This window comes from Pandoraea bronchicola, from assembly GCF_902459805.1.
GTDB lineage: Bacteria > Pseudomonadota > Gammaproteobacteria > Burkholderiales > Burkholderiaceae > Pandoraea > Pandoraea bronchicola.
Genome location: NZ_CABPST010000002.1, coordinates 344,844 through 460,186, shown reverse-complemented (window position 1 = coordinate 460,186; position 115,343 = coordinate 344,844). Strand labels below are relative to the sequence as shown.

The following is a 115,343-nucleotide window of genomic DNA, read 5'->3' as shown; positions in this document are numbered from 1 at the left end:
CGTCGTCGTCGCGGGGGGCGGCTTGGTGGGCGCATCGGCCGCGCGGGCGCTGGCCGAGCGCGGCTTGCGAGTCGCGCTGTTCGAGCGGCGTCATTGCGGCGCGCAGGCCAGCGGTGTGAACTACGGCGGCGTTCGTTGTCAGGGCCGCCCGGAAGAACAACTGCCGCTCGCCATGCGTGCGCGCAAGATTTGGGATCGCTTGCCCGAGCTGATCGGCATCGATGGCGAATTCGTGCGCTCGGGGCATCTGCGTCTTGCCCGTCGCGAGAGCGATCTGGCGCCGCTCGACGCATGGTCGGAGATGGCAAGCCGCTATGGCCTGGCCACCACCGTACTGCGTGGCAGCGAGTTTCGCGCGCGTTTTCCGTGGCTGGGCGACGGTGCCGTCGGCGGCTCGCTATGCCTGAGCGATGGGCATGCGAATCCGCGTCTGGTGTCGCCCGCCTTCGCGCGAGCGGCCCGTACGCTGGGCGCCGACGTGCGTGAGCGCACCCCGATCACCTCGGTGGTTCACGACGGCGTGCGCTTCCAACTGACGGCGCAACCTGCGCAGGGCGAGGCGTTGCATGTGAGCGCCGATTGGCTGCTCAACACCTCCGGCGCGTGGGCGAATCACATCGCGGGCACGTTCGGCGAGCGCGTGCCGATGCATGCGATCTACCCGAACATGTGGGTCACCGAGCCGCTGCCGGCGTTCATCGGCCATAACCTGGGCGTGTATGGCGGTGGCGTATATGCGCGGCAGGTCGAACGCGGCAACTGCGTGATCGGCGGCGGACGCGGCACCGGTGACGGCGAGTACGCCCAGCCGTCGGCCGACACCACGCGCGCCGTGATGCGCGAGGCGTGTGCGTTGCTGCCGGCACTGCGCAACGCGCTACTGATTCGCACATGGAGCGGCGTGGAGGGCGAGACGCCCGACAACAACCCGATCATCGGCATGAGCCGCACGACACCGCGTCTGGTACACGCCTTCGGCTTCTCGGGTGGCGGCTTCCTGCTGGCTCCCGGCGTTGGCGACGTGCTGGCGGATCTGGTCGCCGACGGTGAGACGGTGACACCGATCGAGGCGTTTGCCGTCGACCGGTTCGCACCGGTCACAACCGAGGTCTGACAGGCCAACGAATCCCGTATTTTCGAAGTCGGTCCCGAAACGACATTCCTTACCCCTGAAAACGCAAGGAGAACCACGATGAAGCTATCCCGAACGGTCGTCATGTGCGCTGCGGCGCTGGCATTGGGCGCGAGCAGCGCGGCCTGGTCGCAGTCCAAAACGCTCTACATCGGCATGAATGGCGGCCCGATGGAAAAGGCTTACACGAGCCAGGTCTTCCCGGAGTTCGAGAAGGCCAACAACGTGAAGGTCGTGGTCGTGCCGGGCACGTCGTCCGACGTGCTGGCCAAGCTGCTTGCCAACCGTAACAGCCCGCAGATGCATGTGGTGTTTCTGGACGACGGCGTGATGGCGCGTGCCATCAGCATGGGCGTGTGCCAGAAGCTGGACGATTCGCCCGTGCTCAAGGAACTCATGCCGTCTGCACGCGTGAAGGACGACATGGGTGCCGGTGTGCAACTGGGGATGACCGGTATCGGCTACAACACCAAGCTCTTCAAGGAGAAAGGCTGGGCCGCCCCGACATCGTGGAGCGACTTCGCCGATCCGAAGTACAAGGGCAAGGTCGTGTTCCAGTCGGCCTCGAGCAGCACGTTCGGTCTGCATGGCTTTCTCGCGCTGAACCGCATCTGGGGCGGCAGCGAGACAAATGTCGAGCCCGGTTTCACCAAGTGGGCCTCCACCGTGGGGCCGAACGTTGTCGAGTACATCCCGAATTCCGCCAAGCTCTCGGAGATGATCCAGACCGGCGAAGCCGCCATCTTCCCGCTGACCCCGACGGCCGTGAGCGATTTGCAGGACAAGGGCATCCAGGTGGGTTACGTCGCCCCGAAGGAAGGCGCGGTGCAGTTGCTCGTCGACCTGTGTGTCGTGAAGAACAGCCCGGACAACGCCATGGCGCAGAAGCTCGCGCAGTACCTGCTGTCGGCCAAGGGCCAGTCACTCGCGGCCGCTGCCGGGGCCTATATCCCGACCAACCCGCAAGCGAGCGTGCCGCCCGCGATGCAGAAGCGTCTGGGCAAGATGGACGATCTGGTCAAGAACCTCAGGACCGTGGATTGGGACGCTATCAATCAGCGCCGCGCCCAGTGGGATCAACGCTGGAATCGTCAGATCGAGCAGTAATCTCGACGCCGTTGCCTCACGCGTGCATGTCATGCGCGGCGTGAGCTTGAACGCACAACGCCGGGCGCCTCAGGGTGGCCCGGCGTTGCTTTTTCAAGCGGATCGTATGCGCGAGAGGTTACATCGCGTCGGACTGGGCAGCGAGTGCGGCGAAGACGCCCACGAGTTCGGCATGATCGGCGGGCATCACGAAGGCGTGCAGCGAGTGGGCGGGCTCGTCGAGCATCAGATAGCCCAGGCTCCACGTGGAGAAAGCCCCGGGGGTGTTTGGCGTGCCATCGAGCAATACCTGAATGCCGGCGTGGTTACGCGATGCCTCGATGCGCTGGCGGGCGTCGGCGAGCGGCTCGCTGGGGCCTTCGATGTACTGATAGAACATCGCGCCATCGAATAGCAGCACACCGGTGATGCCGTGAGCGGCATTGAATCCGCGCGAGTTGACGATGATCTTCGAGAGTTCCCGCAGATCGAGATCGGGCACAGCTCGGCTCAGGTAGGCGTAACACTCGATCATCCGTTTCGTCTCCCCTCATGTAGGCCACGCTCAGGCGTGCGATATTGGCGTCGCCGCCGCGTCAACGCGCATTAGAATACCCTAACTGCGAAGTCCGAGACTCACATGCCATGCCGATCAACTATCTACGAGGATTCACCAAGCCCGCGCGCACGGACGCTGCGAACCGGCGTCTGGGGTGCTCGCTCGCGTTCGTGGCGGGGGCTGCCAATGCGGGCGGTTTTCTCGCTGTCGGGCAGTACACGTCACATATGTCGGGTATTGTGGCGTCGCTCTCCGACAACCTCGCGCTTGGGCAACTCGTGCTGGTGCTTGCCGGCTTCAGCGCCTTGCTGGCGTTCCTGCTGGGTGCTGCGACGTCAGCCGTTCTGATTCATTGGGGACGGCGTCACCGTACGCATAGCGAATATGCCGCACCGCTGATGTTCGAAGCGCTGCTCCTTCTCGCTTTCGGTGAGATGGGCGCGAATCTCGAAGGTCATCGCGTGCTGTATGTGCCGGCTACCGTCGGCTTGCTGTGCTATGTCATGGGTTTGCAGAACGCCATCATTACCAAGATTTCTCGGGCCGAGATTCGAACGACGCACGTGACGGGGCTGGTAACCGACATCGGCATCGAACTGGGCAAGATGGGCTACTGGAACCGGCCCGGTGTGGCGGGCGAGCTGCCACGTGTAACGGGGGACCGGCAAAAGCTGCGTCTGCTCTGCTCGTTGCTGGGCATGTTTTTTCTGGGCGGCTTGACCGGTGCGCTCGGTTTCAAGCACCTGGGTTTCTCGGCGACGATTCCACTCGCGGTGGTGCTCATCATGCTGGCCATCGTGCCGTTGCTTGACGATATCGCACGACATCCTCACTGATCTCGGCACTGACAGCCTTTTCGGCTACGGACTATGACCAAACGCCAGGGAGTACCGCGTCTGCGGACGTGGGCGGGAAGGCGGCTACACGCCTTATTCGATAAGTTCGACGACTATCCGTCGGCGATCGGTATTGTGGGGACAGCCATCGCGCTGGCGATTCTGGTTGGGGTGGCGATGCTCCTGCGCGTGGACAGGCAGGCTCGCTACGACCACGCGCTCGGGCGTGCCGAAAGTGTGGCCTCGGTCGTGGCGGCGAACCTCGGCGGCAATATCGCGCTCTACGACGCACTTCTCAAAGAGATGGTTCGTGAGGCCGAGCGCGCCAATACGTTGCTCTTGCCCGAGCGGGTACGTGACCGTTTGCGTTTCGGGCAAGCGTTGAGCCGTGATTTTCTCGATGACGCCTACCTCGTAGACAAGGCGGGACAGATTGTTGCGCCGCTCGATCCAGCCGGCTACAAACCGGTAAACGTGGCTGATCGCGACTATTTCCGCTCGCACGAGACCAATCCTTCGCTGGGGCTTTACGTCTCGCAGCCTTACGCTTCGCGAACGCACGGTGGTGTGCTGTCGGTGGCGCTCACTCGACGCATCGCCGCCGACGATCATTCGTTCGCCGGCGTGGCGGTCATCGCGTTGCGGCTCGACCGTCTGGGCGCCCAGGTGAGCGACGTCGATTTCGAAGACCTGAAGACCATCAGCGTCGTGGAAGAGAAGGGGACGGTGCTGGCGTGCCACCCGTGCGCCGGGGTTCGGCCCGGAACGCTCGTCAAGCTGCCGGGCAATGCGACGCGAGACAGTAATCTGACGACAGCGTTATCGTATCCGGCGGGGGCTCGCGCGATGGACTATCGGTCGGTACGCGTGCCGGGCGTGTCGATGTACGTGGTGGTGACGCCCTCGACGCAAACGCTCACCCGTGACTGGGAGCGTGACGTGGTGTTGCACGGCACGATTGCAGCGACTTGCGCAGCAACGCTGATCGCGGGCTCATGGCTGCTGGTGGCGGCGATCCGCACGCGTGCCAGCAAGGCAGCGCGGCTGGTCAACCTGTCCGTGACCGACGGCCTGACGGGGTTGAGCAACCGGCGCGCACTCGACGCCAAGCTCGCGAGCGAATGGCGGCGGGCGAAGCGCTCCGGCAGCCCGCTCTCGATCCTGTTCGTGGACATCGATCATTTCAAGCACTTCAATGACGAGTACGGCCATTCGATTGGCGACGACGTATTGCGGGCCGTTGCGAAGAATATTGGCGCGCATACACGACGCGATGCCGATATGGCTGCGCGATACGGCGGTGAAGAGTTTGCGGTGGTCTTGCCTGATACCGACGCTGCGGGCGCGGCCGCCATGGCCGAGCAGGTTCGCCGTGACGTCGAGCGTCTGCGCATCGCTCACGAGGGCAGCGCCATGGGCCTGGTGACGGTGAGCGTTGGCGCGGCAACGGGGGTTGCTGGCGAATGCGACGGCGCGCAGGCCATTTTGAAGGCGGCCGACGAGCAGCTTTACGTCGCGAAGCAACGCGGCCGCAATCGGACCAGCACCATCGTGCTGCGCAAGCCGGACGCTTCCAATCAGGAGGCGCACGAGACACGCGATGCAGGTGACGTGTCGTAGAGACTTGCCGCAGCAAGCGCTGCCCCGGCGACTACGGTGCCAGCATGGCGGCGAGCCGCAGCAATTCGCCCTGGCGATGGCAGCCCGTCTTGCGCAGAATGGCCGATAGCTGGGTGCGCAGCGTGCTCGTGCCGAGGCCGAGTACTTCACTGCATTCGCCGATGGTCAGCCCCGCAACGAGATGGTGGAAGAGGCGGGCTTCGGCCTGCGTCAGCGAAAAATGCTGGCGCAGGGCGGTTTCGCTCGGGACATTGAAAATGCTGCGCCGTTCGATGCGTACGCCGACCGCCGCGCGCAATCCGTGGTTCATCTGGTTGCCCAGCGCACGCAACGTCACCCGGTAGGCGTGTCCCCACGAATCGGGCAGGACCAGCGACACCGGTTCTCGATTGACGCTCACCTGTCGGAGGGCGTTCGTCAACCGGGTCTGCCATTCGGGCTGGCGATGTACCAGCCGGCGCTGCTTGAGCAGGAGCTGGCTGTCATTGCTGCCCAGCAGCAAGCCGAGCCCTTCCGCAAATTCGAGCACCCATCCGTCGGGCGACGCAATGAGAAAGCCCTCTCGGGACGGGTCGAGCATCTGGCTGAGGGCCTCGAGGCTGGCCCGGGCAGCGGTACGCCGGGCTGCGAAGGCGGCGGCGAGCAGGCGTTCGTATTCGGCGATTCTTGCTGCGTGGGCGAAGGTCGGCTCAACGACATGCATGCGCTGGATGCTCAGGGCGGTGAGGGCGTCGTCGTCATTGCTGATCACGACTCCGACCAACTGCTGGAGCTGATGTGGCCGCATGAACTCGTTCCAGAACAAACGGTCGTTTTGCGATTCGTGTTTGAGCGCGACGGACGAGTTGTACCAGGTGCCTGCCGGGGCGTTCCAGAAGCGGCGGGTCGAATCGTCGTACTGGTAGTAGCACTGCGCATACGCTTCGATCAACCGGGCCTCGTGCCCCGCTTGCTCGACGAAGCGAACCGACCGGCTTTGCTTGTCGTGGCATAGGAACGTGGCGGCGTCTGCGCCGAGAAATTCGCGCGCCGTCTGCACGACATCGAGCCAGTCTGCATCGCCGGCGCCGACCGCCCGAACCGCATCCGATGCCCGTCGAAAACTGACGTCGTCCGACATGGGATTCCCCCTTCCCGTAATCACTCGACTTCTGTTGAGCCTGAGGCTCGATTTTCGCGAAGTGTAGCAGAACGAGCTGTCGGAACTGATAGGGGCGTCAACTGTGATTTATGCAGGCGACAAGGTCTCCCTGCGCTGCGACAATGCAGCCATGTCGGGAAAGCAGCAAGCGATCGGGAAGCATCGCCGCAAGCGCATCCCCGATCACATCAAATTCGTCTAACGGGGGTCACCATGCGTCATTGCCAATTCATCGCAGCCTGCCTATGCCTGACGGGCGCCATGACGTTCGGTCACGCGAATGCACAGTCGTACCTGGGGGCGGGCGATCTCGGCAGTATTCGTCAGTCGAACCAGTCTCCGGCGCTCAGTCCGGCGGTGTCGGCGCTCGGGGGGCGGGGGGAAAGCGTGACCGATGCCCGGAGCGCCAGCGCCACTATCAATCGCACGGCCAGCGAGCGCAACGGGCCCGCTTCGGGCCCGAGTCAGCAGGAACTGGCGGCGACAGGCCGCGCGCTCGACACGAGAAATCTGGAGCATCCGCGTCAGACCCGGACGTTCGACAGTCTGCCCCGGCCGTCGCGGCCCGAGTAATCCGTGTGGCAGGGGGGGCTTACTCCGCCATTGCGGGAATGGCGCCTTCCTGGAACAGAATGCGCGGCGCGTCCATCGTGCCATCCTCTTCGTCGACCAGCACTTCATAAGCGGCGATACCGGCGAACCCGGACGCCATCGATTGTGCAATGCGTACCGCACCGAACTCTGTGCTCGCCTGACGCAACTCGCCGGGTTGCAACACGCCGTCCTTATTCTTGCGGTAGGGCACGACGATGAATTTGGTGGATTTGGCGTCGCTCATGGTGTCACTCACGATGAAATGGGATGTCGGGAAATGTAGCATGACTACTGTATAAAAATACAGGTATTTTTGCAACAGGCGCCGCGCCGTGAATTCGCATCGATACGGCGTTTTTGCGCGGGCGAAGCATTTCGCCTTCGTCGGCCGAGATGACGGCAGGGCGCCGTCTGGCGGGGCTGCCGGGCCCAAACAACATCGCGTTATGCCTTCATAACTACTAAATGGTCGTGTATTCGCGCGCCTCTTGATAGCCTGCCGGTCGACTCGCGACTTGCGACCAAAACGAATAGCATTGAGAGCGTGGAATGAATGCAGGCAATCTGATTTCGGCAAACCGGCTGCACGACGGCTTGGTCGTGTGGCTGGACAAGCAACACAACTGGGTGGACGACCTGACGCAGGCGCACGTATTCGACGCGCAGGAGCTCGACCAGGCCCAGGCGGCCGCGGCGCTGGCTCAGTCGGCCAATCTGATCGTCGATCCGGTGCCGCGTCCCGCGCAAGTGAGCGATGCCGGCCCCGTTCCGGTGGATTTTCGTGAGCAACTGCGCTCGCGCGGGCCGTCGGTTCGCGAAGACCTTGGCAAGCAGGCAGCGGAAGACACGGTGCAAGCGGCACTGGCGCACGCACCCGCATTGACCGTGGCGCCTGAGCATGCGGGTATCTACCGTTACGACCCGTCCGAGCGTGAGTTCCTCAAGGATCGCGCCAAGGAATTCGGCCAGCAGGTGGCCCGGCGTCTGAGCGGCGAACTCAGCGAAGACGCGTTCAAGGTCTACCGCCTGATGAACGGTCTGTACCTGCAACTGCACGGCTATATGCTGCGCGTCGCCATTCCGTACGGAACGTTGAGCGCTATCCAGTTGCGTCAGCTTGCTTACGTCGCGAACCGTTTCGACAAAGGTTACGGCCACTTCACGACACGACAGAACCTTCAGTTCAATTGGCCGACGCTGACGGATTCGCCCGAGATCCTGTCGAAGCTCGCCGATGTCGACCTGCATGCCATTCAGACGAGCGGCAACTGCATCCGCAACGTGACGACCGATCAATTCGCCGGTGCGGCGAAAGACGAAGTCGTCGATCCGCGCGTGTATGCCGAGATCCTGCGTCAGTGGTCGACGGATCATCCCGAATTCACCTATCTGCCGCGCAAGTTCAAGATCGCGATCACCGGCGGTCAGACCGACCGTGCTGCCGTGCGTTTTCACGACATCGGCATTCTCGCGCGGACGAACGACCGTGGCGAAGTGGGTTTCCAGATTTACGCAGGCGGTGGCCTGGGACGTACGCCGATCGTGGGCACGCTCGTGCGCGAGTGGTTGCCCGAGGCTGATCTGCTGCGCTTCGTCGAGGCCATCCTGCGCGTGTACAACGCGTTGGGCCGTCGCGACAATATCTACAAGGCTCGCATCAAGATCCTCATCAAGGAGATGCAGCCGGCGAAGTTCATCGAGATGATCGAGGAAGAATTCGCGCGCATCGCGCTCACGCACCGTCCCCTTGGCGACGACGTCGTCGCCGCGATTCGCGATCGATTCATCGTGCCCGAGTTCGAAACGCTGCCGGAGACGTCGAGCGAGTTCGACCAGGCCTACGAGCGCGACATCGAATTCCGTCGCTGGGTCGACACCTGCACGCACGAGCACAAGGTGCCGGGCTATATCAGTGCGGTTGTCTCGCTCAAGCCCGCGAACGGCATCCCGGGCGACGCCAGTTCAAAGGAAATGCTGCTGCTCGCAGAACTGGCTGAACGCTATTCGTTCAACGAGCTGCGGGTCACGCACGAGCAGAATCTGGTGCTGCCGCACGTCAAGCGCGACGAACTGCATGCGCTGTGGACTCGCCTGAAAGCGGGGGGGCTGGCAACGGCCAACATTGGTCTGATTTCGGACGCCATTGCTTGCCCGGGGTTGGACTATTGCGCGCTTGCCAACGCGCGCTCGGTGCCGGTGGCGCAACGTATCGCGTTGCGCTTCACGGAAGAGCAGCAACGCGATATCGGGCCGGTGACGCTTAACGTGTCCGGCTGCATCAATGCTTGCGCGCATCACCACGTCGCCCATATCGGCATTCTCGGCGTCGACAAAGCGGGCAAGGAAAACTATCAGATCACGCTGGGCGGATCGGCCGACGAGAACGCTGCCGTCGGCAAGATTCTCGGCCCGGGCGTCACGTATGAGGCCGTGCCGCAGGTCATCGAGAACATTCTCGGACGCTATCTCTCGTTGCGCCACGAAGGTGAGCGCTTCATCGATACGCTCGGCCGCGTTGGGGCAGAAGAATTCAAGGGAGCTTTGCATGTTGATTGATCGAAACGGACTGCCTGCCGCAGACATCTGGACTTATCGCGGCGCGCACGAGCCGGTCACAACGCAAGCGCACAGCAAGGATGTGTTGCCGCTCGACGCATGGCTTGCCGCGAACGAACAGGGCGCGGCCCCGGCCGGTATTCGCGTGCAGGGCCATGACGATCCGGCGCGCATCGCGGCGCTCTTGCCGCAACTTGAGCTCATCGTGATCGAGTTTCCGAAGTCGCGCGACGGACGAGGTTTCACGCTGGCGAAATTCCTGCGTGAGAAGTGGCATTTCGAGGGGGGGATTCGCGCAGCGGGGCCGTTGCTGCCGGATCAACTGGCGATGTTGTGGGCGTGTGGTTTCGACAGCCTGCTCTCGCCTTCGGACGTGCCCACGGCACGCTGGCACGAGGCGGCGGTGGCTGCGGCCGGGCGCGCTGCGCGTCCGCGCACGTTGCTCGAGCGGCTGACGGCCTGAGCATCCTCCTCCGATAGCGCTGTGGCCGAAGCCCGCCGGCCACAGCGCGCTTACGCTGGGCGCTTCGCGTGCAGAGTCAGAACCGCTGACGTAACCTCGGCGTGCCCCTTTGGCTCGCGTTGAGGATCTCTGCAAAGGCGCACGGGCAAGTCGTGACGAAGCCCGTTTCAACTTTCAATCGCGTCCGTTTGGCCGGTGGGGAATATTCTCCCCGCATGCGTCTTGACGCGGCGCCAACCTCTCCCTGGTCTTTTGCCATGCTGGTCCATCTCTGGTTGCGCTTGATCAACCACGGCCCAGGCGTGTGCTTGGCGCTCATGCTTTCACCCCCATATCGCGGATCACAGCGGCGCGCTTCAGGTCGAGTGCGGTGATGTCGGACACGGAGAAGTCAGGAGTCACCGCAGCTTCAGCGATGCGCAGGCACTCATGTTCGGCTTGCTCGTGCCACTCACGGCGCAGGGTGCGGGTCAGCACCGCTCCGAGTGCATTGGGATATCCAGAGCGAAACGCCGCGCAGATCACGGTCACGTCTTCCGGCTGAGCGAGGCCGCGGAGAACGTCCGCACTATCTTCGGGAAGCACCGCGCGCTCGATCAGCGACGATCCCGAATATTCCATCTGAGCAAGCCAATGAAGAAGCTTCTCGCGATTCTCTTCGCCGCGTTGTCGGGCGCCGGGAGTGCTCAGGGAATTAGCTGCGACTGCCAGCAGATCGTGGGCAACTGCTCGGCATCCATCAATGTCATCCCAACCGATTCGACGAAAGGTAGCTACGGAGCTGACCTCAAGTTCACGTCTAGTGCTCCCCTCTGGCTGCGATGAAGGCCGGTGGCGGCTGCCGTACGTGACTGGCTGTACACGATGACGCCGGTGCCGCGCACCAAAGCCGATAGGATTCTGCGCGAGGCGTTTGGCGTCACTTGCGTGCCGGCTTGGTGCCGTTGGCTTATGTATTGGGGAGTCCGCATGTTTGGCGGGGGCGCATTGGGGCCGAAGCGGATCACGGTGCTTGGCAGTAGGAATGCCGCGATGGCCCAGGATCTATTGGCGCGTCATTGTTGCAGTGACTGTGCCAGTTCCGCTAGCTTCATAGCGAAGTTCGTTCTGCCCCGTGAGCGTGGCCGATGCGGTGATGCCCCGGCTCAGCCTGATCGAAATTACGTCTCCGTGGATTTCGCCTGTGCCAGGAATCACTTCGCCGCCTATTTCCAGTTGAACATTTGCCGAGTTTGGGCCGGTCACGTCTATGTGGAGTACACGTTTTTTCGATAAAAAGAAGCTGTTGGTACCTGTGCCAGCCCAAGTGCCTTGAAAGCGGGTTGCCGGCGATTGCGGCGATTGAGACGGTTGCGGTGTTTGGGGCGCCTTTTCCGATGAGGCACACACGGAGCAGCGAATGTAGGAAACGTCATTTTCTTGGATGCGATTTGTTCCAAATATGCTCTCAGGCTCGGCGTTTCGATTGACGAGTACGGTTTGATATGGAGTGCTGTTGACGTAGTATTCGACCTTCGAGCACCGGCGTTCCGAACTGTGAACAATCAGCTCGGCGCCAAAGCTCGGCTTCGAGCCGTAGCTGCGTATGAATTCAACGGCACCCTGGCAAGAACCGATCACCTTTTGGCAGTCGCATTGCTGTCCTTGCGATATGTCGGCCCATGCCATCAAAGTGACGCATGCGGTTGCAAGCCACGTTGCTCTTTTCATCGCATCCTCCTTCCTTCATATGGTGGAGTCGCAGTCTCGTCGGGACATGCTATAGCGAGTATAGGGTTCTACAGATAAACCGTGCCATCCCACAAATGGGGGATATGCCACTTGTGCTGCGAGGGAGCAATACTTCTGGATATTGGCCGGCAGCGTTGGGTGAAATCCAATGACCAGGGGGTCGTGTTCGCCAAGTCGTCCACATCGCAGGACTTGCCTGCGAGCGCAGCTACGACGCATTAAACCAGATAGCTAATGATAGTTGGCAAGATCAATTATAAAGATAATTATATTTTGCTCTTTTGAGGCTAATTTACCCTTCTAGATGCTCGTCGGCATTAAGCGCCGCATTATCCGAATGAAGGATGTCCGACTGAACTTCGTTTCGATATACTCCTTCGCAATCAGAAATCAAAGAACCAAATGGCTAACGCCAAAACTAGGGAGATGGTGCGACGTGGAGCATTCAAGAACTGAGCGGCACGCGCTGTACGTTTTTCGGCACTTGGGCGTTCAGCTATTAGCGAGCGTAACGGTCGCGAGTTTTATCTTGAGTGCTTGCGCAACGGCGCCCTCCGCTCAAGTTGTTCAGGTTGACCGTGTTACGACTGAGGGCTGCAAGTTTATTGAGCTCACCCAGGGACCTTCGGATCCTGCGAAGCAGGCTGAGCTAAACGCGATGATAGCCAAGGACTACGCATGGTCATGGAACGGCTCGTGTTCGAATGGATACATTAGTGGCCTCGGAACCCTGACACTCAGGTGGGGGGGCGTGGTGATGAGCGAAACTTGGCAAAATGTCGAACCAGGCAAACGACCGGGCGTCATGTTCGTGTACTCGCAAGATGCATATCGACCAAGCGCTTACTCTTACTATCGCTCCCCAACTTCGCTTTTACCGGAAAGGATTTCACCGGCAGAGTGCATGGCGATTCCTGAGTGCAATGCTCTGCATGCGGATCGCATGGCGCTCGTCGGAGCCGCCAAGACTTCTGAGGAAGATGCTGCTGTAATCGCCGGACTTAAATACTACGACGAGCGTAAGGCGCGTAGTGCCCAGGCGTTGGAAGAGCGGAAGAAGACAGAGGATTTTCTAAAACAGGCTGACTTGCGTAAACAACAGAACGAACGAGATGCAGAGCGTCGAGCGGCCGCGGAAAAAGCCGCGCGCACGGCTTCGTCGTCCGAGGGGGTGTTGGGAGCACTAGGAGGGGCGATCGCACAGATTGCAGGCGCTGCCGGCGGCAAGAACGCTGCGCAGCTTCAGGCTCTCGGTGGCGCGATGCAGGGGGCAGAAGGCGGCCTGTCGAACGTCGCTGCGCACGGGATCAATAGTGCAGGCGCGCTGCAAGTGGCCTCGGCCGCATCGAGCGCGTCCGAATTCCCGGGAGTCGACTTGGGCAAGAACGTCAAATTTGGAAAGTCGGCGGGCAACTGTGTAAAGGTCATACGAATGCCTAAAGAATCGACATACGACGTCGAAACCCCCGGCTTGCAAAACACATGTGGCGTCGAAATCTCCGTGGTGTATTGCTACGAGGGGGGTTCTTTTGCCGGCATGAGTAGGGGTAGCACGTGCGCCCAGCAAAATTTGGGCCGCACAAAACTTACCCCGAACGAAAAGAGGAAGATCATGGAAGTGGACAGTGTGAAAGCGCTCTATGTCCAAGCGTGCGAGAAGCCGTTCGTTTCCGTGGTGCCAACCTGGAACGGCAACACGCCGAAGGGCGCGTGCATCACCAGTTCGAAATATGGCTGGGGAGTCGGGTACATGGGTGGGGATATGCGCGACTAGTGCTTTTAGCGTTGTCAGCGCTAATACGTCCAGCGTAGTTGCTCATAAAATCCCGGCTTGGCCGGCTGACCGCGCGCGGAGCGGCGCCTTGGGGGGCAATCCTGATGATTTTATAAATAAGTTTTATGCGGCCTGCAAAGTCGCTTTGAGGCATCCCCCGAACGGAGGATGCCGAGCCAATATGCGATGCGGATTGTTATACCCGATGCGCAAAAAATCAAATATCCGGGGGTGCGTAACACTATTGGTGAAGCTGCGTCACGCTGCAAGCAGCAAGGCGGCTCTCCAAGCCAACGGTCGTATGACGACGTATCGGTGTCGCTGATGTATGGCGGCGCCAAAGACTGCGTAGCAATCCTACTCATCTGCAAAAATATTAGAAAATTTCTAATAATCCCACCGACGTGCACAAAATTTCAGCGCAACGAAAAAACCCGCACAGCCAATGACTGTGCGGGTTTTTCTATTCTGGTCGGGGCGAGAGGATTTGAACCTCCGACCACCTGCACCCCATGCAGGTACGCTACCAGGCTGCGCTACGCCCCGTGAGAAATGCGTCGTTTAGATGCATTGCTCGAAAGCAGGCGATTATAGCAGAGCTTTTTGCGAGAAAGGAAGGGGCTATGCGCATCGGCCGCATATTTTTTTGCATTCTGCGCAGGCGGCACGGCGTATGGGGCCTGCATCACCCCCATGATGGTTATTCCTGATGTCGCATTCGGGGGGGCTCACGATAATGGAATTCTGCCTAAATCCTGCCCACTGGGGCTCGGAGACAAGCGATGCCGCAAATCCTGGGGTTCGAAGACGCGCGTGATTTGCTTCTCGCGCAGCGCGCCCACTACGATGTGGCGTACCGTGATTTTCGCTGGCCGGTTCTCTCTCACTTCAACTGGGCGCTGGATTTTTTCGACCCCCAAGCCCAAGGCAACGATCGCACCGCCCTCTGGGTTGTCGAAGAGGACGGCCGAGAGACGCGCCTGTCCTTTGCCGAAATGTCCGTACGCTCCAATCGCGTCGCCAACTACTTGCGCGCGCAAGACGTGACGCGTGGCGACCGCGTGCTGCTCATGCTGCCCAATCAGGTCGAACTCTGGGATCTCATGCTCGCTTGCATGAAGCTCGGCGCCGTCATGATTCCTGCGACGACCCTGCTAGCCGCAGGCGACCTCACCGACCGGCTCGAGCGCGGCCGCGTGCGCCACGTCGTCACCACCGCGCGCGACGCCCTCAAGTTCGCCAATCTGCCCGGTGACTACGGACGCCTCTGCGTCGGCGACAACCCACCTGAAGGATGGACGTCACTCGCGCCCGCCTACGAAGCCTCAGACCATTTCACGCCCGACGGCACCACGCTCGCGACCGATCCGTTATTGCTGTACTTCACCTCCGGCACCACGTCGCGTCCGAAACTCGTACTGCATACGCATCAGAGCTACCCCGTCGGCCATCTCGCCACGATGTATTGGCTCGGCCTGCAACCGGGCGACATTCACTGGAACATCAGCTCGCCAGGATGGGCGAAGCACGCGTGGAGCTGCTTCTTCGCGCCGTGGAACGCCGGCGCGACCATCTTCATCTACAACTTCTCGCGCTTCGACGCACGTGCTGCGCTGGAAACGGCTGCGCGCTGCGCGGTCACCACGCTGTGCGCGCCACCCACGGTCTGGCGCATGATGATTCAAGAGGATCTGACGCGCCACGCTGTGACGTTCCGGGAACTGATCGGTGCAGGCGAGCCGCTCAACCCCGAGGTGATCGATCAGGTCAAACGCGCCTGGAACATCACGATTCGCGACGGCTACGGCCAGACCGAAACCTGCTGCCAGATCGGCAACTCGCCAGGGCAACCGGTGAAGGCTGGGGCAATGGGACGTCCAATGCCGGGCTATCGCGTCGTGCTGCTCGATCACAATGGCGAAGAGGCCGACGAAGGAGAAATTGCACTGGTCTTGTCGTCGCGTCCGACCGGTTTGATGCAGGGGTATGAAGACGACAGCGAGAAGACCGCCGAGGTCATGCGCGACGGCTACTACCACACGGGTGACGTTGCCATGCGCGACGAGCGCGGCTACTTCACCTATGTCGGCCGGGCCGATGATGTCTTCAAGGCCTCCGACTATCGCATCAGTCCGTTCGAGCTCGAAAGCGAACTGATCAAGCACCCAGCCGTAGCCGAGGCCGGGGTGGTGCCTAGCCCGGATCCCGTGCGGCTGGCGGTGCCCAAGGCGTTCATCACCCTGCGTGCGGGCTTTCACGCCGACGATGTCCTCGCGCTCGACATCCTGCGCTTCTGCCGCGATCACCTGGCGCCCTACAAACGCATCCGCCGCATTGAATTCTGCGACCTGCCGAAGACGATCTCCGGCAAGATTCGTCGCGTTGAGTTACGCCGCACGGAAGAGGGGCGGGATCTGCAAAGCCGCCGTGAGATGGAGTTCTGGGACGTCGATTTCGCCGACCTCAAATGATGCCGGTGCGCCGGCGAGCCGCGGCGGCCAGCACCGTGTCCCGCCGCCGCACCGTCGCACCGCCGCACTGTCGCACCGTCACACTCAGCGCATGTGTTGGATCACCAGCTCTGCCCCGAGCATCGCGAGCCCCACGAAGAAGCAGCGGCGAAACACCGGGGAACTCACACGGCCTCGCACCCACTGTCCGAAGAACATTCCGCCCAGCGCCGGTGCGAGCGCCAGCAGGGAAACGCCGATCGCGTGGCCGTGGAAGATCCCGTCGCGCGCGAGACCGGCGGCCAGCGCAATCGTGGATACCGTGAATGACAGACCGAGCGCCTGCACCAGATCGTCCTTCTCGAGGTCGAGCGCTTGCAGGAACGGTACCGCGGGAATGACGAACACGCCGGTCGCCGCCGTGACCAGCCCGGTAACGACGCCTATCACGCCGCCGAGCGCGCTCACGCTTGCGCGGGACCAGTTTTTCGGCACATGCAGGCGCACCGCCGCAAGTCCCAGCGCGGCGTAGGCGAGCAACGCCACACCCAGCGCCATCCCGGCGAAATCGCCGCCGTTGGCGAGCCATCCGCCACCCGCCCATGTGCCGATGCCAATGCCGAGCAACATCGGCCACAGACGCTTCGCCAGGGCGGCAAAGCGCGGGCCCGCCAGTAATTGCCAAACGTTCGTCACGAGCGATGGCACGATCAGCAGTGCCGCGGCTTCGGCTGTCGGCATGGCCAAGCCAAGCAGCCCGACGGCCACGGTCGGCAGGCCCAGCCCGATCACGCCTTTGACGAAGCCGGCGAGCACAAAGGTCGCGAGCCCCAGCATCAGCAGGGGAATGAGGTCGGTCAAGTGTTGGGTATTCATCATGACGTGAGTATCGACGTCCCGCCCCGGTCCGCCAATGCGGCTTTCGCGCAGGCGGACTCAGGCAGACGCTGAGGCTGCGCCAGTCGTGGTGGTCCGACGCAATGTCCCGTCCGGCGCCAGCCCTTCGGCGGGTAAGGTCAATGCGCAGGATGATCGCCATTCATCCTGCATTCAGGCCCTTTCATCGCTTAACTCGCGCCAGTCACCCGGCACGGTGGGGCCGGCATGCCGGATTGAGGTGGCGTCCGACGCGCTTTGGCGTTTTCAGTTATGCTCAGGCCAAATTCGCGCCGTGCCGCGCATCGAGCGTGTCCCCCGGAGTTCCGGCTCCGGCGGTCGTGCTGCTGCCGTCGGCACCCCGTAGACCCCCGTACGCCGCCGAACTCGCACCGGTCATGGCCCTGCGCCGTGAAGGGTATCGGCGACGAAAGCCATGCCAAAGCATTGCGCCAGTCCAGAGGGATGGAAGTTGGAAAACCAGAATCGTCAACACGAACAAACCGCTCACACGGGAAAGCATGCCGCTCACGCGCTGCTTGACCGGCGCCTGGCACTCATCATGCAACCCGCTCACCGTGCACTGCTCGGTGAGGGCCTGTCCGGCATCGAAAGAGAAACGCTGCGCGTCGAAGGCAATGGTGCGCTTGCCCTGACGCCGCATCCGCGCGCGCTGGGTTCCGCATTGACCAACGAAGAAATCACGACCGATTACTCCGAGGCGCTGCTCGAGTTCATCACCCCGCCCCAGCACGACGCCGCCGAAGTCATTGCCCGTCTCGACGAAATCCACCAGTTCGCCTATCGCAAGCTCGGCACGGAGTTGCTATGGAGCGATTCGATGCCGCCGGCACTGCCACCGGAAGAGGTGATTCCCATCGCCGACTACGGCACGTCGCACATCGGCATGCTCAAGCACGTTTATCGCCGTGGCCTGGCCCTGCGCTATGGCAAACCGATGCAGTGCATTGCCGGCATTCACTACAACTTCTCGCTGGCCGAGCCGGTGTGGGAGCTGTTGCGTGAAAGCGAAGGTGCCAAGGAGTCTGCTCGCGACTATCAATCGGCCCGCTATGTCGCGCTCATCCGTAATTTCCGGCGCTATAGCTGGCTGCTGATGTACCTGTTCGGTGCCTCGCCGGTGCTGCACGCGGAATTCCTGCGCGGGCGCGAGCATGGACTCGATTCGTTCGACGAAGGCACGCTTGGCCTGCCATATGCGACCAGCCTGCGCATGAGCGATCTGGGCTATCAGAACAGTGCGCAGTCCGAAGTCTCGCCGTGCTATGACTGTCTGCCCAGCTATATCGACGCGCTCACGCAAGCCGTAAGCCAGCCGCATCCGGCCTACGAGGCGCTCGGCACCAAGCGCGATGGCGAGTGGATTCAGCTCTCGACCAACCTTCTGCAAATCGAGAACGAGTTTTACGCCACCATTCGTCCCAAGCGGGTGACGTATAGCGGCGAGCGTCCGGTGCAGGCGCTCGCGCGCCGCGGGGTCCAGTACGTTGAAGTTCGCTGCATCGATATCGATCCCTTCCAGCCGACGGGCATCGATGTCGACACGGCACGCTTCATCGACGCTTTCCTGCTGTTCTGTGCGCTCGAAGAGAGTCCGTCGTGCTCGAGCGCCGAGAACTTGGAGAATCGCGACAACTTCGCTCACGTCGTCAAGGAAGGCCGTAAGCCGGGTCTCGTGCTGCATCGTGGCGGCGAAGCGATCACGCTCTTCGACTGGGCCGAGACGTTGCTCGATCGCATCGACCGTACGGCGGCCGCCTTCGACGCGCAGCGCGGCGGGGCGCACTACGCCCATACGATGTCGCTCCAACGCGCCAAGGTGCACGACGTGTCGCTCACGCCGTCCGCTCGCGTGATGGCCTCGCTCGAGCCGCTGCGCGGCGCAAAGGGCGGCGCATTTCAGGCGTTTGCGCTCGAGCAGAGCAAGCGTCATGCGCAGACGTTGCGCGACAGGCCGCTCGATGCCGGCGTTGTCGAGCACTTCGAGACGCTGGCCCGCAAGTCGCTCGATACACAAGCCGAACTTGAGCGCACGCAAGTCGGTGATTTCGACGCGTTCGTCGCCGCGTATCGTGCCGGTACGCTCGGCACGGTCTCCGTCTGACGCGCGGTCAGCCGCCCCATAAAAAAAGCGCCTCTCGAGGCGCTTTTTTCTTGTGCGTGCGGCGGGCGGTGTGAGATTCGATGGTCACCCGGCTGTCATCCCAATACGCCCAATTGCCATATGAAGAAGACGGCGAGTCCTGCGCCGATGGTGAGCAACTGATGACGCGTGGCCGCACACACCGCAATCGCGACGAGTGCCGCCACGAGTTGGGGATTGCGCCACGTCAGTTCGAGACCGTCGCCATGGGGCGCGAGCGTCATCGGCACGATGATCGCCGTGAGCACCGTCACGGGCACGAACGACAGCGCTTCGCGCAACCATTCGGGAAAGCGCACACGGTCGCCCAGCAAGAAAATGCCTGCCTTGACGGCAAACGTCACCGTCGCCATGCCGAGAATCGCCAGCACGTAGTTCATCGCGTACTCCCTGCGGAGGTTTTCTGCGAGCGCAGGCCGGCGCGGTCATCCGGTGAGCTGGTGCCAAGGCCATCGTCTCGTCTGCGCGCGGGCGACGCGCGTCCGCCTCCACGGCGCTTCGCATGCAGCGCCAGCATGCCGGCAGCGATGCCAAGCGTCACCGCGACGAGCAAGCCGAGTTTGTATGGCAAGCCGTGACACAAATAGGCGCTTGCGCCCGCGACGACCGTCGCGATGGCCCACGGCATGCGGGCCATCTGCGGCACGATGATGGCGATGAACGTGGCGACCATCGCGAAGTCGAGACCGAGTGTCTGCAAGCGCGGGAAGGCGGCGCCGAACATGAGGCCGGCAAGCGTCCAGACCTGCCAGTTGATGTACATCGACAGCGCCGAGCCGAGGAAGTACCAGTGGCCCATGGGGTCGTCGGGGTGCCGGTGGAAATGGCTGCTGGTCACTGCGAACGTCTCGTCCGTCAGCAGGAAGCCCAGCAAGGCCCGCCAGCGAAAATTCAGATGCCGCACATGGGGCAGCAGATTCGCCGCATACAGCATGTGACGAAGATTGACGATCAACGTCGTTGCCCACAGAACGACATAGCCTACGCCGGTCGCGAAAAGACCGGCGGCAATGAACTGACTCGATCCGGCGAAAACGGTGAGCGACATGAGCTGACCGTGCCACGTCGACAGCGGCGTAGTCGCGACCAGCGCGCCGAAGATCAGACCAAACGGGGCTGCGCCGACAATCATCGGCAGGGTGTCGCGGGCACCTGCGACAAAGCTGGTCGCACGAGACGGAACCGGCATGGTTGGGGATTTCCTGAGGGCGAAAGTCGGGAGACGAATATGTCGAGGATAGCGCCTGCGCCGGGCCGCGCGCTTGTACGTTCTTGCGCTCGCCGCGGGGTGGTCGTGCAGTGCGGCGGCGGGCAGCAAAAAAGCGGCCACCCGTCGGGTAGCCGCGCGTGCGTTGTGCCGGGATTCGGCGAACGCCTGTCAGCTTGCGCCTGCAGACGTCACACCGGGGGTCACGGGTGTTTGAACATATCGAGAATGCGTGCCTTTTCGCTGCTGTCGACACCCGGCGATGGGGGCTGTCCAGCCGTGGGTGGCGGGGCGGCGGGCGACGGCGAATTGCTGCCGAAGAACGGTAGCGAGAAGCCGCCGCTGCTGTCGTCGATGCCGATGCTCGCCACAAAGCCATTGCCAGGCAACTTGTCAGTCTCGTAAAGCTCGCCGTTCACGACGCTGACCCCTTCAGGCATCGCCATCTGCTGTTGCGGCACGCCATTGAGCGCCACGCCCATGTACTTGGTCCATACGGGCAACGCCAGTTGCGCACCGAACTCACGGCTGCCCAGTGTCTTGGGCTGGTCGAAACCAAGCCATGCGACCGCAACGAGCGAATGCTGATAGCCCGCGAACCAGCCGTCGAGCGCGTCGTTGGTCGTGCCGGTCTTGCCCGCCAGATCGGTGCGTTTAAGAACGTTCGTGCCCGAGCCCGTTCCGCGTTGCGCGACCGTTTGCAGCAGGCTGTTCATGATGAATGCGTTCGGCGCGGAAATGGCGCGCGCGGCGTTCACCCCGGCGATCACCGGCGTGGCCTTGTTGAGCACATTGCCGCGTGCGTCGCGGATCTCGCTGATCAGGTACGGCGCGACACGATAGCCGCCGTTCGCGAACACGGCGTAGGCGCCGGCCAATTGCAGCGGCGTGGTCTGTCCGGCGCCAAGGGCCATCGGCAGGTACGGTGGCACTTTGTCGGCGTCGAAGCCGAAGCGCGTGGCATATTCCTGCGTGTACTGCGTGCCGGCAAATTGCAACAGCCGAATCGCCACGAGGTTCTTCGAGCGTTGCAGACCTTCGCGCACGGTCATCGGTCCGCTGAAGGCGTCGTCGTCATGCGGGTCCCATGCCTGACCGCCGGTCTGAGCGGGCGGCAGGTTGAGCGGGGCGTCCAGCACCATCGTCGCCGGGCTCACGCCTTTCTCGATAGCCGCCGAGTACACCACCGGCTTGAAGGTCGAACCCGGTTGACGCCACGCCTGTGTCGCACGGTTGAACTTGCTCTGGTTGAAGTCGAAGCCGCCGACCAGCGCACGGATGGCGCCGTCGTCCGGGGAGAGCGAGACGAGCGAGCCTTGCACTTCCGGCAACTGCGCAATGCGCCACTTGCCGCGCGCGTCCTTCATCACACGGATGATCGCGCCCGGACGGATGCGCACCTTTTCGCTGGCCTTGGCCGAGAGGGCAGACGCCGCAAAGCCGATGCCATCGCCGTTGACTGTGACGGCGTCGCCCGACAGCGGGATCGCCGTGACCTGCGACGCGCTGGCGGACACGACCACTGCCGCGATCAGATCGCCATTGTCAGGATGCTCGAGCAGCGTGTCCTCGATCAGTTGCTGACGATCGGGCATCGCCGCGGGCAACTCCACGAAACCCTCCGGACCGCGATAGGCATGACGGCGTTCGTAATCGAGCACGCCCATGCGCACGGCGTCGTACGCGGCCTGCTGTTTCTTCGAGTCGAGCGTCGTGATGACGGTCAGGCCGCGCGTGTAGGTGTCGTCCTTGTACTGGTCGTACACGGCCTGACGCACCATCTCGGCGACGTACTCCGCATGCACGTTGTACTCGTTGCCGGACGTGCGCGTGCGGATCGGCTCGTGCAGGGCGTCTTCGTATTGATTGCGCGAAATGTAGCCCAGATCGAGCATGCGCTTGAGGATGTATTCCTGCCGGATCTTCGCGCGCTTCGGGTTGACGATCGGGTTATAGGCGGAAGGCGCCTTGGGCAGTCCGGCGAGCATCGCCGCTTCGCCGAGCGTGATGTCCTTCAGATCTTTGCCGAAGTAAATGCGTGCCGCGCTGGCGAAGCCATACGCGCGTTGACCCAGATAGATCTGGTTCATGTACAGCTCGAGAATCTTGTCCTTGGACAGGGCCGACTCGATTTTGTAGGCGAGCAGCATTTCGTAGATCTTGCGCGTGGCCGTCTTCTCTCGCGAGAGGAAGAAGTTGCGCGCGACCTGCATCGTGATCGTACTGGCGCCCTGAGCTGCACCGCCGTGCAATACGTCAGACACACCGGCGCGCAGAATGCCGATGAAATCGACGCCGCCATGGTCGTAGAAGCGATAGTCCTCGATCGCGAGCACGGCCTTCTTCATGACGTCCGGAATCTGGTCGATGGTGACCAGGCTGCGACGCTCTTCACCGAATTCGCCAATCAGCACGTTATCCGACGTGTAGATGCGCAGCGGCACCTTCGGCCGGTAGTCGGTGATGACATCCAGTGGCGGCAGGTTCGGGCGCATGACGATCAGCGCGTAGCCGACGATCAGGGCACCGACGATGGCCAGCCCCGCCAAGGTGGCAAGGATGACGGCAAAAGTGCCAAAACCACGTTGTCTACCGGGAGCGGATGACAAGGCAACGTGGGCGGACGGTGCCTGGGGCGTCATGACAGGGGACTTGCGGTGCGCCGGATTAGACGGTGCACGAGGCGGCAAACAATGCTTCAAGGACATACCCAACGAAAATTGCAGGATGGGAACAGGCCGGCCGGCCTAGCGCTGCGTGGATCCCCGCCGCGCGGCGAAATCGGAGCAGTATGCCACGCCCGGCGCACCACCCTCCAAAAAAATGGGGGGTAACAGCTTGGCAAACCGCGAGAGGTTGGCGCGGCGAGGGTACCGGAATGTTTCCCGGCGTACCCGTGGCGACGAAGTCAAAAAAACGGGACATGCGCAGACAGTACCGGTCACTCGCTCAGCGACGTGCTTCCGTCGCCATGCGCAGGGCCAGCGCCCCAAGCACGCCGCCCATCAGCCAGCGCTGGATGCGCAGCCATGCCGGGCGTTGCCCAAGGAACCGGGCGATGCTGCCGGCGCACAGGGCGACGGAAGCATTCACCGCCACGCTGGCAACGATCTGCGTGGCGCCCAGCACCAATGACTGCGTCAGCACACTGCCGTGCTCAGGGTGGACGAACTGCGGCAGCAACGCGAGATACAGCATCGCGATCTTTGGATTGAGTACCGAGGTGAACAGCCCCATCAGGAACAGGCGGCGATTGCTGTCGCGCGCAAGCGCTCGCACCTCGAATGGCGATCGGCCACCCGGTTTGAGCGCCTGCCAGGCCAGCCAGAACAGATAGACGGCACCGCCGAAGCGCAGCACGTCGTAAGCGAACGGCACTGCGAAGAGCAGGGCGGTGATACCGAAGGCGGCACACATCATGTAGAACACGAAACCCAGCGCCACGCCGCCCAACGAGACGAGACCGGCGGCCGGCCCCTGACACAGCGAGCGCGACACCAGATACATCATGTTCGGTCCCGGCGTGAGGGCCATGCCGATGGCGACCAGCGCGAAGGCCAGCCAGGTCGAGGTTGCAGGCATTTGGATGGCATCTCAAAAAGGCAAGCTGCACGATATCACGCTCACGGCGTACATGCCGGTTGCGTGAAATCAGGCGCCGCAGGGGGCGAATTCAGCCCAGCCGCTTGAGAAAGACGGTCATTTCTTTCTCGGCTTGCCGGTCGCCGTGCGCCTGCGCGGCGGCAATGCCGCGCGTCCACGCGTCGCGGGCGCCGTCGACGTCGCCGGCCCCTTGCCGTGCCTTGCCCAGCAACTTCCAGGCCGCGGTGTATGCCGGGTCGAATGCCACGCAATGGCGCAAATGTTCTGCCGCCACGGCGAAGTTCTGGGCGTCCAGATAGGCCTTGCCGAGTCCGAAACGCAACAGCGCGTTGTCTTTGCCGGCAGCCAGCAGCTTCTCAAGTCCTTCGATCATGTTCCGAATATATCGTATGAATATATAAGAAATGGCATAAGATCATGCCCTCTTTCCCCAATCGCCAGCAGGGACCTGTCGTGGCTGCTCAACCTCTGCGGTTTTGTTCTGCAAGACAGGAGGCGTGTGGCATGCCCGTGCGCGGGCGACTTGATTTGCATCAACAGGACGTCGACCAATGGCTTGGCGCGTGGGCACGTAAACCCGCACGATGCTCAAGTCTGGCGTGTGACAAGCCGATGTGACAAGTATTACCGGTCCAAAAGAGGCCGGGCCGGGGCGAGGAACCCACCACATATGACGGAGACAACAGCATGTTGCGTAGCTTTTCGATCAAGGCACGTCTGGGTATCACGATGGCGCTGTTGGCCGCGCTATTGATTCTATTGGGCGCGCTGGGCATTGCCGGTATGACGCGTACCGGAGACGCCCTTCGCGAGACGTACGCTACCCACCTTGCCGCCACCGTGGCGCTAGGCAAGGACAATGCCACGCTGGCGCGGACTCGCGCCATTCTCGATCGCATCGTGCTGCATCCCGAATCGCCCGATGCGGACAAGGTCGCTGCGCGCGCGCGCAGCATGATCAAGGACGCGAATGCCGCTTGGGCGGCCTATCAGGCGTTGCCACACAGCGCTGAAGAAAAGCGGCTGGCCGATGACGTCGCGGCCCGCCGTGCAACGTTCTTCGAGCAGGGGATGGACCCGATGCTCGCTGCCATCGACGCACGTGACCGTACGGCGATGGACGATCTGACGATGAACGTGCTGCCCAAGTACTACGCCGCGCTGACCACGGCCAGCGATGCGTTGGCCGCCTATAAGTTGAAGCTCGGGCAAGACACGTACGAAGCGTCCATGGAGGAGCTGGCGGCGTTTCGCTGGTTGAGCATCGGGGCGACGGTGCTCGGCGTGCTCATGGCCATCGTCTGTTACTTCTCGCTGCGCGGCGCGATCATGCGGCCGCTCGGCGAAGCCCTGACGGCGTTCGAGAACATCGCGGCGGGCCAACTCGACAACACGGTGCAGGTGCGTGGCAAGGACGAGATGTCGATGCTCATGCGCGGACTCGACACGATGCAGTCGCGTCTTGCTGGCACGATTCGCGGTGTGCGTCGCAGTTGCGACGCCATGGCGACGGCCACAGCGGAAATCTCGGCGGGCAATACCGATCTGTCGGCACGTACCGAGCAGCAGGCCGCTTCGCTGGAAGAGACGGCGTCGTCGATGGAGCAACTGACCGCGACCGTCAAACAGAACGCCGACAACGCGCGCCAGGCGAGCCAGCTCGCCGTCAATGCCTCGGACATCGCGGCGCGTGGTGGTCAGGTCGTGGCTCGTGTGGTCGACACGATGCAGGGGATCTCGACGAGTTCGTCGCAAGTTGTGGACATCATCAGCGTGATCGACGGCATTGCATTCCAGACCAACATCCTCGCACTCAACGCGGCAGTGGAGGCCGCCCGCGCCGGTGAGCAGGGACGCGGCTTTGCCGTGGTGGCGGGTGAGGTGCGCACGCTGGCGCAGCGCAGTGCCACGGCCGCACGCGAGATCAAGACGCTCATCGAAGCGTCGGCACAGAAGGTAGCCGATGGCTCGACGCTCGTGGCGGAAGCCGGCCGCACGATGGACGACATTGTCCAGGCCGTACAACGCGTGACCGACATCATGGGTGAGATTTCCGCAGCGTCCGACGAGCAGAGCGGCGGTATTGAGCAGGTGAATCAGGCCGTCACGCAAATGGACACTGTGACCCAGCAGAACGCGGCGCTCGTGGAACAGGCCGCCGCCGCCGCCGCGTCGCTCGAAGATCAGACGAGTGCGCTGCGCGAGGAGATGGCGCGATTCCGGTTGGGTGACGAAGGTCTGACGGCCGGCGGTGCGCGACGCCCGGCCTTGCATGCCGTAGGCGCCTCGCCGCTTTCGCTGGCGGCGTGACGCGTTGGGGGGGCGGGGCACGATGAATGGGCCGGGCAAGGCCATGAGGGGGGCGCGTTCATGGCGGTGACGCGCCGAACCGGGTACCATTGCCCATCTTTTGCTCAGTTAAGGGTGTCGAAGTATGAAGCGAGTGGCGCTAATGGTGACGGTTCTGGCCGGCGTAATGGCTGGGCTGGCTGGATTGGCAGGATGTGGCCCGATCAACCAGATGAGCCGGCCCGATCCGGCGCAGGGGCGGCTGCTCGATCAGGGGACAAGTGCCGATCGTTTCATGGTGCTCAACTGCATCTACCACGGCTGGAGCCAGCTGTCGCAGAACGTCGATTCGACGTCGTATGCGCGTCAGGGCGCCGACCGCGTGCGTGTGTATCGCGGCCAGAACGCCGAGGGCAAGGCCATCTACAACCCTTACGTCGACATCATGCAAGGCGGCTTCGGTGCGCGCTTGCAGTACTTTGAGACGCCCGGCAGCAACCTGCCGCGTGACTTCGAACAGACGGTCAAGCGATGCATGGTGCCGTACGCGGGCAGCAACGACTGAGTCGCCTGATGCTTGGCGGCAAAAAAAACGCCACGGCAGACCGTGGCGTTTTTTGTTGATGACGGTGATGAAGCGAACAGCGGCGATGGTGCGACTCAGCCGTGAAAGTCCTCCCGGGCTTCAACGACTTCCTTCACTACGCCGTGACGCACGAGGAAATCGCCGAATTTCTCGCCTGCGTCGCGCGCTTGGGCATAACGCTGAAAGAGCGGCGTGAGTTCCGCGACGATCTGGTCTTCGCTCAAAGACTCCTTGTACAACTTGTTCAGCCGCTGGCCGTGGAAGCCCGCCCCAAGATACAGGTTGTACTTGCCCGCCGATTTGCCGACCAGTCCGATTTCCGCGATGTAGGGGCGCGCGCATCCGTTCGGGCAGCCCGTCGTGCGGATGGTGATCGGCTCGCCGGCGAGCCCCGCGTCGTCGAGCACTTTCTCCAGTCGCGTGACGAGGCCGGGCAGGGCGCGCTCGCTCTCCGCCAGGGCCAGGCCGCAGGTTGGGAAGCCGACGCATGCCATCGAGTTGATTCGCAACGCGCTCTGATGCTTGCCGTCGAGCAGGCCGAATGCCTTGACGAGCGCTTCGATCTGCGGCTTCTTCTCGTCGCTTACGCGGGCGACGATCAGGTTCTGATTGCCCGTGATGCGAATGTCGCCGTCATGCACCCTCGCGATCTCGCGCAGACCGGTCATCAGCCGATAGTCCTCCCAATCCTTCACCCGTCCGTTCTGGATGAAGAGCGTGAGATGCCACAAGTCGTCAGCGCCCTTGAGCCAGCCGTACTGATCGCCGTTGGTCGTGAACCGGAACGAACGGGCCGGCGCGAGTGACCAGCCAAGATAGTGGTTGAGTGTTTCCTTGAACCACGCCACACCGCGATCGTCGATCGTGTATTTCAGACGCGCGTGCTTGCGGTTCGTGCGGTCGCCGAAGTCGCGCTGCACGAGCAGCACCTTCTCCGACACCTCGACAATGCGATCTGCCGGGATATAGCCGATGACGGTTGCCGTGCGCGGGTATGTCGCGGCGTCACCGTGCGTCATGCCCATGCCGCCACCGACGCTCACATTGAAGCCTTCGAGCATGCCGTCGTCGCCGACGATGGCAATGAAGCCCAGATCGTTAGCATAGAGATCGACGTCGTTGTTCGGCGGAATGGCGATGGCAATCTTGAATTTGCGCGGCAGATAATGTTTGCCGTAAATCGGCTCGTGATCTTCCTTGCCCTCGCCCAGGCGTTTGTCGCCAAGCCAGATCTCGCGATACGCGGTGGTCTGCGGCAGCAGATGCCGATCGATCTTCAGGCACCAGTCGAGCGCCTCGGCGTGAGCCGGGGAGAGGTGCGGGTTGTTGGAGACGAGCGTGTTGCGATTGACGTCGCCGCACGCGGCGATGCTCGTCATCGCCACTTCGTCAATGCCCCTGATGAGGGGGCGCAACTGGTGCTTCAGCACGTTGTGATACTGCACCGTCTGGCGTGTCGTCAGGCGAATCGTATGGCCGCCATATTTCTGCGCCAGTTCGTCGAGCTTGAGCCATTGCGCCGGGGTGCACACGCCGCCCGGCATGCGCAGGCGGATCATGAACTGGTACGCCGGTTCGAGTTTTTGCTTCTGACGTTCGCCGCGCAGGTCACGGTCGTCTTGCATGTAGGAGCCGTGAAACTTGAGCAGTTGGGCGTCTTTCTCGAAGATGGCCCCCGTGAGCGGATCGGCCAGACCCTCGGCAATCGTGCCGCGCAGGTAATGGCTGGCGTCCTTGATCTTCTCGACCTCGGAGCGCGCCGCCGAAGGGGCGGCGCTGGCTTGCGTAGTTTGCTTCATGTGGGCTGCTGTGTCGGTGAGCGCGGGCTTGCCGTGCGTGGGGTGCCGGTCGCGCGGGGCGTGTTGAGCGTGGGCTTCGATCAATAGACGTCGCGCTGATAACGCTTCTCGCGTTGCAACGTCTTCACATACTCGGCAGCGGCGTCTTGCGCCAGTCCGCCGTGTTCCGCGACGATGTCGATGAGCGCAGTGTTCACGTCGCGTGCCATCTGATCGGCGTCGCCACAGACATACAGGTGGGCGCCTTCCTGCAACCAGGCGTACAGCGTTTTGCCCTGCTCGCGCATGCGGTGCTGCACATAGATCTTGTCTTCCGTGTCGCGCGAGAACGCGAGGTCGATCCTGGTGAGCACGCCGTCTTTCACGTAGCGCTGCCATTCGCGTTGATAGAGGAAGTCGGTGCGAAAGTTGCGGTCACCGAAGAAGAGCCAGTGCTTGCCCGGCGCGTCGAGTGCCTGACGTTCCTCGACAAACGCCCGGAAGGGGGCGATGCCGGTGCCTGGCCCAATCATGATGACCGGCGCATGGGTATCCGACGGCAGCTTGAAGTTGCGGTTGGATTCTATGTATACGGGCACCGTCTCGCCTTCGCGGGCAATGTCGGCGAGGTAGGTCGACGCCACACCGCGACGCGAACGGCCGTGGCTCTCATAGCGCACGGCGCCGACGGTGATGTGGACGGCATCCGGATTGACCGCCAGACTCGACGCAATCGAGTAAAGGCGCGGCTGAAGCGTGCGCAGGGTGCCGACAAACTCGGCGGCCTTCACTTTGCGGGCCGGGAACTGACGCACGACGTCGAGGACGTCACGTCCATAGAGATAGTCGCGCAGCGCCGCTTCGTTGCCGGCGGCAAGCAGTGCCTTGAGTTCGGTGGACTCGGTGAGCGACGCGTATTTCTCCAGGAAGGCGCGCGAGAGCGTTGTGATGTCGTAAGCCCGCAGGAACGCGTCGCGCAGGGACAGCGTGCTGTCCTGTGTGGTCGTGGTGGCCTGCGGGTCGAGGGCGAGTGTGTCGATGAGTTCGTCGACCAGCCCCGCGTCGTTCGTCACGACAACTCCCAGCGCGTCGCCCGGCTCGTAGGTGAGGCCCGAGCCCTCGAGCGAGAGTTCGACGTGATGCACTTCCTTCGACGACCCGCGGCCGGAGAGCGTGACGTTCTCGATCACGCTGGCGTCAAACGGGCGCTTGCGGCTGTATTGACTCGATGCGGCGGCCGCAGCGGTACCGCTGGCGAGGGCGGCGAGGGTAACGCTCTCGGCCGAGCCAATGCGCTTGACGGAAGACGGCGCGCCGGGTGACGCCACGCGCTTGAGCGCTTCGACGGCGTCCTCGATCCAGCGCTCGGCCGGTGCGTCATAGTCGACGTCGCTATCGACACGAGCGACGAGCCGTTGCGCGCCCAGTGCGGCCAGCCTGGCGTCGAAGTCCTTACCGGCCTGGCAGAACTTCTCATAGCTCGAATCGCCCAGACCGAGCACCGCGAAACGCGTGCCTTCTAGCTTGGGCGCCTTCGCACCGTGCAGGAAATCGTAGAAGTCGCGGGCGTCGTCCGGGGGCTCGCCTTCGCCTTGGGTCGACACGGCAACGAGCAACAACTTGTCGGTCTTCAGACGCGACGCCTTGTAGTCGCCCATGGCAAACAGGTCGACCTTGAAGCCTGCATCGAGCGCGCGCGCCTTGGCGTGCTCCGCGACTTCCTGCGCATGACCCGTTTGCGATCCATAAAGAATGGTCAGGTGCGCAGCGGCGGCGCTGGCGGATGCGGTCGCCGGCGTCGGGGCACCGGCATGCCGCACCGAGTGATTGATGCCGGCGAGAAACCCTCGCACCCAGGCGAGCTGCTCCGTGGATAGGCCGTCAACCAGTTGGCTGAGCAACTGGGCCTGCTGGGCGTTAAGCGGCGTCGTCTCTTGCATGTCGATCTTGACTCCATGGGCCGGACCAGCGCGGCAGCCCCGGCGGGTCGAACCCGTCAAGCCACCCCCAGTTGGACCGGCAAGGGGATACTCAACACCATATCGGCTGCTCCTTAGAAATTAAAATAATAAAAATTAATTTTTATATATCCAATTTCCATATGGGAATAAGGCGGGCGGGGCACGGTGGCCCTTGGGGGCGTAATGGGCGTCCGCGTGATGACGGCATGTTCGCGGTTGTTTCGAGGGCAGGTGATGAGAAATCGGGGTCGGATGTGTGCACGATCACGGAGCGGCGAACGTGCGTTCGGCAACGCGAAGCGCCTGGACTGCGACGCATGCGGCGGGCACGCCGCAAGTCCCCGTGTGACGGCTTTCCGGCTCGGTGGGCGCCAGGAAAACGTGCTATGCTCCTCGCCGTGATTGATCAGGTCCTTCCAAGCACCACTTGATTCTCGCAATCCGCTAATCGGTCAGGCCGTGTCGCGGAAGGTTTCGTAACCCGCTATTTCTCGAGACACTCGTAGAAAAGGTGAGCGCAAAATGAGTTTGATGGAACAATTCCAAGCGAACTCGTACCTCTTCGGTGGCAATGCCCCCTACGTCGAAGAGCTGTACGAATCGTATCTTGATAATCCGGCTTCGGTGCCGGACAACTGGCGCCAGTATTTCGACGCGCTGCAAAACGTTCCCGCTGTTGATGGTTCCAACGCCAACGACGTGGCTCACGCCCCGATCGTGGAGTCGTTCGCCCAGCGCGCCAAGGCTAACGCCTTCGTGTCGCGTGCGGGGGCTTCCGACCTGGCGGTGGCCCGCAAGCAGGTTCACGTGCAGTCGCTCGTCGCCGCCTATCGTTTCCTCGGTGCACGCTGGGCCAATCTGGACCCGCTCAAGCGTCAGGAACGTCCGGCGATTCCGGAACTGGAACCCGCGTTCTACGACTTGACCGAAGCCGACATGGACAGCGTGTACTCGGCCGAGAACACGTACTTCGGTTTCGAACAGGCCAGCCTGCGCGAGTTGCTCAAAGCGCTTCGCGACACGTACTGCGGCTCGATCGGCGCCGAGTACATGTACATCAGCGACCCGGTGCAAAAGCGCTGGTGGCAAGAGCGTCTGGAGAAGGTGCGTGCAACGCCCAACTTCACTGCTGAAAAGAAGAAGCACATTCTCGAACGCCTGACGGCCGCTGAAGGCCTCGAGCGTTACCTGCATACCAAGTTCGTCGGCCAGAAGCGTTTCTCGCTCGAAGGCGGCGAATCCTTCATCGTGGCGATGGACGAACTCGTCCACCACGCCGGTGCGAAGGGCGTGCAGGAAATCGTGATCGGCATGGCCCACCGCGGCCGTCTGAACGTGCTGGTCAACACCCTCGGCAAAATGCCGTCGGACTTGTTCGCCGAATTCGAAGGCAAGCACGTCGACGACCTGCCGGCCGGTGACGTGAAGTACCACAAGGGCTTCTCGAGCGATGTCTCGACGAGCGGTGGTCCGGTTCACCTGTCGCTGGCGTTCAACCCGTCGCACCTTGAAATCGTGAACCCGGTGGTCGAAGGCTCGGCCAAGGCCCGTATGGATCGCCGCGGCGAAGCCGACGCAGCCAGCGTGCTGCCGGTGCAAGTTCACGGTGACGCCGCATTCGCGGGTCAGGGCGTCGTGATGGAAACGCTGAACCTCGCGCAAACGCGTGGTTACGGCACGCACGGCACGGTGCATATCGTCATCAACAACCAGATCGGCTTCACCACGTCGGATCCGCGTGACGCCCGTTCGACGACGTACTGCTCGGACGTGGTCAAGATGATCGAAGCGCCGGTGCTGCACGTGAACGGCGACGATCCGGAAGCGGTCGTGCTGGCCATGCAACTGGCCCTGGAATTCCGTCAGGAATTCAAGAAGGACGCCGTCGTGGATATCGTTTGCTACCGCAAGCTGGGCCACAACGAGCAAGACACCCCGGCGGTCACGCAGCCGCTGATGTACAAGAAGATTGCCCAACACCCGGGCACGCGCGCGCTGTATGTCGAGAAGCTGGTCACGCAAGGCGTGATCACTGCCGAAGAAGGCAATGGCTTCGTCGCTGCCTACCGCAAGGCCATGGACGACGGCCACCACACCATCGACCCGGTGCTCTCGAACTACAAGAGCAAGTACGCGGTTGACTGGGTGCCGTTCCTGAACAAGAAGTGGACCGATGCGGGCGACACGGCCGTGCCGCTGAACGAACTCAAGCGTCTGGCCGAGCGCATCACCACGATCCCGGCGAACTTCAAGGTTCACCCGCTCGTCGAGAAGGTCATCAACGACCGCCGCAAGATGGGCGAGGGCGAGCAGCCGCTCGACTGGGGTATGGGTGAGCATCTGGCGTTCGCATCGCTGGTCTCGTCGGGCTTCGCTGTGCGCCTGACCGGTCAGGATTCGGGCCGTGGCACGTTCACGCACCGCCACTCGGTGCTGCACGACCAGAACCGTGAGCGTTGGAACGACGGCACGTACGTGCCGCTGCAACACGTGGCCGACGGTCAAGCCAACTTCACGGTGATCGATTCGGTGCTGTCCGAAGAAGCCGTGCTGGGCTTCGAATACGGTTACTCGACCGCCGAGCCGAACACGATGGTGTTGTGGGAAGGCCAGTTCGGCGACTTCGCCAACGGTGCTCAGGTCGTGATCGACCAGTTCATCTCGAGCGGTGAAGTGAAGTGGGGCCGCGTGTCGGGCCTGACGATGTTGCTGCCGCATGGCTACGAAGGCCAGGGTCCGGAACACTCGTCGGCACGTATCGAACGCTATCTGCAACTGTGCGCCGACACGAACATGCAAGTGGTCCAGCCGACCACGCCGGCTCAGATCTTCCACCTGCTGCGTCGTCAGATGATCCGCCAGCTGCGCAAGCCGCTGATCGTGTTCACGCCGAAGTCGCTGCTGCGCCACAAGGAAGCTGTGAGCGATCTGTCGGAACTCGCCAAGGGCGGCTTCCAGACGATCATCGGCGAAACCGATGCCTCGATCGACGCCAAGAAGGTCAAGCGCGTCGTCGCCTGCTCGGGCCGCCTGTACTACGACCTGATCGCTCGCCGTCGCGAAGAGAAGTTGACCGACGTCGCGATCGTCCGTGTGGAACAGCTCTATCCGTTCCCGCACAAGGCGTTCGAGAACGAGCTGAAGAAGTACGAAAACCTCGCCGAAGTGGTGTGGGCCCAGGACGAGCCGCAAAACCAGGGTCCGTGGTTCTACATCGAACACCACCTGATCGAAAGCATGAGCGCCGGTCAGAAGCTGGCTTACGCGGGTCGCGCGGCCTCGGCCTCGCCTGCCGTGGGCTACTACGCCAAGCACTACGAACAGCTCAAGCAGTTGCTCGATACGGCTTTCGGTCGCCTCAAGGGCGCGACCGTGGTGCAGTAACCGGTTAGGTCTTACAGCGGTCGTCCTCCCCCAAGGACGGCCGCTGCCGTATTTCCGAATTGAACGTTTATCGAATCCAGGATCCAGAAATGGCCATTGTTGAAGTCAAAGTCCCCCAGTTTTCCGAGTCGGTTTCCGAAGGCACGCTGCTCGACTGGAAGAAGAAAGTCGGCGAAGCCATCGCCCAAGATGAAACCGTGATCGAAGTCGAGACCGATAAGGTCGTGCTCGAAGTGCCGGCCCCCGCCGCTGGCGTGATCGTCGAAGTGACTGCCGGTGCCGGCGACACGGTGACGTCGGAACAGATCATTGCCAAGATCGACACCGAAGCCAAGGCAGGCGCTGCTGCTCCGGTTGCTGCCAAGCCGGCGGAAGCCGCTGCGCCGGCCGCTGCTGCTGCCCCGGCCGCTGCCCCCGCAGCCGGTGGTGCGTCGGGTGGCATCGCCAGCCCGGCCGCTGCCAAGGTGCTGGCCGAGAAGAACCTGTCGGCGACGGACGTCGCTGGCTCGGGCCGTGACGGTCGCGTGACCAAGGGCGACGCCCTGGCGGCTGGCGCCAAGCCCGCCGCTGCTGCATCGTCGATTCCCGCACCGGCACAACGTGCCGCGCTGCCGTCGGTCGCCGCTTCGGTGGGCCGCGACACGTCGCTGGAAGGTCGTCCGGAACAGCGCGTGCCGATGTCGCGTCTGCGCGCCCGTATCGCCGAGCGCCTGCTGCAATCGCAACAGACCAACGCCATTCTGACCACGTTCAACGAGGTCAACATGAAGCCGGTGATGGATCTGCGCAACAAGTACAAGGACAAGTTCGAGAAGGAACATGGCGTGAAGCTGGGCTTCATGTCGTTCTTCGTGAAGGCCGCTGTCCATGCGCTCAAGAAGTACCCGGCCGTGAACGCCTCGATCGACGGTAACGACATCGTCTACCACGGCTACTTCGACATCGGTATCGCTGTCGGCTCGCCGCGTGGTCTGGTGGTGCCGATTCTGCGTAACGCCGACCAGATGAGCCTGGCCGACATCGAGAAGAAGATCGCCGAGTACGGCAAGAAGGCGGCCGACGGCAAGCTGTCGATCGAAGAAATGACCGGCGGCACGTTCTCGATCTCGAACGGTGGTGTGTTCGGCTCGATGTTGTCGACCCCGATCATCAACCCGCCGCAATCGGCCATTCTGGGCGTTCACGCCACGAAGGACCGCGCTGTGGTGGAGAACGGCGAGATCGTCATCCGCCCGATGAACTACCTGGCCATGAGCTACGACCACCGTATCATCGACGGCCGCGAAGCCGTGCTGAGCCTCGTCGCCATGAAGGAAGCGCTGGAAGATCCGGCTCGCCTGCTGCTCGACCTGTAAGCGTTAGCGCGCACTGCGCGGTGTTGCCGGGCCATGCGCGATATGCGCGACGTGCCCGGCGCACCGCGCCTCCCCCTGCCGTCAACCTTCACTGAGTCTCAAAATGGCAAATAAAGAATTTGATGTCGTCGTTATCGGCGCCGGCCCCGGTGGTTATATCGCCGCCATCCGCGCCGCACAACTCGGTTTCTCCGTCGCTTGCGTCGAAAAGTGGACCAACCCGGCCGGCAAGATGGTGCTCGGCGGTACCTGCCTGAACGTCGGTTGCATTCCGTCGAAGGCGCTGCTGGCCTCGTCGGAAGAGTTCGAAAAGGTCGGCCATCACCTGGCCGAGCACGGTATCACCACGTCGGATGTCAAGATCGACATCGAGAAGATGCTCACGCGCAAGCAAGGCATCGTCGACAAGATGACGGGCGGTATCGAGTATCTGTTCAAGAAGAACAAGATCACGTGGCTCAAGGGCCACGGCAAGATCGTCGCCAAGAACGATGGCGGCTATCAGATCGATGTGTCGGGCGCCGAGGCCGAGTCGGTCACTGCCAAGAACATCATCATCGCCACGGGTTCGAAGGCGCGTCACCTGCCGGGCATGCCGGTCGACAACAAGCTCATCTCGGATAACGAAGGTGCGCTCTCGTTCGACACCGTGCCGAAGAAGCTCGGCGTGATCGGCGCTGGCGTGATCGGTCTGGAACTGGGTTCGGTGTGGCGCCGTCTGGGTGCCGAAGTCACCGTGCTCGAAGCCATGCCGGACTTCCTGGCCGCCGCCGATGCGGGCGTTGCCAAGGAAGCCGCCAAGCAGTTCAAGAAGCAGGGTCTGGACATCAACGTCGGCGTGAAGGTCAGCGACGTCAAGACCGGCAAGGACAACGTCACTGTCAACTACACGGACAAGGACGGCAACGCCAAGACGCTGGAAGTGGACCGTCTGATCGTGTCGGTCGGCCGCGTGCCGAACACGGACGCGCTGGGCCTGGAAAACATCGGTCTGGCGACCGACGAGCGCGGCTTCATTCCGGTGGATGACCACTGCCGTACCAAGCTGCCGAACGTGTTCGCGATCGGTGACGTGGTGCGTGGCCCGATGCTCGCGCACAAGGCCGAAGACGAAGGCGTGCTGGTTGCCGAAGTCATCGCCGGTCAGAAGCCGCACATCGACTACAACTGCATTCCGTGGGTGATCTACACGTCGCCGGAAATTGCCTGGGTCGGCAAGACCGAGCAGCAGTTGAAGGCCGAAGGCCGTGAGTTCAAGCCGGGCCAGTTCCCGTTCGCGGCCAATGGCCGTGCGCTGGGCATGGGCTCGTCGGACGGTTTCGTGAAGGTGCTGGCTGATGCCAAGACCGACGAAATTCTCGGCGTTCACGTGATCGGCCTGAACGCGTCTGACCTGATCGCCGAAGCCGTTGTGGCGATGGAGTTCAAGGCGGCGTCGGAAGACATCGGCCGTATCTGCCATCCGCACCCGTCGCTGTCGGAAGTGATGCGTGAAGCCGCCCTCGATGTCGAGAAGCGCGCGCTGAACAAGTAAGTCGCTTTACGCTGACGTGTATGAACAAAGGCGAGGCAACTCGCCTTTGTTTTTTCCTGATTCCCTCTGCCCCCCGGCCCGTCGCCGCACCGCATGAACGTTCGCGAATACTACCAACAAGAATTGGCCGCGCGCGGCTACCAGCCCGATGAGGCGCAGGAGCGCGCTGTCGAGCGTTTGCAACAGTGTTACGACGAATGGGCGGCTTATAAGGCCAAGCGCTCGAACACCGTCAAGAAGTGGCTCGTGCGCCCCGACCTGCCAAAGGGCGTCTACCTCTGGGGTGGGGTGGGGCGCGGCAAGAGCTTTTTGATGGACAGCTTCTACTCGGTGGTGCCGCTGCAGCGCAAAACACGTCTGCACTTCCACGAGTTCATGCGCGAGGTGCACCATCAGTTGCAGGCGCTCAAGGGGCTGCCCGATCCGCTGGACGAACTGGCCAAGCGCATTGCCAAGCGATATCGCCTGATCTGTTTCGATGAGTTTCACGTCTCGGATGTGGCCGACGCCATGATCCTGCACCGCCTGCTCGCCGAGCTGTTCAAGAACGGCGTGCAGTTCGTGATGACGTCGAACTACCGTCCCGACACGCTCTACCCGGACGGTTTGCATCGTGACCGCGTGCTGCCCGCAATCCGCCTGCTCGAAGAGAAGCTCGACGTGCTCAATGTCGACGCGGGTGTCGACTACCGCCGCCGCACGTTGGCGCAGGTGCAGGTGTACCACTATCCTCTCGGGAACGAGGCAAACCGCGCACTGCGTGCGGCGTTTGCCGAGATCGCCGGGGTGCCCGACGAGAGCCCGCTGCTGCACATTGAGCAGCGTGAACTGAAAGCCCTGCGCCGCGCTGGCGGTGTGGTGTGGTTCGACTTCCATACGCTGTGTGGAGGCCCGCGTTCGCAGAACGACTATCTCGAACTGGCCAATCGCTTCCACACCGTCGTGTTGTCGGACGTGCCGAAGATGACGCCGCGCATGGCCTCCGAAGCCCGTCGCTTCACGTGGCTTGTCGACGTGTTCTACGACCACAAGGTCAAGCTGCTGATGTCGGCAGAAGTGACGCCCGAAGCGCTATACACCGAAGGTACGCTGGCCAACGAATTTACGCGCACGGTGTCGCGTCTCGTGGAGATGCAGTCGCTGGAGTATCTCGAAACGCCGCGTCGGGTGGTCGATACGTCGCTCACCTGAGCGCGCGACGCGAGACGCCCGGCGCCGTTATTGATGTGCGTGATGTGCGTGATGTGCGTGATGTCCGTGATGTGCGTGGCCACTCAGCGGCCATTGCGATCACGCTGACGTTGCCGCGGATCGGAAGCGGGCGGCGGCGGTTGCCGTTGCTCGCGGAGATGGTTGTAGATATCACCGCGCAAGTCGCCCTGCGGCCGTATTGGCTGCTGCTGTGGCCGTGACGGTCCGGGCCGCGCGCCCCCCCGGCTATCGCGATTGTCGCGGTTATCACGGTTATCACGGTTATCGCCGCGCCCGGCCGGACGGTCGTCGGCTTGCGTGAACCAGCCTTGGAAAAAGCGGCTGTCCGACGAACGGGCCGTTGCGCCAGCCGTGGCGCCGGCCAGCAAAGCGAAGCACACCATCCGGACAAGTCGGGTGTGACGCACGATGCCACCTCCTTGTCGGTTGAACTGCCGCGTGCCGCACACCTATCTCGCCCGCCGGATTGGCGCATGCCGGCAGGTGTCACGGTCTTGCGGCTACACTTTCAGAGTAAGAGCGCGCAAGACGTCGTGCTGTAATGATTTGTAAAGCAATGTAAGCCAGCGGGTGGGGGGGCAGCGGGTCGCCTACCATGCGTTGTTTGATCGACGGAGTTTTGTAATGCGTAAGCTGTCAATTGCCGGCATTTCCATTGGAGCGCTGGTCGTTGTGCTGGGGTTGCTCTTCGGCACGCCGTATTACACGTTGTGGCGCGCGCGCGACGCCGCCAATGCCCGCGACGCGACGGCGCTGTCGTCGTATGTGGACTATCCGGCCGTTCGAGAGAGTCTGAAAACGAGTTTGCATGACGAACTCGCACGCCAGATGGACAAGCAGCGCGGCAACGCCTTCGGTGCGCTGGCACTCGCGTTCGGCGGTTGGGTGTCGGATCGTGTGGTCGAAGCCTTGCTGACGCCGGAAGCCGTAGCGGCCATGCTGCGCGGTGACAGCACCGGGCTGCCGCCTGCGCCTGGCGCACCGGCGCCGCGCGATGCGGCACCGCAGCCACCTCAATCACCGCAAGCCGAGAGCAGCGCACCGCAATCGGCCCCGGCGGTGCCGGCAGCCCCCCTGAGTGGCAGCGAGTCGTCAACATCGGGTAGCGAACCGCCGCGCACCATGACGCGGACCGAGTTTCAGGACTTCAGTCACTTCCTCGTGCATGTCTCGCGCAGTGACCGTCCGGAACGTGTCGTGACGTTCACGCTCACGCGCCGCAATCTCATTCAGTGGCGGCTGACCGCGATTGCCTTGCCGCCGTTGTAATCGTCAATGTCATTCTGGTATCGAATCCGTAGGTCATCTTGAAAGCGATTTCGAATGCGGCGTCGTGGCGACGTCTGTGCGTAGTGGCGGCCTTGTTGGGCAACGCGCTCTTCGCGATAGCCGCCGAGGGTATGTCGACGCCCGTTGGGGTATGGCGAATCGTCGACGAAACCGGCGATCCGAAGGCGCTCATCACGATCACCGAGAATGACGGTGAATACGTCGGCGCGCTGACCAGGAGCCTGGGCAGGAGCGACGCGCTCGAGCGCCGTTGCAACGATTGCACCGATTGGCGCAGGGGGAAGAAGCTCCAGGGCTTGCAAATCATCCGCGGCCTGCACAAGGACCCGGAGAGCGACGAATACACGGGCGGGAGAATTCTTGATCCGGACAGCGGCAGCGAATACGGCTGCAAAATGCGCGTTGTCGACGGCGGCAGAAAGCTCGAAGTGCGAGGCTATTTCGGTGTTACGTTGCTGGGTCGCACGCAGACCTGGATACGAGAGCAGTAGCGCTGTTTCCCGGCGGAATTGTCGGTATCGGCCAGAGGAACGGGACGCTTTTCGGCTAGAGGACTTCCTCAGCACGGCGTCACGCCTTTGGCGTAATCTTCAAAGCGACTCGTGCGGCCATGCGGCAATGGTGGCAATCGCGAGTCCTACGACAATCAATTCCGTATCCGGGAGGATGACAACCATGAAGCAGATTTCTAACGCGACGTCGTGGCGACGTCTGGGTGCTCACGCGCTCGTCGCAGTGGCGCTGTTGGGCGGTATGGCCAAAGCGGCAATGGCGGCCGACGACACGTCGCCAATCGGTGTCTGGAAGACCATTGACGACAATACCGGCAAGCCGAAGGCACTCGTGACGATCTCCGAGAAGGACGGCGAATACGTCGGCATCATCACCAAGGGGCTCGGCGAAAACGACGATCCGGAGCGTGTCTGCACGGCCTGCACGGACACCCGCAAGGGGCAGAAGATGCTCGGTATGCAGATCATTCGTGGCGTGCGCAAGGATGGCGACGTCTACGGCGGCGGCAAGATTCTCGATCCGGAGAACGGCAAGGAGTACAGCTGCAAGATGACGGTGATCGACGGTGGCAAGAAGCTCGACGTTCGTGGCTTCATCGGCATTTCGTTGATCGGCCGCACGCAGACCTGGGTTCGCGAGCAATAAGCCGGACATCCCTTGCATCGGCGCGAGACGCGTCTGCGCGAGCGCCAAAAACAAAAAACCGGACGAAACGTCGTCCGGGTTTTTTTGACTTTCGCCTGCCTGCACGTCACGGCGCATGGCACAGGTGACGGATACGACAAAGCCCGGGCAGTGTCGCTTCACTGTCCGGGTTTGCCGTCGTCATTGGGCCTGCACCCCGCCGACGTTCCCCTCTCGCGATCTTTCCGCGTCTCGACGCGTCGCTTTATTTGCCGAGTCCGCCGAGTCCACCCAGCAGCCCGGTCACGGGAGCGAGCAGGCCACCTGCGCCACCGGCACCACTGGCGCCGGTACTGGCCAGCGTCGTCAACGGTGCGGTGACGGTGCTCAGCAGCGTGGTGACGGGCGACAGCGCGTTACCTGCGCCGCTGCTTCCGCCTGTGGTGCTGGTCACGCCGCCGAGTAACCCTGTCACGGCGCCGAGCGGATTGCTACCTGAGGCGCCGGCGCCACCCGTGAGTCCGCCAAGTAAGCCGGTAACAGCACCCAAAGGATTGCTGCCGCTCGCCGTCGTGGGCGTCACGGTGGTGTTGCCGATACTGGCGAGCACATTGCCAAGCGCATTCGGATTCGCGGTGCTTGTGCTGCCGGAGAGTAGGCCGCCAGCACTTGCGACGGTGTTGCCGAGTGCTGAGAGCGGATTGCCAAGGCTAGCGACGGCCGCGTTAGGTGCTACCCCCTTGACCTGCGCACCCGCCGAATTCAATGCACCGCCCAGTGTGCCCAGCAGACCGGCGACAGGCGTCCCCAGACCGGTCGTGTTACCGACCGTCTGCGTTGTCGTGACCACCATATTCGTAATGGGCGAGATCGCCGACGATAGCGCCGAGGTCGCTTGCACGACGGGGGCACTCGTGAGCGCCTGGTTGAGGGCTGTGCCGCCTTGCACCCCAGCCTGACCGACGGTGGAGACGACCGTGCCCAGTGCACCTGTGAGCGTATTGACCGGCGTGTTGGCGAGCGGGCCGCTCTTGCCGATTCCGGCAATGCCGCTGCCGAGCGATATCCCGGCGTTGCCGAGATCGGCAACGACCCCCCCCGTGCTTGCGAGCGTGGCGCCGACCGGGTTCGTGCCGGACTTGCCGAGCTGACCGAGCCCGTTGCCGACACCGGTACCGAGATCCGTGACGGCGTTGCCGGTTTGCGTGAGTGCGCCTCCGAAACCCTGTGTGGCTTGCGGCGATACCCCCGGAATCGTCGTGCCGGAGACCTGATTGCCGACGGCACTCACCACGGAGCCGACCGAGCTGACCACACCATTGCTGGTCGTGGTGGGATTCGTCGGATTGGTCGGATTGGTCGGCGAGTTCGGATTCGTGGGATTCGTGGGGTTGGTCGGCGTGTTGGCGGTAGCCCCGCTGCCGCCGCCGGAACTGGAGCAGCCGGTAACACCGACGATGCCCGCGATCGTCACGGCAAGCAGCGTAGGGCGCAGAATCTTCGACATGACGTTTCTCCTCGTGAGGGCAGTCGCCGCGCGCTCAGACCTTGGTCGATGCGCCGCGGCTGTTCGAGACCAGACCGGCGATGTCCTGATCGGCCTCGAAACGAAGACGGAAGGTTTCGCTCTTCAGGGTGCGAATGCTCTGCACCAGGAAATCGTGAATCGCGGCGAGCTCGCTGTGGTCGTACGCGGCGCTGACCGCTGTAAGTTCACGCGAGACGGACGAGAGGAACTGCTCGATCTGTGCACAGCGTTCTTCGATGGGGTGAATCATCACCATGCGGCGGTCGTGCGGGTTCTTCTCGCGCTCCACGAAGCCCGCGCGCTCGAGCCGGTCGATGACCGTGGTGATGCCACCAGAGCTGACACCCATGAGTTCGGCAAGTTGGCCTGCGGTGATCGATTCCAGTTCGAGAATCAGATCGAGCGCGTTCAGGTCGGTGACGTTTAGGCCGAGCTGCTCGGCGAGCGCCGCGTGATAAAGCGCGGTGTACACGGCGAGCCGACGGCCGAGAGAGCGGACGATGCCGGTGACGAGTTCGTTACGGTTCGTGTGTCGGTCGCTCATGGTGCCCTGCGTTCCGTTGAGCTGTGAGGCAGTCGACGTCGCCCCGGAGGCGGCACCCGAATCGGTGCCGTACGTGTTATGGCCGTGGCGATTCGCGAAACCGTTGCCGGTTTCGCGCATTGCCAAGGGGTCGGAAACTTGCGGGGCGGATTCGCCACGACCGCGCATCAGAACGCTGGTGTCGGAAATGAAGCGAGCCATGGCATCTCCTTATCGATGAATCATGTGATGCATACGCGCAATGTGCGATGCAACGTTTGTGGGGCGATTACTTGCCGACGCTGGCCACACTGCCGAGCAGACCGGTCACCGGGGCGAGCAGCGTGCCCAGACCGCCGGCCGCGCTACCCGAGCTGCCGCCAGCAGCGCTCGTCACCCCCGAGAGCAGGTTCGTGACGGGCGCAAGCGGGCTGCTGCTGCCCGACGAGCTGCCACCCGTCAGACCGCCGAGCAGACCCGTGACGGGCGCGAGCGGGCTGCTGCCACCCGAACCGCCGAGTCCACCAAGCAGACCCGTGACCGAACCGAGCGGGTTCGATGCGCCGCCGCCCCCGGCTGTGGTCGTACCGAGATTGCCGAGCAGTGAGCCGAACGGATTCGACGAGCCGCTGGACGTCTGACCGTTCACGAAACCGCCGAGGCCCGAGACCGTGTTGCCGGTGGCGATCACCGTGTTGCCCAGGGCGCCCACGACCGGGTTCGGCGACGTGCCCTTGAGCGTCGTGCCGACGGTGCCGACCGCGCCGCCCAACGTGGTCAACAGGTTCTGCACCGGGCCGCCGAGACCCGTGGTGTTACCCACGGTGCGAGTGGTGTCCGACAAGACATTGGTGATCGGGTTGACGGCGGCCGAGAGTGTGGAAGTGACCTGCGTCACCGGGCCGCCCGAGAAGGCTTGTTTCAGGATTGCCCCGCCGGCAATACCGCCTTGGCCGACCGTGGCGACCACATTGCCGAGTGCGCTGGTCAGCGTATCGACGGGGGTGCCGGCGAGCGGGCCGCTCTTGCCGATTCCTGCGACACCGCTACCCAGCGAGACCCCTGCCTGACCGAGATCGGTCACCACGTTGCCGGTGCTGGCGAGCGTGGTGCCCACCGAGTCTGCCGAAGTGCCGGTCTGGCCGAGACCGCTGCTCACGCCGTTGCCAAGGTCGGTCACGGCTTTGCCGGTATTGGAGAGCGCGCCGCCGAAGCCTTGCGACGCCTGCGTCGATACGAGCGGCAGTTGAGTGCTGGCGACCTGATCGCCCAGGGCGCTGACGACGTTACCTGCGGAACTCACGACACCGCCTGCGCCACTGGCCGTCGTGCCGACCGCGTTCGGGGTACCCGTGGTGCCAGCCGAGGTGGCGCCGCTGCCGCCACCGCCGCTGGAGCAGCCGGTGAGGGCGATGGCGCCGATGGCGGCCGAGGCCAGAAGGGTGCGTTGAAGTGCGTTGGACATGATGTCTATCTCCCTTGATCGTTCTGAATGTTTGCCGGCGATGGGTCGCGCGGCGATGTCGTTACTTCCACTTGAGGAACCGGGGCCGCTCGCTGTGCTGCCGATGTGTGCGGGCGGCGTGTGGGGTGCGCCGGATCCGGACTCCCCTGGCTCGATGCGTGGGCATCGGGGCCAGGGCCGGATCGCGGCGGTCACAGGCGGGCGGAGGAATCGCGCGAGTCATGGTCGATCTGCCGCTGGCTGAGGTTGTCGAGTCTTTGGCGCTGGCTTACTTCTTCGCGCCGAGCAGGCCGCCCAGCAGGCCAGTCACCGGAGCGAGCGGGCCGCTATTGCTGCTGCCCGACCCCGTTGCCCCGCCGACTGCCCCCGTCACGGCACCGAGCAGCGAGGTGACCGGGGCGAGCACACCGCCCGAGGCCGAGCCGCCTGAGCCAGCCGAGGCACCGCCTGAGCCGCCGAGGCCGCCCGTCAGTCCGGAGACGAGGTTCGTGACCGGTGCGAGCGGGTTGCTGCCCGAAGCACCGCCGGTGGCGCCGCCGAGCGCGCCCGTCAGGCCAGAGACGAGGTTCGTGACCGGTGCGAGCGGGTTGCTGCCCGAAGCACCGCCGGTGGCGCCGCCGAGTGCGCCCGTCAGTCCGGAGACGAGGTTCGTGACCGGCGCGAGCGGGTTGCTGCCCGAAGCACCGCCGGTGGCGCCGCCGAGTGCGCCCGTCAGACCGGAAACGAGATTCGTGACCGGTGCCAGCGGGTTGCTGCCCGAGGTGCCGCCCGTGGCACCGCCGAGCGTGCCCGTCAGACCCGACAAAAGATTGGTGACCGGGGCGAGGGGCCCCGAGCCCGTGCCCGTGCTGCCACCGAGGCCACCCGTCAGGCCACCGAGTGCCGAGGTGAGCGGGGAGAGCGGGTTGGTGCTCGTCGGCGTGCCGTGAACGGCACCGCCAAGGCTGGCCACCGTGTTGCCGACACCTGCGACGAGGCCGCCAACGTCAGCCGCGATCGGGTTGTTGAGCTGACCGCCGATCTTGGCGCCAACGCCGGCCAGGCCACCGCCTACCTGCGCCAGCAGACCGGCGACCGGTGCGCCAAGTCCCGTGGCGTTGCCGACCGTTTGCGTGGTATTCGTCACGACGCTCGTGATCGGCGTGATGGCCGACGAGAGCGACGACGTCAGTTGTTGCACCGGGCCGCTCGTGATGGTTTGCGTCAGACCGCCGCCAAGGGCTTCGCCTGCCTTGCCGACCGAGGTCACGACGCCGCCGAGCAGCGTGGTGACGCCATTGACCGGTGTATTGCCCAGCGGCCCGATCTGCCCGAGGCCCGCGACGGCGCTACCCAGTTGCGTACCGGCCGTACCCAGGTTCGAGACTACGCCGCCCACGCTGGCGAGCGTCGGATTGAGCGGGTCCTTCACTGACCCGAGCTTGCCCAGTCCATTGGACAGGCCGTTGCCGAGCGTCTGAACGGCGTTGCCGGTGGAGACAACTGCGCCGGCCAGACCGCTTTGCGTTTGCGAGCTGAGCAGCGGCAATTGGGTACCAGCCAGCGTCGTGCCGACGTCGCTGACCGTCTTGCCGACTTGCGTCACGACGCCCGTGCTGGCCGTGCTGGCTACCGTGCCGATCGGGTTGGTGGCGGCACCCGGGCTGCTGTTGCCATTCCCGTTACCGTTGCCATTTCCATTCCCGTTGCCGTTGCCGTTGCCATTTCCGTTGCCACCTGTGCCGGAGCCGTCCGGGACCGTGCCGGTGCCCGTGCCCCCTCCGCCGCCGGTGCCAGCGGTGGTGCCGCTACCGCCACCGCCATCGCCAAGCGAGCCGCTGGTGCCACCCGAGCCGGAGCTGGCGCAACCGGTCATCGTGATGACGGCGAGAAGGCAGGCGGAAGCGAGGAGGTTGCGTTGGATGTTTTTCATGATGGTGTCCTCTATCTAGTCTGTTTGGTATTCAGGCGAGCGCTTCTTGCGCGGCCAGTCGTGCGTTCATGCGTTGCGCGATGAGTGCGAACAGGAGCGCGTTGACAACCGCGCTATCGGGGCCCGTCATCGCCTGGGCCGAATTCGTGTTGCCGGTGCTGTGAGCGTTGGCCGCTTCGGTCGGTGTGGCGGTGGCGCGTACGCCACCGCCTTCTGCACCGCCCCTCCCTGGGCTTGCGCCTCTACGATCGTCTTCGGCAGCAGCGCTGCGCTGCATTGCCGCGATGCGTTGCCGCTCGGCTGCGACGGCTACGACGGATTGCATCGTTTGCTTGGTATTGCCAATGATCATGGTGTCCCCCGGTGATCCTTAGCGTTGCGATGCAGGGGTATCCGCAAGAGCTGTGCCAATCTCTAAATCCGGGTTTGAATAACTCTTCTAGTTTTTCCGGTGACAGCCTGAAAAGCCTGTATTTATTTGCGTTTCGGAAAACAAGAATCTTTCGGATCGAGAGATCGAAGCGGGTTCGCGGCAGAGAGAATTAGGGTTAACGCCATCGGGAAATGGCGAATTTCAGGCGAATTGCCGTTCCCGTTACGGGGGTTGTTACGGGTAACGTTACGTAACGCAGCCGAAAGAATTGACTTCAGGCGTCAGTAGATATGCACAGGCGTAAGCGATTCGGGTAGCCCCCGATCGGGGAAGATGATGTGCACGCCGTAATTATTAGTAATGTTGTGTGGCGTCAGCCAGCAATAGACGATGAAATCGTATTGAAATACGAATGAAGCCGCCGGGCGGGCGTACAGGTGCGGGATGGGTAATGGAATGAAAGCGTCGGCGGCCACGGCCAGCAGTGCTGGCGAGCCACGATCAACGGATGAGCCAAGTGCGGCGGGGAACTGTGGTGAATGGCGGGGCGCGAGCAGGGAGAAATACGCCTGGCATTGATGCCCGGATCGGGCGCGAAATTAATCGGCCGTTATTTAAATGAGTGCTGCACGTATTGACAGGTATTCCATCGGAGTGTGTGGTGCTGCAACAATCATGGTTTTCCCTCGCGAGGGTTGCATTGCCTGGTTTTGGAGTATTGTTTGTTCAATCCGGGTAACGTTTTCTTACATTCGCCCGGGTGATTGGTAGTAAGACTCTAGTTTTTGTGATTTAGATTAAATTAGCATCAGAAAAAAATAGTACGCCGCAGCAAAGGTCGTACCAACAAGCAGAGAAATATTGGCGTACAATGTCAAAGAGGTTTGTAAGCCTTACGGCGCAACGAACCCGAGGCCGAAGTCACGAGTTGATAAGCAATCTGGCGGGAAAGCGTCACACGCCTTAAAGGCTGGTGACCTTTCGCTGTGTGTGTCAGCGGGCGCCTGGCGCCTATTTGAGGGAGGATGATATGAAACTCAGCAATCGTTTTCGACTGTTCGCGCGCGACGAGCGAGGCGTGACGGCATTGGAGTACGGCATCCTCGCCGCAATCGTAGCGGTGGTGATTGGCGGGACGGTCTACAGCAGTCTGGGTACGACGTTTAGTCAGGTCTTCTCGAAGATTTCGTCGGCGGTGACTGCAGCCGGTAGCTGACGCTCTCGCATGACACGCCGTATGAAGCCAGTCAGCAACGATGAATGTCAGCACGTGACTCGCGCCTAAGGTTGGATGAGGGCGAATTGGTGCTGGCGATAAGGGGAAAGACACCGTTCGGTTGACGGTGTCATTCGGGGCGATGGAGTGCTGTGTTCGCTAGGGTGCGGATCATGCAAGTGAGGCAAGCGGGCAAGGCCGGTCGGCAGCGCAGACTGTCACGGCAAAAAGGTGTCACGGCGCTTGAGTACGGCATTTTGGCCGCCATCGTGGCTGTAGTGATCGGCGCAACGGTGTTCACGAATCTGAGCGATGTGTTGTCGAGCGCCTTCAGCAACGTCACGTCGGCAGCAACCTCGGCTGCCACACACTGATGCGAGACGCCCGGTGCTGACGTTGTTGTGGCTGTTATGCGTGCCGATCGTGATCACGGACCTCATTGCACGTCGCATCCCGAATGCCTGGTTGCTGTGCGTGGGTACGCTGGCACTGGTCTGGATTGCGTGGCAGGCCTGGCGAGGGGAACCGCGGGTGGTGTGGGTTCACGGGCTGGGAGCGCTTCTCGGATTGATCGTACTGCTACCTTTCTGGTGGCGGGGTGTGATGGGGGCTGGCGACGTCAAGCTCTTTGCGCTGATCGGTCTGGTAGCGGGGTATCCGGCGCTGCTGCCAGTCTGGTGTCTGGCAAGCGTGGCTGCCGGCGTGCATGCGCTGGTGCTGTTGGCCGGGCGGTTGAAGTGGCTGGCACGCTGGTGCGACGGATTGACCGCCACGCGTGTCTGGCAACGGATTTTGCAGTGGAGGGCCGGACGGATCGGATTGCCTTACGGAGCGTATCTGGCGGCGGCGGCACTGGTGGTGAGGTGAGTGCGGGCGGTGGGGAGTACAAGAGGGTGCCAACCGTGCGCAGCACGTTGTGAAGAGGTGACGAGTGTTGCTTCAGGCAGCACCAAAAAAATCGGGAGGCGCGGGCGACGCCGCGCAAATGGGTTGGACCAATGCGTCGCCAAACACGGCCACTGAGCGCCGTGAGCGACGGGGAGTATCGTCATGAAACGGTCTGGGGCACAGGCAAGGGCAGGGCTGCGATGCGCGGACTCGCGCGGCGTCGCGGCATTGGAATTCATGCTTATCCTGATGATCCTGCTGCCCGCGTTTTATGTCGCCGTCGCCTTCTCCATCAATATTCTTGCCCGGCAAATGCTCACGCAGGCCGCCTCCGAGGCCGGCCGCGCGATGCTGCGCGCTGGCACGATGTCGCAGCGTCAGGGGTACGCCACACAGGCGATCAATACCACACTCACCTGGCCGTCCGCCTCCGCCGTGAGCGCCAGCTTTCCGGCTGACGCGACCTACCCGTGCCCGGCGTCGGCCACCAGCACCAGTTCGCAGTGCATTGTCCACGTCACGTTGACGTTGACACAGCCGATGATCGTCAACTGGCCGGGACTGGGCGCCCTCGTGCCTCAGAACATTGTCGGTACCGCCGCCATCACGCTGGACACGTCTACGCTGGGCGGGAGTTGACGCCCCGTGGAATCGAAGTCGAATTCGTAGCGCAAGCAACAAAGGGATGTGGAGTTTTGCCAGTTGTCATGCCGCCGGTCAGCCGGCGTCCCGCAAGTTGTGACTGAACGGCCGACAGGCCCCAAGCCATGAACAAAGCCACCAAGATTCTCGCTGCTGTGCTGGTTGTCGCCGGAGTGCTGCTCGCCCTCTTCGCGTTGCGTCTCGGGACGACTAACGCGCCGGCGCCCGCCACGACGCCGTCACCGGTGACACAGACGCTCACGCAGCGCTACCCGGCCGTGGTGGCGGCCAAGGCGCTCTCGCCGGGCCAACCCATCGGCGCAGACGGCGTGAAACTCGAACAGTTCGATAGCCAGACGGTGGGCGGTTTCGCGAACCCGGCCGATGTTGTGGGGCGGGTGCCGCTCGTCGCGCTCGCTGCCGGCGTGCCTGTCACGCAAAACACGCTGGCGCGCGGCCTGGCGTTGCAGCTCGCGCCGGGCGAACGTGCCGTCGCGATTCCCGTGACGGAAACCGTTGGCGTGAGCAACCGCATTCGTCCCGGCGACTATGTGGACGTTTTTTTCACGATGAAGACGGCGCAGCCGGCGGGCGCGGCCGGTGGTCTGATGGACGACACGCAGTCGCGTCTGCTGGCGTCTCGCGTGCGGGTGCTGAGCTACGGCATTGCGTCGCTCGACGACGTGACGCCACCGCCTGCAACGCCAGGCGTGGCGTCTACCGTGCAAGCCGTGACGACCACGCCGGCGCCGCCGCAACCTGCCCCGGCCGTCAACACCCAGCCGCCCATGCCGGCGACTTCTGCGGTCGTGGCCGTGCCGGTGGCCGACGTCAACCGTGTGGTGCTGGGAACGCAGCAGGGCAAGATCACGCTGGCGCTGCGTAACCCGGGGGACGATGCCACGCCCGACACGTCGCTGTTCCCGTCACCACCACCGGTACTCGCCGGCAAGTCGGGTCTGAAGGGCGACGACAAGACGGCGCTCGAGGCGCCGGAGAACCGGGCCTATGCCGGGATTGCCACGACCGGTCTCGCGGGGGAACCGGTGCGCCGTGCGGCGGCCGCGCCTCGCTCGCCGGGTGGGGGCGGCGGGGGCAGCACGATCGAGGTTGTGCGCGGCGCGGAACGCACCACCGCTTCCTACTGAAACAACTGAAACGACTGAAACGACTGAACTTGTTGATGCCGCAGATGTAATGACGTTCGACCGGAAACGCTACGCCACTTAACCGACACAGTGACCGATACAGCCACGCCATGATCAGAAGCCAGGTTCGCACTGCCAGACGAGAGACCACGCGGGTTAAGGGAATGCTGTTGTGCTTCGCGGTGCTGATCGCGTGCGGCGCCACGGTAGCGGTGCGTCTGGCCGACGCGGCAGACCCCGCCTCGAGCGCCGGGGCGCGCTCGCTGACGCTGGGCGTTCACGAGCAACGCGAACTGCAGGTACCGGGATCGCTCGAGCGCGTGGCCGTGGCAGATCCGGCCGTGGCCGACATCGTCGTGCTCAAGGGCGCGGGCGGACGGCGCGGCTCGGTGCTGGTCGTGGGCAAGAAGGCGGGCACCACGCAGGTCGCTGCGTGGCCGCGCGGCGGCGACCCGGTGCGCTGGGAGGTCCATGTGACCGGCGACCTTCAGAGTGCATTGGGCGACACCGGCACCGCCACGGTCGACGCACGCGGCAACGCGGCGCTCATCAAGGGCCATGCGAATAGCGTCATCGAACATAGCGGATTGCAATCGGCGGCAGTCGATGCCACGGGCAAAGGCGGTGTCGTCGTCGATCGCTCGACGGTCGGAGATACCGGCGTGGTGCAGGTCGACGTGAAGATCGTCGAAATCAACCGCAACATCCTCAACCAGATCGGGGCGAGTTTCAGTGCGTCGAAGAAGACGGCGTCGGGCAGCTTTGGTGTTGGCTCGACGCTCAACTCTGCCTTCGGCGGTGGCGGGGGCGCGAGCACCGTGCCGAATTTCGGCTCGTTCTTCGGCTCGATCACTCGCGGCGCGTTCAGCATGTCGGCAGAGATCGACCTGCTGCAATCGAACGGCCTTGGCCGGGTGCTCGCCGCGCCAACGCTGGTGGCACTCTCGGGGCAGAGCGCGAGCTTTCTCGCGGGCGGCGAGATTCCCGTGCCGCAGTCGGGAGGGCTTGGCACGACCACGATCGTCTACAAGCCCTTCGGCGTGGGCCTGACGGTGACACCGACGATTCTTTCGCCGAATCGCATTGCGTTGAAAGTGGCGCCTGAGGCGTCGGACATTGATTACACGAACGCCATCGTGACCGAGTCGACACAGATTCCCGCGATCACCACACGTCGCGCGGACACGACCGTCGAGCTGGGCGATGGAGAGAGCTTCATCATCGGCGGTTTGATTTCGCGCACGACGACCGCCGCTGTCGACAAGGTGCCGCTGCTCGGCGATCTGCCGCTCATCGGCGCGTTTTTCCGCAACCTGAAGTACAACAGCGCCGAAAAGGAGCTGGTCATCGTCGTCACACCGCATTTGGTCAAGCCGGTGGCCCGTGGGGCGAACATACCGCTGCCGGGCGATACGCGTGAGCGCCGTCCGGGCCCGGTCTGGGGGGATTACCTCATGGGTGTGGCGAGCGACAGCGAATTGCCGGGATTCTCGAAGTAGCGCCGATATCGGCAGGAAGGCGGCATCGAGCGGGCAACAGCGAGAGCCGGGACAGGGCAGTAAGGAGTGCATACATGAACGCACCGACGCGAATACTGGACACCATGACAGAGTTGCATCGCTTCCTTTTTTGCAGCGCGCATGCCGGCCACGGTCAGTGGCTCTCGGCTGCGCTGCGTGAAGAGGGGGTCGTGCTCCAGGAAGCTGGCCGTCCGGCGCAATTGCAGCAGCGCATTGGCGATCTCGATCCGCAGGTCGTGCTGCTCGATTTCTCAGGTGAGCCGACCGGTCACGCCGACGACGGCGAGGACGGCGGCATTGCCGCTGCGATCGAACTCGCACACATGCTCAAACGCGTGGCGCCCAAAATGCCGCTGGTGGCCGTAGGCTCAATGGTGCGAGCCGATGGGATGAAGGCGGCCATTCGTGCCGGGGTACACGATTTCATCGACATGCACTCCACGCACGAGGAGGCGCTCGAGGTCATTCGCCGGGTGGTGGATCAGACACCAACGGTCCATGCCGCATCACCTCAACGTCACGGCCGGTTCGTGGTGCTGCTGGGGGCGCGCATCGGTGTCGGATGCAGCACGCTCGCCGCCCATCTCTCGCAACTCGGGCAGGAACTGTCCGTGGGTGCCGGTGCCCATCCGGACAAGACGGCCAAGGCCCCCAAGGCGGCATCTGGCAAGGACGACAAGTTCGACGCCTCGCTGCTCGGTCATGTTGCGCTGCTCGATCTTGGTTTGCCCTCGGGCGACGGCATGCTGTATCTCAACACGCAGAGCCAATTCAGCTTCGCCGAAGCGGTGCAGAACCTGCGGCGATTTGATGAAACGCTCGTGCATACGGCGGTGTCACACGCGCCCAGCGGCCTCGCTGTGCTGCCGCTGCCGCTCGATCTGAGCGACATGCGCAGCGTGGCGGCCGCCGATGCGCTGGCACTGACCGATCGCTTGCGCGCGTTCTTCGATCTGATCGTGGCCGATCTCGGCGGCTTCTCGAATCCGGCTTTCGTTGCGAGCCTCGTGCGCGCGGCCGATGAGGTCTGGCTCGTGGTCGACCAGAGTGTGGGCGCGATTGTCTCGCTTGCCTCGCTGCTGCGCGATCTCGACGAAAAGAGCGTGGAGCGCACTCACCTGCATCTCGTGCTCAACCGCTACGATCCGCGTTACGGCATGGCGGCAGACCAGATCGCCAAGCGGTTCGACGTGCCGCTGCTCGCCACGCTGCCCGACCGGCCGCTGGCCATGCTCTCGGCGACCAATCAGGGTAAGTTGATTCTCGATACGGCGCGCAGCGACCCGTACGTGCGCGCGCTGCAACCGCTTGTGGAACGGCTGCTCAGCGCGCAACACGCCGGGGCCGCGGCACATCGTCAGTCTTCGGGCTGGCTGGGCCGATTCATGGGAAAGCATTGATATGACCGACTCCATCGAATTTGCCGACGACAAGCGCGCGTTTGCCAATTCGCAGCAGTTTCAGGACATCAAGACCGCTGCGCACGAACATCTGCTCGCCCGGATCGAGGAACTCGGCGCCGAGTTCGGGCGCTGGAGCCGCAGCGCGATTCAGCAGTTTGTCGATCTGGAGATGGACGGCTTCGTGCGCCTGCGTCGCATTCCGATCAACGAATCGGAATTGCGCCAGATCTCCGACGCGCTCACCAAAGAACTCGCCGGTTTCGGCCCCATCGAAGATCTGCTCGCAGACGCAGCGGTGGAAGACATTCTGATCAACGGCTACAACGACGTCTACGTTTCGCGCCATGGCGTGCTGGCCCGCGAAGCGTTGCGATTCTCGGACAATCAGCATCTGCTGCGCATCGTGCGCCGCATTCTCGCCCCCATTGGCCGCCGCCTCGACGAGTCGAATCCGATGGTCGACGCGCGTCTACCCGACGGCGGACGCCTTAACGTGGTGATCGAGCCGTTGGCGGTGGACGGCCCCGTCGTCTCGATTCGCAAGTTCCGCAAGGACCCGCTCAAGCCGTCGGACCTGCTCGCGCTCGGCAGCTTCAACGAGGAGATTTACGGGCTGCTCGAAGCGGCGGTGCGCTCGCGTTGCAACATTCTCGTCTCCGGCGGGACCAGTTCGGGCAAGACGTCGCTGCTCAACGCGCTGGCCAGTTTCATTCCGGCGACCGAGCGCGTAGTGACGGTCGAAGACACGGCCGAGCTTTCGCTCAACCACCCGCACGTGGTACGGCTCGAATCGCGTCAGGGCGGCTTCGATGGATCGGGCGAGGTGACGATCCGCGATCTGATTCGCAACAGTTTGCGGATGCGTCCGGACCGGATCATCGTGGGCGAAGTGCGCGGCTCTGAAGTGCTGGAAATGATGCAGGCAATGAACACCGGCCATGAAGGATCGATGGCGACGATTCACGCCAACTCGCCGCGCGAATGTCTCTATCGTCTCGAGATGCTCGCCGGTTTTGCCGGGTTTCAGGGCAGCGAAAGCAGTTTGCGGCGCCAGATCACCAGCGCGCTCGATTTCATCGTCCAGATCGGCCGTCTGTCGAGCGGGCGCCGGCGCATTCTGTCCATCACCGAAGTTACCGGCGTGTCGGACACGGTCATCTCCACGCAAGAGCTGTACCGTCACGAATCGGTGGTCGGGCCCGATGGCGAAGAGAAAGATCGCTGGGTCTCGCTCGGTATTCAGCCGCACTCGCCGAAGTTGCAGCGGTACAAGGAGCAAACGCGCAATGCGGCAGCGGCCGCGCAGGCACAGGCCAATCCGCCGCCTGACTCCGGTGGTGGTGGCGGCTTCTTCGGGCGCCGGCGATGAACGCCGTCTTGCTGTGGGTCATCTGTATCGCGCTGCTGCTGATCGCGGCTGGGCTGGAGCTGTGGCGCCGCACGCAAAACCGCGTGAGAGATCAGGCGACGAGCGCGTTTCTCGAGCGCCAGCTCGCGAATAGTGCGCCACGGTTTGCGGCCAATGAAAGCGCCGTTTCCCGTGCACCTCGCCGCAAGGCGTTGCCGTGGGAGTTCTTCTTCGAGCGCGCGGGTGTCAAGCCCGATCCGATGTTCTACTCGTTGCTCATCGCGCCGGGTGGGCTGCTGGCATTCGTGTTCTGGGTCTGGCACGGGCCACTCTCGGCCATCGTCATTCTGGCCTTGTACGTCGTTGGGAACGTGCTGCGCTACTGGTTCAAGGCGGCGCGCCGGCATCGCAACATCGTGCGTCAGTTGCCAGTGTTTCTCGACGGCATGGTGCGCATGCTGACGGTCGGCAACAGTTTGCCCGCAGCATTCCAGACGGCCTCGACCAATGCCGACATGCCGCTGCGCGAGTTGCTCGAGCGGGTTGTGCGGCAGGTGCAGGCCGGTGTGGAGCTGGACGTGGCGCTCAAGCAAATCGCTCGCGTGTATCAGGTTGAAGAGATTTATCTGTTCGCGTCGGTAGTCGACCTGTCTACCCGTTTCGGGGGGCGCGCCGATCAGATTCTGTCCCGTATGGCGGGCTTCATGCGCGATAGAGAGCAAGCACAAGCCGAGCTGTATGCGTTGTCTTCCGAGACGCGTCTGTCGGCATGGGTGCTGGCCGCGCTGCCGATCATCGTCAGCGCCGTGCTGATGTTGCTGAACCCGAAATTCTTCGAGCCGATGTTCCAGGAGCCCGCCGGTATGAAGCTGCTGGGGATCGGTCTGGGCCTGGAAGTGTTCGGTGGCTTCGTGCTGTACCGGCTGGCCAAGTCGCTGTGAGCGCGAGGGACCTAACGATATGAACCTTTCGTCGCTGTCGTCTGATTCGCATCTGTGGATGATGCTGGGCCTGTTGATGGTCGCGGCGGGACTGCTGCTGGGGGCGTCGGCCATTCTGTTGCGCGCGGTGCGTCAGAGCCGTAGCGAGCGAATGATCGATCAGGTGCTCGCCAACCGGCAGCAACAGGCGCTGGCAGCGCTGCGTGCCGCGAGCGCGCCGGGCGGGCTGCGAGGCAAGGGCGGCAAGGGCGGCGAGGATGGCGAGGAAGGGAGCGTGACGGGCGAGGGCGGACATCGAGGCTGGCGGTCCTTGATCGATCGCGCCTCGGCCCTTGGCAAGCAATGGTCGGAGACGCGTCTCGGGCAACATCTGATCGCCGCCGAAGACCGTTTGCTTCTCGCCCAGTGCGGCTACGACAGTGTGCGAGCCAAGTCGCTCTTCCTGTTTGCGCGGGTAGCGCTCGCCGTGATGCTGCCGCTACTCGTCTGGTTGTGGTTTCCGGGCGGCGGCGGGCTCGGCACGATCCTGCGTCTGATCGGGGCGGCCGGGGCCGGGTTGCTCGCGCCTAAGTTCTATGTGCAGCGCAAGGCGGGTCAGCGCCGGCGCGATCTGATCGAAGAGTTGCCATTGCTGATCGATCTGCTGCGCTTGCTGCAAGGCGTGGGGTTGTCGATGGATCAAAGCCTGTACGTGGTGGTGTCCGACTTCCGCGAGGTGTTGCCGATTCTCTCCAAGGAGTTTGAGAACGCCAATCGCCAGCACGCCTCCGGGCGAGGGCGAGAGGCGTCGATGGGCCGGCTGCGTGAGGTATATGACAACGACGATCTGCGCGCGCTCGTGCGCCTTATCGTGCAGGTCGAGCAGCACGGCGGTGCGGTGCAGGAGCCGTTGCAGCAGTTCAGCGATCGTCTGCGGGAACAACGCCGCCAGACGATGAAAGAGCGCATCGGCAAGCTCACCGTAAAGATGACGCTGGCGATGATGCTGACCCTCCTGCCTGCGCTGATGCTGGTGGTCGCGGGGCCGGCCATCCTGTCGCTGACCAAATCGATGGAGGCCATGCAGTGACCATGCCAATCTCGACCTTTCCCCTTTCGGGCGCCGCTACGGCGACCGGTGCTCACCGCGAACGTCAGGCCGGGCGCGTGATGGCGGGCTCGCTGATGGCTGTGCTGTGTGCGGCGACGCTGGCCGGATGCGGCGGGCCGCGCATTGGCGGTTATGGCGCGCCGTCGGCCGCTGCGCTGATGCAGGCACAGCAGAACGACGAAGAGAAGGCCAAGGCCGCCAAACCGGACACGCGTGAGCTGTATCTGTCCATGATTCGTCAGATGCAGGAGCAGGGCTCGTACTTTGCGTCGCTTGCCCACATCGACCAGTTCCGCATTCAGTACGGCGCGTCGCCGGACATCGACATTCTCCGGGCCGACGCCTTGCGCGAGACCGGTCAGCCCGACGCCGCCGAGCAGGCTTATCGCACGTTATTGAGCGGGAACGAAGCGGCGGCGGCATGGCACGGCATCGGACTGGTCGCGGCGCAACGCAAGGATTACGCGGCTGCCGCGCAGGCACTGCGCGAAGCGGTATCGCGCGCGCCCACGGAGGCGTTCTATCTGAGCGACCTGGGTTTTGCACTGCTGAACAATGGCGATGCCGGGGCGGCGCGCGTTCCGCTGGCGCAGGCTGCCGAATTGCGGCCCGACAGCCGCAAGGTGCTCAGTAATCTGGCGGTGTACCTCGTGGTGACGGGCGAGCGCTCGCGCGCCGACGACATGATGACGCGCGCGAAAATGCCGCAGGCCACGCGCGAGGCCATCGACAAGCTCGCCGCCGACATCAGTTCGCAGGTGAAAGCCCGCCGTGCCGCAGCGAGTGCCGCCGCCGCGCGCGCTGCGGCACAGGCCGCGGCGACGATCGCGCCGCAGGCGGTGCCGGCGGTGCCGGCGGTGGCGACGGCGCAAGCCGGCACGGACAGTCGCCGTGTGACGGTTGGCGATGGCGGGCCGGTAGTCGTGCGTCTCACGTCGGGGGGAGAGCCGGGTAACGGGCCAGCCAGCACGCCGATCAGGGCGGCGTCGGCGTCGGCCGCAACAGCGGACGCCAAGCTGGCGCGTGCCGGCGATGTGACCCGCAGCGACATGCCGACATCGTTGCTCGATCGCTTCGGCCATTCACAGTGATGCAGTGATGCAGTGTTTTCGTCATTCATGCACGGCGCGGGACATTAGCGGCGTGTCACGCAATATCAGGGAGACGCGATGATGGCAGTCCAGAAACCACAAGGAAGTTCGGGCTCCCGGCCGCGGCTCGCGGCGCGGCTTGCCGTAGCCGTGCTCGCGCTTTGGGCCGGGGTGGCCGTAGCGCAGAGCAATGCGCCGATCACCGGATCGATGGGAAGTGCCGACGCCCGCAACGTGGCCGCACCGGCACAGGCTGCGCCGGTGGTGCAGCAAATGCCGGCCGCGGGAGATGGCGGGCAGGGGCAGGCTGCCCAAGCGGCCGCAGTCCCTGCAACGGAAGCGACTCGTGTGCCGCGAAACGTCGTTCGCCGCGAGACGCCGTTGCGCGTGGGCGAGCACGCCCGCGACGGCATGCTTGGTGAGGAAACCGAAGCGTTGCTGGCGCTGCAAGCGAGCAATCTGGCCGCCGGGCCGGGCTTGCCGATGCTGGGCTCGACCGCTTCGCGCGCTTACAAACGCTATCTCGATAGCTTCACGTACCCGATTCCCCAGTTCTATCCGACGATGGTCCAGAGCGACAGCGGGGGCGCGGGCGGTGGGAGCGGCGGCGGTGCCGCGCCCGCAGCCACGGGGGCTGGCGCGAGCCAGTGATGCGTCATGACTTCGCGTGCGCGTGTGCGCCAAACGGCTCGTGTGACGGCTCCCGGCGGACGTCAGCGCGGCTCTGTGCCGATTCTGGCCTTCAGCTTTCTGATCGTGGTGCTGATTCTCGCGTTCGCGCTCGACGCGGGTAACGTGTTCATGCAGCGCCGTAACTTGCAGCGAGCTGCGGATATGGCGGCGCTCGCGGGTGCGCAAACCCTTCCGGGGTGCGCCAACACGACCTCCTATGCGAGCGTCGCGCAGGCAAACGTTACGTCCAACATGGGCAGCAACGTCTCCGGGCTGCAGGTGAAGTCGGCATGCGGCATCTGGACGTCGCCCGCCGCGAACGCCTCCGGGCCCGGCACGTTCGTTGCCACTAACGCAGGCAATGCCGCGAGCGGCAACGCCGTGTCGGTCACGCTGTCGATGTCCGTGCCGTCGTTCTTCCAACTCGTCGGCACACGCACGATCACGGCCACCGCCATTGCACGCAAGTCGCCCGCCGTGGTGACGTTCACGGTCGATTCGGGGTTGCTCGCGCTCAACGCCAACAATTCCGTGCTGGCGCCGCTGCTGACAGCGGTGGGCATCTCGCCGCAGTTGTACGTCGGCGCGGCTCAGCAACTTGTCGGTGTGAACATCACGCCCCAGGGGCTGTTGCAGGCGCTCGGGGTGGGTATCACAGGGGACGTCTCGGTGGCCTCGCTCACGGGGGTGGCGGCCGTGAAAAATCTGACGGTGGGGGCGTTGCTGAGCGCGACGAATACGGCGCTTGCCACGCAAAATGGCGCACTCTCGGCATCTGTCTCGGCAATGAACAATCTCATCAACGTGTTCGCCGGCAGCCCGGTGCTGAACCTGCCGATCAACTTGCTCGGGACCGCGACGACGCCGGGCATCATCGCCAATATCGATGCGGCGGGGGTGAGCGCGGCGAATGCACTCACCGCCAATATCGGTGTCGCCGATCTGATTACCGCAGCGATCGTCGGTGCCAATAGCAACAACGCGGTGGCGATTCCATCACTGTCGATTCTGGGCGGCACGGTGTCGGTCGTGGCACGGGTCATTTCGCCGCCACAGGTTGGCGTGGGCGGTGTGGGGGCGACGGCGACGACGGCGCAGGTGCGTCTGTTCCTGACGGTCAACTCGTCGGCTGGCATGCTTGGCGGACTGCTCAATGGTCTGGGCACGGTACTGAAACTGCCACTCGTGCTTGAGGTAGCGCAGTCGACGGCCAAGGTCACGGCACTGCAATGCGGTGCTACACCCTCGGCAACGCTGCAGGTCACTTCGGGACTGGTGAACGTGTGTGTGGGCGACACAGCCAGCGGGGTGGATGTCACGACCAACCCGGCGAGCTGTACCACGCTCATGACGCAACGAACGAAAATCGCGACGTTGCTCAATCTGATCGACGTCGGCGGCAACGTCAACTTGTCGCTCGTGACCAATTCGCCTGCGCCGATGACGTTTGCCGGCCCTTTCCCGCAGGCAATCGGCCCGGTCGGTTCCAGTGTGAACCTGACTCAGATCGTCACCGCGCTGCTTGCGGGACTGTCACTGGACGTGAGCGCGTCGGGAACATCGACGTCGGGCACGATCGGCTCCGGCCTGGTCGGCAACGTGCCGGCGGCGGCGGCCGGTGTCACCGTCTCGACGGTCAATGCGTTCCTCAGTTCTGCCGCCTCGGGACTCAAGGCAACGACCAATGCGCTGGGTACCACGCTCGGTGGCGTGCTGACACTCAACCTTCCACAAGTTTTGGGCGGCGTGGGGGGGCTTGTCTCCGGGCTGCTCAATACACTAGGCGGGATCGTGAGTGGCCTATTGGGCGGGGTATCGGACTTGGTGTGCAATCTGATGGGAAGCGGGGCGAATCAGTGCCGCATCGACAGCGTCTCGGGGTCGATAGGCACCTCGGACATTTCCTCGGTGTTAGGCAGCATTCTCTACACCTTGCTCAACCCGATGCTCACGCCGCTGAGCAATCTGCTCAATACGTTGCTGTCGTCGCTGGGCATCACGCTCGGCATGACGACCGTCACCGTTGACAGCATCAACTGCCAGAACGGACTCGTCCAACTGGTGTATTAGCGGGGCCCCGCACGACGGGGCCTCAGCCGGAGCGCAAACGAAGCAAGACCGAAACACTGAACTTCACCATGACAAACGCCGAGGGCGTGCGTCGACCAGCGGAAAAGCATGAAAAGCAAGCCAGTACGTGAAGATCTCGACGTCTATGTGTGGGAAGGCAAGTCGGATATTGCCGACCGTGTCGCGCATTGCCTCGCGAGCTTCGACATGGAAGTCATTCGCGCCGACGGCGTGGATCTGTCGCGCGAGCGCACCAAGGCGCGTCCGTCCATCGCTGTGGTCAGCGTGTCGGTGATCGAAGGTGCTTCGACCAACGCACAGGAATGGCAGTTGGGCCATGGCATGCCCGTGATCTGGGTCGCGACCACGCCGCGCGAGAACGATCCGAGCGTTTATCCGCCCGAGTACAGCAATATCCTCACGCTCGACTTCACCGGTGCGGAACTGCGTACGCTCATTTTCAAACTCTCGGGCGCCATCGCCGAAGCCGACCGCACGCCGGTACCTGCCGACCCGCTCGTCGCTCAGTCGAGCGCGATGCTCGGGCTGCTCGCCGAGGTGGACGCCTTTGCCGACTGCGATTCGAATGTCCTCATCCACGGCGAGACCGGGGTGGGCAAGGAGCGCATCGCCCGCTTGCTGCACGACAAGCAGAGCCACTACGGCCAGGGGCCGTTCGTCGCCGTGAACTGCGGCGCGATTCCCGACGGCCTGTTCGAGTCGCATTTCTTCGGTCACGCCAAAGGCGCCTTCACCGGCGCACTCTATTCCCACAAGGGTTATTTCGAACAAGCCAACGACGGTACGCTCTTCCTCGACGAAATCGGCGATCTGCCGCTGTACCAGCAGGTCAAGCTGCTGCGGGTGCTGGAGGACAGCGCGGTGACACGCCTGGGGTCGGCGCAGCCGGTAAAGCTCGACTTCCGGCTCGTGGCGGCCACCAACAAGAACCTCAAGACGATGGTGCGCGACGAACTGTTTCGCGCCGACCTGTTTTACCGGCTCGCCGTGATCGAACTGCATATCCCGAGCCTGGAAGAGCGCGGGCCTGTCGATAAGCTCGCTGTCTTCACGGCCTACCTCGGCAAGGTAGTGGGCAATAGCGAGGTCGGTGCGCAGGTGCCGCCATGGCTGCGCGAGCTGGTCGAGGGCGGGGTGTTTCCCGGCAACGTACGCGAAATGCGCAATATCGCCGAGCGCGTCGGCATCATCTACCGCCAACTGGGCGGTTGGGACGAACGGCGTATCCGCCCGATCTTCGACGCGCTTTCCATCGGCACGGCCGTGCGTGGCGACGATGTATCGCGCGGCGGGGCGCTGACAGAGCGCGCCCGCTGGGACGCCACCGAGCGGGCACGCATCGTCACGGCGCTCGACGCCAATGGCTGGCGGCGTCAGGACACTGCCAACGCCTTGGGCATCAGCCGCAAGGTGCTGTGGGAAAAAATGCGCAAATATCAGATCCTCGGCAACGACTCGGAACTGGCGAACGAGTACGAAGCGTGAACCTGCGCCCGCCGCTTGCGTGGGCAACGGCTCGATTTTCGTTCCAATGACGGGATTTGTCTGACAAGGGAGTTCCGCTTGCAGGAACTCGCGCAGGCCCCGTAGTTGCGCGGTATCAACAGATGAAATCGCGCACGAACAATAACGCATTCCCCGCTTGGAAGAGCGCGCCTCAATGGATAGAATTGTCGGCTATTACGGGCATGCGGTTATCATTCCACAAATACGCAGGTCTCAGATCCTCGGGACGGAGTCCGGGGTGGCGATTGAATGCGACGAATAAGGGTCGTGGAACGATCCGGTCGATAACAGGAAAACAGATCAGATGAAAATCAGTGATTGCCGGGGGCGGTTTTGGTTGGGCGTGGGGGTGGCATGCCTGACAGCCTGGGGAACGTCAGCAGGTGCTGCAGACGCGGTCAGGGATGTGACCGGCGCAACGCCCGCTCAGCTCGCGGCTCCGGCAGTGCCTGCGCAATCGGCCACGGCGCCGGCAGCCGCGTCGGGGGCGATTCAGGAACTGCGCGATCGCATCCAGAGCAAGGAAGTCACCGAACTTCGTACCACGTACAACGGCCGCTACGGGGCAAGCCTGTTGTTCTATCCGCAGACGATGGGGTATTACGTTGCCCTGTTCCATGAAGGCCAGTTCTGGCGCGTCGTGAAGGTGAGCAATGAGAAGAAGGCCGAAGCGTTGTACAGCGACTTCGTCCGCCAGACACAGGTGCTTGCCGATGTGGAAATCCGTCGCATCAAGCTCGAAGCCCAAAAGGCGTTGATGGAACGCCAGCTTGCCGACAGCGAAGCGCGCCTGAATGCAGTGCAGAACGACCTCGCGATCCAGCGTCAGCAGGAACAGGCGCTGGCCCAGAACCAGCAGGCCGTGCGTGAGCAAGCCTCGGCACTGGAAACCGAACGTGCCGCTGCGCGTATTCGCCTGACAGACCTGCAAGGCCAGATCCGTTCGCTGGAAGCCGAGCAGAACAGCGCCGATTCGGAACTCGTGCGCTCGGTCAAGGGCACCGGCAACCGCAAAACGACGCGTCGTCATTAAGCGCTGTTGCGCGCCGGCCGGTTTCCGGTTGGCGTCTCAAGATATGGGAAAGCCGCCTTCTGGCGGCTTTTTTCATGGGCGAGCGTGTCGTGGCCGGGCCGCAGATGCCCGTCTGGCGGGCGATGCCGCGTTGTGCGCACGGCCACTACACGTAATTGACGAGGCTGTCGACATGCGAATCGCGCATGTTTGGCGGATGTCTCTCATTTGCAACTCGAAATGCGGTGCCCTGTGCGCTATGCCGCGACCGGCGGGGGAGGCTAAACCCTTGCTGTGCCGCACTGGTCACGGGGCGCAGCTCGAATTATCCTAGCGGAGCATGTCATGTAAGACGTCTGGCACTTAGCACCTGTCCGGACTGGCGAGGGAACCGGCGCCCAGTTAGAATAGCGGCCATTTTGTGCAGCGCAATAAAGCGATTACCCAAACCTTATGACGCAAAACATACGACACGGGCAGCGCCCTCAGGCCATGCCCGCGCTCATGGTGGCGGCCATCGGCGTGGTCTTCGGCGATATCGGCACCAGCCCGCTCTATGCGCTCAAGGAATGTTTCGATCCGCAACATGGCATTCCGTTTACCCCGCAAGCTGTATTCGGCATCATCTCGCTGATCTTCTGGGCGCTGGTGATCGTTGTTTCCCTCAAGTACGTGTTGTTCGTGATGCGTGCGGACAATCGTGGCGAGGGCGGCGTACTTGCGCTCATGGCGCTCAGCCTGCGCAGCGTGCGTGCCGGTAGCAAATGGGCATCGGTGCTGATGATGCTCGGCATGTTCGGCGCCTGCATGTTCTACGGCGATGCGGTCATCACCCCGGCCATCTCCGTGATGTCGGCAGTCGAGGGCTTGGAAATCGCCGCGCCCTCCCTCTCGCGCTTCGTGTTGCCGATCACCATCGTCATTCTCATCATTCTGTTCTCGATGCAGAAGTCCGGCACAGCCAAGGTCGGACGCCTCTTCGGCCCGGTGATGGTGACGTGGTTCGTGATTCTCGGCGTGCTCGGCGTGTACAACATCGGCGCCGCACCCGAGATCGTCAAGGCCATCAACCCGTACTACGGCATCCACTTCATTCGCACGCACGCGCTGCAAGCCTACATCGTGCTCGGCTCAGTCTTCCTGGTGTTGACCGGGGCCGAGGCGCTGTATGCCGATATGGGGCACTTCGGGATTCGTCCGATCCGCTTTGCGTGGACGGTCCTGGTGTTCCCCGCGCTGGCGCTGAACTACTTCGGGCAGGGCGCGCTGCTGCTCACGAACCCGAAGGCCATCGAGAATCCGTTCTTCCTGCTCGCACCCGAGTGGGCGCTGCTGCCGCTGGTGATCGTGGCGACGGCGGCCACCGTGATCGCCTCGCAGGCCGTGATCTCGGGGGCGTTCTCGCTGACCAGTCAGGCCATTCAGCTCGGCTACGTGCCGCGCATGAAGATCATGCACACGTCGGATCGCGAGATCGGACAGATCTACATGCCGGTGATCAACTGGGCTTTGCTGCTGGTCATCGTCTGGATCGTGCTGGCGTTCAAGTCGTCGAGCAATCTGGCGGCCGCGTACGGTATTGCCGTGACGACGACGATGGTCATCACGACGATTCTCGCCTGCGTGGTCATGGTCAAGGTCTGGAACTGGAACAAGTTCCTGGTGGCGCTGATCATTGCCGGCTTCCTCGTGGTCGACTTCGCGTTCTTTGGCGCGAACCTGATCAAGGTCGAAGAGGGCGGCTGGTTGCCGCTGGCGCTGGGCGCATTCCTGTTCTTCATGCTGATGACCTGGCATAAGGGCCGTCAATTGCTGCGCGAGCGTACGGCGGCCGACGGTATTCCGCTCGGACCGTTCCTGCAGGGCCTGCTCGCGCATCCGCCGCATCGCGTGGCGGGCACCGCGATTTACCTGACGGGGGGCAACACGCAGGTGCCGGTGAGCTTGCTGCACAACCTCAAGCACAACCGCATCCTGCACGAGCGCACCATCTTCCTGACCTTCCGGACGGTCGATGTGCCGTATGTCGAAGATGCCAACCGCATCGAGGCCAAAGATCACACCGGTGGCCTGTACAGCGTGGTCGCCACGTTCGGTTTCAACGAGACGCCCGACGTGAAGGAAGTGCTGAATTTGCTTGAGCAGAAGACGGATATGCACTTCGAGCTGATGGATACGTCGTTCTTCCTCGCGCGCGAGACCGTGGTGCCGACGAAGCTGCCGGGCATGTCGATCTGGCGCGAGCGGCTGTTCGCATGGATGCATCAGAACGCCGCCAAGCCGACCGACTTCTTCAGCATTCCCGCGAACCGCGTGGTCGAGCTGGGCACGAAGATCGAGATTTGACGGCGGTTCTGCGTCTTCGCGATGCGGGCGTAGCACGCGGTACAAAAAAGCCGGTGGAGCGAAATCTCCACCGGCTTTTTTCATCTCGTCGGCAAAAGAAAAGGCCCGCGATCCGAAGATGGCGGGCCTGTCGCAGCGCGTGAGTGACGCGCGGCTTAGCGCTTGAGCTTGGCGAAAGCCGCGGCCATGGCGCTCACCGTCTCCGGCTCGCGTTGACGGCCGCCGCCACCGCCACGATGGCCGCCGCCGCTACCATTGCTACCACCGCGTGCACCGCCGCCGCTGCTCGGGCGATCGGTCGCGCCGGCCACCGGCAGATCATCGTTCAGTCGCATGGTGAGCGAGATACGCTGACGGCGCGGATCGACTTCGAGCACCTTGACCTTCACGATGTCGCCGGCCTTCACGACTTCGTGCGGGTCCTTGATGAACTTCGTCGACATGGCAGAGACGTGCACCAGACCGTCCTGATGCACACCGATATCGATGAACGCTCCGAAGGCGGCCACGTTCGTCACCACGCCTTCGAGTTGCATGCCCGGTTTCAGATCGGTGAGCTTCTCGACGCCTTCCTGGAATGTCGCGGTCTTGAACTCAGGGCGGGGATCACGGCCCGGCTTCTCAAGTTCGGTCAGGATGTCCTTGACGGTCGGCAGGCCGAAACGTTCGTCGACGAATTCGCTCGCCGAGACGCTGCGTACGACCGAGCCGTTGCCCATGACGTCGCCGATAGTCTTCTTGATCTTGGCCAGAATGCGCTCCACGACCGGATACGCTTCCGGGTGGACCGACGAGCGATCGAGCGGATTGTCGCCGCCATTCACGCGCAGGAAGCCGGCCGCCTGCTCGAACGTCTTGTCGCCCAGACGCGGCACCTTCTTGAGGGACTCGCGATTCGGGAACGGACCGTTGCTGTCGCGGAAGTCGACGATGTTCTTCGCGAGCGTGCTGTTCAGGCCCGAAACACGGGCGAGCAGCGGTGCCGACGCAGTGTTGACGTCCACGCCCACGGCGTTCACGCAATCCTCAACCACGGCGTCGAGCATGCGTGCCAACTCGCGTTGATTCACGTCGTGCTGATACTGGCCCACGCCGATAGCCTTCGGCTCGATCTTGACGAGTTCGGCCAGTGGGTCTTGCAGGCGGCGAGCGATGGAAACGGCGCCACGCAGCGACACGTCGAGGTCAGGGAATTCCTTCGCGGCGAATTCGGAGGCCGAATATACCGAGGCGCCCGCTTCGGACACGACGATCTTTTGAAGTTTGAGTTCGGGGTGGCGTTTGATCAGCTCGAGCGCGAGCTTGTCGGTTTCGCGCGAGGCCGTGCCGTTACCGATGCTCACGAGTTCCGCGCCGGTCGCGGCGGCGATCTTCGAGAGTCGTGCGAGCGAGCCGTCCCAGTCGCGGCGCGGCTCGTGCGGGTAGATGGTGTCGGTGCCCAACAGCTTGCCCGTGGGGTCGACCACGGCCACCTTCACACCGGTGCGCAAGCCCGGGTCCAGACCGATCACGCCCTTCGGACCGGCAGGCGCGGCGAGCAGCAGTGCCTTGAGGTTGCGCGCGAACACGCGAATCGCCTCGTTCTCGGCGCTTTCACGCATCTGCGTGAGCAGTTCCGATTCCAGATGCGGCTGCACCTTCACGCGCCAGCACCAGCGGCAAACGTCCGCCAGCCACTTGTCGGCGGCGCGGTTCTGCTGGCGAATGCCGAAATGACCCGCGATCACACCTTCACACGGATGCGGGATCTGGGCGTCGAGTTCTTCGCCGAGGCCCAGCTTGACCATCAGAATGCCGAGGTTGCGGCCACGGAAGAGGGCGAGCGCGCGGTGCGACGGCACCGCAGCGATCGGCTCGGCGTAGTCGTAGTAATCGCGGAATTTCTCACCTTCCTCGCTTTCCTTGCCTTCGACGACCTTCGACGACACGACGCCCTGATTCCACAGGTAGTCGCGCAGCTTGCCGAGCAATTCGGCCGTCTCGCCGAACTGTTCCGACAGGATGTCGCGGGCGCCATCGAGTGCAGCCTTGATGTCGGCCACGCCCTTTTCAGCGTCGACAAACCTGGCGGCTTCGGTTTGCGGGTCGAGCGTCGGGTCGGCGAGCAACGCCTGTGCGAGCGGGTCGAGACCGGCTTCGCGGGCAATTTGCGCGCGGGTGCGGCGCTTCGGCTTGTAGGGGAGATAAAGATCTTCGAGCGTCTGCTTCGTGTCGGCCGCCTCGATGGCGGTGCGCAGTTCGTCGGTCAGCTTGCCTTGCTCGTCGATACTTGCCAGGATCGCCGCACGGCGCTCTTCCAGCTCGCGAAGATAAAGCAGGCGCTCTTCCAGCGTACGCAACTGCGTATCGTCGAGGTTATCGGTCACTTCCTTGCGGTAGCGAGCGATGAAGGGCACAGTGGCGCCTTCGTCCAGTAATTGCACGGCGGCGGCGACCTGACGCGGCTGCACGCTGAGTTCGTCGGCGATGCGTTGAACGATCTTAAGGGCTACGTTTTGCGTCATGAGTGTTGCGAGTTACCCAAGTGCCAGGAGCGGGGCATTTTGCCATAAACCGCGGGCGCGTCCGGGCAGGCAATGCTAAAATTTGGCATCACTCTGCTCAACTTCATGATTTCCTTCGAAAAATTGTTTTCGCGCCTGTATTCGCGCCATCACGTGCGTGTGTCGTTGAGCGCGGTTGGGGCGTTCGGCATCATGACGGCAGCTGGCGTCGTGCCCGGCGCAGCGCTCGCTCAGGGGCTTTCGGCCGTTGAGGCCGCGGGCCGTACGACCGAACAGCTCCGTGTGCCGCATGTCCCGTTCGATGCCACGGCCGATCGCACGCCGTCACCGGCCAGCAAGGCGAGTGCCGCCGCGGCTGCCGCTGAGGACGATAAGCCCGTTGCCTACGATGACCAGCTCGATCTGCACCCTGCCGACGACGACTTCGCCGGCCGCCGCGCCGTGCTCGATCGTCAGCGCGCATGGATCGACTATCGTTTCGAGGAAGCGAAGTACGAGTGCGCGTCGAAGTTCTTCGTGAACTATTGCATCGAAAGCGCTCGGGACAAGCAGCGCGACGAGCTGAAAGCCGTTCGCAGCCAGCGGCTGGTGCTCGAAGATCAGGAGCGCCGGGCACGTGCGCAGGAACGTGACGAGCGTCTTGCCGAAAAGCGCGCACAAACGGCGGCTGAAGCGCCGCAGCGTGCCGCAGAACGGGCGCAGAACGTCTCCGATTACCAGGCCAAGCAAGCCGAATATCAACAGCGTGTGACCGAGCGTACGGGCAAGGCCCCGGAGCGCGCAGCTAACGCTGAACAGTACAATGCCAAGCAGGCCGGGCAGCAACAGAAGCTCGACGACGCGAAGGCAACGGCGGCGCAGAAGGCGGCCGAGCGCGAAGAGAACGTGCGCAAGTACAACCAGAAGCAGCAGGAAGCCATCGAGCGCCAGAAGAAGTCCGACGAGCGCCGCAACGATTCGCAATCGGGCAGTTCGCCGGCACAAAAGGCGTTGCAATGACCGCCGCGATAGGCTGGCCGGCGGCGCCCTGCGCTGCACGGCCTGCCGTAGCACCGTTTGTACTCGCACACCTTCCACAGGAACCGGAATCATTTGAGAGTCGCAGGAGAGTTGCCACGATGCAGCAGGATCTTCACTCCATTGGGCGCCGCATCATCGAGTTGCAGATCGAACACCGGGATCTGGACTTCCTGATCGACAAATTGTTGACCGAGCCTACGTACGACGAACTTCAGGTCACCCGGCTCAAGAAGCGCCGTCTGAAAATCAAGGACACGATCACCCTGCTGCAAGTGCAGCAAATGCCGGACCAACCTGCCTGAGCGGGTGTCCCGCGCGACGTTCGCGAGATTGGCCTGAGCGTTCGCGTCGTTTCTTTCCATTGCCGGCGTCGTGAATCCAGTTGGTGAGATTCGCGGCGCCTTTGAGTTTTCTTGCCGTTTTGACCGATTCCGCCGCATCCAGCGATTCCCCCGACATCTCCCAAAGCGCCGACGCCCCCACTTTCCACGGACTCAAGCCGCTTGCCGCGAAACGCGAGCGCGAGTTGCAGGAAATCTTCAGCGACGGCGGAATGCTCGCGCGCGCGATCGATGGCTATCGCTCACGTGAGCCGCAGACCGAGATGGCGCGCGCTGTGGCGGCTGCCATGGACACGCACGACACGTTGATCGCCGAGGCGGGGACCGGGACGGGCAAGACCTACGCCTATCTCGTACCCGCCATGCTGTGGGGTGGCAAGACGATCATCTCGACCGGCACCAAGCACTTGCAGGACCAGATCTTCGCGCGCGACATTCCCACGGTGCGCAAGGCGCTCGCCGTACCGGTGACGGTGGCCATGCTCAAAGGCCGCGCGAACTATCTCTGTCATTACTATCTGGAGCGCGCCCAGCAGGAGGGACGCTTCGCGTCGCGGCATGAAGCGGCGCAATTGCGCGAGATCGTGACGTTTGCGCAAATCACGCACAGCGGCGACAAGGCAGAGTTGGCGTCTGTGCCCGAGAACGCCCCGATCTGGGCTCAGGTGACGTCCACCCGTGATAACTGCCTTGGTCAGGAGTGTCCGCGTTACAAAGATTGCTTCGTGATGCAGGCGCGTAAGGAGGCGCAGCAGGCGGACCTCGTCGTGGTCAATCATCACCTGTTCTTTGCCGACGTGATGCTGCGCGATACCGGCATGGCCGAACTGCTGCCGAGCGCGAATACGGTGATCTTCGACGAAGCGCACCAGTTGCCCGAGACGGCGACGCTCTTCTTCGGCGAGACCGTGTCGACCGGGCAGATGCTCGAGCTGGCGCGCGACTGCGTGGCGGAAGGGCTGATTCATGCACGTGATGCGGCCGATTGGGTCAAGCTCGGTGCGAACCTCGAGCGGGCGGCGCGCGATGTGCGCCTGACGTTCGGTCAGGACAACACGCGTATGTCCGTGGCCCAACTGGCGGACGATCACGAGCTGTTCGGCGCGCTCGACGGCGTGGACGTCGCGTTGCTCGACATGATCGAGACGCTCCAGCACCAGTCCGAGCGGGCTGAGGCGCTGGGTACCTGCTTGCGTCGCGCGCTGGAGCTGCATCAGCAATTGGAGCGTTGGCAGACGGGGGCGACGCCGCCCGCACCCGGCGAACAGCCGTTGCCGTTGCTGGATCCGGACGCGCCACGTGTCACCGACGGCAAGCGCGAAAAGGCCGCCAAGGCCCGCGAGGCGGAAGCCGCGCGACTGGCGGCCGAGGCAACGTCGGCTGAGGACAAGTCGGCGCGTGAGGGCGGGGCGGAAAAGACCTACACGCCGCCGGAGACGGTGCGCTGGATTGAGGTGTTCTCGCAGGCAGTGCAGTTGCATCAGACCCCGCTTTCGATTGCGCCGATCTTCGCAAAACAGCGCGCCGGCGCACCGCGAGCCTGGATCTTCACGTCGGCCACGTTGTCGGTGAAGGGCAATTTCATGCACTACGCGGCGCAATTGGGCCTCGATGCAGGCAAGTCGCTCACGCTCGCCAGTCCGTTCGATTACCCGAACCAGAGCCTGCTGTACGTGCCGCGCGGGTTGCCGCAGCCGTCATCGCCCGGATTCACCGACGCGGTGCTCGACGCCGCTTTGCCGGTGCTGGAAGTGAGCGGCGGACGGGCCTTTGTCCTGTGTACGACATTGCGTGCGGTGAACCGGGCGGCCGAGCGTTTGCGCGAGGAATTCGACCGCCGTGGCTGGCCCTATCCGCTGCTGGTGCAAGGCGAGGCGAGCCGTACGGAATTGCTCGATCGTTTCCGCGCGCTTGGCAATGCCGTGCTCATTGGCAGTCAGAGTTTTTGGGAAGGGGTGGACGTGCGCGGCGAGGCGCTGTCGCTCGTCATCATCGACAAATTGCCGTTCGCACCACCCGACGATCCCGTATTGGCCGCGCGGCTCGATGCGCTCACGAAGAAGGGCCTCAGCCCGTTCGCCGTGCATCAGTTGCCGCAGGCGGTCATTACGCTCAAGCAGGGCGCGGGGCGGTTGATTCGCTCGGAGGGCGATCGCGGCGTGCTGATGATCTGCGATCCGCGCCTGGTCGACAAGCCTTATGGGCGACGGATCTGGCAAAGCCTGCCGCCGTTCAAGCGTACCCGTGAGTTGCCCATCGTGCGTGGCTTCTTCGATGAGATTGCGGCCAACACCGGTGGTTGATTCTCTGACATGCAATGGGATTGGCCAGACAGTGACGTCTGGCTTTCACCACTCGCCGATGTCAGTTTGACATCGCGTCCAGCCAGCGGCCGATGACCGCTGGCGCAACTTCCGACAATCGAGCGTGGTGTTCCTGTGCCTGAGCGCGCAATGCCACCGGATCGATCTTCGCGGCACCCAATTCGCAAGCATGTCCCACCAACCAGGATTCGATGCGTGCCGCGTCGGCTTCCAGGTGGAATTGCAGCCCCAGTGCGTGGGGGCCTGACGCGAAAGCCTGATTCTCTCCCGTCGCCGTTCGCGCCAGATGCTCGGCGCCGGGAGGGATGTCGAACTGGTCGCCATGCCAATGAAGAACGCTGGCGTCGCCCAGCGCAGCCAGCGGGGACGTTTGCCCGGCATCGGTGAGCGTCAATGGCATGTAACCGATTTCCTTTGTGCCGAGCGGGTACACCCTGGCGCCCAGTGCGCGTGCCATCAGTTGCGCGCCGAGGCAGATGCCGAGAATCGGCGCGCGCGCATCCAGACGTGCCTTCACCAATGCCACCTCATCTGCGACAAAAGGGTATATCGCGTCGTCGAACGCACCGATGGGTCCGCCCAGCACGACCAGCAGGTCGGGGGCGAGGGCATCTATCGAACGAAGGTCGACGAGCGGTGCGTCCACGTATTCAATCGTGTAGCCGCGTTCGGTGAAGTACGGGCCGAGCGTGCCGAGATCTTCGAAATGCACGTGGCGCAGGGCAAGCAGCGTCTTGCGAGAGGCGGGGGAAGCAGTCACGAAACCATCTCCAGATGGGAAGCCGTCGTGCGTTTTTCATGACGGCTTCGCCGGTAACGGAACAGGGAATGGAAACAAAAAACCCCCGCAAGTGCGAGGGCTTTCCGATGATGCAGTTGAACAGGAGGCAAGCGCTTAACGCCAGATCTGCCACCAGGACTTCTTGTCGCTGCCGTCGCCGTCGATGCGGCGACCAACCGTCAGATAGCCGCTCTTCGGGTAGGTTTTTTCCATCACACGGCGGGCGTCATCACGCAGCTCGGTCATGCCGAGTTTGTCGTACGACTTGATCATGATACCGAGTGCATCTTCGAGCGCCGGTGCCTGATCGTAGTCCTGCAGCGCGGTTTGTGCACGATTCACGGCTGCGAGGTAAGCGCCACGACGGTAGTAATACTCGGCAGCGTGCACCTCGTGAGCGGCCATGGCGTTGACGGCGTAGCGCATGCGCAGGGCGGCGTCGTTCGCATACTTGCTTTGCGGATAGTGCTCGACCAGATACTTGAAGCTGTCGTAGGCCGCGCGCAGTGCCTTCGGATCGCGTTCGCTGAGATCCTGGCCCGAGAATCGGCCGAACAGGCCCAGGTCGTCGTTGAAGTTGATCAGGCCCTTGAGGTAATAGGCGTAATCGATCGACGGGCTGTCCGGATGCAACCGGATGAAGCGATCCACGGCGGTGAGGGCCTGCGCCGGCTCGTTATCCTTGTAATAGGCGTAGGCCGTATTGATCTGCGCTTGCTGCGCGTGCGGGCCGAACGGGTCGCGCCCTTCGAGCAACTCGTAATACTTGGCGGCCTTGGTGTAGTCGCCGCTATCGAAGCTGTCCTTGGCTTCCGAGTATAATTTGTTCGTCGACCAGCTGGCCGTTTCGTCGACTTTCTCCGGCAGAATGCCGCAGGCGGCCACGCCGCCGACCACGAATGCGGCCAGCGTCAGATGTTTGACAAGTTTCAGGGCTTGCATGCTCGTTAGCTTCACTTCTCGATGACCCGTTCAATTCTGCCGGATTATAGCGTAACCGCCTCATTTGCCACGGAAAATGCAGAGGATTCGTCTGACGACGACCTCGATTCGCTTCCGCAGGCTTTCCCGAGTGCTGCCGATGGCCCGCTTTCCAAGGCGTCCTCGCCGCGCTCAGCCTTGTCGGACGGGGCTGGCGCCAGTGCGCCGCTCAGTGCGACCCTTCCCGATGCCCTTGCCGGAGAGCGCCTCGACAAAGCGCTCGCACAATGTTTTCCTGAATATTCCCGTAGTCGTTTGCAGGCGTGGGTCGAAGACGGCCGTGTCACCCTCGATGGCGAAACGGCCAAAGTCCGTCAGAAAGTGGCGGGCGGTGAGGCGGTCCTCATCACACCGGCAGCGCTACCCGAGCAACTTGCGTTCGCGCCGGAGCCGGTGCCGCTCGACGCCATTTATGAGGACGCGACGCTTGCCGTCTTCAACAAACCTGCGGGTCTGGTCGTTCACCCGGCTGCGGGCAACTGGTCTGGGACATTGCTCAACGGCCTGCTGCATCGCTACGGACAAGCGGCTGCCGATTTGCCGCGAGCGGGCATCGTCCATCGACTGGACAAGGAGACGTCGGGCCTCATGGTCGTGGCGCGTACGCTGATTGCGCAGACCGATCTGGTGCGCCAGTTGCAGGCACGCACAGTCAAGCGTCACTACGCTGCACTGGTGTGGGGACGCCCGCCGCAACGCACCGTCGTGGATGCGCCCATCGGTCGTGACCCGCGCGAGCGCACGCGCATGGCGGTCGTGCCGGGGCAAGGCGGCAAACCGGCGCGCACTCGTGTTGTGACGCTCGCCAGTGCAGAATGGGGCGGTTCCCCTGTGTCTCTCGTGCTTTGTTCGCTGGATACCGGGCGAACGCATCAGATTCGCGTCCATCTCTCGCATCTCGGTCATTCGTTGCTGGGGGATCCGCTATACAAACCCCGTCACAAACGTCCTGCGTTGCCGGGAGACTTCGCGCGTCAGGCGCTGCACGCCTGGCGATTGGGGTTGATCCATCCCGAAGACGGTCGTTCCATGCACTGGCAAGCGCCACTGCCCGAAGACATGCGTGAGCTCATGACCGCGCTCGGCCTCGTATTCGATTTCTCAACGCTTCCCGACTCGCTCGATGACTTCTTCCCTGCCTGAGCAAGACCTGATGCCCGCGGACTGGATCGTCCCCGACTGGCCCGCCCCTGCAAATGTTCGCGCCGTATTCACGACGCGCGCGGGCGGCGTGAGTCAAGGGCCGCAAGCCACGTTCAATCTCGGTGCCAAGGCAGACGACGATCCTGTCGCAGTCCGCACCAATCGTGCGTTGCTCGCGGCGCGCACGGGCGTGCCTTCGGCGTGGGTGGCGCAGGTTCACGGTCCCCGCGTAGTCGATGCGCAAGACGCGCACCAGGCGGCGGATGCTGGTGAGCCTTTACAGGCCGACGCCAGCGTCACGAATGCGGTGGCGCTGGCAAGCACGGTCATGGTGGCGGACTGCCTGCCGGTCTTACTATGCGACTCGCAAGGGCGCGCGGTGGGGGCTGCACATGCCGGCTGGCGCGGACTCTGTGCGGGGGTGATCGAGCAGACCGTGCAGGCGCTGCGCGCGCGTTTGCCGCAAGGCGGCGCCGACGCACCGGTCATGGCATGGCTTGGCCCTTGCATTGGCCCGCAAGCGTTCGAAGTCGGTCCGGAAGTGCGCGAGGCGTTTCTCGCTGCGGCAACGCCGGAAGAGCGAGACGCGACGAAAGCCGCATTTGTCCCGCATGGGGATCCGGACGCTGGAAAGTCGTTGGCGGATTTGTGTGCGCTCGCCAGATTGCGACTTTCCCGGGAAGGGGTGACAAGCGTCTCGGGGGGGCTGTGGTGTACGGTCAGCGACGCGGCGCGTTTCTATTCCTACCGGCGCGATCGCACGACGGGGCGCATGGCAGCGCTTGTCTGGCGCACCGCGTGACGCTGCTCATGCCGTCTTGAGTTTCTCTCACTCAAGGCGACTGCGTGGGCGGCGCCGGTTCTCGATCTGGTGATGATGAAGTTTGTGCCGCTGCGTCATCGGGTCGCATCGTGCGGGCGCGTCGTAGGCGGCTTCCCGCGATGTACAGCCAGAGCAACGCCGGGGCCAGACCGCCCGCGAGAAAGATGACGATCCCCAGCCAGACGGACGGCGCCGTGATGGCGACCATCGCGATGACATAGAGCCAGCCGAGAATGACGATAAACATCGGGACAAACGCGCATTCAAAAAAAGGTGGGGCGACGGGACAATGCACTCAGGACGTTCGCCGCAAGCATTGACACACCTGCGCGCGCACGCAAGAATGCTTCACAGGCGGGGCGCATCGCGCATCAAGCGAAGCACGCCGCCGCGTTTCGGGCGCCGGCCCGTGAACGCAACGGACGTGACACTCAGGCTATCATGAATCGCGCCAGTGCCAACTTCGATCCGGCCTCGTTTGCCGCCTCGTTTGCCCAGCAGTTTCCCTCCGCTTCGCTCTCCGCTCAGGACATGTCGCAGTGGTTCAAAGCCGCCCAGCAAATGTTCGGGGCTTTGCCGGGAGCTGCCGGCCCGTCATTTTCTGCTGCCAATGGGGCAGCGAGTGCCGCGAATCCTTTCGCGGGACTTTTCGAGCTTTTCGGCAAGGCAGGCAGCCTGCCGCAACCGACGCCGCTGCACGTCGATCCGACGCGTCTGAATGCACTTCAGACGGAGTACGCGCGTGAATTTTCCGAACTTGTCGCCAGCTTCAATCAGCCCGGTCTGGACACGGCGCCTGCCTTGGGCGACCGGCGTTTCGCGGGGGAGGGCTGGCGTAATCCGTTTTACGCGTTGCCTGCGGCGTTGTATTTGCTCAATGGGCGTTTCCTGATGCGCATGGCCGATCTGGTCGATGCCGATGCCAAGACGCGCGAACGGATTCGTTTTGCGGTCGAGCAATGGGTCGCGGCCAGTTCGCCGGCCAACTTCATTGCAACCAATCCGGACGCACAGCACCGGCTGGTGCAAACGCATGGCGACAGCCTGCTTGCCGGCATGCAGCACATGCTCGTCGATATGGGCAAGGGCAAGGTGTCGCAGACCGACGAGGCGGCATTCGAAGTCGGTCGCAACGTGGCGACGACCGAAGGCGCCGTGGTCTTCGAGAACGACCTGATCCAGCTCATTCAGTACAAGCCGCTCACGCCGACGGTGCATCAGCGTCCGCTGCTGGTCGTGCCGCCGTGCATCAACAAGTACTACATCCTTGATCTGCAACCCGAGAACTCGCTGATTCGCTATGCCGTGGAGCAGGGGCATACGGTGTTCGTCGTGTCGTGGCGCAATCCCGACGCGTCGCTCGCCCACAAGACGTGGGACGACTACGTGGGTGAAGGTCCGATCGCCGCGATCGACGTGGTTCGCGACATCAGCGGACAGCCGCAGATCAACGCGCTCGGGTTCTGCGTCGGCGGGACGTTGCTCGCTGCCGCGCTCGCCGTGTTGGTGGCGAAGGGGCAAAAGGGCAGTAAGTCGCCGGTCGCCAGCGTGACATTGCTGACCACGCTGCTGGATTTTTCCGATACTGGTGTGCTCGACGTCTTCGTTGACGAGCCGCACGTGAAGTACCGCGAGCAGACGATCGGCGGGGGACTGGGTCAGCCGCCGGGCCTCATGCGTGGCGTGGAGTTGGCGAACACGTTCTCGTTCCTGCGGCCAAACGATCTGGTCTGGAATTATGTGGTCGACAGCTACCTGAAGGGCAATGCGCCCCAGCCGTTCGACCTGCTGTACTGGAACGGCGACGGCACCAATCTGCCGGGTCCGATGTTCTGCTGGTATCTGCGTCATCTTTATTTGCAGAACGAACTGAAGCAGCCGGGAGTGGTGCAGACGTGTGGCGTACCTGTGGACCTGGGGGCCATCGATGCGCCGGCCTACGTGTTCGGGTCTCGCGAAGACCATATCGTGCCGTGGACCTCGGCATTCCGGTCGCTGGCGCTGTTGGGCGGTGAACGCCGCTTCGTGCTGGGCGCGTCCGGCCACATTGCAGGCGTGGTCAATCCGCCGGCGAAGAAGAAGCGCAGCTACTGGCGCAACGACGATGTCGGTGTCGAGTCGAGCGACTGGCTCGCAGGCGCGACAGAGCACCCGGGTAGCTGGTGGAGCGACTGGAGCGAGTGGCTGGCGGGCCACGCGGGAAAACGCGTCAAACCGCCAAAAGCGTATGGTAATGTTGCTTATGCACCCATCGAACCAGCGCCCGGCCGCTATGTGAAGGCCAAGGCCTGAGCGAGCGGTATTGCAAGGGCATCCCCCCTGGTTCGACTCATTTGAAAACGAGGAAAGAGACATGACGGATATCGTGATTGTGTCGGCTGCGCGCACCGCAGTCGGTAAATTTGGGGGCTCGATTGCCAAGGTGGCAGCGCCGGATCTGGGGGCTATCGTGATCGATGAAGTCCTCAAGCGCGCGAAGCTCAAGGGCGAGGACATCAGCGAAGTCATCATGGGGCAGGTGTTGACGGCAGGTTCGGGTCAGAACGTGGCGCGTCAGGCATCGATCAAGGCGGGGTTGCCTGCCATGGTGCCGGCCATGACCATCAACAAGGTGTGTGGCTCGGGCCTGAAAGCGGTGATGCTTGCCGCGAACGCGATCACCGCAGGCGATGCCGACATCGTCGTGGCCGGTGGTCAGGAGAACATGAGCGCCTCGCCGCACGTGCTGCCGGGATCGCGCGATGGCTTCCGCATGGGCGATGCCAAGCTGATCGACACGATGATCGTCGATGGCCTGTGGGACGTGTACAACCAGTACCACATGGGCATCACGGCCGAGAACGTCGCCAAGGAATACGGCATCACCCGCGAAATGCAGGATGCGTTTGCCGCTGCATCGCAGAACAAGGCGGAAGCCGCGCAGAAGGCCGGGCGTTTCGACGCTGAAATCGTGCCGGTCACGATTCCGCAGCGCAAGGGCGACCCGGTTGTCTTCAAGACCGACGAATTTGTGCGTCACGGCGTGACGGCCGAATCGCTCGCGGGTCTGAAGCCTGCGTTTGCGAAGGACGGTACGGTGACGGCGGCCAATGCCTCGGGCATCAACGATGGCGCTGCTGCCGTGGTGGTCATGTCGGCCAAGCGCGCGGAACAACTGGGCCTCACGCCGCTTGCTCGCATCGTGGCGTATGCGAACGCGGGCGTTGATCCGTCGGTGATGGGTATCGGCCCGGTGCCGGCGTCGCAGCGTTGTCTGGCGCGGGCAGGCTGGAAGGCGAGCGATCTGGATCTGATGGAAATCAACGAAGCGTTTGCGGCGCAGGCGCTGGCGGTGAACAAGCAGATGGGCTGGGACACCTCGAAGATCAACGTGAACGGTGGCGCGATTGCCATCGGTCACCCGATCGGGGCGTCCGGCTGCCGTATTCTGGTGACGCTGCTGCATGAAATGGCACGTCGCGATGCCCGTCGCGGTCTGGCCTCGCTGTGCATCGGCGGTGGCATGGGCGTGGCGCTGGCGGTCGAGCGCGTCTGACGCGTATCCGGGCTGCGGTCGAAAAAGAATCGAATCGGCATCGCCCGTGCGTGCAACGCGCACGGGTTCGTGCCGGGGTAGTCAGGAGACGAAAGGCACGCGCGGGAACGCGCGGCCTGCGCGTCGGTCAATTGGCAGTCGCAACAGGCGGCAGACTTGCCGTTATTTAGGGGGAAGCGTTCCATGACTCAACGCATTGCATATGTGACAGGCGGGATGGGCGGTATTGGTACGTCCATTTGCCAGCGGCTGTACAAAGATGGCTTCAGGGTCGTGGCCGGATGCGGTCCGAATTCGCCGCGCCGGGTGAAGTGGCTGGAAGATCAAAAGGCGCTGGGGTTCGATTTCGTCGCATCCGAAGGTAACGTTGGCGACTGGGAGTCGACCAAGGCCGCGTTCGACAAGGTGAAAGCCGAAGTCGGCGAGGTCGACGTGCTGGTCAACAACGCGGGCATTACGCGCGATATCGTCTTCCGCAAGATGACGCGTGAAGATTGGGATGCCGTCATCGATACCAATCTGACGAGCCTGTTCAACGTTACCAAGCAAGTGATCGAGGGCATGTGCGAGCGCGGCTGGGGCCGCATCATCAACATTTCGTCGGTCAACGGGCAAAAGGGGCAGTTCGGTCAGACGAACTACTCGACGGCCAAGGCCGGTATTCATGGCTTCACGATGGCGCTGGCGCAGGAAGTGGCGACCAAGGGCGTGACGGTCAATACTGTGTCGCCGGGTTATATCGGCACGGACATGGTGCGCTCGATTCGTCAGGACGTGCTCGACAAGATCATTGCGACGATTCCGGTCAAGCGTCTGGGTGAGCCGGGCGAGATCGGTTCCATCGTGGCGTGGCTGGCGTCGGAAGACTCCGGCTTCTCGACGGGCGCGGACTTCTCGCTCAACGGTGGCCTGCACATGGGCTAAGCGGTAATGGGGCGGGCGCTGGTGCGGGCCGAAGTGCAAGACGCGTTGGTCGCCCCGTTGCGGGTTAGGGCTTTGCCGCATAGCAGCAAACGTCCTAGAATCGATAATATGTGACTAACCCCGACCGTCGGTCGGGGAAGTCCTTCATAAAAGCAGGAAACCCACCGCATGACCGCGAGCAAGAAGACTGACGAACGCCTGATCAAAAAGTATCCGAACCGGCGTCTGTACGATACCCAAACCAGTACGTACATCACCCTTGCCGATGTGAAGCAATTGGTGCTCGAGACCGAGGAGTTCAAGGTTGTCGACGCCAAGACGGGCGAGGACCTGACCCGCAGCATTCTGCTGCAGATCATTCTGGAAGAAGAGACCGGTGGCGTGCCGATGTTCTCGAGCGCCATGCTTTCCCAGATCATCCGCTTCTACGGCCATGCGCTGCAGGGGATGATGGGTACGTATCTCGAGAAGAATATCCAGACTTTCATCGAAATTCAGAACAAGCTGGCCGATCAGTCGAAGGGCATCTACGAAGGTGCGGCCTTCAACCCGGACGTCTGGGCGCAATTCATGAACATGCAGGCGCCGATGATGCAGGGCATGATGACCAACTACATCGAGCAGTCGAAGAACCTGTTCGTGCAGATGCAGGAGCAGATGCAGAGCCAGGCGAAGAACATGTTCAGCACGTTCCCATTCCCGGGGACGCCGGGCACGCCGGGCGCCCCCGGAGCGCCGGGTAAGGACCCGAACAAGAAGCCCTGAACGTGTTGCCAACGTTGCGATGTGGCACGGGGCGCTCATCGCAACGATAGTTGGAACGTACTGCGGGCGAACAAAGTGAAAAAAGGCGGTTCGTCGCTCGCGGCAATGCACCCGGTCATCGCAACGCCTTACGCTGTCTCACGTTAGACAGCGGGTGCGTCGAACTGCTCAGCCGTCACGCATGGTGCAACTCGCCACTGCGCCGCGCCCGCCGGTGTCTGTCGCGCTCCGCCAGCAGCAGTGGCATCAGTTCCTCGATGTATTTCCTGGCGTGACCGCGCGTGGCCACCTGTTGGAAGCGCTGATGTGCCTTATCGTGCCCAACTAGCGTGACATGGGCTTTTCTCAGCACATATAGGTAGGCCATCAAACTGGTGCCGTCGCGCAAAGGTTCGTTGTCGCGCGGATACGGGGAAGGGGCTTGGGTCATGTTCAGATCCTTTGAGGGCAGTCCGCGCGGCAGGTCGTTGTGATCAGCGATAGCAGATCCTTGGCGTTCCGGTCGCGGTCGGTCAGCGGCGAGAGGCCGAACAGACGCTCGACGGTCGCGAGTACCGAGGTGTGGTCGTACACCGTATGGTCCACCTGGCCTTGCGCCACCCAGGGCGACACCACGATCGCGGGGACGCGCACGCCGTAAACATCGAATAGGAATCCATTCTTGTTCAGGGCCGGGGCCGCGCCGTCGTTCGGCGGGGGCGCGGCCCCGGGTGTGGCTGAGTCGTAAAAGCCCCCGTGCTCGTCATACAGGATCACTAGCAGGCTGTTCTCCCACAGCGGCGAGTTGCGAATCGCGTTGTAGACGCGGGCCGCGAGCTGGTCGCCGCCGGCCAGACCGTCCATCGGATGCTGCGAGCTTCCGTTCTCGTACGTACCAAGCACGATATCACCATAGTTCGGCTCGATGAATGTATAGCAGGCGGTATAGCCTGTCGCGAGATCGGCCTCGAAGTGCGATAAGTCGTCGACATCGAAGAAGCTAATGCCCTTGATGGAAGAGACTTGCGGCACGCGCCCCAACGGTGAGCCCGAGTCATCCTGGTAGAGACGGTACGTGTCGTGGGCTAGCGCGTCGAAGATCGAACCTTTCGGGTAGACGAAGCCGTGCAAGGCCTCCCATTCCCTCATTTCGGCAGAGGTCGGCGAATGGTCGAGGCCTCCCGAGGACGCGCCATGCAAGAAGAACCGGTTTGGCCAAGTTGGGCCGGGCATGGACGAGCGCCAGCCGTCACACAGCATGAACTGCGTCGCCAACTTGTACAGCGCTGGCGATTGGCTGGCGGTGTTGATACCCAGCATAATTTTGCCCACGTCGGCAGTCAGGGGCGGATTGCCTTCGGTCCGGGTCGTCGCGTAGTTCGAAGCGAAGCCAGCGTTATTGACCGGCGGGTAGGCTTGTCCGTACGGGAACTGGACGCCCGCGCCGCAAAGCTGTTCGACCACATCCGTGAACTCATGTCCGGGATCGGTGGGCATCTGGCCGGGCGCGTCTGCGCCGAAGGGATAGTCAGTGCCGCCGTAGGCGTTGGCATTGGCGGGCGTGGCCGCGACGATGCCGGGTATGCCCGACAGTCCAAACAGGTGATCGAACGATCGATTCTCCAGCATCAGCACGAACATATGCTGGATGGGCGTACGGACCGGCGCGGATGCGGTCGGCGCGTTTGCATTCATGAATGCCTCCTCCTGTCGTTTGTCGGCCCTCGACTAAGGATTGCAGCTCATCAAAGCGCATATTTGCATAGAGCACGGTGTGGATCGCGGGCCTTGGCGAGCGCACCCTCAGGCTGTTGCACGCAGGCCTTCAAAATCCCCGTCTCACATACCGTTCGTAGTCCGTTGAGTTCATTTTTATAAAAGCATACGGCGAACGCTATTTCAAGAAGCGAAGGGGGCGGCGGGCGCACGATTCACCTGGAAGACGATCGCCCGGCACAGCGGGGGCGAAACGCCTGCGACTGCCCACGCGGCGCACATCGCGACGATAGTTGAAACGCACAGCGGGCGAACAAGGTAAAATACGCGGTTCTTCGCCGCAGGCCAGGTCTTGCGGCGGTTTCGGCGGCAAGCGGATTCTGCGCTTTCGGGCATTGCGGTGGCATTGCCGGTCATGCAGACGGAATGGCTGAAGCCTTTCCGGTGCTTCGCCGCTCGATCGTCACACGTATTTACTAGATCAGGATTTCGCCCCATGTCCCGCCCATCGCCCGCCGGCACCCCCAAGGTCGGCTTCGTTTCGCTCGGCTGCCCCAAGGCTTTGGTCGACTCCGAGCAGATCCTGACCCAACTGCGCGCCGAAGGTTACGCCATCTCCGGTACCTATGACGGTGCCGACCTCGTCGTGGTCAACACTTGCGGCTTCATCGACGACGCCGTGCAGGAAAGCCTCGACGCCATCGGCGAGGCGCTGGCTGAGAACGGCAAGGTGATCGTCACCGGTTGCCTGGGCGCCAAGAAGGACGCCGCCGGTCAGGACATCGTGAGCGCCGTCCACCCGAAGGTGTTGGCCGTCACCGGCCCTCACGCGGTGGGCGAGGTGATGAGTGCGGTGCATTTGCACTTGCCCAAGCCGCATGACCCGTTTTCTGATCTCGTACCGCCGGCTGGCATCAAGCTCACGCCGCGTCACTACGCCTATCTGAAAATCTCCGAAGGCTGCAATCATCGCTGCACGTTCTGCATCATTCCGTCGATGCGCGGCGATCTTGATTCGCGCCCGGTTGCCGAGGTCATGCTCGAGGCCGAAAACCTCTTCAAGGCGGGCGTGAAGGAGTTGCTGGTGATCTCGCAGGACACCAGCGCGTACGGCGTCGATGTGAAGTACCGCACCGGTTTCTGGGCGGGCCGTCCGCTCAAGACCCGCATGACCGAACTGGTCACGGCGCTGGGCGAACTGGCCAAGCAGTACGGCGCGTGGGTGCGTTTGCACTACGTGTATCCGTATCCGCACGTCGATGAGATCATTCCCCTGATGGCGCAAGGTCACATCCTTCCGTATCTCGACGTGCCGCTGCAACACGCCCATCCCGACGTGCTCAAGCGCATGAAGCGTCCGGCCTCGGGTGAGAAAAATCTCGAGCGCATTCAGGCGTGGCGCAAGTTGTGCCCGGATCTGACGATTCGCAGCACGTTCATCGCGGGTTTCCCGGGCGAGACCGAAGCCGAATTCGAGTACCTGCTGGACTTCCTGCGCGAGGCCGAACTGGACCGCGTGGGTTGCTTTGCCTATTCACCGGTCGAAGGTGCGAAGGCCAACGAATTGCCCGGTGCATTGCCCGACGAAGTGCGTGAAGCGCGCCGTGCGCGATTCATGGAAGTGGCTGAAGAAATCTCGGCTGAGCGCCAGCAGCGCAAGGTCGGCACCACGATTCAGGTCATCGTCGACGAGATCAATCAGGATGGCGGCATTGCCCGCTCGGCGGCCGACGCCCCGGAGATCGACGGCCTCGTGTATATCGAACCCACGCCGAAGGCGGTCAAGCGCCTGAAGGTCGGCGAGTTCGTGAGTGTGACGGTGACGGGCGCCGATGGTCACGACCTGTGGGGTGAGGTCGTCTGATGACGCAAGCGCATTCACCTAATCCGCAGGTGCTCGCCATGGGGGAAGCCATGGTCGAGTTCAACCAGTCGCCCGACGATGCCCGTCAGTACTTGCAGGGCTTCGGCGGCGATACGTCCAACTTCGTCATCGCGGCACGTCGTCAGGGCGTGAGCACCGGGTTCGTGAGCGCGGTTGGCGATGACCTTTTCGGCCGGATGCTGCTCGACCTGTGGCGTGAGGAGGCGGTCGACACACGTTACGTTCGTGTCGACGCGCAGGCGCCGACCGGCGTCTATTTCGTGTCGCACGACGAGAACGGGCACCATTTCGATTATCTGCGCGCGGGTTCCGCTGCGAGCCGCTATCGGGCGCAGGACCTGCCGCGCGAGGCGCTGGCGGGGGCGTCGTTCCTGCACCTGTCCGGGATCAGTCTGGCAATCAGTGCGAACGCCTGCGACGCCGCCTTCGATGCCATGTCGAAGATCCGCGCGGCGGGCGGCAAGGTGTCGTTCGATACCAATCTGCGTCTGAAGCTGTGGCCGTTGGCGCGTGCCCGCGCCACGATGCGCGAAGCGTTCCGCCTGACCGATGTGTGCTTGCCGAGCTGGGACGATGTGACGGCTGTCACCGGGCTGGAAGATCGCGACGCCATTCTCGACGAACTTCTCTCCCACGGGGTGAAGGTCGTCGCGCTCAAGCTGGGCCGCGAGGGTTGCTACGTTGCCACGCCACAGGAGCGGCGCATCGTCGCACCGTACCCGGTGCAGGCGATTGACGCCACCGGGGCGGGCGACTGTTTCGGCGGGGCGTTCGTGGCCCGTCTGGCACTGGGTGACGATCCGTTCGCGGCGGCGCGCTACGCGAACGTATGCGCCGCGTTGTCGACGACCGGATACGGTGCAGTGGCTCCCGTGCCGCGCGCAGCGCAGGTGCTCCGGCAATTGGCGGGCTGAACCCCCTGATTCCCGTCCACGCATGACATCACGGGGCACATCGTGGCCCCGCTTTCCCCTCGCAGTCTTGGCAAGCTACGGCAGACGGCACCCGACCGTGCCGTCGCCCGTGCCACGCCTCTCATCGAAGTTTCCCTCCACCGAGCTTGCCATCGCAGTCACCCCTGCGGCGCTATACTCGTTGCAAACCGATATCCACCTGGAGAAGAGACATGCAACGAGAAGTCGTAATCGTCAGCGGTGTGCGCACCGCCATTGGTGATTTTGGCGGCAGCCTGAAGGATTTCGCGCCGACGCAGCTTGGCGCTATCGTCGCCCGCGAGGCCATGGCCCGCGCGAGCGTCGGCGGTGAAGACGTCGGGCAGGTCGTGTTCGGCAACGTCATCCACACGGAACCGAAGGACATGTACCTGGCGCGCGTGGCGTCCATCGAGGCAGGGGTCAGCCAGCATGCCCCTGCGATGACCGTGAACCGCTTGTGCGGATCGGGTTTGCAGGCGGTGGTTTCCGCTGCGCAGTCGATTCTGCTGGGCGACACCGATGTGGCGATGGCGGGCGGTGCCGAGAGCATGAGCCGCGCGCCCTACGTGATGCCGGGCGCCCGCTGGGGCACGCGTATGGGCGAGTCGCGTCTGGTCGACATGATGCTCGGTGCGTTGCACGACCCGTTTGCCAACATCCACATGGGCGTGACGGCGGAGAACATTGCGAAGAAGTGGGGCATCACACGCGAAGATCAGGACCGTCTGGCGGTCGAGTCGCACCGGCGGGCGGCGCACGCGATGGCGGCGGGCTACTTCAACGACCAGATCGTACCCATCACGATCAAGTCGAAGAAGGGCGATGTCGCGTTCACGACCGACGAGCACGTGCGCGCGGGCCTGAGCATGGAAGACATGGCGAAGCTGCGCCCCGTGTTCGAGAAGGACGGCACGGTGACCGCTGGCAATGCTTCCGGTCTGAACGATGCTGCTGCGGCGCTTATCCTGATGGAGCGTGCAGAAGCCGAGCGTCGCGGTGCCAAGCCGCTGGCACGGCTGGTGAGCTATGCGCATGCCGGTGTCGATCCGAACTACATGGGGATCGGCCCGGTGCCGGCGTCGCGCAAGGCGCTGGAGCGTGCCGGTCTCAAGGTCGAGGACATCGATGTGGTGGAAGCCAACGAAGCGTTCGCGGCACAGGCATGTGCCGTCACACGGGATCTCGGCTTCGATCCGGCCAAGGTGAATCCGAACGGTTCCGGCATTTCGCTGGGGCATCCGATCGGTGCTACCGGTGCGCTCATCACCGTCAAGGCGCTGCATGAGTTACAGCGTATCGGCGGCCGCTACGCGCTGGTCACCATGTGTATTGGCGGCGGGCAGGGCATTGCAGCCGTGTTCGAGCGCGTGTAAGTTACTCCCCGGGGGCCGGCGGTGTTGCCGGCCCGAGTATTTCCGGAGCCGTGATGACGCAAGACAACCGCAAGCCCCTCGATACGCCGGAAGCCAACGGCTGGCACTGGCAGACCAATATTCTGCACACCGACACGCAATTGCCTGCGGGTTTTGCCGCCATGCCGGTGCCTGTCGCTCGCGCGTCGACGGTGATCTTCCCCGATCTGGCCGCCATGCGTTCGCTCGACTGGAAGAACGACAGTCAGTGGCGCTACGGTCTGCATGCGACGCCGACGTCGATGGAGCTGATGCGACGCCTGGCGGCGCTCGAAGGCGGTAAGCATTGTCTGCTGTTCCCCTCGGGTCTCGCGGCCATTTCCAATGTGTACTTCGGTCTCGTCAAGAGCGGCGACGATGTCCTCATTCCTGACAATGCCTACGGCCCGAACCGCGAGCACGGCGATTGGCTCGCCGAATCGTTCGGCATCACGGTGCGCTACTACGATCCGATGATCGGCGATGGCATTGGGGCCCTGATTCAGCCCAGCACGAAGCTGATCTGGCTCGAAGCACCAGGCTCGGTGACGATGGAAGTGCCGGACGTGCCGGCCATCGCACGCGTCGCGCGCGAGCGCGGTGTGCTCACTGCCATCGACAACACTTACTCGGCCGGCCTCGCGTTCCGCCCGTTCGATCACGGCGTGGACATCTCGGTGCAGGCGCTGACCAAATACCAGTCGGGCGGCAGCGATGTGCTGATGGGCGCCGTCGTGACCGTCGACGACAACGTGCATCATCGTCTGAAGCAGGCGCGCATGCGCATGGGGGTAGGGGTGTCGGCCGACGATTGCAGCCTGTTGCTGCGCAGCCTGCCGAACATGCAACTACGCTTCGAAGCCCATGATCGCGCTGCGATGACACTGGCCACGTGGCTGGGCACGCGTCACGAAATTGCGGCGGTGCTGCATCCCGCGTTCGAAGATTGCCCGGGCTATCAGCATTTCCGTCGCGACTTCACGGGCGCGGGGGGGCTGTTCTCCGTAGTGTTCGACGAGCGCTACTCGCAGGCGCAGATCGATGCGTTCATCGAAGCGCTGCGCTTGTTCAAGATCGGTTTCAGTTGGGGTGGCGCGCACAGCCTTGTCGTGCCGTACCGTGTGCCGTCAATGCGCACGTCAACGCCGTGGCCACACAAGGGTGCGCTCGTGCGTTTCTACGTCGGTCTTGAAGACGTACGCGATTTGCAAGCGGATATCGACGCAAGCCTGAAGGCGCATCTCGGCGCGTGATCGTGTGATCCAGAGCGAGGGACGGCAAGCGGACTCCGCAGGCCGTGCCCGCCTGGCGTTCAGTCCTTGCGAAAGAGCGAGAGCAGTGCGTCCAGCCCAGCGTAGTTGAAGGCGACAGAGGCCTTTTCGCGCACCACGGGTTTGGCGCGGAACGCGACGGACAATCCGGCAATCGCCATCATCTGCAGGTCGTTCGAGCCATCGCCCATGACGATCGCCTGATCGGGACGGGCGCCAAACTGCGCAGCCACTTCGGCCACGGTGCGCGCCTTGACTTCGGCGTTGACGATTTCTCCGAGCACACGGCCAGTGAGCTTGCCGTCGACGATCTCCAGCGTGTTCGCGCGGGCGACATCCAGATTCAGACGCGTCTTCAGACGCTCCGTGAAGAACGTGAAGCCACCGGACACCAGCAGCGTACGAATGCCGAGCGACTGCACGCCGCGCAGCATGGTCTGCGCACCGGGCGAGAGTTGCAGGCGCTCCTCGAACACCTTCTCCAACGCACTGGCGTCGAGCCCCTTGAGCAACGCCACGCGTCGCGTGAGGCTCTCGTTGAAGTCCTTGATCTCGCCACGCATGGCGGCCTCGGTGATGGCCGAGACTTCCGCCTTCAATCCACAGTAATCGGCAATTTCGTCGATGCACTCGATGGTGATGAGTGTCGAGTCCATGTCCATGGCCACCAGCTTGAAATCCGTGAGACGGCGCCGGTTGTCCACGAGCACCGCATCGACCTCGTGCTGCTGGGCAAACGTGCTCATCGCTGCACGCAGCGCCGGGCTGTCGGTGACATCGGCAATGCGCGCCGCGCCTGGCGTGAACGTGACGCTTGCGCCGGGCACGAGTGTGCCGATGGCGCCTTGCAAGTGCGAAGGAAGTGCCGTAGCGGAGGCTGCGGGCGTGGAGGACGAAGCGCTGCCCAGAATGACGAGGTCGTTGGCCATCTTGAAGTCGAAAGTCGTGCGTTTTACGTGCGACCAACATTCTACCGGGTTGCGGCAGGCGCGCGCCGGTTTCCCGGACAGGGGCGAGGTTTCGAGCGTTGATCTGCCGCCAGAGGGGGCGCTTCAGCCGTCGTGTGCCACGCGGCGGGCGCGGCTTGGCGGAAGCGCCTCGAACTTGTGCCAGACCCGCCGGAGATGACGGCTCGAGCCGAAGCCGGTACGTTCTGCAATGCGCTCCAGATCGAGGCGGCTGTTCCCGAGCATCTCGCGTGCGAGCGCGATGCGCAGACGATGCAGATAGTCGATGGGGGCGACGCCCGCGTGTTCGCGAAAGAGCCGCGTCACATGCCGCTCGCTAGCACAGGCGATTGCCGCCATGGTGGCGAGTGTCCAGTCTTGGGCGGGATCGGCGGCGATGGCATCCTGTACCCGATGCAACGCCGGGTGCAGGTGATTGCGGCCTTCGAGCCAGGGAGACAATTGCGGGTCGGCCCCCGCACGCCGGGCGTAGACGACCATCTGACGCGCCACTGCGGCGGCGCACAGCGGCCCGGCCGCGTCGGCGATGAGCGTGAGCATCAGGTCCAGCCCGGTGGTGACCCCTGCGCTCGTCCACACATTACCGTCATGCACGTAGAGCCGGTTGTCGGCCACGCGTGCGCTAGGGGCCAAGGCGCGCAGCGCATCACAACTCCCATGATGTGTGGTGCAAGCGCGCGAGTCGAGCAGTCCTGCGCGAGCGGCCAGCAGCGCGCCTGTGCAGATGCACGCGAGTTGGTGTGTGGGGCGTACTACGTGCCGAAGCCACGCGACGGCGCGTGCTTCGGCATCTTCCGCAGGCGCGTCCCGCAAGTCCGGCGCCGTGCGATCGGCGACTTCTTGCACCGGCAGCGGCTTCTCGACCGTCCCGCTGACGAGCAGCCAGGCGTCGTCCGGGACATCGTCGGGCAACACGTCGAGCGGCGAGAGTTGCAGGCCGATCGACGTGGCCACCGAGGGCTGCGTGCCGACGTAACGCAGCACGAAGCGCACGTCGTCCTGCTGATGATTGGCGATGCGCAAGGCTTCGGCCGGCGCTGCCACATCGAGCAACAGCGTATTCGGCATGACCAGCAGATAGACGGGTTGAAGTCGTGGCATCGCAGCAGGCATTCAGGACAAATTCGGACAGCGCCGGGTCGATTGCGACATTACACCGCCGCGAGCGCTTCCTCAACCGTCACGATACGGGCGAAACGGTCGACGAGCACGGTTTCCGTGCGCTCCTTGAGTTCGGCCACCGACAGCTCGCGCCCGGTGCGCGGGTGCTGCATCGGGAACGTGAGGGTGGCTTCCGTGACGAAATCGACTTCGTAACCGGCGTCGGACGCCGCGCGGGTTGTCGTCTCGCAGCACTGCTCGGTGCGGATGCCGGACACGATCAGGCGCGTAATGCCGTGCTCGACAAGCCATGCGCCAAGTGTGGAGCCGGCCAGCGCGCTGTGCTTCACCTTGTCCACCGTAAATGCCGGGTCGATGCGCAATTCTTCGAGCGTACGCACAAAGCCCGAAGCGCGCGAGAACACCCCTGAGTCGATATGGAACACCTGCACGACAGGCACGCCACGCGCCACGGCGCCGTCGACGAGGGCTTGCTGACGGTTGAAGTACGTGGCGAGATCGTCTTCGCGCCAGTACGGGCGCTGACGGAACGATTCCTGAGCGTCGATGACGAGCAGGGCGGTGCGGGACGTTTGGTTTTGCGACATGAGCGACTCCGTAAGGTCGGGTAACGATGAGGTGATCTTACGGGGTGCCCGGGTGCCACGACAGACCGTCGGTGGACCGGAATCGGACGGATCCGGACATCGCGTCGGCTCGCTTCCCGATCCCATCGAATGTCCGGGCCATCGGGCTGTCGGGCGTTCAGATCGCGACGCGAGTGCCAATGCCGGCGGCTTGTGCCCGCTGATATAACGCCGCGGCGAGCGCGACATCCTGCGCCCCCATGCCGAGCGACTTGAACAGGGTGACGGCTTCGGCGTCGGAACGCCCGGCGTGCGTGCGGATGACCAATTGACCGAGTTCTGCGAGCAGATCCTCCGGCCCGATGCGGCCTTCGGCAGCCGCCGCGAGATAGTCGCCGGACTCGTTGATCGTCGATTCGCGGCGGTCGACGAACAATTGCGCCCGCGCCATCAATGTCGTATCGGCTTCGCGGTGACGTGGCGTGCTGCTGCCCACCAGATTGACGTGTGTGCCCGGCGCGATCCAGCCGGCTTGCAGCACCGGGTCCGTGGCATTGGTCACCGTCACCACGATATCGGCGTCGCGCACCGCCGATTCGACGCTCTCGACGGCTTCGAGGCGAAAACCGTAGTTCGGCTGTTCCTTGTCGACGAAAGCCTGTGCCGTGGCGAGCGATCGGCTTGCCACAGACACGTGATGCAGCGGGCGTGCTGCCGCAAGCGCTGCGAGATGCCAGTGCGCCTGATGGCCTGCGCCGATCAGGGCGAGGCGGGTGGCATCGTGGCGGGCGAGCAGACGCGTCGCCAGTCCGGTCACGGCGGCGGTGCGAATGCCGGTGATCTGCGCGGCGTTCATGACGGCGAGGAGTTCGCCCGTCTCACCGCTCATCAACAGGACGCAACCCTGGTGCGGGTCTTTGCCGTGCGCGCTGTTGCCCGGAAAGAAGGTGCCGACCTTCGCGCCGTAGACCGGCGTGCCGGACGCCGCGCTGCCGAGGAACGCGGGCATCATGCCGAGCATGCCTTGCGCGCCGAGCGCTTCGGGCGGGCGGACGATCTGGCGCAACGGCAGGTGAATCTGCTCACGGGCGAGCGCGCCGAACATATCGGACATGACGGGGATCGCGTCGGCCACGGGCATGAGGGCTGCGATTTGCGTGGCGTCGAGCAGCAGGACGGGCGGCGTTGGGACGGTGGCGGACATGCGAGATCCTTGTGAGCGTGCGGGCGGAGGCACGGATACCAAGCGAAGACGCGACCATCAGGTCGCGTCCGGGACTTCGTCGGAGGTGCGCGATGGCGCTCAGCCGTTGGCTTCCGCCGCAAGTGCGGCTTCGATATGACGATTGAATGTTGCCGTGTCGGTATTGGTGCCGCACAGCAGCACGCCTACGCGCTTGCCCATGAGCTTGTCTCGCAGCGGTCCCATCAGCGCGGCGGTCGCCGCCGCGCAGGCCGGTTCCACCGCCAGCTTCAACTGACGGAACAGCGTGAGCATGCCCGCGCGCATCTGGTCGTCCGTCACCGTGACCAACTCGTCGATATGACGGCGGCAAAGCGTGTAACTGTACAACTCGGTGTGCGGCGCCATCAGGCTGTCGGCAATGCCGCTCATCGGCCCCATCTTGACCGGGGCGCCTGTGGCGAAGCTCTGCGCCATCGCATCGGCACCGGCAGGCTCAACGCCATACACCTTGACGTGCGGTGCGAACAGTTTGAACGCCGTGGCCACACCGGCAATCAGACCGCCACCGCCGATCGGCACGATCACGGCGTCGAGGTCGGGGGCTTGCTGCGCCCACTCATAGCCGAGCGTGGCCGTGCCGAGGACCGTGCGGTAGCCGTTGAACGGATGAACAAAGTAACGGCCTTCCTCCTTCTCCACACGCTTGACCACTTCGAACGCTTCATGGACGTTCTCTGCGAGTACCAGATCCGCGCCATATTCGCGGCACAGCGAGGAACGTGCGGGGCTGGCGGTCTTGAGCATCACCGTCTTGGCGCCGATGCCCGTGGCTTGCGCCGCGTAGGCGACGGCCACGGCATGGTTGCCGGCGGATACGCACGTCACGCCTGCCTTGCGCTGCGCTTCTTCGAGCGAGAGCAGGTTCGAGAACGCGCCGCGTGCTTTGAACGTGCCCGCAGCCTGCAACAGCTCGTATTTGAACGTCACCTGGGTATTGCCGAGCGTCGGAAAGTCTCCACGGGTGAACACCGGCGTCGTTCGCACATACGGAAGCAACGTCTTGTGCAGGGCGGCGATGGCGTCTTTCGTCGGAACGGGTTGCCCGTCGATGGTCTCGGCGTGCAGGGCAGGGGTCGGTTGCGTCACTTGGACTTTGTCTCCGTAGTCGTGAAATGCCGGGAAGGGCGCACACCGGTGAGCGGGTGTGCGCCGCGGCGCTGTGGCCGCTTGGCGTTCGCCGGGCTCAGCGCAGGCCGAGCTTGCGGGTGCGCAGCAGCGCGGTAATGCTGATGACGGCGGCGAAAATCAGATAGAAGCTCGGCGCGAGCTTGTTGCCCGTCGCACCAATCAGCCAGGTGATGATAAACGGTGCGAAGCCGCCGAACACGGTCGCTGCAATGTTATAGCCGAGCGAGAGACCCGTGGTGCGCACCTGCGTCGGGAACAATTCGGTCAGCAGTGCGGGCAGGGCGCCAAAGTACGTCGTCATCAGCAGGCCGAGCACGATCTGGAACACCATCAGCGAGCTGAACGTCGGGTTCGCGTCAAGGAAACGGAACATCGGATAGACCAGCACCAGCAATGCCACGGCAGCGGCGAGCATCGGCTTGATCCGGCCATGCGTATCCGACCAGTGGCCCACGATGGGGGCGACGATCAGTTGCACAATACCCGTGAGCAGCACGGCCGAGAACGCGGCCGAGGACGGCAGTCCCAGTTGCTTGACGGCGTACGTCGGCATGTAGAGCACCAGATAGGTCGCCACGGTGGCCATCACGACCACGCCGATGGCGAGCAGCAGGCGTTCCTTCTGGCTCGCAAACGTGTCGCGCAGCGGGCTTTGCGTGGGCTCGATGTCGAGAAATTCGGGCGTCTCGTCCAGACGGCGGCGAATGTAGTACGCCACCGGGCCGATCAGCAGGCCGAAGAAGAACGGGACACGCCAGCCCCACGACGCCATCGCTTCCGGCGACAGATTGCCGGTTAGCAGTGCGCCGAAGCCTGCGGCGAGCAGTGTGGTGAGACCTTGCGAGGCGACTTGCCAGCTCGAGAAGAAGCCGCGACGTTGCGGTGCGTGTTCCGCGAGGAACGCCGTGGCGCTGCCGAATTCGCCGCCAGCCGAAAAGCCCTGCACCATGCGCGCGATGACGATACCCACCGGTGCCAGCACGCCGATGGCGGCATACGTCGGCATGAGCGCGATGAGCAGCGTGCCGACCATCATCAGCAGAATCGACAGGGTGAGCGCGGCTTTGCGGCCGGCGCGGTCGGCGTAGGCGCCGATCACGATGGCGCCGAGCGGACGCATGAAAAACGACACGCCGAACGTGCCGAGCGTGAGCAGTAGCGATACCGTGTCGTTGCCGGTCGGGAAGAACAGTTTCGCGATGGTCACGGCGAAGAAGCCGTAGACCACGAGATCGAACCACTCAAGGGCGTTGCCGATGGATGCCGATACGATCACACGCCAGGCGTGCGGGGTGGTGCGGGCGGACGCGGCCGTCGCGTTGGGGGCTGTGCTTGCGCTCATGGGCGAGATCTCCAATACCTGTCTGGCGTATGTGCTTTGTTATCTTGCGGAGGGATGTCCTGTGCGCCCTTCCGATAGGCGTCTGTGACTGCGCGCAACCTGTTGCGTTAAGACCTTGGCCGATGCCGCATCGGCAGCGCCAAGGCAACGGGCCGCACCCCGCCAAGGGAATACGGCCCGGTAAGACGAAAGTCGATGCGCTTTGCCTGAATCGCTTCAGGCGACAGCTCAGGCGTCGACGGTGTTGCTGCGAATCAGCTTGTGCAGGAACGACTCGCACTGTGCGATCTGTTCGAGCGACACGAACTCGTTGGGCTTGTGCGCTTGCTCGATGTTGCCCGGGCCGCACACGATCGACGGCACGCCCGCCAGTTGGAACTGACCGGCTTCGGTGCCATAGGCAACCTTGCGCTTGTCGGTGTCTTTGGTCAGGGCGCGCACGAGTTGCGTGATGGCGTCCTGCTCCGAGGCGTCCAGCGCCGGCGCCGCCGCAATCTTCTTGAATTCGATACCGGCGTTCGGATGCTCCTTCTGCATCTTCGGCACCAGTTCGTCCAGCGCGTATTGCTGAATGCGCTGGAAGATGCCTTCGGCGTCCACGCCCGGCAGGTTGCGATATTCGAAGACGAACTCGCACAGTGCCGGAATCGTGTTCAGGGCGATGCCGCCCGAGATCGTGCCGGTCTGCGCCGTGGTAAACGGCACGTCGAACAGCTCGTCGAACGGACCGTTCTGTTTGAAGTGATCGGCCAGATCGCGGATGTAGCAGATCAGACGCGCAGCGTATTCAATGGCGTTCGAGCCCTTCGGCGTGAGCGACGAGTGTGCCGCGTGACCGCGCACGCAGCACTGGTAGGCGTTAATGCCCTTGTGCGCGACGATCACGCGCATGCTCGTCGGCTCGCCGACGATGCAGCCGTCCGGACGAATGCCGCGCTCGCGCAATTCCGCCAGCATGACCGGCGCGCCCACGCAACCGATTTCCTCGTCGTAGGAGAACGCGAAATGGAACGGCGTTTTGAGCTTGGCGTCGCGCATTTCCGGCAACATCGTCATGACCGAGCCGATGAAGCCCTTCATGTCGCACGTTCCGCGGCCGTACAGGTTGCCGTCGCGCACCACGGGCTTGAACGGATCGGTATCCCACGGCTGGCCGTCAACCGGCACGACGTCGGTGTGGCCCGAGAGCACGATACCGCCCTGGGTGTTGCCATCGGCGGCGGGCAGCGTCACAAACAGATTGGCTTTGCGTTTGGTGGCGTCATACGAGAGCCACGGCTCGACGCCCGACTGTTTGAGGCTGTCGCGCACCGTCTCGATCAGGCCGAGGTTCGATTCACGGCTGGTGGTGTCGATGCTGACCAGCTTCGTGATCCAGTCGAGCGATGCTGGCTGGGGGGCCTCGCTGGCAGCTTGCGGCGCGATGGCTTGAGGGGAAGCGCTTGTCATTCGAATCTCCGGGAATCTTCCAGTCATACGTACCGGGAAATGGTACTCAAAAATAATTTAGAGGTAAAAGGTTGTGTGGACAACCATTCCTGCCTCGCGAGAATTTGTGCGCCGGGCTGGGGTTTGCCCGGACGCGCTCATATGACGAATGGCCAAAATTGTTGCGGTGCACACCAGTTTCGCGGCGCAGTTGAGCGCGCCGGTGTGCTTGTCGCATGTTGGGGGCGCTCGTCAGGCCGCTTTCGCCACCGGTGAGCCGAGGGCCCGCAGCGTCTCCTTGATCGCGCGTACGCGATCGGTCAGCTCCGCGTGTTTGACTTCGATGCGCAGCTTGTCCTGTCCGGCGAGCTTGATGTGACGATGCTTCTGCACCAGCTCGATGATGCGCATCGGGTCAACGGCGGGTGTCGGCTCGAATTGCAGCGCGATGGCCTCTTCGCTGGCGTCGATCTTGACGATGCCCAGCGGCTTGGCCAGCAGCCGCAAACGGTGTGTCTCGATCAGGGCCTGTGCCTGCTGCGGCAACTTGCCGAAGCGATCGACAAGTTCTTCCTGCGTCGTGTCGATGGCGTCGGGATTCGTGCCGTTGGCCAGTCGCTTGTAGAGCGAGAGGCGCTCCTGCACGTCGCCGCAGTAATCGCTTGGCAGAATGGCCGGGACGTGCAGATTGATCTCGGTGGTCGCCGCGAGCGGTGCCGTGAGATCGGGCTCGCGACCGGCTTTCAGCGCGTTCACGGCGTCGGCGAGCATGTCGGTGTAGAGCTGGAATCCGATCTCGTGGATTTCACCGGACTGCTTGTCGCCCAGCACTTCGCCCGCACCGCGAATTTCCAGGTCGTGCATGGCGAGATAGAAGCCCGCACCGAGTTCTTCCATCTGCTGAATTGCTTCGAGACGGCGTTGCGCCTGCTTGGTCAGCGCCTTCGGGTCGTGTACCAGCAGATAGGCGTATGCCTGATGGTGCGAGCGTCCCACGCGGCCACGCAACTGGTGTAACTGCGCAAGACCGAACTTGTCGGCGCGATGCATCAGGATGGTGTTGGCGGTCGGCACGTCGATGCCGGTCTCGATGATGGTCGTACACAGCAGCACGTTGGCGCGTTGCGTCACGAAGTCGCGCATTACGCGCTCGAGATCGCGTTCGTGCATTTGCCCGTGGGCGACAACGATGCGAGCCTCCGGCACTAGCGCTTCCAACTGCGCCTTGCGGTTCTCGATGGTCTCGACTTCGTTATGCAGGAAGTACACCTGTCCGCCGCGTTTGAGTTCGCGCAACATGGCTTCGCGAATCACGCCATCTTCCTCGCGGCGCACGAAGGTCTTGATTGCCAGGCGCTTCTGCGGCGCGGTGGCGATGACCGAGAAGTCGCGCAACCCTTCGAGCGCCATGCCCAGCGTACGGGGAATCGGGGTGGCGGTGAGCGTGAGCACGTCCACCTCGGCACGCAGCGCCTTGAGGGCTTCCTTCTGACGCACGCCGAAGCGGTGTTCTTCGTCAATGATGACGAGGCCCAGGCGCTGGAACTGAATGTCGTTCGAGAGCAGCTTGTGCGTGCCGATCACGATATCGACCTGTCCCTCATTGATCGCTTTCACGCTCGCGTTCACTTCCTTCGTGGTCTTGAAGCGGGACAGTTCGGCAATGCGCACCGGCCAGTCGGCAAAGCGATCGGAGAAGGTCTGTGCGTGCTGTTCGGCGAGCAGCGTGGTGGGTGCCAGCAGGGCAACCTGCTTGCCATCGAGCACGGCGATGAACGCGGCGCGCAGAGCCACTTCGGTTTTGCCGAAGCCTACGTCGCCGCAGACCAGACGGTCCATCGGGCGTCCGCTCGTCATGTCGCTCATGACGGCGGCGATGGCGGCCGCCTGATCGGGGGTTTCCTCGAAGCCGAAGCTGTCGGCGAACTTCTCGTAGTCGCGCGGTGACAGTTCGAAGGCGTAGCCCGAGCGCGCGGCGCGGCGGGCGTACAGGTTGAGCAGTTCGGCCGCGGTGTCGCGGATCTGCTGCGCGGCCTTGCGTTTGGCCTTCTCCCATTGGCCCGAGCCCAGCGAGTGCAGCGGCGCGGTGTCGGGATCGGCGCCGCTGTAGCGCGAGATCAGATGCAACTGCGAGACCGGCACGTACAGCTTGCTCTCGCCCGAGTATTCGAGATGCAGGAATTCGGTCTCGCCTTCACCGAGATCCATGCTGACAAGACCGTGATAGCGGCCGATGCCATGCTGACTGTGAACCACCGGGTCGCCGACCTTGAGTTCGGCAAGATCGCGCACCATCGAGTCGACGGACGTTGCCTGTTCCTGGCGGCGCTTGCCCGCGCGGCGCGCGAGTCCTTCGTAAAGCTCGTTTTCGGTGATGAACGCGAGGTCTTCCGCCGGCAGCAGGAAGCCGGCAGCCAGCGGGGCGACGCCGATAGCGAAGCGCGTGTCGGCCGTCAGGAAGTCTTCCAGCGACTCGACCGTGGACGGGCGCAGATCGTTGTCGTGCAACAGTTGCAGCAGCGTCTCGCGGCGGCCGGCCGAGTCGGCACACAGCAGCACGCGCGCTGGCGAGCGGGCCAGATAGGCGCGCAGTGCGGCGAGCGGGTCGTCCGCGCGGCGGTTGATCGCAAGCGGCGGTAACGGAATGGCCCAACTGCCGTCGCCCGGCGTGGGCAGCGTCAGTCGTGCGAACGGCTTGGCGAGCGTGAAGAAGTCCTGATCGAGCAGGAACAATTGCTCGGGCGGCAGCACCGGACGCTCGCGATCGTGCGACAGGAAGTTGTAGCGCTGGCGAGTGTCGTTCCAGAAGCGGTGGATCGCCGCGTCGAGGTCGCCCACGAACACCAGTTGGGCATCGGCCGGCAGATAGTGGAACAGCGTAGCCGTCTCTTCGAAGAACAGCGGCAGGTAATACTCGATGCCTGCCGACGGCACGCCACTGCCGATGTCCTTGTAGATCGGGCTGCGGCTCGGGTCGCCTTCGAACACTTCGCGCCAGCGGCCGCGAAAGGCCGTGCGGGCGGGGTCGTCGAACGGGAATTCACGCCCCGGCAGCAGGCGCACTTCCTTGACCGGATACAGGCTGCGCTGGGTATCGGGATCGAACGCGCGAATGCTGTCGACAGTGTCGTCGAACAGATCGAGACGATAGGGCAGGGCCGAGCCCATCGGGTAGAGATCGATCAGGCCGCCGCGCACGCAATACTCGCCGGGACGCATCACCTGACTGACATGCTCGTAGCCCGCGAGCGTGAGTTGCGACTTCAGCCGCGCCTCGTCGAGACGCTCACCTTGCGTGAAGAAGAACGTATAAGCCGCCATGAAGCTCGCCGGCGCCATGCGATAGAGCGCAGTGGTGGCGGGCACCAGCACGATGTCGCAGCGCTTCTCGCCGAGATCGTGCAGTGTCGCAAGCCGTTCGGAGACGAGGTCCTGGTGCGGCGAGAACGTGTCGTAAGGCAGCGTCTCCCAGTCGGGCAATAGCCGCACGCGCGCCTCGGGCGCACACCACTTCAGTTCCTGCTGCAGACGCAGGGCATCGGTGGCCTGCGCGCACACGACCGCGAGCAGCGGCAGACGCTCGCGGTTCGCTTCGAAATAGCGGGCGATCAGCAGGGCGTCGCTGGACGCGTGCGAGCCGGCAAAAGCGTAACGCTGTCCCGCTTTCACGAGCGGCACAGGCACGGTACTACGGGATAGGGCGTTGGCGGAGGACATAGGAAAACGTTGCAGAAATGGCAAAGCACGAGGCTCCATTTGCATGGGGCCCCGTGACAGTCAGCGTCTATTATAAAATCCCTCCTTTACCCTTACCTGCGTTTTATCGTGAGCGACCGACTTTTTGCCGTCATCCCGTGTGCCGGGGCCGGTGTACGCGCCGGGGCCGACGTGCCCAAGCAATACCGAAGCGTCGGCGGACGTGCCATGCTGCACTATGCGCTCGCCGCGTTCGACGCCTGTTCCGAGTTCGCTCAGACCTTGCTGGTGCTGGCCCCCGACGATGATCACTTCGACGGACGCCGCTTTGGCACGCTGCGATTTGCGGTGCGCCGCTGTGGCGGACCGTCGCGCCATGCGTCGGTGCTGGGCGGCTTGCAGGCGCTCACCGAGTTCGGGGCGCAGGACACCGATTGGGTGCTCGTGCACGACGCTGCGCGTCCCGGCATCACCCCCGCACTGATTCGCGCCCTCGTCGAGGCACTGCGTGACGATCCGGTCGGTGGCATTCTCGCGTTGCCCGTGGCCGATACGCTCAAGCGCGAACAGGCGCCGGCCGAGAAGGACGGCTTGGTGGCCGTGCAGGCGACCGAGTCGCGTGACGGGCTGTGGCAGGCACAGACGCCCCAGATGTTCCGCCTGGGCATGCTGCGTCAGGCGCTGGAAGACGCGCTCGCGTCCGGGGCAGAGGTCACTGACGAGGCCAGCGCCATCGAACGAATCGGTCATGCGCCGAAGCTCGTTCGCGGCAGCCTGCGCAATTTCAAGGTGACGTATCCCGAAGACTTCGCACTCGCCGAGGCATTTCTCGGTGCGGCCAAGTCCGCCTGAAAGCCCGGCGAGCCCTGGCCGCACTCATCTGACGTACTGATTTTTCGCATTTGGCGATTCTCCATGACTGAACAAGCTGTTTCCAATTCCTCGCTCGCCATGATGTCCAAGCTCCGCATCGGTCAGGGTTACGACGTGCATGCCCTCGTCCCGGGCCGTCCGCTCGTGATGGGGGGCGTGACGATTCCGTTCGAGCGCGGCCTGCTGGGCCATTCGGATGCCGACGTGCTGCTGCACGCGATCACCGATGCCGTCCTCGGCGCGGCGGCGCTCGGCGACATCGGTCGTCATTTCCCTGACACCGACCCCACGTTCAAGGGGGCGAATAGCGTTGTGCTGCTCAAAGAGGCGATGCGTCGCGTGCGCGAACATGGCTACGAGATCGTCAACGTCGACTGTACGGTGATTGCGCAGGCGCCGAAGCTCGCACCGCATATCGCTGCGATGACGCAATCGATTGCCGATGCGCTGGGCATCACGACGGGTCAGGTGAACGTGAAGGCGAAAACGAACGAGAAGCTGGGCTATCTTGGCCGCCAGGAAGGAATTGAAGCGCAGGCGGCGGCATTGCTCGTCGCACGTTGAGCACAGGTTGGCCCCAAAGCAAAAACGGCGCTACCGGACGAACCCGGTAGCGCCGTTTTGCTTTTGACGCCGCGCTCAGACACGGCGTTAAAGCTGAGGCTTAAGCCGCTTCGGCGGCGAGAACCTGCGCCGCGGCGTTGATGACAGCGGCGATACGGCCGACGTCACGCAGTTGCGCGGTGCTCATCCCATGCTCGGCGGCGAGCAGGTGGTAGTGCGACTTCACGCAGAAGTGGCACTTGCCGACGATGGACGCCGCCAGCGCGTACATTTCGAAGCGGCGCTGATCGACCCCCCCGCGCGTGGCGTAACCGTTCATGCGGAGCTGGGCCTTCTCGTTCTTGAGTTCGGCGCTGTCCGCCATCTCGAGATACGGATACCAGGTGTTGTTCATGCCCATGAGCGCGGCGGCGGTCAACGCGCCTTCAAGCTCTTCCGGGGACAGTACGCCGGCTTCGCGAATCGCCTTGATGAGCGGCTGGCTCTTGGCCGCGAAGGCGGCCGCGAGGGCCACACCGACGGCGTCGTTGCCTTCCAGCGAGGAGCGGGCGATCGTGCCGTCGAGATTCAGACGAATGTCCTTGGCGTAGTCAGGGATCTGCGCCTTAATCGCGGTGATGAATTCCATAAATTTCTCCTATTGCTTTGGGCTGAAAAAGCCCGCTTGCGCGGGCTTCGAGACGACGCTTACAGCGTTGCACCGCCGACCGCGCGGTTGCACGGGCAGAGTTCGTCGGTTTGCAGGCCGTCCAGAATACGCAGGACTTCTTCCGGGTTGCGGCCGACGTTCAGGTTATTCACCGAAACGTGCTGGATGACGTTGTCCGGGTCAACGATGAACGTTGCACGCAGGGCCACGCCGGCGGCCTTGTCGCGCACGCCGAGTTGGTCGATCAGGGCACCCGTGGTGTCGCCGAACGAGTAGTGGTTCAGCTTGTTCAGGTCCTTATGCTCACGGCGCCATGCCAGCTTCACGAATTCGTTGTCGCCCGAACCGCCCAGCAGGACAGCGTCACGATCTGCGAAGTCGTTGGCCAGCTTGCCGAACTCAACGATTTCGGTCGGGCACACGAAGGTGAAATCCTTCGGGTAGAAGTAAATGATCTTCCACTTGCCCGGGAACGAGGCTTCGGTGATCGTTTCGAAAGCCGACACGCCGTTTTCTTCGTGGTTGTTGAAACCAGGCTTGGCAGCTTCTACCGAGAACGCTTCGAGTTTGTCGCCGACAGTCTTCATCGATTTACTCCTAAATTAGTGCGGTTTATGTCGAGATGTCACAGGGACATCGCAACCAGCAACTGACCGGGATCACGCGATCCCGGTCAACCAAAGCAGTATACGCTATCAAATAATTGATAGCAATAGTTAATTTTTATGCCGGGGATAGTTAAATCAAATCCCGTCGATAGGATTTTGCGTGATACCGCTCGGGCGAGCCTTGAGCATAGCCAAATTTCCGCGCCATCACACCTATTTAGCAAGCGGAAATGACACGATGATTTCAAGGCCGGTGCCGGGGCGAACATTGCGCAGCGAGGCGATGCCTTTATAGCGCGTGGCGATGCGTTGGACGATCGCCATGCCCAGGCCGGTGCCCTCCGCCTTCGTGCGGGCGGTATCCACCCGATAGAAGGGGCGGAAGACGAGGGCCAACTGTTCCTCGGGGATGCCCGGTCCCGTGTCGCGCACGCGCATCTCGACGCGCTCGCCGAGCACGCGCGTCGCAATGTGAACATTGGCGATGTTGGTCTCGGCGTCGCGGCCGTACTTGCGTGCGTTCTCGATCAGGTTGGTGAGCAGGCGTTTGAGGTCGGTGCGCTCGGCGAGCACCGGGGCGGTTTCGGCGAGTTCGATGCTCACGTTAAGGTCGTCGCGGCCGTCGAACGACGCGGTGGTTTCCCGGACGATGTCCGAGAGGTCCAGCGCCTGCATCGTGCGCGAGGCCGGGCGGGCGTAATCGAGGAAGCGGCCGATGATCTCGTCCATCTGTTCGATGTCGCTGATCATGTCGCGTTTGACGGATTCGTCGGACGGACTCATCTCGGTCTCGAGCCGAAGCCGCGCGAGCGGGGTGCGCAGGTCGTGCGAGATACCAGCGAGCATCAGTGCCCGGTCGGCTTCGAGGCGGTCGAGCTCGTCCACCATTTGGTTGAAGCTGCGGTTGGCCTCGGCGGCCTCGCCCATGCCGCGCTCGGGCAGCGGCTCGGGGCGTTGCCCTTCACCGATGGCGCGAGCGGCGTGGGCAAGTCGGGCGAACGGCCGGTTCACGAGCGCGGTGATGAAGGCCGCGCCAATGAGCGACAGTGCCAATGCGAAGGTCCCCCAACTGAAGAGCTGAAGGCCGGTGGCCGTGTCGATCCGGTCCTGTTCGATGGCGACCCAGTAGTCGTCTTCATCGATCTTGAAGCTGATCCACATCGCCGGGATCTCGTTGACCGAGGCGGCGATGACCGTGTCGGTGCCAAGACGCCGCTGCACGTCGCGCACGATCAGGTCCTGCACCACGCCACCGGGTTGCTTCTCGATGTTGTCGGCCGGCTCGCGCGGGTACACGCGAATGCCTTCGTTGCTCTCCAGATCCTGAAGCAAGGCGCGGCGCAGATCGGGTTCGGAATAGAGCAGGGCGGTACGCGTGAGCTTGACGATCGACACGAGTTGCTGCGCGACGCGTTGTGCGCGCGGCTCACGTTCGATGACTCGAAAGCTCTGATACCAGGCGGCCAGGCTGACGCCGATGAGCAGTGCGATGAGAAAAAAGGTACGCCAGAACAGACCGCCGAACAGCCCGCGTACCATCCGGATCGGATGCATGGGGTTGCTCCGTCTAAAGCGTGATGTGTGCGTGTCCGCAGGTCCGGGGTGCCGGCTGGCAGGTGCCTGGACGAGGTGCGATGTACGGCATCGGACGCAACGTGAACCAAGACACGACGCCGGTGCGCGAGCTTGTCGCGACCGGCGTCGTTGTGCGGCGTGAGGCGCGAAGGCGGCAGATCACGCGCCGCCGTCCGGGATGAACACGTAGCCGAGGCCCCAGACGGTCTGAATGAAGCGGGGGCTGCCCGGATCCGGCTCGATGAGTTTGCGCAGACGCGAGATCTGTACGTCGAGGCTGCGATCGAACACTTCGTATTCGCGACCGCGTGCGAGCTCCATCAGCTTTTCGCGTGACAGCGGCTGGCGCGGATGGCGAGCGAACACCTTGAGCACCGAGAACTCGCCCGTCGTGAGCGCGATCTCCTGGCCGTTCTTGGTGAGCGTGCGCGTGGCGAGGTTCAGGGCAAAGTCGCCGAACTCGAACGTCTCCATGGTTTCGCTGGGTGCGCCGGGAAGTTCGGGCGGTGCCTGACGGCGCAGAACTGCATGAATCCGGGCGACGAGTTCCCGCGGATTGAAGGGCTTCGGCAGATAATCGTCTGCGCCCATTTCGAGGCCGACGATACGGTCGACATCCTCGCCTTTGGCCGTTAACATGATGATCGGCGTGCGGTCATTGGCGCCACGCAGACGGCGGCAAATAGAGAGACCGTCTTCACCGGGGAGCATCAGGTCCAGCACGAGCAGATCGAAGCGCTCGCGCACCCAGAGCTTGTTCATGGCCGTGGCATTTTCGGCCACAAAGACATTGAAACCCTGTTCCCCGAGGTAACGACGCAGCAGGTCACGCAGGCGCGGATCGTCGTCGACAACCAGAATTTTGGGAGAGTTTTTGTTTTCCATGCCACGTATCTTAGCCCGAAATGTTGCGAACTGAGGAGGCCGCCAAAGCGGGTTACAAAGGGTTACACAATTTACCCTACCGCTTGAGCGCTGACCATAGGCTGTGGGTACACTTGCACCCCTGCCAGGGCGAAAACCTGCTGCCTGGCATGAAGGACATACGCATAAGATGAGATGGGCTGCTGAGTTGACGCTACTGTTCGGGGGAATCATGCTCTGGGGACACCTGGGCGTGACGTATGCCCGTCCCGTGCCCCATTTCAGCGCGCAATCTCACGGGGCGAGCCCTTCCGGGCAGCAGCGCGCGGCGCAAGCGCCGTCGCCTCGTAATTCGTCGAAGAACGCACCTCCTCAGGGAGATGCTGGCGCCGAGCGCCGCAACGACGATCTGCCGGGTACGCCGCCGGCCCGCCGTCCGAATGGACATATGTCGCCGGAAGACCGGCGCCTGCTTCGTCAACATATTCAAGACGCCGTGCGCGAGTTGTACAGTCACTAACATGGCGCGCACTACGTCACTGCTGGATCCGTTTCGGAAACGTCGCCAAACGCTTCTCCCAACACGCCACTGATGTCACTTTGACGCGAGCGTCTCATGAAGCCGAACCCAACACCGCCAGCCTCTGTCGACGCTGGCTTTTTTTGCGCCCGCGGCAAGCGAAATGAGGCGACGAGGGCCGGGATAGCGACGGCGGGCTCACCCGGCCGGCCGAAGTCGCGGGTCGGTCAGCGGCTCATGCCCGGCTTGCTGGCCGCCTTGTGGCTGACATCGCCATTGGCGGCCCACGCTGTGGGCGCGAAGCATGCGGGTGCGGCGCATCCGACTCGTTCGACGTCGTCACGTGCGGCGACGACCGCCGTCGATGCCTCGACGCGCCCGCTCACGGTCGACGACGCCCGCTACCTTCTCACCCGCACGGGTTACTCGCCCGACGCCCGCGAGCTTGCGCCGTTCGTCGGGATGACGCGTGCGCAAGCGGTCGATCGTCTGCTGGAGGAAACGCGTCGTACTGCGGTGACGCCGCCGCCCGCCTGGGCTGCCAATCCGCCGCTCTACGGGGTGCCCGTCAAGAATATGACCGACGAGCAGCGGCGCGAGCTGAACCAGCGACGTGCTCGCATGGCGGCGTCGCTGGCTGCCTGGTGGGCGCAGGAGATGGCGAGTACGCCGTCGCCGCTCACCGAGCGCATGACGATGTTCTGGCACAACCACTTCGTGTCGAGCGACGACAAGGTGCGCGAGCCCGTTGTGCTTTACCGGCAGAACGTGTTGCTGCGCGCGAATGCGCTGGGTAATTTCGGCGTGTTGCTGCATGAGGTGTCGAAGGACCCGGCCATGCTCATCTATCTCGATGGAGCGGGCAGTCGGAAGGGGCGTCCCAATGAGAACTTTGCGCGTGAAGTCATGGAGTTGTTCACGCTGGGCGAGGGGCATTACACCGAACAGGATGTGCGCGAGGCGGCACGCGCCTACACCGGCTGGAGCATCGATCGGCCGACGATGCGCTACGTCTGGCGCGCCAATGTTCATGACACGGGCACGAAGACCGTATTGAGTCAGACAGGCGACTTCGATGGCGATCAGATGCTCGACATTCTGCTCGCGCGCCCGGAGACGGCGACGTTCATCACCGGCAAGCTCTGGCGCGAATTTGTGTCGCCGACACCAGAGCCGTCGCAGGTCCAGCGTGTTGCCGACGCCTTCCGTACGAGTGGCTACGACATTCGTGTGGCATTGCGTGCGCTATTGCTGACGCCTGCTTTCTGGGATGCGCGAACCCGTGGAACATTGGTCAAGTCACCGTCTGAGTTCGTGACGGACACCGTGCGCGAGTTCGACATCGGCTACGACGATCCGCAGATGCTGGCGCAGCAGATGCGTGTGCTTGGGCAGGACTTGTTCCGTCCGCCCAATGTGAAGGGTTGGCCGGGCGGCGACGCCTGGATCGACAGCACGACGTTGCTCGCGCGTAAGCAGTTCGTCGAGCGCATGTTCCGAGCGACGGAGAACGCGAATGCGGGTGGTCCGTCGATGATGTCGCCATCGCCATCGCCATCGCCATCGCTGTCGTCGTCGGCACGCCCTGGCGTGCAGCGCACGGCACTTCGCGCGGCGGCAGCGATGCCCAGAACGGTTGCGGGCGTACGTTTCGATCTGTCGCGATGGCTGCAACCGTACGCGCTGGGGCCGATCGATGTTCCGGACGCGGCGTCGCGCGAGGCGCTGCAACGGGCGGTGCTGCCGTTCGCGCCTGCGGCGCCGCAAACCGCCGGCGTGAACAGTGCGGCCTATTTGCAGGCGTTATTGATGGATCCCGCGTATCAGTTGAAATGATGACGTGCCGGCGGGCAGCACGGGGGTGGGTGTCATTGGGCGAAGTCTGCGTTATCAATGGATGCGGGGCGGGCCGTGAGAGGTGAGAGATGCGTCGACGTGATTTTCTGAGTTTCGCCGGTGGCCTTGGGGCGGCGTGGCTGGCGCCGATGCCGGTGTTTGCGGCTGCGCGTGATCTGTCCGGGCTATTGCCGGGAGCGGGCGGCAACTACGGCAATCTGCTGATTCTGATCGAGCTGAAAGGCGGCAATGACGGGCTGAACACGGTCATTCCCTATGCAGACCCGGTGTACGCGAGCCTGCGCCCGAATATTGGCATCAAGCGGGAGCAGGTCGTGCAACTGGACGAGCACAGTGGTTTGCATCCGGAGATGCGCGCGCTGTTGCCGATGTGGCAGGCGAAGGAGTTGGCGATCGTTCAGGGCGTGGGGTATCCGCAGCCGAATCTGTCGCACTTCCGGTCTATCGAGATATGGAACACGGCGTCGCGTTCGGACGAGTATTTGCGCGACGGTTGGTTATCGCGCGCGTTTGCGGAGCGGGCGGTCCCGCCGGGTTTCGACGCTGACGGTGTGATTGTGGGCAGTGCGGAGTTGGGGCCGTTGGGCGGCGGTGCCCGGGCGGTGACATTGACCAATCCCGCGCAGTTTTTGCGAGATGCGAATCTGGCGTCGGCCAATGCGACGCAGGTGAGCAACCCGGCGCTCGCGCATGTGCTGCGTGTGGAGAACGACATCGTGAAGGCGGCGGACGGGTTGCGGCCGCGTCAGGGGCAGTATGTGCTGCGTACGCCGATGCCATCGGGGGCGTTCGGCAATGTGGTGAAGACTGCGCTGCAGGTGGTTGCGGCGGCGGATTCTCCGGCGGGCGTGCCGCAGCCGGGGCGAGGCGTTGCGGTATTGCGCCTGACGCTCAACGGGTTTGATACGCACCAGAATCAGCCGGGGCAGCAGGCGAATCTGTTGCGTCAGTTGTCGCAAGGGATGATGGCGTTGCGGGCGGGGTTGACCGAGCTGAATCGCTGGCAGTCGACGATGATCGTCACGTATGCGGAGTTTGGCCGTCGGCCGCGTGAGAATCAGAGTAACGGGACGGATCACGGCACGGTGGCGCCGCATTTTATTGCGGGCGGGCGTGTTCGCGGAGGACTCTATGGAGAGGTGCCGCGACTGGATCGGCTTGATGGCAACGGCAATCTGCCATTTGTCGTCGATTTCCGCGATGTGTATGCGACGGTGTTACAGGGCTGGTGGGGGCTGAATCCGCAGCCGGTGTTGGGGGGTGGGTTCAAGCCGTTGAATGTTTTGCGGGTTTGAAGGGTTGGTGTGGCGGACTTGGTGCGGTGTGGATGCGCGTGATGGTGGTCCGCTTGCGGGATCCGCGAATCGTCGGTCGATGTCGCGGATCTGTGAGCGATCGGGGAGTGAGTTGAGGCGTGTTCAGCGAGCGCGCCAGGCACGCCAGAATTTGCGCAGCGGCGTGAGATCGATGCGTTGATGCAGCACTTGATAGTCGCTGGCGGCGACTTCGTCCATCAGTGCCAATTGCAGCGCGGCGAGGGCGAGTAGTGGCTTTTGCTTGCGGCGGTCTTGTTTGGGGATGGCCGCTGCTGCCGTGGCGATGGCTTGACGCGCGCGGGCGTGTTGGAACTTCATGAGCTCCACGAAGGCGGGGGAATACTTGCCGTTTTGCAGATCGGCAGCGGTGACGCCGAAGCGTTGCAACTCGTCGATGGGGAAGTAGACGTATCCGGCGCGCGCGTCGACACCGGCGTCGGAGACGCGACGGCCGAGGGTGATGGCTTGGCCGAGGCTGCGGGCGAGGGTGGGGGTCTGTGGGGCGTCGAACCCGTAGATGTGCGAGACGAGTTCGGCGGGTGCGCCGCCGGCGGCGTCGCAGTAGTGAGTGAGCCCGGCGAAGTCGAGATAGCGCATCTGGGAGAGATCCATCTCGGCGCCATGCAAGACGGCTTCGAACGCGGCGCGAGTGATGCCGCTGTTTTTGACGACGGGGGCCAGTGCGCGGGTGACGGGGTGTGCCGGGGTGCCGGTGAAGAGTCGCGCGAGTTCCTGACGCCACCAGTCGAGCTTTGCGTGGGCGACGCCGGGGTCATGAACGGCGGCGTGAATGTCGGCGACTTCCTGACAGAAGGCGTGGGCGGCATAGGCGGCGTCGCGCTTGGACGGCGGCAGTTGGAGCAGCGCGTAATAGAGTGCGGAGCCGGGAGGGCCTGCTTTCTGGCGGCAATAGTCGTTGACTTGCGCGGGGCTGACGTGGGTGCCGGGGGAATCGTCGGCGGTCTCGTGGGGTTGCATGCGAATGGGGTATCGGTTTGGTCAGGTGCCCGGAGGTGGGTGCGCGGGCGCGCAACCGGGGGCAAATGCCATGAATTGGTGCGAATTCTAGCATTGCGGGCTTGAGGGGCGGGAGAGAGGGGATGGGCGTTGTATGAGATTGCCGGTCAGATTCCCTTCGTGTAGAATGCTCGCCTGCTTTGACGCATGCAGCGGGGGCGACGAGTCGCCCCTTTTCATGTCCGACAGGACCGCATGCCGTCGACCCGATGCCGGGATGCCGTTGCCTCACAAAGGTGACGACGCCCACGGGCTGCGAGGATGGCGAAATTGGTAGACGCACCAGGTTTAGGTCCTGACGCCCGCAAGGGTGTAGGGGTTCGAGTCCCCTTCCTCGCACCAACTCCCCGTTTTGGCATCGGTTACGTAGGTCTCACTTCTTCCCGCAATATCTCGCAAACGACCTGCCTGTAAGGCTTGGCGGGGTTCTTTGCGTGAATTCCGATTGTTCGTCCGAGGCGCAAAATCTCACCTCTTCAAACCTAAAATCGATGGGTCGGCCCCATTGGGGCCCCAACTCGGCCCCAAAAAATGGCATCGATTACGAAGACTTCGAAAGGTTGGCGAGCACAGGTAAAGCAGAACGGTGTGCGTGACAGTCGCACGTTCGACACGAAGGCTGCTGCGGCGGCGTGGAGCGCGAAGCGAGAGACCGAACTGCGGTCCATCGCCGATGGTTTTGGTAGTAAGACGCTTACCGTTGGCGACGTGCTGCGGGAGTATGAACTCAAGGTGAGCCCGACGAAACGCGGGGCAAGGTGGGAAAAGCTTCGTCTTCCGTTGATCGGAAGCAAAGAGATAGGTGGGCGGAAGTTCGCGGAGATCAAGCTGGCGGAACTACGACCCAGTCATATTGCCGCGTGGCGCGACGCTCGGATGCGTGAAGTCTCCGGATCATCGACCTCGCGAGAAATGTCGCTTATGTCGCATGCATTTCTTGTGGCTCGGAAAGAATGGGGATGGCTCGTAACGAATCCCATGGCCGAAGTAAAACGTCCTGCGGAACCGCCGGGCCGCGAGCGATTGATATCCGAAGAGGAAATCGAGGCACTACTCACCAGCATGGGATACGAAGAGGGACTGCCTGTCGAGACGCCAATGCAACGCGTAGCTGTGGCGTTCCTCTTTGCGATAGAAACAGCCATGCGTTCAAGCGAAATCCTGACACTTACGGCTTCGTCGGTGAACTACAAGGGCAAATTTGCACGCCTGCCGATGACCAAGAATGGTACGGCGCGAAATGTACCGTTGTCCTCCCGGGCAATCGAGCTCCTGAAGATGCTTCCGGCTGTGGAAAAGGGCGAAGCACTGTTCGCTCTGTCTACGTCCAGCCGTGACGCACTCTTCCGAAAGGCACGCGACAGGGCGCAGATCCCAGACGTAACGTTTCACGATACCCGCCACGAAGCGATCACGCGCCTAGCGAAAAAATTGCAGCCACTTGATTTGGCCAGAATGACTGGCCATAGGAACATTTCTGAACTTATGACCTATTACAACGCGACGGCAACAGATATCGCGGGACGCCTGGGTTAATAGCCGAAGACATATCGGCGCTGCCGCCACTCCGCCAGTCTGAATTTCGTCAAATTTTGATTGGTAGGAGCGCAAGTTGATCATCCGTAGGGAGGGAGGCTATGGGGGGCGTTGCTCTCGGGCTTCGGGTAGTCCGCTTTCGACCCATTGTGGTCGTTCGAAGTGTCCGACGCCGGACGGCCACGCTCATCTTCGGAACAGCCGTTCAGATGTCCATCGGCCACAATGCGTCTGCGCATGCGAACAGCACCAAATAAATATCACCACGCACAGGGTATCCGTGCGAAGACCAGCCGGCTGGGCGCTAGCGCCTACTAGAGACGCCCATGACGCGAGCGCCACCTCGCCGCCGTTGGACTAGACGATCGACTAATGCGGTGTTGATGGAGCTAGCGGTCGATCTGCAGGATTCATGGCTTTTTGCGAACGCTCCTGCTCGCGCTTTGCAGCACGGTTTCTCGCTCGTTATTGAATGCAGCCAGTGCTGCGGGCATAAACTCACTTGCGCCTGTTGCGCCTAACGCAGCTAGTTCACTGAGCTCCTGCTCTCTCAAATAGTTTAGGAATATCTGCGTTTTTTCGAGTCGCTTCTTTACTCGCTCAAGGCGCTTATTAAGATTAAACAGTCGATATTCATCGGCTGTAATTGTTGCAATCTCAGAAGCCGTGCGCCGATCGAATACTGCGCAATCTCCGCATACAAGCTCGATATATGTAAATCTTTTATATAGATCCTTCAGAACAAAAGCGCCAAATTCTGTAATGCGAATGGAATCAAGATTATCCGAATATTCGTCCAGCCGATTGTTTGCCTCAATCATCCCCATTTTTAGAAATTTGTCGACGCACCGCACAAAATCGTCGCGCATTTTGAAGATATCAACAAATTCCTCCTGAACGAAGGCGATCGGAAGAAAAGGGAGGTTCGTTGGATCTTGATTCTCAGTTAGTTTATTAAGAATTCGAAGCCCGGTAAAATGAGAGCCGCGCGTTTTTGATCGAACCTGAAAAATGTTAATGATGTGACTTACATCCTCTTCGTAAAAGAATCGCTGCGGAATCATTAGTGGGCGCAATACCTGATGAACTTGGAATTTCCAAAGATTGGATGTCGATGTAATTTCCCTAACGTTTGTGTACCCAGATAGGATAAACCCTCTAAACAAATCTAGAGCGAGCCGAATATTCCCATGAGCGCATGCAATTAAGATTGACGCCAAGTGCGAATTAGGAGCTTCAAATTCGGCGCGCAGGACATCCAATAGGCTAACGATACCTTTGATTCGCTCGTCGCCGTCGGGAATGAAGATTTTGAGTCGCTCACGCTCCTCTCGACTCGCGGAGAGCAAACCTCTCACATAAGTTATGCGCCGCAAGAATACATCACGCGGCGAAGGCGCAGTGATGTGAAACCCAGAGTTTTGGTAAGCATCGAGCAAACCATGGAGCGAAGACTGATAGAACCGTTCTTCTCGCATTGAAATCACGACGAGGCATTCGAGCTTCTTCGCGACATCCTGCGCAAGGGAAAAACAAAACTCTTGCTGCTCGTAAGAGAACTGATCCGTGTTGTCGATAATGATAACGGGAACACGGTTCTGAGCACGATTATGCTTGGCAAGCTGGGTGGCACAGAGAGGTCCGTTCTGCCGCCACTCTCTAACAAGCGGATTGAGCGCAGCATGGAAAGCTTCAGTGTTGGGGCGCAGCCCGTATAGATCAGTCTTCAACGCGGAGTCATACAACTCGTTGAATATTGTCGACAGGCATGTCGCGTTGCTATCTAGCAAATGGTCGTGGTCTAATTCAGTTACAATCTTCTCCCACACCGTCTTTGCTATTTCTGAGGTGTCTTGAAGCGTGCTCAACAGATCAACAATACAGATGATTGCATTGTTTTTTACCAGATCTGGCTGCCCGTAGTTCACCAGACGCTTCAGAAATGTCGACTTTCCAACTCCTTTGCTGCCGAAAAGAATGACGACATCCGTTCCTTTCGTTTTTATAATGTTTTTCTCAAGTCGTTCGCCAAACTCCCCGCCATTGCCGTTGTCCGAAAAATCGGTCACTCCGAATTGGTGAAGATACGGAGTTATGGAATCGACTATTTTTTCCCTGGTTGCTTCAAAGACAGCATCGTAAGCTCTCTCCGAAACATAACAATGATCCATGAAGTCGCTATCATCTGCATCAATGACACCAAAATAGCGATCAGTGATGGGTCGGAGGAGTCGGGCATACTCGTTTGTATCCACGAGGGTTTTATACACACCAACGTCTTCCTTTGGGAAATAGCGTGGCTTATTGGATTCTCGATCGGTGGACAATAGCTTGTTGATCGAATCGGTTGAGACGATTGAGTCGTATGCCAACCAACGTAGCGCATCCGCGAACTCTTGCTCGAAGTAATCAATCGACCGTATTACGAATGCGTTCAGAGTGCGCCAGTCCTGGCGAAGTTTGAATGTGCGAAAAATTACCCAAACATGACCGTTGGTAACTGCTGCGAACTCACAACCTTTATTCACACAGTACTGCTGAACCTGATGCATCGCTTCGTTGATTTCAGGAACGGTCAACAGCGTTTTTATTGAGACATGTGATGATTGACGGCCTTTGGCATAGATGACTTGTGGAAGCTCAAAATAGGCACCTTCTTTCTTGGCCTCTACGAAAAAAATAGGAACCTCATTTGCCCCGACCAAGACGTAGTCGGCAAATCCTTCTTTTATATACATCTCGCATTTTGTACGCGTCCGAGGCCAACTGAGGACTTCGTGCAGGATGCGGTCGATTATCTGGTGCCGGGTATCCGCTTCGTTCAAGTCTCTCGTTTTACAAGTTGCGGCCAAGTTCGTGGCGGCGTCGTGAGGGGTCATCTCAAGGTCCCGTTGTTCGTGCGTTGTAGTGTTTTTGAGCGTCTATTAGACTGCAGATAGTGCGAGATTATATCTGCGCCGTAGGTTAGTGCGATCGCCTGTCCATTGAGTCAATGGGCCCGAAGTTGATCAAGATGGGTTGCAACGTCGACGGCAGGCCCTATCTGCGCGACCATTTCTTCGACAAATTTGCGATGTTGCTGAAAGGCAATTTAGTAGGTGACGACCTTGCTGTCATCGGACGGTGGAAAGACCGCGGATCGATGCTTAGCCGTCGCTCAAACGACCGCTAACGGCGATCACGAAGGGCCGCTCATGGCCGACTACCGACGCCGAGCGATTTCGAGATGACGGATCCATTTTTGCGCCGCGGCGCCGACGATGGGTACGCAATTGAAAAAGCGCAGAGAGCGCGGGTGTAAAAAAGCCCGCTCGGGGCGGGCTTTGGAAGACCAAGCGGGGCGGTTTGGGCGTTTTTGTTTCGCAACGGGCGGTCGAGTTTCTCCGAAGAGGTCATGCCGCTACATCAGGCGCAAAGAAATGAGTTGCATGCGTTACGAAGGTTGCAGCGCCCTGGTTGGCCCGCACCAGACGCGCCATATAAACTGCCATCGGTCCATCGACTGGAAATCGAAATGGCGATACGCGCTGCATTCGGCAGCCTCAATACTGGCTGCACCCATTCCGTGCTTATGGCGCTGGGACTCTCTGCTGCACTATGGGCACTTCCTGCGGCGGCTGCATCTGCAAGCGAATACTGCTTTCCGCAAATCGATCTCGCGATTGCAAACGTGCACTACCGGGACGGAAGAGCTGCTGTCGAGCGGGCCATTGGGAAACCTCACCGGGTACGCATTTTCTCGGTTCCGGGAAGTGCCGGGCCATACCGAGTGGAACAACAAACCTATCGAGGTTTATCGATTAATCTGAAGCTCGCATCTCAGGAAGTCGAAATGATTGTGGCAACGGGGTCGGGCGCGGTCATGCCCAACGGCGTGAAGGTCGGCGCCACGATTGCCGACGTGTCTCAGAGATTACGATATAACGTTGAGCAGGCACTATCGGATGATCTCGTATGGACCCCGTCGTTGTGCGAACGGGGTCCGTACGATTGGATTTTTGTGGGCCCGCAGTTCATTTTCGCGAAAAAAAATGGGGCCATCCGCCTGCAGTCGATCGAGATCAAGCGAATGTGAGTGACCAAATGGACGCTTCCGGTCGATGTCAGGCCGAGCCGTAATATAACGGTGTGCACAAAAAAGCCCGCGGGAGCGGGCTATATGGGGGGCGGGGAGTGCGGCGGGACGTATTGAGCGGGTTGGATGTCCGCTTTCGACCCGATGCGGACATCTGTAGTCGGGAAGCTCGGCAGTCAAGTCGACCTATCTCTCACGAGGGAATTTGCCCTAGGCATCATTGATCGCATAGTCGATCACTCTCTGGACGATTGCTGGAAGAGTCGGCTTCTCACGCAATGGAGTGATCCAATCCTCCAAGAACTGTTGCACGATATGCACTTCTAGAAAATACGTCATCCCTGCTTCCACAACCAATTCCGGAACACCTTCAGTTCCGGGGTGACGGACCAACGCGACTTCCGAGTCCGGCCCCCACGGCTCAACTGCATAAACAGTGGCCTCGTCATCCAATTCAAAAACATTGATGATCGCATCGCTCAGCTTCATTACGTGCCCCATTTGAAATACCCGCCCTTATCCTGACCTGACAGTGATGTGCCGAAGCCTGGTCGACCAGAATTGAGGCATCTATCCGGTTGGGTCAGGCAGACTGCCTTCTTTGGGCATGTGCACGTCAATGGCACAACCACCGCTTTATGCCGTTCAGGAATGAGTGTTATCGACGGTGCCCGCCTTCTTCGAAAACGCGTCGACCTTCATCATTTGCTCATCGTCAACCCACAGGAGCAAAACGATGAGCAACTTCCAAACCTACACGATCGATAACGCACCGGCCGCCTCGAAGGCCAGCCTCGAAGCCACGAAGCGCGCCTTCGGCTTCGTTCCCAACCTGCAGGCGCACATGGCGGAGTCGCCCGCACTGCTGGCCGGCTACTCGGCCCTGTGGGATCTGTTCTCGAAAAGCACACTGACACCGCACGAACAGCAGGTCGTCTACCTCACGTCGAACTTCGAGAACAACTGCCACTATTGCATGGCCGGACACAGTGCGTTGGCAAAGATGATCAAGATGGATACAGGTGTGATCGCCGCACTGCGT

General features: G+C 62.7%; 95 protein-coding genes, 2 tRNA genes and 1 pseudogene (2 of these 98 cut by a window edge). 58 read left to right on the top strand and 40 right to left on the bottom strand.

The annotated features are described in order from the left end of the window. Together PBR20603_RS06175 and PBR20603_RS06170 are read left to right on the top strand one after the other, a co-directional pair. Positions 1-1,114 carry the 3' portion of an NAD(P)/FAD-dependent oxidoreductase gene (locus PBR20603_RS06175; protein ID WP_150558659.1) on the top strand. The gene continues 23 nt to the left of window position 1, outside the view, so only the last 1,114 of its 1,137 coding nucleotides appear in the window; the start codon falls outside the window, past its left edge; its stop codon occupies positions 1,112-1,114. A 78-nt stretch (positions 1,115-1,192) separates the two neighbouring features. Next, the gene (locus PBR20603_RS06170; RefSeq protein WP_150558658.1) at positions 1,193-2,239 is read left to right on the top strand and encodes an ABC transporter substrate-binding protein; all 1,047 of its coding nucleotides are present in this window, start codon (positions 1,193-1,195) and stop codon (positions 2,237-2,239) included. Positions 2,240-2,357: 118 nt separating this feature from the next. On the opposite strand, the gene PBR20603_RS06165 is transcribed toward PBR20603_RS06170, so the two are convergent. Further along, positions 2,358-2,753, bottom strand: coding sequence for a BLUF domain-containing protein (locus tag PBR20603_RS06165; RefSeq protein ID WP_150558657.1), 396 nt, complete (start codon positions 2,751-2,753; stop codon positions 2,358-2,360). 110 nt (positions 2,754-2,863) lie between these two features. On the opposite strand from PBR20603_RS06165, the gene PBR20603_RS06160 reads away from it, so the two are divergent. Beyond that, entirely contained in the window at positions 2,864-3,613 is a 750-nt protein-coding gene (locus tag PBR20603_RS06160) for a YoaK family protein (RefSeq protein ID WP_150558656.1), read from the top strand. A gap of 33 nt (positions 3,614-3,646) precedes the next feature. Further along, positions 3,647-5,233, top strand: coding sequence for a GGDEF domain-containing protein (locus tag PBR20603_RS06155; RefSeq protein ID WP_150558655.1), 1,587 nt, complete (start codon positions 3,647-3,649; stop codon positions 5,231-5,233). Between the two features lie 31 nt (positions 5,234-5,264). Here the strand turns inward: PBR20603_RS06155 and PBR20603_RS06150 are convergent, their stop codons facing one another. After that, complete coding sequence (locus PBR20603_RS06150) at positions 5,265-6,353, bottom strand: helix-turn-helix transcriptional regulator (protein ID WP_150558654.1); 1,089 nt, start codon at positions 6,351-6,353, stop codon at positions 5,265-5,267. Positions 6,354-6,587: 234 nt separating this feature from the next. Here PBR20603_RS06150 and PBR20603_RS06145 point away from each other — a divergent pair, with 234 nt between their 5' ends. Beyond that, complete coding sequence (locus PBR20603_RS06145) at positions 6,588-6,947, top strand: hypothetical protein (protein WP_150558653.1); 360 nt, start codon at positions 6,588-6,590, stop codon at positions 6,945-6,947. A gap of 19 nt (positions 6,948-6,966) precedes the next feature. Here PBR20603_RS06145 and PBR20603_RS06140 read toward each other — a convergent pair whose 3' ends face one another. Beyond that, entirely contained in the window at positions 6,967-7,212 is a 246-nt protein-coding gene (locus PBR20603_RS06140; protein ID WP_042116434.1) for a hypothetical protein, read from the bottom strand. A gap of 305 nt (positions 7,213-7,517) precedes the next feature. On the opposite strand from PBR20603_RS06140, the gene PBR20603_RS06135 reads away from it, so the two are divergent. Together PBR20603_RS06135 and PBR20603_RS06130 are read left to right on the top strand one after the other, a co-directional pair. Continuing rightward, positions 7,518-9,524: a DUF2849 domain-containing protein gene (locus PBR20603_RS06135; RefSeq protein ID WP_150558652.1), complete on the top strand. Its 2,007-nt coding sequence runs from the start codon at positions 7,518-7,520 to the stop codon at positions 9,522-9,524. Then, a complete protein-coding gene (locus PBR20603_RS06130; protein WP_150558651.1) occupies positions 9,514-9,987 on the top strand; it encodes a DUF934 domain-containing protein in 474 nt (157 codons plus the stop codon). The genes PBR20603_RS06135 and PBR20603_RS06130 overlap by 11 nt, the downstream gene beginning before the upstream one ends. 315 nt (positions 9,988-10,302) lie before the next feature. On the opposite strand, the gene PBR20603_RS06125 is transcribed toward PBR20603_RS06130, so the two are convergent. Continuing rightward, positions 10,303-10,608 (bottom strand): hypothetical protein, encoded by a 306-nt coding sequence (locus tag PBR20603_RS06125; RefSeq protein ID WP_150558650.1) that lies wholly within the window; start codon positions 10,606-10,608, stop codon positions 10,303-10,305. Positions 10,609-10,818: 210 nt separating this feature from the next. Here PBR20603_RS06125 and PBR20603_RS24545 point away from each other — a divergent pair. Further along, positions 10,819-10,941, top strand: a pseudogene (locus tag PBR20603_RS24545) (DUF1353 domain-containing protein); the annotation flags it as partial. A gap of 90 nt (positions 10,942-11,031) precedes the next feature. On the opposite strand, the gene PBR20603_RS24300 reads toward PBR20603_RS24545, so the two are convergent. Continuing rightward, on the bottom strand, positions 11,032-11,697 hold the full coding sequence (locus PBR20603_RS24300; RefSeq protein ID WP_246174420.1) for a hypothetical protein: 666 nt from the start codon (positions 11,695-11,697) through the stop codon (positions 11,032-11,034). 778 nt (positions 11,698-12,475) lie between these two features. Between PBR20603_RS24300 and PBR20603_RS06115 the strand changes: the two genes are divergently transcribed. Next, entirely contained in the window at positions 12,476-13,492 is a 1,017-nt protein-coding gene (locus PBR20603_RS06115; protein ID WP_150558648.1) for a hypothetical protein, read from the top strand. Between the two features lie 469 nt (positions 13,493-13,961). On the opposite strand, the gene PBR20603_RS06110 is transcribed toward PBR20603_RS06115, so the two are convergent. Continuing rightward, positions 13,962-14,038 (bottom strand) — tRNA-Pro (locus tag PBR20603_RS06110). 236 nt (positions 14,039-14,274) lie between these two features. Between PBR20603_RS06110 and PBR20603_RS06105 the strand changes: the two genes are divergently transcribed. Then, a complete protein-coding gene (locus PBR20603_RS06105; protein ID WP_150558647.1) occupies positions 14,275-15,963 on the top strand; it encodes an AMP-binding protein in 1,689 nt (562 codons plus the stop codon). A gap of 84 nt (positions 15,964-16,047) precedes the next feature. On the opposite strand, the gene PBR20603_RS06100 is transcribed toward PBR20603_RS06105, so the two are convergent. Then, a complete protein-coding gene (locus tag PBR20603_RS06100) occupies positions 16,048-16,821 on the bottom strand; it encodes a sulfite exporter TauE/SafE family protein (RefSeq protein WP_150558646.1) in 774 nt (257 codons plus the stop codon). A gap of 433 nt (positions 16,822-17,254) precedes the next feature. Here PBR20603_RS06100 and gshA point away from each other — a divergent pair, with 433 nt between their 5' ends. Further along, positions 17,255-18,943 carry a glutamate--cysteine ligase gene (gshA, locus tag PBR20603_RS06095; RefSeq protein WP_281355987.1) on the top strand — a complete coding sequence of 563 codons (1,689 nt, stop codon included), beginning with the start codon at positions 17,255-17,257 and terminating at the stop codon, positions 18,941-18,943. A 95-nt stretch (positions 18,944-19,038) separates the two neighbouring features. Here the strand turns inward: gshA and PBR20603_RS06090 are convergent, their stop codons facing one another. The 5 genes from PBR20603_RS06090 to PBR20603_RS06070 all read right to left on the bottom strand — a co-directional run bounded on the left by PBR20603_RS06090 (position 19,039) and on the right by PBR20603_RS06070 (position 24,165). Beyond that, positions 19,039-19,362, bottom strand: coding sequence for an AzlD domain-containing protein (locus PBR20603_RS06090; protein WP_150558645.1), 324 nt, complete (start codon positions 19,360-19,362; stop codon positions 19,039-19,041). After that, positions 19,359-20,171, bottom strand: a complete 813-nt coding sequence (locus PBR20603_RS06085; protein WP_246174418.1) for an AzlC family ABC transporter permease — start codon at positions 20,169-20,171, stop codon at positions 19,359-19,361. Before PBR20603_RS06085 ends, PBR20603_RS06090 begins: the two co-directional genes overlap by 4 nt. Before the next feature lie 221 nt (positions 20,172-20,392). Beyond that, the gene (locus tag PBR20603_RS06080) at positions 20,393-22,831 is read right to left on the bottom strand and encodes a penicillin-binding protein 1A (protein ID WP_425495792.1); all 2,439 of its coding nucleotides are present in this window, start codon (positions 22,829-22,831) and stop codon (positions 20,393-20,395) included. A 307-nt stretch (positions 22,832-23,138) separates the two neighbouring features. After that, positions 23,139-23,771 (bottom strand): LysE family translocator, encoded by a 633-nt coding sequence (locus PBR20603_RS06075; protein WP_150558644.1) that lies wholly within the window; start codon positions 23,769-23,771, stop codon positions 23,139-23,141. Positions 23,772-23,862: 91 nt separating this feature from the next. Continuing rightward, positions 23,863-24,165: a hypothetical protein gene (locus PBR20603_RS06070; protein ID WP_150558643.1), complete on the bottom strand. Its 303-nt coding sequence runs from the start codon at positions 24,163-24,165 to the stop codon at positions 23,863-23,865. A 314-nt stretch (positions 24,166-24,479) separates the two neighbouring features. Between PBR20603_RS06070 and PBR20603_RS24440 the strand changes: the two genes are divergently transcribed. Both PBR20603_RS24440 and PBR20603_RS06060 read left to right on the top strand, forming a co-directional pair. Beyond that, positions 24,480-26,102: a methyl-accepting chemotaxis protein gene (locus PBR20603_RS24440; protein ID WP_150558642.1), complete on the top strand. Its 1,623-nt coding sequence runs from the start codon at positions 24,480-24,482 to the stop codon at positions 26,100-26,102. Between the two features lie 124 nt (positions 26,103-26,226). Next, positions 26,227-26,646 (top strand): hypothetical protein, encoded by a 420-nt coding sequence (locus tag PBR20603_RS06060; protein ID WP_150558641.1) that lies wholly within the window; start codon positions 26,227-26,229, stop codon positions 26,644-26,646. A gap of 95 nt (positions 26,647-26,741) precedes the next feature. Here PBR20603_RS06060 and PBR20603_RS06055 read toward each other — a convergent pair whose 3' ends face one another. Together PBR20603_RS06055 and PBR20603_RS06050 are read right to left on the bottom strand one after the other, a co-directional pair. Next, positions 26,742-28,466: an NADPH-dependent assimilatory sulfite reductase hemoprotein subunit gene (locus PBR20603_RS06055; protein ID WP_150558640.1), complete on the bottom strand. Its 1,725-nt coding sequence runs from the start codon at positions 28,464-28,466 to the stop codon at positions 26,742-26,744. A gap of 80 nt (positions 28,467-28,546) precedes the next feature. After that, positions 28,547-30,385 (bottom strand): assimilatory sulfite reductase (NADPH) flavoprotein subunit, encoded by a 1,839-nt coding sequence (locus tag PBR20603_RS06050; RefSeq protein ID WP_150558639.1) that lies wholly within the window; start codon positions 30,383-30,385, stop codon positions 28,547-28,549. 543 nt (positions 30,386-30,928) lie between these two features. Between PBR20603_RS06050 and PBR20603_RS06045 the strand changes: the two genes are divergently transcribed. The 7 genes from PBR20603_RS06045 to PBR20603_RS06015 all read left to right on the top strand — a co-directional run bounded on the left by PBR20603_RS06045 (position 30,929) and on the right by PBR20603_RS06015 (position 40,339). Continuing rightward, positions 30,929-33,790, top strand: a complete 2,862-nt coding sequence (locus PBR20603_RS06045) for a 2-oxoglutarate dehydrogenase E1 component (protein ID WP_150558638.1) — start codon at positions 30,929-30,931, stop codon at positions 33,788-33,790. 89 nt (positions 33,791-33,879) lie between these two features. Then, positions 33,880-35,145 carry a 2-oxoglutarate dehydrogenase complex dihydrolipoyllysine-residue succinyltransferase gene (gene odhB / locus PBR20603_RS06040; protein WP_150558637.1) on the top strand — a complete coding sequence of 422 codons (1,266 nt, stop codon included), beginning with the start codon at positions 33,880-33,882 and terminating at the stop codon, positions 35,143-35,145. Between the two features lie 103 nt (positions 35,146-35,248). After that, positions 35,249-36,679 (top strand): dihydrolipoyl dehydrogenase, encoded by a 1,431-nt coding sequence (gene lpdA / locus PBR20603_RS06035; protein WP_150558636.1) that lies wholly within the window; start codon positions 35,249-35,251, stop codon positions 36,677-36,679. 93 nt (positions 36,680-36,772) lie between these two features. Then, complete coding sequence (zapE, locus tag PBR20603_RS06030) at positions 36,773-37,870, top strand: cell division protein ZapE (protein WP_150558635.1); 1,098 nt, start codon at positions 36,773-36,775, stop codon at positions 37,868-37,870. 645 nt (positions 37,871-38,515) lie between these two features. Then, positions 38,516-39,160, top strand: coding sequence for a DUF2939 domain-containing protein (locus PBR20603_RS06025; protein ID WP_150558634.1), 645 nt, complete (start codon positions 38,516-38,518; stop codon positions 39,158-39,160). Between the two features lie 95 nt (positions 39,161-39,255). Next, positions 39,256-39,672, top strand: coding sequence for a DUF2147 domain-containing protein (locus PBR20603_RS06020; RefSeq protein ID WP_246174416.1), 417 nt, complete (start codon positions 39,256-39,258; stop codon positions 39,670-39,672). A gap of 184 nt (positions 39,673-39,856) precedes the next feature. Then, on the top strand, positions 39,857-40,339 hold the full coding sequence (locus PBR20603_RS06015; RefSeq protein ID WP_150558632.1) for a DUF2147 domain-containing protein: 483 nt from the start codon (positions 39,857-39,859) through the stop codon (positions 40,337-40,339). Positions 40,340-40,583: 244 nt separating this feature from the next. On the opposite strand, the gene PBR20603_RS06010 is transcribed toward PBR20603_RS06015, so the two are convergent. The 5 genes from PBR20603_RS06010 to PBR20603_RS05990 form a co-directional block, all read right to left on the bottom strand. Beyond that, positions 40,584-41,825, bottom strand: a complete 1,242-nt coding sequence (locus tag PBR20603_RS06010; RefSeq protein WP_150558631.1) for a collagen-like triple helix repeat-containing protein — start codon at positions 41,823-41,825, stop codon at positions 40,584-40,586. A gap of 34 nt (positions 41,826-41,859) precedes the next feature. Further along, positions 41,860-42,510 (bottom strand): MarR family winged helix-turn-helix transcriptional regulator, encoded by a 651-nt coding sequence (locus PBR20603_RS06005; RefSeq protein ID WP_174977796.1) that lies wholly within the window; start codon positions 42,508-42,510, stop codon positions 41,860-41,862. Between the two features lie 148 nt (positions 42,511-42,658). Further along, positions 42,659-43,834 (bottom strand): collagen-like triple helix repeat-containing protein, encoded by a 1,176-nt coding sequence (locus PBR20603_RS06000; protein WP_150558629.1) that lies wholly within the window; start codon positions 43,832-43,834, stop codon positions 42,659-42,661. 268 nt (positions 43,835-44,102) lie between these two features. Next, positions 44,103-45,746 carry a collagen-like triple helix repeat-containing protein gene (locus PBR20603_RS05995; RefSeq protein ID WP_150558628.1) on the bottom strand — a complete coding sequence of 548 codons (1,644 nt, stop codon included), beginning with the start codon at positions 45,744-45,746 and terminating at the stop codon, positions 44,103-44,105. A gap of 31 nt (positions 45,747-45,777) precedes the next feature. Beyond that, positions 45,778-46,098, bottom strand: coding sequence for a hypothetical protein (locus PBR20603_RS05990; protein WP_150558627.1), 321 nt, complete (start codon positions 46,096-46,098; stop codon positions 45,778-45,780). A 1,051-nt stretch (positions 46,099-47,149) separates the two neighbouring features. Here PBR20603_RS05990 and PBR20603_RS05985 point away from each other — a divergent pair. The 16 genes from PBR20603_RS05985 to PBR20603_RS05910 all read left to right on the top strand — a co-directional run bounded on the left by PBR20603_RS05985 (position 47,150) and on the right by PBR20603_RS05910 (position 65,033). After that, the gene (locus tag PBR20603_RS05985; RefSeq protein WP_150558626.1) at positions 47,150-47,335 is read left to right on the top strand and encodes a Flp family type IVb pilin; all 186 of its coding nucleotides are present in this window, start codon (positions 47,150-47,152) and stop codon (positions 47,333-47,335) included. A 173-nt stretch (positions 47,336-47,508) separates the two neighbouring features. After that, on the top strand, positions 47,509-47,709 hold the full coding sequence (locus tag PBR20603_RS05980; RefSeq protein WP_150558625.1) for a Flp family type IVb pilin: 201 nt from the start codon (positions 47,509-47,511) through the stop codon (positions 47,707-47,709). Positions 47,710-47,722: 13 nt separating this feature from the next. Beyond that, positions 47,723-48,202, top strand: coding sequence for an A24 family peptidase (locus tag PBR20603_RS05975; protein ID WP_217425943.1), 480 nt, complete (start codon positions 47,723-47,725; stop codon positions 48,200-48,202). A 183-nt stretch (positions 48,203-48,385) separates the two neighbouring features. Continuing rightward, a complete protein-coding gene (locus tag PBR20603_RS05970; protein ID WP_150558624.1) occupies positions 48,386-48,862 on the top strand; it encodes a TadE/TadG family type IV pilus assembly protein in 477 nt (158 codons plus the stop codon). 128 nt (positions 48,863-48,990) lie between these two features. Next, complete coding sequence (gene cpaB, locus PBR20603_RS05965) at positions 48,991-50,013, top strand: Flp pilus assembly protein CpaB (protein WP_150558623.1); 1,023 nt, start codon at positions 48,991-48,993, stop codon at positions 50,011-50,013. Between the two features lie 164 nt (positions 50,014-50,177). Beyond that, positions 50,178-51,512 carry a type II and III secretion system protein family protein gene (locus PBR20603_RS05960; protein WP_217425949.1) on the top strand — a complete coding sequence of 445 codons (1,335 nt, stop codon included), beginning with the start codon at positions 50,178-50,180 and terminating at the stop codon, positions 51,510-51,512. Positions 51,513-51,586: 74 nt separating this feature from the next. After that, the gene (locus PBR20603_RS05955; protein WP_150558621.1) at positions 51,587-52,933 is read left to right on the top strand and encodes a CpaE/TadZ family protein; all 1,347 of its coding nucleotides are present in this window, start codon (positions 51,587-51,589) and stop codon (positions 52,931-52,933) included. A gap of 1 nt (position 52,934) precedes the next feature. Next, positions 52,935-54,305, top strand: coding sequence for a TadA family conjugal transfer-associated ATPase (locus PBR20603_RS05950; protein WP_150558620.1), 1,371 nt, complete (start codon positions 52,935-52,937; stop codon positions 54,303-54,305). After that, positions 54,302-55,225, top strand: a complete 924-nt coding sequence (locus tag PBR20603_RS05945) for a type II secretion system F family protein (protein WP_150558619.1) — start codon at positions 54,302-54,304, stop codon at positions 55,223-55,225. The genes PBR20603_RS05950 and PBR20603_RS05945 overlap by 4 nt, the downstream gene beginning before the upstream one ends. 19 nt (positions 55,226-55,244) lie before the next feature. Then, entirely contained in the window at positions 55,245-56,294 is a 1,050-nt protein-coding gene (locus PBR20603_RS05940; protein ID WP_150558618.1) for a type II secretion system F family protein, read from the top strand. Positions 56,295-56,296: 2 nt separating this feature from the next. Continuing rightward, positions 56,297-57,406 carry a tetratricopeptide repeat protein gene (locus PBR20603_RS05935; RefSeq protein ID WP_150558617.1) on the top strand — a complete coding sequence of 370 codons (1,110 nt, stop codon included), beginning with the start codon at positions 56,297-56,299 and terminating at the stop codon, positions 57,404-57,406. Between the two features lie 78 nt (positions 57,407-57,484). Continuing rightward, positions 57,485-58,057 carry a DUF3613 domain-containing protein gene (locus PBR20603_RS05930; protein WP_150558616.1) on the top strand — a complete coding sequence of 191 codons (573 nt, stop codon included), beginning with the start codon at positions 57,485-57,487 and terminating at the stop codon, positions 58,055-58,057. Positions 58,058-58,063: 6 nt separating this feature from the next. Next, positions 58,064-60,148 (top strand): pilus assembly protein TadG-related protein, encoded by a 2,085-nt coding sequence (locus tag PBR20603_RS05925; RefSeq protein ID WP_150558615.1) that lies wholly within the window; start codon positions 58,064-58,066, stop codon positions 60,146-60,148. Positions 60,149-60,256: 108 nt separating this feature from the next. After that, a complete protein-coding gene (locus tag PBR20603_RS05920) occupies positions 60,257-61,654 on the top strand; it encodes a sigma 54-interacting transcriptional regulator (protein WP_150558614.1) in 1,398 nt (465 codons plus the stop codon). A gap of 325 nt (positions 61,655-61,979) precedes the next feature. Further along, positions 61,980-62,708, top strand: coding sequence for a DUF2968 domain-containing protein (locus PBR20603_RS05915; RefSeq protein WP_150558613.1), 729 nt, complete (start codon positions 61,980-61,982; stop codon positions 62,706-62,708). A 432-nt stretch (positions 62,709-63,140) separates the two neighbouring features. Continuing rightward, entirely contained in the window at positions 63,141-65,033 is a 1,893-nt protein-coding gene (locus PBR20603_RS05910) for a potassium transporter Kup (RefSeq protein WP_174977795.1), read from the top strand. 155 nt (positions 65,034-65,188) lie between these two features. Here PBR20603_RS05910 and PBR20603_RS05905 read toward each other — a convergent pair whose 3' ends face one another. Then, positions 65,189-67,537: a Tex family protein gene (locus tag PBR20603_RS05905; RefSeq protein WP_150558612.1), complete on the bottom strand. Its 2,349-nt coding sequence runs from the start codon at positions 67,535-67,537 to the stop codon at positions 65,189-65,191. A gap of 105 nt (positions 67,538-67,642) precedes the next feature. Between PBR20603_RS05905 and PBR20603_RS05900 the strand changes: the two genes are divergently transcribed. The 3 genes from PBR20603_RS05900 (at position 67,643) to PBR20603_RS05890 (ending at position 71,201) form a co-directional block, all read left to right on the top strand. Beyond that, positions 67,643-68,536: a hypothetical protein gene (locus PBR20603_RS05900; protein ID WP_150558611.1), complete on the top strand. Its 894-nt coding sequence runs from the start codon at positions 67,643-67,645 to the stop codon at positions 68,534-68,536. A 119-nt stretch (positions 68,537-68,655) separates the two neighbouring features. Further along, entirely contained in the window at positions 68,656-68,859 is a 204-nt protein-coding gene (locus PBR20603_RS05895; RefSeq protein WP_150558610.1) for a YdcH family protein, read from the top strand. Positions 68,860-68,978: 119 nt separating this feature from the next. Further along, complete coding sequence (locus PBR20603_RS05890; protein ID WP_150558609.1) at positions 68,979-71,201, top strand: ATP-dependent DNA helicase; 2,223 nt, start codon at positions 68,979-68,981, stop codon at positions 71,199-71,201. 61 nt (positions 71,202-71,262) lie between these two features. Here PBR20603_RS05890 and PBR20603_RS05885 read toward each other — a convergent pair whose 3' ends face one another. Together PBR20603_RS05885 and PBR20603_RS05880 are read right to left on the bottom strand one after the other, a co-directional pair. Next, positions 71,263-71,982, bottom strand: coding sequence for a glutamine amidotransferase (locus PBR20603_RS05885; RefSeq protein ID WP_150558608.1), 720 nt, complete (start codon positions 71,980-71,982; stop codon positions 71,263-71,265). Positions 71,983-72,117: 135 nt separating this feature from the next. Further along, a complete protein-coding gene (locus PBR20603_RS05880) occupies positions 72,118-72,945 on the bottom strand; it encodes an outer membrane protein assembly factor BamD (RefSeq protein ID WP_150558607.1) in 828 nt (275 codons plus the stop codon). Between the two features lie 21 nt (positions 72,946-72,966). On the opposite strand from PBR20603_RS05880, the gene PBR20603_RS05875 reads away from it, so the two are divergent. Further along, positions 72,967-74,127 carry an RluA family pseudouridine synthase gene (locus PBR20603_RS05875; protein WP_174977794.1) on the top strand — a complete coding sequence of 387 codons (1,161 nt, stop codon included), beginning with the start codon at positions 72,967-72,969 and terminating at the stop codon, positions 74,125-74,127. Beyond that, positions 74,108-74,929: a peptidoglycan editing factor PgeF gene (gene pgeF, locus PBR20603_RS05870; protein ID WP_425495791.1), complete on the top strand. Its 822-nt coding sequence runs from the start codon at positions 74,108-74,110 to the stop codon at positions 74,927-74,929. Before PBR20603_RS05875 ends, pgeF begins: the two co-directional genes overlap by 20 nt. Positions 74,930-74,960: 31 nt before the next feature. Here pgeF and PBR20603_RS05865 read toward each other — a convergent pair whose 3' ends face one another. Next, entirely contained in the window at positions 74,961-75,197 is a 237-nt protein-coding gene (locus tag PBR20603_RS05865) for a hypothetical protein (RefSeq protein WP_150558606.1), read from the bottom strand. 194 nt (positions 75,198-75,391) lie between these two features. Between PBR20603_RS05865 and phaC the strand changes: the two genes are divergently transcribed. The 4 genes from phaC (at position 75,392) to phaR (ending at position 80,174) form a co-directional block, all read left to right on the top strand. Beyond that, positions 75,392-77,242 (top strand): class I poly(R)-hydroxyalkanoic acid synthase, encoded by a 1,851-nt coding sequence (phaC, locus tag PBR20603_RS05860; protein WP_425495790.1) that lies wholly within the window; start codon positions 75,392-75,394, stop codon positions 77,240-77,242. 61 nt (positions 77,243-77,303) lie between these two features. Next, positions 77,304-78,485, top strand: a complete 1,182-nt coding sequence (locus tag PBR20603_RS05855; protein ID WP_150558604.1) for an acetyl-CoA C-acetyltransferase — start codon at positions 77,304-77,306, stop codon at positions 78,483-78,485. A gap of 183 nt (positions 78,486-78,668) precedes the next feature. Continuing rightward, entirely contained in the window at positions 78,669-79,409 is a 741-nt protein-coding gene (locus PBR20603_RS05850; protein ID WP_150558603.1) for a 3-ketoacyl-ACP reductase, read from the top strand. A 168-nt stretch (positions 79,410-79,577) separates the two neighbouring features. After that, positions 79,578-80,174 (top strand): polyhydroxyalkanoate synthesis repressor PhaR, encoded by a 597-nt coding sequence (phaR, locus tag PBR20603_RS05845; RefSeq protein WP_150558602.1) that lies wholly within the window; start codon positions 79,578-79,580, stop codon positions 80,172-80,174. A 175-nt stretch (positions 80,175-80,349) separates the two neighbouring features. Here phaR and PBR20603_RS05840 read toward each other — a convergent pair whose 3' ends face one another. Further along, positions 80,350-80,604, bottom strand: coding sequence for a hypothetical protein (locus PBR20603_RS05840; RefSeq protein ID WP_150558601.1), 255 nt, complete (start codon positions 80,602-80,604; stop codon positions 80,350-80,352). A gap of 2 nt (positions 80,605-80,606) precedes the next feature. After that, positions 80,607-81,848 (bottom strand): alkaline phosphatase family protein, encoded by a 1,242-nt coding sequence (locus tag PBR20603_RS05835; protein WP_150558600.1) that lies wholly within the window; start codon positions 81,846-81,848, stop codon positions 80,607-80,609. Positions 81,849-82,365: 517 nt separating this feature from the next. On the opposite strand from PBR20603_RS05835, the gene rimO reads away from it, so the two are divergent. The 4 genes from rimO (at position 82,366) to PBR20603_RS05815 (ending at position 87,333) form a co-directional block, all read left to right on the top strand. Beyond that, a complete protein-coding gene (gene rimO, locus PBR20603_RS05830; protein ID WP_150558599.1) occupies positions 82,366-83,733 on the top strand; it encodes a 30S ribosomal protein S12 methylthiotransferase RimO in 1,368 nt (455 codons plus the stop codon). Further along, positions 83,733-84,668, top strand: a complete 936-nt coding sequence (locus PBR20603_RS05825; RefSeq protein WP_150558598.1) for a sugar kinase — start codon at positions 83,733-83,735, stop codon at positions 84,666-84,668. The genes rimO and PBR20603_RS05825 overlap by 1 nt, the downstream gene beginning before the upstream one ends. A 212-nt stretch (positions 84,669-84,880) precedes the next feature. Continuing rightward, the gene (bktB, locus tag PBR20603_RS05820) at positions 84,881-86,062 is read left to right on the top strand and encodes a beta-ketothiolase BktB (RefSeq protein WP_150558597.1); all 1,182 of its coding nucleotides are present in this window, start codon (positions 84,881-84,883) and stop codon (positions 86,060-86,062) included. A gap of 53 nt (positions 86,063-86,115) precedes the next feature. Further along, on the top strand, positions 86,116-87,333 hold the full coding sequence (locus tag PBR20603_RS05815) for a cystathionine beta-lyase (protein ID WP_150558596.1): 1,218 nt from the start codon (positions 86,116-86,118) through the stop codon (positions 87,331-87,333). Positions 87,334-87,392: 59 nt separating this feature from the next. On the opposite strand, the gene serB is transcribed toward PBR20603_RS05815, so the two are convergent. The 8 genes from serB to mfd all read right to left on the bottom strand — a co-directional run bounded on the left by serB (position 87,393) and on the right by mfd (position 98,868). Continuing rightward, complete coding sequence (gene serB / locus PBR20603_RS05810) at positions 87,393-88,280, bottom strand: phosphoserine phosphatase SerB (RefSeq protein WP_150558595.1); 888 nt, start codon at positions 88,278-88,280, stop codon at positions 87,393-87,395. A 123-nt stretch (positions 88,281-88,403) separates the two neighbouring features. Beyond that, positions 88,404-89,420, bottom strand: coding sequence for a GlxA family transcriptional regulator (locus tag PBR20603_RS05805; RefSeq protein WP_150558594.1), 1,017 nt, complete (start codon positions 89,418-89,420; stop codon positions 88,404-88,406). Positions 89,421-89,470: 50 nt separating this feature from the next. Further along, the gene (locus PBR20603_RS05800) at positions 89,471-90,028 is read right to left on the bottom strand and encodes a cysteine hydrolase family protein (RefSeq protein WP_150558593.1); all 558 of its coding nucleotides are present in this window, start codon (positions 90,026-90,028) and stop codon (positions 89,471-89,473) included. Between the two features lie 157 nt (positions 90,029-90,185). Further along, positions 90,186-91,211: an ornithine cyclodeaminase family protein gene (locus PBR20603_RS05795; RefSeq protein ID WP_150558592.1), complete on the bottom strand. Its 1,026-nt coding sequence runs from the start codon at positions 91,209-91,211 to the stop codon at positions 90,186-90,188. Positions 91,212-91,310: 99 nt separating this feature from the next. Next, on the bottom strand, positions 91,311-92,339 hold the full coding sequence (locus PBR20603_RS05790; RefSeq protein WP_150558591.1) for a threonine/serine dehydratase family protein: 1,029 nt from the start codon (positions 92,337-92,339) through the stop codon (positions 91,311-91,313). A gap of 97 nt (positions 92,340-92,436) precedes the next feature. Further along, positions 92,437-93,723 (bottom strand): MFS transporter, encoded by a 1,287-nt coding sequence (locus PBR20603_RS05785; protein WP_150558590.1) that lies wholly within the window; start codon positions 93,721-93,723, stop codon positions 92,437-92,439. A gap of 228 nt (positions 93,724-93,951) precedes the next feature. Continuing rightward, positions 93,952-95,172, bottom strand: coding sequence for an acetylornithine deacetylase (gene argE, locus PBR20603_RS05780; protein WP_150558589.1), 1,221 nt, complete (start codon positions 95,170-95,172; stop codon positions 93,952-93,954). A 231-nt stretch (positions 95,173-95,403) separates the two neighbouring features. Next, the gene (gene mfd / locus PBR20603_RS05775) at positions 95,404-98,868 is read right to left on the bottom strand and encodes a transcription-repair coupling factor (RefSeq protein ID WP_150558588.1); all 3,465 of its coding nucleotides are present in this window, start codon (positions 98,866-98,868) and stop codon (positions 95,404-95,406) included. A gap of 108 nt (positions 98,869-98,976) precedes the next feature. Here mfd and ispD point away from each other — a divergent pair, with 108 nt between their 5' ends. Together ispD and ispF are read left to right on the top strand one after the other, a co-directional pair. Then, positions 98,977-99,699 (top strand): 2-C-methyl-D-erythritol 4-phosphate cytidylyltransferase, encoded by a 723-nt coding sequence (ispD, locus tag PBR20603_RS05770; RefSeq protein ID WP_150558587.1) that lies wholly within the window; start codon positions 98,977-98,979, stop codon positions 99,697-99,699. A 99-nt stretch (positions 99,700-99,798) separates the two neighbouring features. Beyond that, complete coding sequence (gene ispF / locus PBR20603_RS05765) at positions 99,799-100,284, top strand: 2-C-methyl-D-erythritol 2,4-cyclodiphosphate synthase (protein ID WP_150558920.1); 486 nt, start codon at positions 99,799-99,801, stop codon at positions 100,282-100,284. A gap of 100 nt (positions 100,285-100,384) precedes the next feature. On the opposite strand, the gene PBR20603_RS05760 is transcribed toward ispF, so the two are convergent. The 4 genes from PBR20603_RS05760 to ompR all read right to left on the bottom strand — a co-directional run bounded on the left by PBR20603_RS05760 (position 100,385) and on the right by ompR (position 104,001). Continuing rightward, positions 100,385-100,912, bottom strand: a complete 528-nt coding sequence (locus PBR20603_RS05760) for a carboxymuconolactone decarboxylase family protein (protein WP_150558586.1) — start codon at positions 100,910-100,912, stop codon at positions 100,385-100,387. A gap of 59 nt (positions 100,913-100,971) precedes the next feature. Continuing rightward, complete coding sequence (locus tag PBR20603_RS05755; protein ID WP_150558585.1) at positions 100,972-101,520, bottom strand: peroxiredoxin; 549 nt, start codon at positions 101,518-101,520, stop codon at positions 100,972-100,974. A gap of 234 nt (positions 101,521-101,754) precedes the next feature. Then, complete coding sequence (locus tag PBR20603_RS05750) at positions 101,755-103,095, bottom strand: ATP-binding protein (RefSeq protein ID WP_150558584.1); 1,341 nt, start codon at positions 103,093-103,095, stop codon at positions 101,755-101,757. 180 nt (positions 103,096-103,275) lie between these two features. Continuing rightward, positions 103,276-104,001: an osmolarity response regulator transcription factor OmpR gene (ompR, locus tag PBR20603_RS05745; RefSeq protein ID WP_010808867.1), complete on the bottom strand. Its 726-nt coding sequence runs from the start codon at positions 103,999-104,001 to the stop codon at positions 103,276-103,278. Positions 104,002-104,170: 169 nt separating this feature from the next. On the opposite strand from ompR, the gene PBR20603_RS05740 reads away from it, so the two are divergent. The 3 genes from PBR20603_RS05740 (at position 104,171) to PBR20603_RS05730 (ending at position 107,652) form a co-directional block, all read left to right on the top strand. Beyond that, positions 104,171-104,500, top strand: a complete 330-nt coding sequence (locus tag PBR20603_RS05740) for a hypothetical protein (protein ID WP_150558583.1) — start codon at positions 104,171-104,173, stop codon at positions 104,498-104,500. A 237-nt stretch (positions 104,501-104,737) separates the two neighbouring features. Next, entirely contained in the window at positions 104,738-106,336 is a 1,599-nt protein-coding gene (locus PBR20603_RS05735; protein ID WP_150558582.1) for a DUF1800 domain-containing protein, read from the top strand. Between the two features lie 89 nt (positions 106,337-106,425). Continuing rightward, positions 106,426-107,652, top strand: coding sequence for a DUF1501 domain-containing protein (locus PBR20603_RS05730; protein ID WP_150558581.1), 1,227 nt, complete (start codon positions 106,426-106,428; stop codon positions 107,650-107,652). A 123-nt stretch (positions 107,653-107,775) separates the two neighbouring features. On the opposite strand, the gene PBR20603_RS05725 is transcribed toward PBR20603_RS05730, so the two are convergent. Beyond that, positions 107,776-108,651 carry a squalene/phytoene synthase family protein gene (locus PBR20603_RS05725; RefSeq protein ID WP_150558580.1) on the bottom strand — a complete coding sequence of 292 codons (876 nt, stop codon included), beginning with the start codon at positions 108,649-108,651 and terminating at the stop codon, positions 107,776-107,778. Between the two features lie 294 nt (positions 108,652-108,945). Here PBR20603_RS05725 and PBR20603_RS05720 point away from each other — a divergent pair. Further along, a tRNA-Leu gene (locus tag PBR20603_RS05720) sits at positions 108,946-109,032 on the top strand. A gap of 189 nt (positions 109,033-109,221) precedes the next feature. Continuing rightward, positions 109,222-110,226, top strand: a complete 1,005-nt coding sequence (locus PBR20603_RS05715; RefSeq protein ID WP_150558579.1) for a tyrosine-type recombinase/integrase — start codon at positions 109,222-109,224, stop codon at positions 110,224-110,226. A gap of 410 nt (positions 110,227-110,636) precedes the next feature. On the opposite strand, the gene PBR20603_RS05710 is transcribed toward PBR20603_RS05715, so the two are convergent. Continuing rightward, entirely contained in the window at positions 110,637-113,051 is a 2,415-nt protein-coding gene (locus PBR20603_RS05710) for a hypothetical protein (protein WP_150558578.1), read from the bottom strand. Between the two features lie 689 nt (positions 113,052-113,740). Between PBR20603_RS05710 and PBR20603_RS05705 the strand changes: the two genes are divergently transcribed. Continuing rightward, the gene (locus PBR20603_RS05705) at positions 113,741-114,301 is read left to right on the top strand and encodes a hypothetical protein (RefSeq protein WP_143811743.1); all 561 of its coding nucleotides are present in this window, start codon (positions 113,741-113,743) and stop codon (positions 114,299-114,301) included. Positions 114,302-114,511: 210 nt separating this feature from the next. Here the strand turns inward: PBR20603_RS05705 and PBR20603_RS05700 are convergent, their stop codons facing one another. Further along, positions 114,512-114,790: a hypothetical protein gene (locus tag PBR20603_RS05700; RefSeq protein WP_150558577.1), complete on the bottom strand. Its 279-nt coding sequence runs from the start codon at positions 114,788-114,790 to the stop codon at positions 114,512-114,514. Positions 114,791-115,037: 247 nt separating this feature from the next. Here PBR20603_RS05700 and PBR20603_RS05695 point away from each other — a divergent pair, with 247 nt between their 5' ends. Then, positions 115,038-115,343: the 5' portion of a carboxymuconolactone decarboxylase family protein gene (locus PBR20603_RS05695; protein ID WP_150558576.1), read on the top strand. The gene runs 255 nt beyond the window's last position; only the first 306 of its 561 coding nucleotides appear in the window; the start codon lies at positions 115,038-115,040; its stop codon lies beyond the right edge, outside the window.

Coding starts and splice junctions, on each gene's coding strand:
- PBR20603_RS06170 (WP_150558658.1), top strand. CDS start 1,193: ATGAAGCTATCCCGAACGGTCGTCATGTGCGCTGCGGCGCTGGCATTG.
- PBR20603_RS06165 (WP_150558657.1), bottom strand. CDS start 2,753: ATGATCGAGTGTTACGCCTACCTGAGCCGAGCTGTGCCCGATCTCGAT.
- PBR20603_RS06160 (WP_150558656.1), top strand. CDS start 2,864: ATGCCGATCAACTATCTACGAGGATTCACCAAGCCCGCGCGCACGGAC.
- PBR20603_RS06155 (WP_150558655.1), top strand. CDS start 3,647: ATGACCAAACGCCAGGGAGTACCGCGTCTGCGGACGTGGGCGGGAAGG.
- PBR20603_RS06150 (WP_150558654.1), bottom strand. CDS start 6,353: ATGTCGGACGACGTCAGTTTTCGACGGGCATCGGATGCGGTTCGGGCG.
- PBR20603_RS06145 (WP_150558653.1), top strand. CDS start 6,588: ATGCGTCATTGCCAATTCATCGCAGCCTGCCTATGCCTGACGGGCGCC.
- PBR20603_RS06140 (WP_042116434.1), bottom strand. CDS start 7,212: ATGAGCGACGCCAAATCCACCAAATTCATCGTCGTGCCCTACCGCAAG.
- PBR20603_RS06135 (WP_150558652.1), top strand. CDS start 7,518: ATGAATGCAGGCAATCTGATTTCGGCAAACCGGCTGCACGACGGCTTG.
- PBR20603_RS06130 (WP_150558651.1), top strand. CDS start 9,514: ATGTTGATTGATCGAAACGGACTGCCTGCCGCAGACATCTGGACTTAT.
- PBR20603_RS06125 (WP_150558650.1), bottom strand. CDS start 10,608: ATGGAATATTCGGGATCGTCGCTGATCGAGCGCGCGGTGCTTCCCGAA.
- PBR20603_RS24300 (WP_246174420.1), bottom strand. CDS start 11,697: ATGAAAAGAGCAACGTGGCTTGCAACCGCATGCGTCACTTTGATGGCA.
- PBR20603_RS06115 (WP_150558648.1), top strand. CDS start 12,476: ATGAGCGAAACTTGGCAAAATGTCGAACCAGGCAAACGACCGGGCGTC.
- PBR20603_RS06105 (WP_150558647.1), top strand. CDS start 14,275: ATGCCGCAAATCCTGGGGTTCGAAGACGCGCGTGATTTGCTTCTCGCG.
- PBR20603_RS06100 (WP_150558646.1), bottom strand. CDS start 16,821: ATGATGAATACCCAACACTTGACCGACCTCATTCCCCTGCTGATGCTG.
- gshA (WP_281355987.1), top strand. CDS start 17,255: ATGCCAAAGCATTGCGCCAGTCCAGAGGGATGGAAGTTGGAAAACCAG.
- PBR20603_RS06090 (WP_150558645.1), bottom strand. CDS start 19,362: ATGAACTACGTGCTGGCGATTCTCGGCATGGCGACGGTGACGTTTGCC.
- PBR20603_RS06085 (WP_246174418.1), bottom strand. CDS start 20,171: ATGCCGGTTCCGTCTCGTGCGACCAGCTTTGTCGCAGGTGCCCGCGAC.
- PBR20603_RS06080 (WP_425495792.1), bottom strand. CDS start 22,831: ATGACGCCCCAGGCACCGTCCGCCCACGTTGCCTTGTCATCCGCTCCC.
- PBR20603_RS06075 (WP_150558644.1), bottom strand. CDS start 23,771: ATGCCTGCAACCTCGACCTGGCTGGCCTTCGCGCTGGTCGCCATCGGC.
- PBR20603_RS06070 (WP_150558643.1), bottom strand. CDS start 24,165: ATGATCGAAGGACTTGAGAAGCTGCTGGCTGCCGGCAAAGACAACGCG.
- PBR20603_RS24440 (WP_150558642.1), top strand. CDS start 24,480: ATGTTGCGTAGCTTTTCGATCAAGGCACGTCTGGGTATCACGATGGCG.
- PBR20603_RS06060 (WP_150558641.1), top strand. CDS start 26,227: ATGAAGCGAGTGGCGCTAATGGTGACGGTTCTGGCCGGCGTAATGGCT.
- PBR20603_RS06055 (WP_150558640.1), bottom strand. CDS start 28,466: ATGAAGCAAACTACGCAAGCCAGCGCCGCCCCTTCGGCGGCGCGCTCC.
- PBR20603_RS06050 (WP_150558639.1), bottom strand. CDS start 30,385: ATGCAAGAGACGACGCCGCTTAACGCCCAGCAGGCCCAGTTGCTCAGC.
- PBR20603_RS06045 (WP_150558638.1), top strand. CDS start 30,929: ATGAGTTTGATGGAACAATTCCAAGCGAACTCGTACCTCTTCGGTGGC.
- odhB (WP_150558637.1), top strand. CDS start 33,880: ATGGCCATTGTTGAAGTCAAAGTCCCCCAGTTTTCCGAGTCGGTTTCC.
- lpdA (WP_150558636.1), top strand. CDS start 35,249: ATGGCAAATAAAGAATTTGATGTCGTCGTTATCGGCGCCGGCCCCGGT.
- zapE (WP_150558635.1), top strand. CDS start 36,773: ATGAACGTTCGCGAATACTACCAACAAGAATTGGCCGCGCGCGGCTAC.
- PBR20603_RS06025 (WP_150558634.1), top strand. CDS start 38,516: ATGCGTAAGCTGTCAATTGCCGGCATTTCCATTGGAGCGCTGGTCGTT.
- PBR20603_RS06015 (WP_150558632.1), top strand. CDS start 39,857: ATGAAGCAGATTTCTAACGCGACGTCGTGGCGACGTCTGGGTGCTCAC.
- PBR20603_RS06010 (WP_150558631.1), bottom strand. CDS start 41,825: ATGTCGAAGATTCTGCGCCCTACGCTGCTTGCCGTGACGATCGCGGGC.
- PBR20603_RS06005 (WP_174977796.1), bottom strand. CDS start 42,510: ATGCGCGAAACCGGCAACGGTTTCGCGAATCGCCACGGCCATAACACG.
- PBR20603_RS06000 (WP_150558629.1), bottom strand. CDS start 43,834: ATGTCCAACGCACTTCAACGCACCCTTCTGGCCTCGGCCGCCATCGGC.
- PBR20603_RS05995 (WP_150558628.1), bottom strand. CDS start 45,746: ATGAAAAACATCCAACGCAACCTCCTCGCTTCCGCCTGCCTTCTCGCC.
- PBR20603_RS05990 (WP_150558627.1), bottom strand. CDS start 46,098: ATGATCATTGGCAATACCAAGCAAACGATGCAATCCGTCGTAGCCGTC.
- PBR20603_RS05985 (WP_150558626.1), top strand. CDS start 47,150: ATGAAACTCAGCAATCGTTTTCGACTGTTCGCGCGCGACGAGCGAGGC.
- PBR20603_RS05980 (WP_150558625.1), top strand. CDS start 47,509: ATGCAAGTGAGGCAAGCGGGCAAGGCCGGTCGGCAGCGCAGACTGTCA.
- PBR20603_RS05970 (WP_150558624.1), top strand. CDS start 48,386: ATGAAACGGTCTGGGGCACAGGCAAGGGCAGGGCTGCGATGCGCGGAC.
- cpaB (WP_150558623.1), top strand. CDS start 48,991: ATGAACAAAGCCACCAAGATTCTCGCTGCTGTGCTGGTTGTCGCCGGA.
- PBR20603_RS05960 (WP_217425949.1), top strand. CDS start 50,178: ATGCTGTTGTGCTTCGCGGTGCTGATCGCGTGCGGCGCCACGGTAGCG.
- PBR20603_RS05955 (WP_150558621.1), top strand. CDS start 51,587: ATGAACGCACCGACGCGAATACTGGACACCATGACAGAGTTGCATCGC.
- PBR20603_RS05950 (WP_150558620.1), top strand. CDS start 52,935: ATGACCGACTCCATCGAATTTGCCGACGACAAGCGCGCGTTTGCCAAT.
- PBR20603_RS05945 (WP_150558619.1), top strand. CDS start 54,302: ATGAACGCCGTCTTGCTGTGGGTCATCTGTATCGCGCTGCTGCTGATC.
- PBR20603_RS05940 (WP_150558618.1), top strand. CDS start 55,245: ATGAACCTTTCGTCGCTGTCGTCTGATTCGCATCTGTGGATGATGCTG.
- PBR20603_RS05935 (WP_150558617.1), top strand. CDS start 56,297: ATGCCAATCTCGACCTTTCCCCTTTCGGGCGCCGCTACGGCGACCGGT.
- PBR20603_RS05930 (WP_150558616.1), top strand. CDS start 57,485: ATGATGGCAGTCCAGAAACCACAAGGAAGTTCGGGCTCCCGGCCGCGG.
- PBR20603_RS05925 (WP_150558615.1), top strand. CDS start 58,064: ATGACTTCGCGTGCGCGTGTGCGCCAAACGGCTCGTGTGACGGCTCCC.
- PBR20603_RS05920 (WP_150558614.1), top strand. CDS start 60,257: ATGAAAAGCAAGCCAGTACGTGAAGATCTCGACGTCTATGTGTGGGAA.
- PBR20603_RS05915 (WP_150558613.1), top strand. CDS start 61,980: ATGAAAATCAGTGATTGCCGGGGGCGGTTTTGGTTGGGCGTGGGGGTG.
- PBR20603_RS05910 (WP_174977795.1), top strand. CDS start 63,141: ATGACGCAAAACATACGACACGGGCAGCGCCCTCAGGCCATGCCCGCG.
- PBR20603_RS05905 (WP_150558612.1), bottom strand. CDS start 67,537: ATGACGCAAAACGTAGCCCTTAAGATCGTTCAACGCATCGCCGACGAA.
- PBR20603_RS05900 (WP_150558611.1), top strand. CDS start 67,643: ATGATTTCCTTCGAAAAATTGTTTTCGCGCCTGTATTCGCGCCATCAC.
- PBR20603_RS05895 (WP_150558610.1), top strand. CDS start 68,656: ATGCAGCAGGATCTTCACTCCATTGGGCGCCGCATCATCGAGTTGCAG.
- PBR20603_RS05880 (WP_150558607.1), bottom strand. CDS start 72,945: ATGCAAGCCCTGAAACTTGTCAAACATCTGACGCTGGCCGCATTCGTG.
- PBR20603_RS05875 (WP_174977794.1), top strand. CDS start 72,967: ATGACCCGTTCAATTCTGCCGGATTATAGCGTAACCGCCTCATTTGCC.
- pgeF (WP_425495791.1), top strand. CDS start 74,108: ATGACTTCTTCCCTGCCTGAGCAAGACCTGATGCCCGCGGACTGGATC.
- PBR20603_RS05865 (WP_150558606.1), bottom strand. CDS start 75,197: ATGTTTATCGTCATTCTCGGCTGGCTCTATGTCATCGCGATGGTCGCC.
- phaC (WP_425495790.1), top strand. CDS start 75,392: ATGAATCGCGCCAGTGCCAACTTCGATCCGGCCTCGTTTGCCGCCTCG.
- PBR20603_RS05855 (WP_150558604.1), top strand. CDS start 77,304: ATGACGGATATCGTGATTGTGTCGGCTGCGCGCACCGCAGTCGGTAAA.
- PBR20603_RS05850 (WP_150558603.1), top strand. CDS start 78,669: ATGACTCAACGCATTGCATATGTGACAGGCGGGATGGGCGGTATTGGT.
- phaR (WP_150558602.1), top strand. CDS start 79,578: ATGACCGCGAGCAAGAAGACTGACGAACGCCTGATCAAAAAGTATCCG.
- PBR20603_RS05840 (WP_150558601.1), bottom strand. CDS start 80,604: ATGACCCAAGCCCCTTCCCCGTATCCGCGCGACAACGAACCTTTGCGC.
- PBR20603_RS05835 (WP_150558600.1), bottom strand. CDS start 81,848: ATGAATGCAAACGCGCCGACCGCATCCGCGCCGGTCCGTACGCCCATC.
- rimO (WP_150558599.1), top strand. CDS start 82,366: ATGTCCCGCCCATCGCCCGCCGGCACCCCCAAGGTCGGCTTCGTTTCG.
- PBR20603_RS05825 (WP_150558598.1), top strand. CDS start 83,733: ATGACGCAAGCGCATTCACCTAATCCGCAGGTGCTCGCCATGGGGGAA.
- bktB (WP_150558597.1), top strand. CDS start 84,881: ATGCAACGAGAAGTCGTAATCGTCAGCGGTGTGCGCACCGCCATTGGT.
- PBR20603_RS05815 (WP_150558596.1), top strand. CDS start 86,116: ATGACGCAAGACAACCGCAAGCCCCTCGATACGCCGGAAGCCAACGGC.
- serB (WP_150558595.1), bottom strand. CDS start 88,280: ATGGCCAACGACCTCGTCATTCTGGGCAGCGCTTCGTCCTCCACGCCC.
- PBR20603_RS05805 (WP_150558594.1), bottom strand. CDS start 89,420: ATGCCACGACTTCAACCCGTCTATCTGCTGGTCATGCCGAATACGCTG.
- PBR20603_RS05800 (WP_150558593.1), bottom strand. CDS start 90,028: ATGTCGCAAAACCAAACGTCCCGCACCGCCCTGCTCGTCATCGACGCT.
- PBR20603_RS05795 (WP_150558592.1), bottom strand. CDS start 91,211: ATGTCCGCCACCGTCCCAACGCCGCCCGTCCTGCTGCTCGACGCCACG.
- PBR20603_RS05785 (WP_150558590.1), bottom strand. CDS start 93,723: ATGAGCGCAAGCACAGCCCCCAACGCGACGGCCGCGTCCGCCCGCACC.
- argE (WP_150558589.1), bottom strand. CDS start 95,172: ATGACAAGCGCTTCCCCTCAAGCCATCGCGCCGCAAGCTGCCAGCGAG.
- mfd (WP_150558588.1), bottom strand. CDS start 98,868: ATGTCCTCCGCCAACGCCCTATCCCGTAGTACCGTGCCTGTGCCGCTC.
- ispF (WP_150558920.1), top strand. CDS start 99,799: ATGATGTCCAAGCTCCGCATCGGTCAGGGTTACGACGTGCATGCCCTC.
- PBR20603_RS05760 (WP_150558586.1), bottom strand. CDS start 100,912: ATGGAATTCATCACCGCGATTAAGGCGCAGATCCCTGACTACGCCAAG.
- PBR20603_RS05755 (WP_150558585.1), bottom strand. CDS start 101,520: ATGAAGACTGTCGGCGACAAACTCGAAGCGTTCTCGGTAGAAGCTGCC.
- PBR20603_RS05750 (WP_150558584.1), bottom strand. CDS start 103,095: ATGCATCCGATCCGGATGGTACGCGGGCTGTTCGGCGGTCTGTTCTGG.
- ompR (WP_010808867.1), bottom strand. CDS start 104,001: ATGGAAAACAAAAACTCTCCCAAAATTCTGGTTGTCGACGACGATCCG.
- PBR20603_RS05740 (WP_150558583.1), top strand. CDS start 104,171: ATGAGATGGGCTGCTGAGTTGACGCTACTGTTCGGGGGAATCATGCTC.
- PBR20603_RS05735 (WP_150558582.1), top strand. CDS start 104,738: ATGCCCGGCTTGCTGGCCGCCTTGTGGCTGACATCGCCATTGGCGGCC.
- PBR20603_RS05730 (WP_150558581.1), top strand. CDS start 106,426: ATGCGTCGACGTGATTTTCTGAGTTTCGCCGGTGGCCTTGGGGCGGCG.
- PBR20603_RS05725 (WP_150558580.1), bottom strand. CDS start 108,651: ATGCAACCCCACGAGACCGCCGACGATTCCCCCGGCACCCACGTCAGC.
- PBR20603_RS05715 (WP_150558579.1), top strand. CDS start 109,222: ATGGCATCGATTACGAAGACTTCGAAAGGTTGGCGAGCACAGGTAAAG.
- PBR20603_RS05705 (WP_143811743.1), top strand. CDS start 113,741: ATGGCGATACGCGCTGCATTCGGCAGCCTCAATACTGGCTGCACCCAT.
- PBR20603_RS05700 (WP_150558577.1), bottom strand. CDS start 114,790: ATGAAGCTGAGCGATGCGATCATCAATGTTTTTGAATTGGATGACGAG.